The 112,714-nt window shown below is 71.6% G+C and carries 99 protein-coding genes, 9 tRNA genes and 1 other RNA gene (1 of these 109 running past the window's edge); 50 read left to right on the plus strand and 59 right to left on the minus strand.

The features are described 5' to 3' along the window. Positions 1-201: 201 nt before the first annotated feature. Together bldC and ACIPSJ_RS16190 are read right to left on the minus strand one after the other, a co-directional pair. The gene (bldC, locus tag ACIPSJ_RS16185) at positions 202-408 is read right to left on the minus strand and encodes a developmental transcriptional regulator BldC (protein ID WP_033321412.1); all 207 of its coding nucleotides are present in this window, start codon (positions 406-408) and stop codon (positions 202-204) included. Positions 409-1,027: 619 nt separating this feature from the next. Further along, positions 1,028-1,870, minus strand: a complete 843-nt coding sequence (locus tag ACIPSJ_RS16190) for a hypothetical protein (protein ID WP_359211770.1) — start codon at positions 1,868-1,870, stop codon at positions 1,028-1,030. A 256-nt stretch (positions 1,871-2,126) separates the two neighbouring features. Here ACIPSJ_RS16190 and ACIPSJ_RS16195 point away from each other — a divergent pair, with 256 nt between their 5' ends. Further along, complete coding sequence (locus ACIPSJ_RS16195; RefSeq protein WP_401346327.1) at positions 2,127-3,218, plus strand: Leu/Phe/Val dehydrogenase; 1,092 nt, start codon at positions 2,127-2,129, stop codon at positions 3,216-3,218. Positions 3,219-3,518: 300 nt separating this feature from the next. After that, positions 3,519-3,782 (plus strand): DUF3073 domain-containing protein, encoded by a 264-nt coding sequence (locus ACIPSJ_RS16200; RefSeq protein ID WP_355713715.1) that lies wholly within the window; start codon positions 3,519-3,521, stop codon positions 3,780-3,782. Positions 3,783-3,865: 83 nt separating this feature from the next. Here ACIPSJ_RS16200 and purM read toward each other — a convergent pair whose 3' ends face one another. The 6 genes from purM to ACIPSJ_RS16230 all read right to left on the minus strand — a co-directional run bounded on the left by purM (position 3,866) and on the right by ACIPSJ_RS16230 (position 9,579). Beyond that, the gene (gene purM, locus ACIPSJ_RS16205; protein ID WP_359211777.1) at positions 3,866-4,936 is read right to left on the minus strand and encodes a phosphoribosylformylglycinamidine cyclo-ligase; all 1,071 of its coding nucleotides are present in this window, start codon (positions 4,934-4,936) and stop codon (positions 3,866-3,868) included. 31 nt (positions 4,937-4,967) lie between these two features. Beyond that, on the minus strand, positions 4,968-6,497 hold the full coding sequence (purF, locus tag ACIPSJ_RS16210; RefSeq protein ID WP_359211780.1) for an amidophosphoribosyltransferase: 1,530 nt from the start codon (positions 6,495-6,497) through the stop codon (positions 4,968-4,970). Between the two features lie 244 nt (positions 6,498-6,741). Next, entirely contained in the window at positions 6,742-7,152 is a 411-nt protein-coding gene (locus tag ACIPSJ_RS16215) for an META domain-containing protein (protein WP_355713707.1), read from the minus strand. A gap of 57 nt (positions 7,153-7,209) precedes the next feature. Beyond that, positions 7,210-8,007, minus strand: coding sequence for a sterol carrier family protein (locus ACIPSJ_RS16220; protein ID WP_401346330.1), 798 nt, complete (start codon positions 8,005-8,007; stop codon positions 7,210-7,212). A 14-nt stretch (positions 8,008-8,021) separates the two neighbouring features. Further along, positions 8,022-8,864, minus strand: a complete 843-nt coding sequence (locus ACIPSJ_RS16225; protein WP_401346332.1) for an esterase-like activity of phytase family protein — start codon at positions 8,862-8,864, stop codon at positions 8,022-8,024. Between the two features lie 76 nt (positions 8,865-8,940). Beyond that, a complete protein-coding gene (locus tag ACIPSJ_RS16230) occupies positions 8,941-9,579 on the minus strand; it encodes a TetR/AcrR family transcriptional regulator (RefSeq protein ID WP_401346334.1) in 639 nt (212 codons plus the stop codon). A gap of 95 nt (positions 9,580-9,674) precedes the next feature. On the opposite strand from ACIPSJ_RS16230, the gene ACIPSJ_RS16235 reads away from it, so the two are divergent. Beyond that, on the plus strand, positions 9,675-11,090 hold the full coding sequence (locus ACIPSJ_RS16235; RefSeq protein WP_401346336.1) for an MFS transporter: 1,416 nt from the start codon (positions 9,675-9,677) through the stop codon (positions 11,088-11,090). An 87-nt stretch (positions 11,091-11,177) separates the two neighbouring features. Then, on the plus strand, positions 11,178-11,762 hold the full coding sequence (locus ACIPSJ_RS16240) for a Uma2 family endonuclease (RefSeq protein WP_401346337.1): 585 nt from the start codon (positions 11,178-11,180) through the stop codon (positions 11,760-11,762). A 52-nt stretch (positions 11,763-11,814) separates the two neighbouring features. Here ACIPSJ_RS16240 and purL read toward each other — a convergent pair whose 3' ends face one another. The 3 genes from purL to purS are packed head-to-tail and all read right to left on the minus strand — an operon-like array spanning position 11,815 to position 15,010. After that, positions 11,815-14,073, minus strand: a complete 2,259-nt coding sequence (purL, locus tag ACIPSJ_RS16245; RefSeq protein WP_359211800.1) for a phosphoribosylformylglycinamidine synthase subunit PurL — start codon at positions 14,071-14,073, stop codon at positions 11,815-11,817. Then, positions 14,070-14,750, minus strand: a complete 681-nt coding sequence (gene purQ / locus ACIPSJ_RS16250; protein WP_355713697.1) for a phosphoribosylformylglycinamidine synthase subunit PurQ — start codon at positions 14,748-14,750, stop codon at positions 14,070-14,072. Before purQ ends, purL begins: the two co-directional genes overlap by 4 nt. Next, positions 14,747-15,010, minus strand: a complete 264-nt coding sequence (purS, locus tag ACIPSJ_RS16255) for a phosphoribosylformylglycinamidine synthase subunit PurS (RefSeq protein WP_355713694.1) — start codon at positions 15,008-15,010, stop codon at positions 14,747-14,749. Before purS ends, purQ begins: the two co-directional genes overlap by 4 nt. Before the next feature lie 312 nt (positions 15,011-15,322). Between purS and ACIPSJ_RS16260 the strand changes: the two genes are divergently transcribed. The 8 genes from ACIPSJ_RS16260 to ACIPSJ_RS16295 all read left to right on the plus strand — a co-directional run bounded on the left by ACIPSJ_RS16260 (position 15,323) and on the right by ACIPSJ_RS16295 (position 19,906). Continuing rightward, on the plus strand, positions 15,323-15,640 hold the full coding sequence (locus tag ACIPSJ_RS16260; RefSeq protein WP_355713692.1) for an Lsr2 family protein: 318 nt from the start codon (positions 15,323-15,325) through the stop codon (positions 15,638-15,640). Positions 15,641-15,776: 136 nt separating this feature from the next. Beyond that, positions 15,777-15,848, plus strand: a tRNA-Gly gene (locus ACIPSJ_RS16265). Positions 15,849-15,928: 80 nt separating this feature from the next. Beyond that, positions 15,929-16,004: transfer RNA gene (locus ACIPSJ_RS16270), tRNA-Gly, on the plus strand. 136 nt (positions 16,005-16,140) lie between these two features. Further along, positions 16,141-17,085: an ABC transporter ATP-binding protein gene (locus ACIPSJ_RS16275; protein WP_359211805.1), complete on the plus strand. Its 945-nt coding sequence runs from the start codon at positions 16,141-16,143 to the stop codon at positions 17,083-17,085. Continuing rightward, the gene (locus ACIPSJ_RS16280) at positions 17,082-17,906 is read left to right on the plus strand and encodes an ABC transporter permease (protein ID WP_401346340.1); all 825 of its coding nucleotides are present in this window, start codon (positions 17,082-17,084) and stop codon (positions 17,904-17,906) included. The genes ACIPSJ_RS16275 and ACIPSJ_RS16280 overlap by 4 nt, the downstream gene beginning before the upstream one ends. 49 nt (positions 17,907-17,955) lie before the next feature. Continuing rightward, entirely contained in the window at positions 17,956-19,200 is a 1,245-nt protein-coding gene (locus tag ACIPSJ_RS16285; protein ID WP_401346342.1) for a sensor histidine kinase, read from the plus strand. Next, on the plus strand, positions 19,197-19,811 hold the full coding sequence (locus tag ACIPSJ_RS16290) for a response regulator (RefSeq protein ID WP_401346343.1): 615 nt from the start codon (positions 19,197-19,199) through the stop codon (positions 19,809-19,811). The genes ACIPSJ_RS16285 and ACIPSJ_RS16290 overlap by 4 nt, the downstream gene beginning before the upstream one ends. 22 nt (positions 19,812-19,833) lie before the next feature. Then, positions 19,834-19,906: transfer RNA gene (locus tag ACIPSJ_RS16295), tRNA-Gly, on the plus strand. Between the two features lie 45 nt (positions 19,907-19,951). Here the strand turns inward: ACIPSJ_RS16295 and ACIPSJ_RS16300 are convergent. The 6 genes from ACIPSJ_RS16300 to ffs all read right to left on the minus strand — a co-directional run bounded on the left by ACIPSJ_RS16300 (position 19,952) and on the right by ffs (position 28,647). Next, entirely contained in the window at positions 19,952-20,851 is a 900-nt protein-coding gene (locus ACIPSJ_RS16300) for a phosphoribosylaminoimidazolesuccinocarboxamide synthase (protein WP_401346344.1), read from the minus strand. A 92-nt stretch (positions 20,852-20,943) separates the two neighbouring features. After that, positions 20,944-22,437: a N,N-dimethylformamidase beta subunit family domain-containing protein gene (locus ACIPSJ_RS16305; protein WP_359211817.1), complete on the minus strand. Its 1,494-nt coding sequence runs from the start codon at positions 22,435-22,437 to the stop codon at positions 20,944-20,946. 264 nt (positions 22,438-22,701) lie between these two features. Next, positions 22,702-24,522, minus strand: coding sequence for a hypothetical protein (locus tag ACIPSJ_RS16310; RefSeq protein ID WP_401346345.1), 1,821 nt, complete (start codon positions 24,520-24,522; stop codon positions 22,702-22,704). A 287-nt stretch (positions 24,523-24,809) separates the two neighbouring features. Further along, positions 24,810-26,063, minus strand: a complete 1,254-nt coding sequence (gene purD / locus ACIPSJ_RS16315; protein WP_401346347.1) for a phosphoribosylamine--glycine ligase — start codon at positions 26,061-26,063, stop codon at positions 24,810-24,812. A gap of 97 nt (positions 26,064-26,160) precedes the next feature. Then, positions 26,161-28,479, minus strand: coding sequence for a DNA polymerase III subunit gamma and tau (locus tag ACIPSJ_RS16320; RefSeq protein WP_401346350.1), 2,319 nt, complete (start codon positions 28,477-28,479; stop codon positions 26,161-26,163). A 73-nt stretch (positions 28,480-28,552) separates the two neighbouring features. Next, an RNA gene (gene ffs, locus ACIPSJ_RS16325) (signal recognition particle sRNA small type) lies at positions 28,553-28,647 on the minus strand. Positions 28,648-28,720: 73 nt separating this feature from the next. On the opposite strand from ffs, the gene ACIPSJ_RS16330 reads away from it, so the two are divergent. After that, positions 28,721-28,808: transfer RNA gene (locus ACIPSJ_RS16330), tRNA-Ser, on the plus strand. A gap of 130 nt (positions 28,809-28,938) precedes the next feature. Beyond that, a complete protein-coding gene (locus ACIPSJ_RS16335; RefSeq protein WP_401346351.1) occupies positions 28,939-30,360 on the plus strand; it encodes an ATP-binding protein in 1,422 nt (473 codons plus the stop codon). A gap of 88 nt (positions 30,361-30,448) precedes the next feature. Here the strand turns inward: ACIPSJ_RS16335 and ACIPSJ_RS16340 are convergent, their stop codons facing one another. The 8 genes from ACIPSJ_RS16340 to ACIPSJ_RS16375 form a co-directional block, all read right to left on the minus strand. Next, positions 30,449-30,994: a hypothetical protein gene (locus tag ACIPSJ_RS16340; protein ID WP_401346353.1), complete on the minus strand. Its 546-nt coding sequence runs from the start codon at positions 30,992-30,994 to the stop codon at positions 30,449-30,451. Positions 30,995-31,085: 91 nt separating this feature from the next. Further along, entirely contained in the window at positions 31,086-33,251 is a 2,166-nt protein-coding gene (locus ACIPSJ_RS16345; protein WP_401346354.1) for a bifunctional polysaccharide deacetylase/glycosyltransferase family 2 protein, read from the minus strand. 14 nt (positions 33,252-33,265) lie between these two features. After that, positions 33,266-33,889 carry a hypothetical protein gene (locus ACIPSJ_RS16350; protein ID WP_401346355.1) on the minus strand — a complete coding sequence of 208 codons (624 nt, stop codon included), beginning with the start codon at positions 33,887-33,889 and terminating at the stop codon, positions 33,266-33,268. 106 nt (positions 33,890-33,995) lie between these two features. Continuing rightward, positions 33,996-36,005 carry a copper resistance protein CopC gene (locus tag ACIPSJ_RS16355; protein WP_401346358.1) on the minus strand — a complete coding sequence of 670 codons (2,010 nt, stop codon included), beginning with the start codon at positions 36,003-36,005 and terminating at the stop codon, positions 33,996-33,998. A gap of 121 nt (positions 36,006-36,126) precedes the next feature. Continuing rightward, the gene (locus ACIPSJ_RS16360) at positions 36,127-36,888 is read right to left on the minus strand and encodes an SDR family NAD(P)-dependent oxidoreductase (RefSeq protein ID WP_401346360.1); all 762 of its coding nucleotides are present in this window, start codon (positions 36,886-36,888) and stop codon (positions 36,127-36,129) included. Beyond that, positions 36,885-37,337: a cupin domain-containing protein gene (locus ACIPSJ_RS16365; protein WP_401347408.1), complete on the minus strand. Its 453-nt coding sequence runs from the start codon at positions 37,335-37,337 to the stop codon at positions 36,885-36,887. The genes ACIPSJ_RS16360 and ACIPSJ_RS16365 overlap by 4 nt, the downstream gene beginning before the upstream one ends. 48 nt (positions 37,338-37,385) lie before the next feature. Then, the gene (locus ACIPSJ_RS16370; protein WP_401346362.1) at positions 37,386-38,009 is read right to left on the minus strand and encodes a GNAT family N-acetyltransferase; all 624 of its coding nucleotides are present in this window, start codon (positions 38,007-38,009) and stop codon (positions 37,386-37,388) included. Beyond that, a complete protein-coding gene (locus ACIPSJ_RS16375) occupies positions 38,002-40,125 on the minus strand; it encodes a penicillin acylase family protein (protein WP_401346364.1) in 2,124 nt (707 codons plus the stop codon). The genes ACIPSJ_RS16370 and ACIPSJ_RS16375 overlap by 8 nt, the downstream gene beginning before the upstream one ends. A gap of 166 nt (positions 40,126-40,291) precedes the next feature. Here ACIPSJ_RS16375 and ACIPSJ_RS16380 point away from each other — a divergent pair, with 166 nt between their 5' ends. The 4 genes from ACIPSJ_RS16380 to ACIPSJ_RS16395 all read left to right on the plus strand — a co-directional run bounded on the left by ACIPSJ_RS16380 (position 40,292) and on the right by ACIPSJ_RS16395 (position 42,309). After that, complete coding sequence (locus ACIPSJ_RS16380) at positions 40,292-40,903, plus strand: HhH-GPD-type base excision DNA repair protein (RefSeq protein ID WP_401346365.1); 612 nt, start codon at positions 40,292-40,294, stop codon at positions 40,901-40,903. Positions 40,904-41,017: 114 nt separating this feature from the next. Beyond that, entirely contained in the window at positions 41,018-41,665 is a 648-nt protein-coding gene (locus ACIPSJ_RS16385; protein WP_359211853.1) for an HdeD family acid-resistance protein, read from the plus strand. A gap of 94 nt (positions 41,666-41,759) precedes the next feature. Beyond that, positions 41,760-42,107, plus strand: coding sequence for a hypothetical protein (locus tag ACIPSJ_RS16390; RefSeq protein ID WP_401346368.1), 348 nt, complete (start codon positions 41,760-41,762; stop codon positions 42,105-42,107). Between the two features lie 73 nt (positions 42,108-42,180). Beyond that, entirely contained in the window at positions 42,181-42,309 is a 129-nt protein-coding gene (locus ACIPSJ_RS16395; RefSeq protein ID WP_359211859.1) for a hypothetical protein, read from the plus strand. A 34-nt stretch (positions 42,310-42,343) separates the two neighbouring features. Here the strand turns inward: ACIPSJ_RS16395 and ACIPSJ_RS16400 are convergent, their stop codons facing one another. Then, positions 42,344-43,918, minus strand: a complete 1,575-nt coding sequence (locus ACIPSJ_RS16400; protein WP_401346370.1) for a helicase HerA-like domain-containing protein — start codon at positions 43,916-43,918, stop codon at positions 42,344-42,346. A gap of 112 nt (positions 43,919-44,030) precedes the next feature. Between ACIPSJ_RS16400 and ACIPSJ_RS16405 the strand changes: the two genes are divergently transcribed. Together ACIPSJ_RS16405 and ACIPSJ_RS16410 are read left to right on the plus strand one after the other, a co-directional pair. Beyond that, entirely contained in the window at positions 44,031-44,327 is a 297-nt protein-coding gene (locus ACIPSJ_RS16405) for a type II toxin-antitoxin system VapB family antitoxin (protein WP_003999914.1), read from the plus strand. Positions 44,328-44,460: 133 nt separating this feature from the next. After that, positions 44,461-45,111, plus strand: coding sequence for a LytR C-terminal domain-containing protein (locus ACIPSJ_RS16410; protein WP_401346373.1), 651 nt, complete (start codon positions 44,461-44,463; stop codon positions 45,109-45,111). 141 nt (positions 45,112-45,252) lie between these two features. Here the strand turns inward: ACIPSJ_RS16410 and upp are convergent, their stop codons facing one another. Further along, positions 45,253-45,888 (minus strand): uracil phosphoribosyltransferase, encoded by a 636-nt coding sequence (gene upp / locus ACIPSJ_RS16415; RefSeq protein ID WP_123975854.1) that lies wholly within the window; start codon positions 45,886-45,888, stop codon positions 45,253-45,255. A 115-nt stretch (positions 45,889-46,003) separates the two neighbouring features. Between upp and ACIPSJ_RS16420 the strand changes: the two genes are divergently transcribed. The 9 genes from ACIPSJ_RS16420 (at position 46,004) to ACIPSJ_RS16460 (ending at position 51,742) form a co-directional block, all read left to right on the plus strand. Beyond that, positions 46,004-46,201, plus strand: a complete 198-nt coding sequence (locus ACIPSJ_RS16420) for a hypothetical protein (protein WP_359211871.1) — start codon at positions 46,004-46,006, stop codon at positions 46,199-46,201. Between the two features lie 362 nt (positions 46,202-46,563). Continuing rightward, a complete protein-coding gene (locus ACIPSJ_RS16425; RefSeq protein WP_355713613.1) occupies positions 46,564-47,091 on the plus strand; it encodes a hypothetical protein in 528 nt (175 codons plus the stop codon). A 56-nt stretch (positions 47,092-47,147) separates the two neighbouring features. Beyond that, complete coding sequence (tadA, locus tag ACIPSJ_RS16430) at positions 47,148-47,579, plus strand: tRNA adenosine(34) deaminase TadA (protein WP_359211875.1); 432 nt, start codon at positions 47,148-47,150, stop codon at positions 47,577-47,579. A 66-nt stretch (positions 47,580-47,645) separates the two neighbouring features. Beyond that, a tRNA-Ser gene (locus ACIPSJ_RS16435) sits at positions 47,646-47,730 on the plus strand. A gap of 301 nt (positions 47,731-48,031) precedes the next feature. Further along, positions 48,032-48,208 carry a hypothetical protein gene (locus tag ACIPSJ_RS16440; protein ID WP_359211878.1) on the plus strand — a complete coding sequence of 59 codons (177 nt, stop codon included), beginning with the start codon at positions 48,032-48,034 and terminating at the stop codon, positions 48,206-48,208. Between the two features lie 22 nt (positions 48,209-48,230). After that, positions 48,231-48,524, plus strand: a complete 294-nt coding sequence (locus ACIPSJ_RS16445; protein WP_401346378.1) for a Dabb family protein — start codon at positions 48,231-48,233, stop codon at positions 48,522-48,524. A gap of 193 nt (positions 48,525-48,717) precedes the next feature. Continuing rightward, positions 48,718-49,623 (plus strand): SigB/SigF/SigG family RNA polymerase sigma factor, encoded by a 906-nt coding sequence (locus tag ACIPSJ_RS16450; RefSeq protein ID WP_359212179.1) that lies wholly within the window; start codon positions 48,718-48,720, stop codon positions 49,621-49,623. A 365-nt stretch (positions 49,624-49,988) separates the two neighbouring features. Then, positions 49,989-50,915, plus strand: a complete 927-nt coding sequence (locus ACIPSJ_RS16455) for an RNA polymerase sigma factor SigF (protein WP_359211884.1) — start codon at positions 49,989-49,991, stop codon at positions 50,913-50,915. An 80-nt stretch (positions 50,916-50,995) separates the two neighbouring features. Continuing rightward, positions 50,996-51,742 carry a hypothetical protein gene (locus tag ACIPSJ_RS16460; RefSeq protein WP_401346381.1) on the plus strand — a complete coding sequence of 249 codons (747 nt, stop codon included), beginning with the start codon at positions 50,996-50,998 and terminating at the stop codon, positions 51,740-51,742. 364 nt (positions 51,743-52,106) lie between these two features. Here the strand turns inward: ACIPSJ_RS16460 and ACIPSJ_RS16465 are convergent, their stop codons facing one another. Next, entirely contained in the window at positions 52,107-52,313 is a 207-nt protein-coding gene (locus tag ACIPSJ_RS16465; protein WP_355713594.1) for a hypothetical protein, read from the minus strand. Between the two features lie 210 nt (positions 52,314-52,523). On the opposite strand from ACIPSJ_RS16465, the gene ACIPSJ_RS16470 reads away from it, so the two are divergent. From ACIPSJ_RS16470 to ACIPSJ_RS16485, 4 genes are all read left to right on the plus strand, one after another. After that, positions 52,524-53,108: a MarR family winged helix-turn-helix transcriptional regulator gene (locus tag ACIPSJ_RS16470; RefSeq protein WP_401346382.1), complete on the plus strand. Its 585-nt coding sequence runs from the start codon at positions 52,524-52,526 to the stop codon at positions 53,106-53,108. Positions 53,109-53,128: 20 nt separating this feature from the next. Continuing rightward, entirely contained in the window at positions 53,129-55,705 is a 2,577-nt protein-coding gene (locus tag ACIPSJ_RS16475; protein WP_401346384.1) for an MFS transporter, read from the plus strand. Between the two features lie 122 nt (positions 55,706-55,827). Next, on the plus strand, positions 55,828-56,649 hold the full coding sequence (locus tag ACIPSJ_RS16480) for a YceI family protein (RefSeq protein ID WP_359211897.1): 822 nt from the start codon (positions 55,828-55,830) through the stop codon (positions 56,647-56,649). Between the two features lie 54 nt (positions 56,650-56,703). Further along, positions 56,704-57,177, plus strand: a complete 474-nt coding sequence (locus tag ACIPSJ_RS16485; RefSeq protein ID WP_359211900.1) for a PPOX class F420-dependent oxidoreductase — start codon at positions 56,704-56,706, stop codon at positions 57,175-57,177. Positions 57,178-57,302: 125 nt separating this feature from the next. On the opposite strand, the gene ACIPSJ_RS16490 is transcribed toward ACIPSJ_RS16485, so the two are convergent. From ACIPSJ_RS16490 to ACIPSJ_RS16525, 8 genes are all read right to left on the minus strand, one after another. Then, on the minus strand, positions 57,303-58,037 hold the full coding sequence (locus ACIPSJ_RS16490) for a TetR/AcrR family transcriptional regulator (RefSeq protein ID WP_359211903.1): 735 nt from the start codon (positions 58,035-58,037) through the stop codon (positions 57,303-57,305). Positions 58,038-58,141: 104 nt separating this feature from the next. After that, entirely contained in the window at positions 58,142-59,524 is a 1,383-nt protein-coding gene (locus ACIPSJ_RS16495; protein ID WP_401346389.1) for an MFS transporter, read from the minus strand. An 85-nt stretch (positions 59,525-59,609) separates the two neighbouring features. Next, complete coding sequence (locus ACIPSJ_RS16500) at positions 59,610-61,913, minus strand: ArnT family glycosyltransferase (RefSeq protein WP_401346391.1); 2,304 nt, start codon at positions 61,911-61,913, stop codon at positions 59,610-59,612. Next, a complete protein-coding gene (locus ACIPSJ_RS16505) occupies positions 61,910-63,430 on the minus strand; it encodes a glycosyltransferase (RefSeq protein ID WP_401346393.1) in 1,521 nt (506 codons plus the stop codon). Before ACIPSJ_RS16505 ends, ACIPSJ_RS16500 begins: the two co-directional genes overlap by 4 nt. A 14-nt stretch (positions 63,431-63,444) precedes the next feature. Further along, positions 63,445-65,106: a HAMP domain-containing sensor histidine kinase gene (locus tag ACIPSJ_RS16510; RefSeq protein WP_359211914.1), complete on the minus strand. Its 1,662-nt coding sequence runs from the start codon at positions 65,104-65,106 to the stop codon at positions 63,445-63,447. After that, positions 65,103-65,843 (minus strand): response regulator transcription factor, encoded by a 741-nt coding sequence (locus ACIPSJ_RS16515; RefSeq protein WP_355713316.1) that lies wholly within the window; start codon positions 65,841-65,843, stop codon positions 65,103-65,105. The genes ACIPSJ_RS16510 and ACIPSJ_RS16515 overlap by 4 nt, the downstream gene beginning before the upstream one ends. Positions 65,844-66,108: 265 nt before the next feature. Then, a complete protein-coding gene (locus ACIPSJ_RS16520) occupies positions 66,109-66,981 on the minus strand; it encodes a DUF2797 domain-containing protein (protein ID WP_401346395.1) in 873 nt (290 codons plus the stop codon). Between the two features lie 158 nt (positions 66,982-67,139). Further along, the gene (locus ACIPSJ_RS16525; protein WP_401346397.1) at positions 67,140-67,511 is read right to left on the minus strand and encodes an HGxxPAAW family protein; all 372 of its coding nucleotides are present in this window, start codon (positions 67,509-67,511) and stop codon (positions 67,140-67,142) included. A gap of 143 nt (positions 67,512-67,654) precedes the next feature. On the opposite strand from ACIPSJ_RS16525, the gene ACIPSJ_RS16530 reads away from it, so the two are divergent. Further along, entirely contained in the window at positions 67,655-68,146 is a 492-nt protein-coding gene (locus tag ACIPSJ_RS16530) for a MarR family transcriptional regulator (RefSeq protein WP_359211924.1), read from the plus strand. Between the two features lie 38 nt (positions 68,147-68,184). On the opposite strand, the gene ACIPSJ_RS16535 is transcribed toward ACIPSJ_RS16530, so the two are convergent. Beyond that, entirely contained in the window at positions 68,185-69,027 is an 843-nt protein-coding gene (locus ACIPSJ_RS16535; RefSeq protein WP_401346399.1) for an aminoglycoside N(3)-acetyltransferase, read from the minus strand. A 283-nt stretch (positions 69,028-69,310) separates the two neighbouring features. Here ACIPSJ_RS16535 and ACIPSJ_RS16540 point away from each other — a divergent pair, with 283 nt between their 5' ends. From ACIPSJ_RS16540 to ACIPSJ_RS16560, 5 genes are all read left to right on the plus strand, one after another. Next, positions 69,311-71,836 (plus strand): large ATP-binding protein, encoded by a 2,526-nt coding sequence (locus ACIPSJ_RS16540; protein ID WP_401346400.1) that lies wholly within the window; start codon positions 69,311-69,313, stop codon positions 71,834-71,836. A gap of 79 nt (positions 71,837-71,915) precedes the next feature. Continuing rightward, positions 71,916-72,818, plus strand: coding sequence for a MoxR family ATPase (locus ACIPSJ_RS16545; protein ID WP_359211933.1), 903 nt, complete (start codon positions 71,916-71,918; stop codon positions 72,816-72,818). Next, positions 72,815-74,092, plus strand: coding sequence for a hypothetical protein (locus ACIPSJ_RS16550; RefSeq protein ID WP_401346402.1), 1,278 nt, complete (start codon positions 72,815-72,817; stop codon positions 74,090-74,092). Before ACIPSJ_RS16545 ends, ACIPSJ_RS16550 begins: the two co-directional genes overlap by 4 nt. Beyond that, positions 74,089-76,875: a hypothetical protein gene (locus ACIPSJ_RS16555; RefSeq protein ID WP_401346404.1), complete on the plus strand. Its 2,787-nt coding sequence runs from the start codon at positions 74,089-74,091 to the stop codon at positions 76,873-76,875. Before ACIPSJ_RS16550 ends, ACIPSJ_RS16555 begins: the two co-directional genes overlap by 4 nt. A 40-nt stretch (positions 76,876-76,915) precedes the next feature. Next, positions 76,916-78,133: a toll/interleukin-1 receptor domain-containing protein gene (locus ACIPSJ_RS16560; RefSeq protein ID WP_359211942.1), complete on the plus strand. Its 1,218-nt coding sequence runs from the start codon at positions 76,916-76,918 to the stop codon at positions 78,131-78,133. 42 nt (positions 78,134-78,175) lie between these two features. Here ACIPSJ_RS16560 and fxsT read toward each other — a convergent pair whose 3' ends face one another. From fxsT to fxsA, 5 genes are all read right to left on the minus strand, one after another. Continuing rightward, positions 78,176-82,171: an FxSxx-COOH system tetratricopeptide repeat protein gene (gene fxsT / locus ACIPSJ_RS16565; RefSeq protein WP_401346406.1), complete on the minus strand. Its 3,996-nt coding sequence runs from the start codon at positions 82,169-82,171 to the stop codon at positions 78,176-78,178. Beyond that, complete coding sequence (gene fsxC, locus ACIPSJ_RS16570; protein ID WP_401346407.1) at positions 82,168-83,343, minus strand: FxsC protein; 1,176 nt, start codon at positions 83,341-83,343, stop codon at positions 82,168-82,170. Before fsxC ends, fxsT begins: the two co-directional genes overlap by 4 nt. 242 nt (positions 83,344-83,585) lie before the next feature. Next, positions 83,586-85,043 carry an aKG-HExxH-type peptide beta-hydroxylase gene (locus ACIPSJ_RS16575; protein WP_401346409.1) on the minus strand — a complete coding sequence of 486 codons (1,458 nt, stop codon included), beginning with the start codon at positions 85,041-85,043 and terminating at the stop codon, positions 83,586-83,588. Continuing rightward, positions 85,040-86,191: an FxsB family cyclophane-forming radical SAM/SPASM peptide maturase gene (locus ACIPSJ_RS16580; RefSeq protein WP_401346412.1), complete on the minus strand. Its 1,152-nt coding sequence runs from the start codon at positions 86,189-86,191 to the stop codon at positions 85,040-85,042. The genes ACIPSJ_RS16575 and ACIPSJ_RS16580 overlap by 4 nt, the downstream gene beginning before the upstream one ends. A gap of 43 nt (positions 86,192-86,234) precedes the next feature. Next, positions 86,235-86,420, minus strand: coding sequence for an FxSxx-COOH cyclophane-containing RiPP peptide (gene fxsA, locus ACIPSJ_RS16585; protein ID WP_393657116.1), 186 nt, complete (start codon positions 86,418-86,420; stop codon positions 86,235-86,237). A gap of 541 nt (positions 86,421-86,961) precedes the next feature. Between fxsA and ACIPSJ_RS16590 the strand changes: the two genes are divergently transcribed. Beyond that, positions 86,962-87,921 (plus strand): GNAT family N-acetyltransferase, encoded by a 960-nt coding sequence (locus ACIPSJ_RS16590; RefSeq protein WP_401346414.1) that lies wholly within the window; start codon positions 86,962-86,964, stop codon positions 87,919-87,921. A gap of 27 nt (positions 87,922-87,948) precedes the next feature. On the opposite strand, the gene ACIPSJ_RS16595 is transcribed toward ACIPSJ_RS16590, so the two are convergent. After that, on the minus strand, positions 87,949-88,140 hold the full coding sequence (locus ACIPSJ_RS16595; protein WP_401346417.1) for a hypothetical protein: 192 nt from the start codon (positions 88,138-88,140) through the stop codon (positions 87,949-87,951). A 5-nt stretch (positions 88,141-88,145) separates the two neighbouring features. After that, a complete protein-coding gene (locus tag ACIPSJ_RS16600; RefSeq protein ID WP_359211964.1) occupies positions 88,146-88,466 on the minus strand; it encodes a GYD domain-containing protein in 321 nt (106 codons plus the stop codon). A gap of 211 nt (positions 88,467-88,677) precedes the next feature. Between ACIPSJ_RS16600 and ACIPSJ_RS16605 the strand changes: the two genes are divergently transcribed. Both ACIPSJ_RS16605 and ACIPSJ_RS16610 read left to right on the plus strand, forming a co-directional pair. Further along, entirely contained in the window at positions 88,678-88,812 is a 135-nt protein-coding gene (locus ACIPSJ_RS16605) for a hypothetical protein (RefSeq protein WP_401346419.1), read from the plus strand. Between the two features lie 104 nt (positions 88,813-88,916). After that, complete coding sequence (locus tag ACIPSJ_RS16610; protein WP_401346421.1) at positions 88,917-89,417, plus strand: YfbM family protein; 501 nt, start codon at positions 88,917-88,919, stop codon at positions 89,415-89,417. Between the two features lie 139 nt (positions 89,418-89,556). Here the strand turns inward: ACIPSJ_RS16610 and ACIPSJ_RS16615 are convergent, their stop codons facing one another. Further along, on the minus strand, positions 89,557-90,231 hold the full coding sequence (locus ACIPSJ_RS16615; protein ID WP_401346424.1) for a hypothetical protein: 675 nt from the start codon (positions 90,229-90,231) through the stop codon (positions 89,557-89,559). Between the two features lie 91 nt (positions 90,232-90,322). Beyond that, positions 90,323-90,413 (minus strand) — tRNA-Gly (locus tag ACIPSJ_RS16620). Positions 90,414-90,591: 178 nt separating this feature from the next. On the opposite strand from ACIPSJ_RS16620, the gene ACIPSJ_RS16625 reads away from it, so the two are divergent. After that, a complete protein-coding gene (locus ACIPSJ_RS16625; RefSeq protein WP_401346426.1) occupies positions 90,592-91,089 on the plus strand; it encodes a hypothetical protein in 498 nt (165 codons plus the stop codon). A 28-nt stretch (positions 91,090-91,117) separates the two neighbouring features. After that, positions 91,118-92,317: a WD40 repeat domain-containing protein gene (locus ACIPSJ_RS16630; RefSeq protein ID WP_401346428.1), complete on the plus strand. Its 1,200-nt coding sequence runs from the start codon at positions 91,118-91,120 to the stop codon at positions 92,315-92,317. Positions 92,318-92,541: 224 nt separating this feature from the next. On the opposite strand, the gene ACIPSJ_RS16635 is transcribed toward ACIPSJ_RS16630, so the two are convergent. Together ACIPSJ_RS16635 and ACIPSJ_RS16640 are read right to left on the minus strand one after the other, a co-directional pair. Then, positions 92,542-92,614: transfer RNA gene (locus ACIPSJ_RS16635), tRNA-Arg, on the minus strand. Positions 92,615-92,940: 326 nt separating this feature from the next. Beyond that, positions 92,941-93,034 (minus strand) — tRNA-Ser (locus ACIPSJ_RS16640). A gap of 169 nt (positions 93,035-93,203) precedes the next feature. Between ACIPSJ_RS16640 and ACIPSJ_RS16645 the strand changes: the two genes are divergently transcribed. Both ACIPSJ_RS16645 and ACIPSJ_RS16650 read left to right on the plus strand, forming a co-directional pair. Next, entirely contained in the window at positions 93,204-93,680 is a 477-nt protein-coding gene (locus tag ACIPSJ_RS16645; RefSeq protein ID WP_401346430.1) for an SSI family serine proteinase inhibitor, read from the plus strand. 330 nt (positions 93,681-94,010) lie between these two features. Then, complete coding sequence (locus tag ACIPSJ_RS16650) at positions 94,011-98,174, plus strand: PAS domain-containing protein (RefSeq protein WP_401346432.1); 4,164 nt, start codon at positions 94,011-94,013, stop codon at positions 98,172-98,174. Between the two features lie 128 nt (positions 98,175-98,302). On the opposite strand, the gene ACIPSJ_RS16655 is transcribed toward ACIPSJ_RS16650, so the two are convergent. The 8 genes from ACIPSJ_RS16655 to ACIPSJ_RS16690 form a co-directional block, all read right to left on the minus strand. After that, positions 98,303-99,946, minus strand: coding sequence for a long-chain fatty acid--CoA ligase (locus ACIPSJ_RS16655; RefSeq protein ID WP_401347410.1), 1,644 nt, complete (start codon positions 99,944-99,946; stop codon positions 98,303-98,305). Positions 99,947-100,153: 207 nt separating this feature from the next. After that, entirely contained in the window at positions 100,154-100,723 is a 570-nt protein-coding gene (locus ACIPSJ_RS16660) for a SigE family RNA polymerase sigma factor (RefSeq protein ID WP_355713489.1), read from the minus strand. Positions 100,724-100,995: 272 nt separating this feature from the next. Beyond that, positions 100,996-102,162, minus strand: a complete 1,167-nt coding sequence (locus ACIPSJ_RS16665) for a lipid-transfer protein (RefSeq protein WP_401346435.1) — start codon at positions 102,160-102,162, stop codon at positions 100,996-100,998. Beyond that, on the minus strand, positions 102,159-102,653 hold the full coding sequence (locus tag ACIPSJ_RS16670) for a MaoC/PaaZ C-terminal domain-containing protein (protein ID WP_401346436.1): 495 nt from the start codon (positions 102,651-102,653) through the stop codon (positions 102,159-102,161). Before ACIPSJ_RS16670 ends, ACIPSJ_RS16665 begins: the two co-directional genes overlap by 4 nt. After that, positions 102,643-103,677, minus strand: a complete 1,035-nt coding sequence (locus tag ACIPSJ_RS16675; RefSeq protein ID WP_401346438.1) for an acyl-CoA dehydrogenase family protein — start codon at positions 103,675-103,677, stop codon at positions 102,643-102,645. The genes ACIPSJ_RS16670 and ACIPSJ_RS16675 overlap by 11 nt, the downstream gene beginning before the upstream one ends. Position 103,678: 1 nt before the next feature. Then, on the minus strand, positions 103,679-104,605 hold the full coding sequence (locus ACIPSJ_RS16680; protein ID WP_401346441.1) for a bifunctional MaoC family dehydratase N-terminal/OB-fold nucleic acid binding domain-containing protein: 927 nt from the start codon (positions 104,603-104,605) through the stop codon (positions 103,679-103,681). Then, complete coding sequence (locus tag ACIPSJ_RS16685) at positions 104,586-105,839, minus strand: acyl-CoA dehydrogenase family protein (RefSeq protein ID WP_401346443.1); 1,254 nt, start codon at positions 105,837-105,839, stop codon at positions 104,586-104,588. The genes ACIPSJ_RS16680 and ACIPSJ_RS16685 overlap by 20 nt, the downstream gene beginning before the upstream one ends. 176 nt (positions 105,840-106,015) lie before the next feature. Beyond that, positions 106,016-106,333, minus strand: a complete 318-nt coding sequence (locus ACIPSJ_RS16690; RefSeq protein ID WP_355713506.1) for a hypothetical protein — start codon at positions 106,331-106,333, stop codon at positions 106,016-106,018. Positions 106,334-106,693: 360 nt separating this feature from the next. On the opposite strand from ACIPSJ_RS16690, the gene ACIPSJ_RS16695 reads away from it, so the two are divergent. Next, positions 106,694-107,605: a bifunctional DNA primase/polymerase gene (locus ACIPSJ_RS16695; protein WP_355713509.1), complete on the plus strand. Its 912-nt coding sequence runs from the start codon at positions 106,694-106,696 to the stop codon at positions 107,603-107,605. Positions 107,606-107,707: 102 nt separating this feature from the next. Here the strand turns inward: ACIPSJ_RS16695 and ACIPSJ_RS16700 are convergent, their stop codons facing one another. From ACIPSJ_RS16700 to ACIPSJ_RS16710, 3 genes are all read right to left on the minus strand, one after another. Further along, a complete protein-coding gene (locus tag ACIPSJ_RS16700) occupies positions 107,708-108,589 on the minus strand; it encodes a GNAT family N-acetyltransferase (protein ID WP_401346446.1) in 882 nt (293 codons plus the stop codon). A 161-nt stretch (positions 108,590-108,750) separates the two neighbouring features. Continuing rightward, positions 108,751-108,835: transfer RNA gene (locus ACIPSJ_RS16705), tRNA-Ser, on the minus strand. A 60-nt stretch (positions 108,836-108,895) separates the two neighbouring features. Then, positions 108,896-110,398 (minus strand): trypsin-like peptidase domain-containing protein, encoded by a 1,503-nt coding sequence (locus tag ACIPSJ_RS16710; RefSeq protein ID WP_359212020.1) that lies wholly within the window; start codon positions 110,396-110,398, stop codon positions 108,896-108,898. A 257-nt stretch (positions 110,399-110,655) separates the two neighbouring features. Here ACIPSJ_RS16710 and ACIPSJ_RS16715 point away from each other — a divergent pair, with 257 nt between their 5' ends. From ACIPSJ_RS16715 to ACIPSJ_RS16725, 3 genes are all read left to right on the plus strand, one after another. Then, the gene (locus tag ACIPSJ_RS16715; RefSeq protein ID WP_359212022.1) at positions 110,656-111,483 is read left to right on the plus strand and encodes a glycerophosphodiester phosphodiesterase; all 828 of its coding nucleotides are present in this window, start codon (positions 110,656-110,658) and stop codon (positions 111,481-111,483) included. Between the two features lie 205 nt (positions 111,484-111,688). After that, positions 111,689-112,372, plus strand: coding sequence for an ATP-binding protein (locus tag ACIPSJ_RS16720; protein ID WP_359212025.1), 684 nt, complete (start codon positions 111,689-111,691; stop codon positions 112,370-112,372). Positions 112,373-112,605: 233 nt separating this feature from the next. Next, positions 112,606-112,714, plus strand: partial view of a DUF5926 family protein gene (locus tag ACIPSJ_RS16725; protein WP_355713570.1) — the 5' end (the start) only. Its footprint extends 881 nt past the window's final position; the window shows 109 of its 990 coding nt (coding positions 1-109); it begins with the start codon at positions 112,606-112,608; the stop codon falls past the right edge of the window.

Raw genomic sequence — 112,714 nt, forward strand, 5'->3', positions numbered from 1 at the left:
CCTCACGGACGCACAAAAAAGATCGCGCTGGACCCGGCGGAGTCCAGCGCGATCTACGACGCACCCTGTGTCGCTTGCCTGTGAAGTTCTTGTCGGCCTGGGCGTGGGCCCCGTTGGGGCGGGTCCCGCGTCGCTTGGAGCTAGGGTTGCGGGCGTCTCGGCCAGTTGGGGGACCGGTCGGTTTGCCCGCTATTCAGTTGGTCAGGCCTCGGTGCGCTGCTGGGGGATGCCCGCCAGCAGGGCGCGGACCTCGGCCTCGCGGTAGCGGCGGTGTCCGCCGAGCGTACGAATCGACGTGAGCTTGCCGGCCTTCGCCCACCGCGTGACCGTCTTGGGGTCGACGCGGAACATCGTGGCGACCTCAGCCGGGGTCAGCAGCGGCTCGGCATCAGGGGTGCGAGCGGTCATGAGCGGCCTCCTCGGGAGAACCGAACCTTCTCGGTTCTTTCCTCTAAATTCTGCACCTTGACCCGCGTTGCCCGAAATGGCGGACGCGAGTCGAGTCGGTTATAGGACGAACGGCTTGTCCTCGGCACTACAACTACACCATCTGTCCAGCCGCGTCGGCCAAACCGATGGAATTGCCCTCCCAGGTAGTCATCAGCCGCGGAAGCCGATGGACCATGCCATAGCGGACAGTCACGCCACTGTGACGATCAGTCACAGGACGATCAGGAGTCACCAGACCCCCCAAAGCACGTAATGCTGAGAATCCGCCCACAGTGCACCACACTTGGACGGAAGGAGCCTTCCCCGGACTCCTTGTCCTATTTTGGCACGAGGAGTGGCAAGCGACGCAAGAGCCGTGTAAGTGCTATCCATCACCCTCGACACAAAAGCCCGGATCGAGACCAACGTCCCGTGAGTGCACTGAAGTGCCGTCAACGTACGTTGTTTCCTGCCTTCCAGGCCGTGACGTACGTCACTCAGCACACATACGTCACCGAGGTGTCACCCAGTCGTAAAAGGCACCGGACTACCCACCCGGTTAGTACGGATCACCCGGCCCCGGTGCTCAGACCGGCGCTCAGTTCGCCGAACGCCGGTCCCGGACCGCCCGCCAGCGCTCCACCAGCCGGCCGTACGCCGCTCCGGCCGCCGCCCCGTCGCCCTGCCGCAGCGCCTCGATGCCGGCCGCCACGTCGGCCGCCGAGTGGTCGTCCTCCAGATCGCCGGCCGGCAGGGTGTGCACCAGGCCGCCGTAGTCCAGCTCGACCAGCGAACGCGGGTGGAACTCCTCCAGCCAGCGGCCGACGTCCACCAGACCGTCGATCAGCGGCCCTTCCTCCACGGTGTCCTTGAGCGTGCGCAGCGCCCGGGCCACCCGGCGCCGGGCCTGCACCATCGGCGTGCGGTAGCGCAGCATCGGCGGGATCTCGCCGGTCCCCTTCTCGTACCGGCGCTCCTCGTCGGAGACCAGCACGAACCAGTTCAGCGGCACCTGCCAGGTCGCCGTGCGGATCCAGGGCCGGGAGTCGGGATTGCGGACCAGCCAGCGCTCGTAGTCCACCGCGGCCTGGCGGCGCACGACGGGCGGCAGCATCGCGTCCAGGACCGACTTGGGCAGCTCGTCGGAGAGCTCCTGCAGCGCCTGCCAGCCGCGCAGCCGGGTCCGCCAGGGGCAGACGCACACCACGCCGTCCACCGACAGCACGAAGGCGTCGGCGCTCTCCTGCACCGGCACCGGGATCGGCGGGGTGGGCAGCAAGTCGGCCAGGGAGCGCCGGAGTTCGTCCTGGTACGAGGGCCGGCCCCGGCGGCGGGCATAACGCTCCCAGTGGTCGCGCTCCGGCTCCGGAAAGGCGGCCAGCGGCTCGTACACACGCAGGTACGTCGCGTAGGGGACGACCACCGAGGACACCTTGGGCACGCCTGCTCCCTCCCCATCGGACCGGGCTCGAAACCAGCGGAACCCACGGCGGAGCCCACCTGGCCGGTCCGGGAAACCACAGCAAATCGTCCCACGCTCATACGTGCGCACACGGCACGGGAGAGTGATCCTGAACACTGCGCGGATGGTGTGCGGGCTATGGCTCTACGCTCATGCCACGGCCCCCGCCACCCTTACGGGAGCCACCCCGCAGCCACCCGCCGCGACACACGCGACACAACCGGGAGTCACCACAGTGACCGACGTTTCCACCGGCGTCCTGCACACCCTGTTCCACTCGGACCAGGGCGGTCACGAGCAGGTCGTGCTCTGCCAGGACCGCAAGAGCGGCCTGAAGGCCGTCATCGCCATCCACTCCACCGCGCTGGGCCCCGCCCTCGGCGGCACCCGCTTCTACCCGTACGCCACGGAGGAGGAGGCCGTCGCCGACGCCCTCAACCTCGCGCGCGGGATGTCGTACAAGAACGCCATGGCCGGGCTCGACCACGGCGGTGGCAAGGCCGTGATCATCGGCGACCCCGAGCGGGACAAGACCGAGGAGCTGCTGCTCGCCTACGGGCGGTTCGTGGCCTCGCTCGGCGGCCGGTACGTCACCGCCTGCGACGTCGGCACCTATGTCGCCGACATGGACGTCGTGGCCCGCGAGTGCCGCTGGACCACCGGCCGCTCCCCGGAGAACGGCGGCGCCGGCGACTCCTCCGTCCTCACCGCCTACGGCGTCTACCAGGGCATGCGCGCCAGCGCCCAGCACCTGTGGGGCGACCCCTCGCTGCGCGGCCGTCTCGTCGGCATCGCGGGCGTCGGCAAGGTCGGCCACCACCTGGTGGAGCACCTGCTGGAGGAGGGCGCCCGGGTGGTCGTCACCGACGTGCGCCGGGAGGCCGTCGGCCGGATCTCCGACCGGCACCCGCAGGTCCGGGTCGCCGCCGACACCGACGCCCTGATCCGTGTCGAGGGCCTCGACATCTACGCCCCCTGCGCGCTCGGCGGCGCCCTGAACGACGAGTCCGTGCCGGCGCTGACCGCCCAGGTGGTGTGCGGCGCGGCCAACAACCAGCTGGCCCACCCGGGCGTCGAGAAGGACCTCGCGGACCGCGGGATCCTCTACGCGCCGGACTACGTGGTGAACGCCGGCGGGGTCATCCAGGTCGCCGACGAACTGCACGGGTTCGACTTCGAGCGGTGCAGGGCGAAGGCCGCGAAGATCTTCGACACCACGCTGGCCATCTTCGCACGTGCGAAGGACGACGGGATTCCGCCGGCCGCCGCGGCCGACCGGATCGCCGAACAGCGGATGCACGAAGCGGTAACGGCGGGTGGCCGCTGACGGTCCGGGCGGTTTCCGCGAGGAATTTCGGTACCTGCCGGCGGGCGGTTGGAGAGAACTCTCACGTTCGTCGGCGGGTCGTCCGCCAGGAAGTGGTTAAAATCGTGGTTGACCAGCGGGGACGGGGCGCCTCGCGGGTCATGGAGTCAGGCGCGTGGTGCGGGCGACGTACCGTATGGGCGCGGGCTCAGGTACCGTGGAAGCCCTACGGACCGGTCTCTCCGAGGAGAGTCCGTTCCGGATCATGAACGCGTGTCAGACTCTGGGGCCGTCGAGCCCCGTCACCGAGGGGGTCGAGCCATGGGGCGCGGCCGGGCCAAGGCCAAGCAGACGAAGGTCGCCCGCCAGCTGAAGTACAACAGCGGTGGGACTGACCTGTCACGTCTGGCCAGCGAGCTGGGCGCATCGACTTCGAGCCAGCCGCCGAACGGCGAGCCGTTCGAGGACGACGACGAGGACGAGGACGACCCGTACGCCCAGTACGCGGATCTCTATAACGATGATGACGACGAGGACGAGGACGATCAGTCCGGTCCGCAGTCGCAGCATCGTCGTGGTGCTTGACGTACCACTCTCCGCAGTTCTCTCAGCAACTGCACTTCACCCGGTCCGGGGCTTCGACGCCGGACCGGGTTTCGTGCTGCCTGTCAGGCGTAGTCCCCCACCAGTTCCGCACCGGTGGTGTGCGCGCCCCGCTCGGTGATCTCGCCGGCCACCCAGGCCTCGACCCCGCGGTCGGCCAGTGTGGTCAGCGCCACATCCACCGATTCCTGCGGGACGATCGCGATCATGCCGACGCCCATGTTGAGCGTCTTCTCCAGTTCGAGCCGCTCGACCTCGCCGGTCCGGCCGACCAGGTCGAAGATCGGGCCCGGGGTCCAGGTGGCACGGTCGACGGTCGCGTGCAGGTGGTCCGGGATCACCCGGGCCAGGTTCGCCGCGAGCCCGCCGCCGGTGACATGGCTGAAGGCGTGCACCTCCGCCGTGCGCATCAGGGCCAGGCAGTCCAGCGAGTAGATCTTGGTGGGCTCCAGGAGTTCCTCGCCGAGGGTCCGGCCCAGCTCCTCGATGTGCGCGTCGAGCGCGAGGCCCGCCTGGTTCAGCAGGACGTGCCGGACCAGGGAGTACCCGTTGGAGTGAAGACCGGAGGACGCCATCGCGATCACCGCGTCACCCGTACGGATACGATCCGCGCCGAGCAGCCGGTCGGCCTCCACCACGCCCGTACCGGCGCCGGCGACGTCGAAGTCGTCCGCGCCCAGCAGGCCCGGGTGCTCGGCCGTCTCCCCGCCCACCAGGGCGCAGCCGGCCAGCACACAGCCCTCGGCGATGCCCTTGACGATCGCGGCGACCCGCTCGGGGTGGACCTTGCCGACGCAGATGTAGTCGGTCATGAACAGCGGCTCCGCGCCGCACACCACGATGTCGTCCATGACCATGGCGACCAGGTCATGGCCGATGGTGTCGTACACGCCCAGCTGCCGGGCGATGTCCACCTTGGTGCCCACGCCGTCCGTGGCCGAGGCGAGCAGCGGGCGCTCGTAGTTCTTCAGGGCGGAGGCGTCGAAGAGACCGGCGAAGCCGCCGAGGCCGCCGAGGACCTCGGGGCGCTGGGTCTTCTTCACCCACTCCTTCATCAGCTCGACGGCGCGGTCGCCCGCCTCGATGTCGACACCGGCAGCCGCGTAGGAAGCGCCGGAGGACTGGCTCTCAGACATTGCCTGGGATCTTTCGGGTTGATGACGGGGCTTACGGGCGACGGATCGCGTCGGCCGCGGCCGTGGCTGCCGGACCGGCGGCCAGCTCGGTCTCCAGGAGCTGCTTGCCGAGCAGCTCGGGGTCCGGGAGCTCCATCGGGTACTCGCCGTCGAAGCAGGCACGGCACAGGTTCGGCTTGGCGATGGTGGTCGCCTCGATCATGCCGTCGATGGAGATGTACGCCAGGGAGTCGGCGCCGAGCGAGGTGCCGATCTCCTCGATGGTCATGCCGTTGGCGATGAGCTCGGCGCGGGTGGCGAAGTCGATGCCGAAGAAGCAGGGCCACTTGACCGGCGGCGAGGAGATCCGGATGTGGACCTCGGCCGCGCCCGCCTCCCGCAGCATGCGCACGAGCGCGCGCTGGGTGTTGCCGCGCACGATCGAGTCGTCGACGACGACCAGGCGCTTGCCCTTGATGACTTCCTTCAGCGGGTTCAGCTTGAGGCGGATGCCGAGCTGCCGGATGGTCTGCGAGGGCTGGATGAAGGTCCGGCCGACGTAGGCGTTCTTGACCAGACCGTTGCCGAAGGGGATGCCGGAGGCCTCCGCGTAGCCGATGGCGGCGGGGGTGCCGGACTCCGGGGTCGCTATCACCAGGTCGGCGTCGACCGGGGCTTCCTTGGCGAGCATCCGGCCCATCTCCACGCGGGAGAGGTACACGTTCCGCCCGGCGATGTCGGTGTCGGGGCGGGCCAGGTACACGTACTCGAAGACACAGCCCTTGGGCTTCGCGTCCGCGAATCGGGAGGTGCGCAGGCCGTTCTCGTCGATGGCGACGAACTCGCCCGGCTCGATCTCGCGGACGAAGCTCGCACCGCAGATGTCGAGCGCGCCGGACTCGGAGGCGACCACCCAGCCGCGCTCCAGGCGGCCGAGGACCAGCGGGCGGATGCCCTGCGGGTCGCGGGCGGCGTAGAGGGTGTGCTCGTCCATGAAGACGAGGGAGAAGGCACCGCGCACGTTCGGGAGGACCACGGGGGCGGCCTCCTCGACGGTCAGCGGCTTGCCGTCCTCGTCGACCTGGGCCGCGAGCAGCGCGGTGAGCAGGTCGGTGTCGTTGGTGGCCGCGACCCGGGTGGACCGGCCGTTGGTGTCCTTCGGGAGTTCGGCGACCATCTCGGCGAGCTGCGCCGTGTTGACCAGGTTGCCGTTGTGGCCGAGCGCGATCGAGCCGTGCGCGGTGGCACGGAACGTCGGCTGGGCGTTCTCCCACACGGAGGCACCGGTGGTCGAGTAGCGGGCGTGACCGACCGCGATATGACCCTGGAGCGAGCCGAGAGAGGTCTCGTCGAAGACCTGGGAGACAAGCCCCATGTCCTTGAAGACGAGGATCTGGGAGCCGTTGCTGACCGCGATACCCGCGGACTCCTGGCCCCGATGCTGGAGGGCGTACAGCCCGAAGTACGTGAGCTTGGCGACCTCTTCACCGGGAGCCCAGACACCGAAGACGCCGCAAGCGTCCTGGGGGCCCTTCTCACCGGGGAGCAGATCGTGATTGAGGAGACCGTCACCACGTGGCACGGCACCGAGTGTAGGCGAGATCGACCACTGGTCCGAATTGGGGATACCCGGCCGTAATGGATCTACGACCGCGGACGCCGTTGTGGGATTCTCCATTTGCGCTGGTCAACGCGGCAAGAGGTTTCTCCAGGCGGTGCCTGTTCGTGCGGTCCGGTGTCCGCGCAACCCCCTCGCACCGTATCTCTGAGTGAGGTGTCGCACATCATTCGGGGGGATGGGAGGGGGGCCGGAGAGGGGTCGGAGGTCACTTCCGGGACAGCTGGACCCGGTCGCCGGTGGCGGTGGTGAGGGTGAGTCGCTTGCCTTCGGCCGCGGTGCCGAGCGGCCCGGCGGTGAGGGCGCGGGCGAGGGCGCGCTCGAAGGTCATCCGGGCGTCGTCGCAGGCCATCCGGGTGGTGCGGGTGTGGGTCAGCCGGATCCGGTCGTCCGTGACGTCCGCCGTGGCGCTGAACTGGTTGCAGCCGAGGCTGCCGGCCGCCCTGCCGTCCTCGATCCGCATATGGGCGTGGGCCGGGGCACGGTGGGTGGTGCCGTCGACGGTGACGCTGTCGACGGTCCAGTCGATGCCGGTCACCGGCTGCCGTGCGGTCACGGAACCATCCTTCTCGCTCCCGCAGGCCACCGCGAGCAGGGCGGTGGCGGCCGTGAGAATCATGCGCCGCTTGTACCCGTACATGCCGATTCGACGGAACGCACCGGGTGATCGGTTCCCTCAGCTCATGACGGGCAGATGGGCCCCGATGTCCGCCCGCTCCCCGCTGGCGCTGACCTTGGCGTCCGCCACGGCCTCCCGCCACGCCAGCCGTCCGGTGGCCAGCCGGATCCAGGTCAGCGGATCGGTCTCGACAACGTTCGGCGGGGTGCCCCGGGTGTGCCGGGGCCCTTCGACGCACTGCACCACGGCGTACGGCGGCACCCGCACCTCGGTGGAGCCGCCGGGCGCCTTGGCCGCGAGGGCGTCCGCGAGCAGCCGGGTGCACGCGGCCAGCGCCTGCCGGTCGTAGGGCACCTCAAGGCCCGGCACGGCCGCGTTGAGGTCGTCGGTGTGGACGACCAGCTCGACGGTGCGGGTGACGAGGTAGTCGTCGAGGGAGAGCACGCCGGCGCTGGTGACGAGCAGCCGGGTCCCGGGGTGTGCGGCGAGCAGGACGCGGAGGCTCTCGTCGATGTCGGCGAGGTAGGCACCGAGGTCGGGATGGTCCTCCGCGATCCGCCGGGTGAAGTCGGCGATGGCGGCGGAGTTGCCGGAGGTCCCCGCGGGCCAGTCCAGCAGGACCGCGTCGGCCTTCGCCGGCTCGGGCTGCTCCAGGGCCCGGTGCAGGGCGGTGACCGCCATGCCGATGTGGGCGACGAGGTCGCGCACCGTCCACTCGCCGAGCCGGGTGGGGAGCGCGAGTTGCTCGGGCGTGAGGGCGGGAACGGCGTCCCGCACGTTGCCGAGCTGGGCGAGGACCGCCGTACGGATCTTGGCGGGGTCGTACCTGCGGGCGCGCTTCTTGGCCGGGGGCATGGGGACGAGCCTATTCAGGGGCGCAGCCTCACCGCGAGCGAGTAGAAGCGGGTGATCTGGCTGTCGCTGTCGTTGTCGTCGGAGACCAGGTAGAGCGGGTGCCGGCCCTTGTACTTTCCGGCTGTCCGGGCGGTGCCCAGGGCCATGCCCTCCACGTTGTCGAGGAGCGGGTGCTGCGGGGTCGAGGCCGGGCCGGCGACCGCGCCGGGGCCGCCCGCGGGGCAGGTCGCCAGGTCGACGACGAGTTCGTCGGGGGCGAAGATCTTCGCGGGCTGGTGCCACAGGGAGGTCAGCTCGGTGACGTCCGGGGCGTCGGCCAGGGAGAGCTGGGCGATCCGGATCTCGGAGCCGAGACCGGCGGTGTACTGGCGTTCCAGCGCGAGGAGGCCGCCGTTGTCGTCGACGGCGGTCAGCTCGGACAGGTACATGCCGTCGTCGGCCAGGAAGGCGGACTGCCGGTCCGGGGTGTAGGTGCCGCCGGGTGTCCCGGTGTAGCGCTGGATGCGGATGATGCCCCGGCCGCGCTGGTCGCCGTCCTCGGCGAGGGGGGCCTCCCAGCCGGCGTAGAGATGGCGGCCGTCGGGGGAGAGGGCGAGGGCCTCGATGCTGCGGCCGGTCTGCGCGGAGCCCTGCGGCCAGTAGCGCAGCTCCTTCGGGATGGCGAGGTCCTTGCCGACCTGGCGGCCGGTGGCGATGCCGAAGCGGCGGATGGCCGGGCCGGTCTCGGAGGATCGCCCGCCAGCCGGTCGTACAGGGACAGCAGTTCGTCCTCGCGCGCGGCTCCCACCGCCTCGAACCTGATCTCCATCCGGCCGCTCCCCCGGCTCGCTCAGGGATGTGTCCTGCTGTCCAACCACCCCATGGGTATCGGTAGTTGGCAATCCACTTTTCCCGGAGGGTAGCGTCGAACATCCCGCGTCCGAAGAGGGGGCGCTACTCCTTCACGGCGTATCCCCGCAGTCCCGTTTCCACCAGGCCGAAGGCGGCCCTGACCCGCTCCGGGGCGTCGGCGACGATGCGCTCGATGTCCTCGCCCTCGGCCTGACGGCGGTGGTGCTCCTCGACCAGGGCGTTGCGGGCGGAGCTCAGCATGGCGGCGGCGACGGTGCCGAGCATCAGGTCCCCGGTCTCCTCGCCCAGCAGCGCGGCCATCTCCCGGGCGCCCTTCTGCATGGCGAGGAAGGCGCGCTCCATCAGGGCGGGCGTCTCCACGACGAGTCTGCGCAGCTGGTGGGAGATGGGATCGGCGTGCAGGCCGATCGAGGGGTCGCGGTTCTCGACCATCTCCAGGAACTGCCGTCGTACGGCGTCCACCGCGGACTCCCCGGACCGCCGCTCCCGCACCGCGCGGAACGCGTCGCCGAAGTGCTCCTCCACGGGGGCGAAGACCAGGTCCTCTTTGCTTCCGAAGTAGTTGAAGACGGTCATCTTGGAGACCTCGGCCGCGTCGGCGATCTCCTGCACGGAGACGGCGTCGAACCCGCGCTCGGCGAAGAGGGCGATCGCGGTGTGGAAGATCCGGCTCGCCGTCTGCTGCTTCTTGCGCTCGCGCAGCCCCATGCCGTCAGACATGACAGAACCGTACCAAGACGAAGTTTAAGCCGGGCCTAAATTTAATCTCGGATGAAATATTGACCGAGTACACATTCGTCGGGCATGGTACTGCCATGACCGAGACCCAGCGAAAAATAGGCATGCTTGTCTGTCTTGCGACGATCGTGCTGGCCGTCCTCGACATGCAGATCGTGTCCGCGGCGACCGTCCCGATCGTCCGGGACCTGGACCCCGAGCACGGCATCGACAGGATCCCGTGGCTGGTCAGCGCATACGCGCTCGCGGCGGCCGCCGTGCTCCCGCTGTACGGAAAGCTGTGCGACGTACTGGGCGCCAAGCGCGTCCTGCTCGGCGCGGTCGCCACCTTCCTGGCCGGCTCGACGCTGTGCGGCGCGGCCCAGTCGATCGGGGAGCTGATCGCGGCCCGGGCGGTGCAGGGGGTGGGCGCGGGCGGGCTGATGAGCGTGACGATGGTGGTGCTCGCCGAGCTCCAGGGGCCGCGGCAGAAGAGCGGGGGCGCCGGGATGGGCGGGGTCGTCGCCGGCGGGGGCATGGCCCTCGGCCCCTGGGTCGGCGGACTGCTCTCCGACCACGCCGACTGGCGCTGGGTCTTCTACGTCAACCTGCCGCTGGGCCTGCTGGTGCTGACGGTCGGCGCGGTGGTCATCAGGCTCCCCCGGCACCCGGTGAAACGACTGATCGACTACCCGGGCGCGGCCCTCGCCGCCCTCTTCTCCACCGCGCTCCTGCTGCTCACCGAATGGGGCGGCAAGAAGTACGCGTGGTCCTCCCCGGAGATCGCCGGCCTGCTCGCGGTCTGCGTCGCGGCCCTGGTCCTCTTCCTGCGCCGGCAGCGCACCGCCCCCGAACCGATCCTCCCGCTCTCCATGTTCCGCGTCCCCGAACTGCGCTGGGGCTTCGTCGTCCAGGGCCTGATGGGCGCGGCGATGACGGGCGCGATCTACTACGTCCTGCTGTACGTCCAGATCGTCCGGAACGTGCCCAGCTCCTCGGCCGGGCTGTTCCTGCTCCCGCTCGCCCTCGGCATGAGCGTGACCGGCGTCGTCGCGAGCAGACTGGCCGAACGCGGCTGGTCGGAGCGGACGTTCGTGATCGGCGGCGCGGCGGTCTCCTGCGCGGGCTTCCTGCTCCTTGCCACCACGGGCACCGACACCTCGCTCTGGCTGCTGCGTGCCGAGCTCCTGGTGATGGGCGTCGGCTTCGGCCAGCTCCTCGGCCAGCTCATCCAGCTGGTGCAGGAGGCGGCCCCGCCCCACCAGCTGGGCGTCGCCACCACGTCCATCCGCTTCTTCCAGACCCTCGGCACGGCCCTGGGCGCGGCCCTCTTCGGCACGATCATCACCCGCCTCTACGGCACACCCCGCGTGACGGCAACAGCCGCCGGCCGGGACTCCTACGTCTCCGCGACCGACACGGTCTTCCTCTGCGCGGCCGGCCTGATGGCCCTGTGCGTGCTGGTGGCGGTGCGGCTGCCGAGAGCGGGAGCCCGGGCGGCCGTACCCGCGTGATCACCCGTGCGTGTGATCACCGGCCGAATCCGCCCCGCGCCACCGGGACCTGGCGACACTGGCCTTTGCCTGGAAGGGGGGTGCAGCATGACGGCTATGGCCGAGCGCAGGTCTCAGATGTCGGTGGAGGAGTTCGAAACGATCGCCGCCGCCGCTCCCGAGACCGTCACGTTGGAGTTCGTCAACGGACGGATCGGAGTCAAGAAGGTGGCGGACGGGGACCACAGCACCATCGTGTCCTGGCTGGCCCGGCGCTGTATGCGGGCCAGGCCGGACCTGGACCTGTACTACGGCCGAGGGCTCCGGGTGGAGGCCTGTCGAGAAGGCAGGGCGAAACCGGACGCGGTGCTCGCGCCGGAGGCCCACTTCGCGGGACACGGTGAATGGGCGGCCCCGGACGGGGCGCTCATGGTCGTACAGGTCACCTCGTACGACTCGGACACCGACCGACGGGACCGGCACGAGAAGCCGACGGCGTACGGCCAGGCAGGAATCCCTCTGTACGTCCTGATCGACCGGGACTCGTGCACGGTCATGGTGCACAGCAATCCGGACCGGCGGGTCGGCGGCTACCGCGACATCCGCACCTCGAAGTTCGGCGAGACGGTCGCCCTCCCCGACCCGATGGGCATCGAGCTCGACACGGAGATCCTCAAGAACTACGTGCGCTGAGCCGAGAAGCCCCCCGCCCAGGCGGGCGAGGGGCTTCGTCGTACGGACGGGGCTACGCCAGTAGGGCCTCGATCGTGCCCTCGTGGGCCTCGCGGAGTTCGGAGAGGGGGAGGGTGAACTCGCCCTGGATCTCCACGGCGTCTCCGTCGACGACACCGATGCGGGTGACCGGCAGGCCGCGGGCGCCGCACATGTCGTTGAAGCGGAGCTCCTCGGAGCGCGGTACGGCGACGACTGCGCGGCCCGCCGACTCGGAGAGGAGGAAGGTGAAGGCGTCGAGGCCGTCGGGGACGACCAGACGCGCGCCCTTGCCACCGAGCAGGGCCGACTCCACGACCGCCTGGATGAGGCCGCCGTCGGAGAGGTCGTGCGCGGAGTCGATCATGCCGTCGCGGGAGGCGGAGATCAGGATCTCGGCGAGGAGGCGCTCGCGCTCCAGGTCGACCTTCGGCGGCAGGCCGCCGAGGTGGTCGTGGACGACCTGGGACCAGGCCGAGCCGCCGAACTCCTCACGCGTGTCGCCGAGGAGGTAGAGCAGCTGCCCCTCCTCCTGGAAGGCGACCGGCGTACGGCGGGCGACGTCGTCGATGACGCCGAGGACCGCGACCACCGGGGTGGGGTGGATGGCCACCTCGCCCGTCTGGTTGTAGAGGGAGACGTTGCCGCCGGTCACCGGGGTGCCGAGCTGCTGGCAGGCGTCGGCGAGACCGCGGATGGCCTCCGCGAACTGCCACATCACCGCCGGGTCCTCGGGCGAGCCGAAGTTCAGGCAGTCGGAGACGGCGAGCGGCTTGGCGCCGGTGGTGGCGACGTTGCGGTACGCCTCCGAGAGGGCCAGCTGGGCGCCCGCGTACGGGTCGAGCTTGGCGTACCGGCCGTTGCCGTCGGTGGCGATGGCGACGCCGAGGCCCGTGGACTCGTCGATGCGGATCATGCCCGAGTCCTCGGGCTGGGCCAGCACCGTGTTGCCCTGCACGAAGTGGTCGTACTGCGAGGTGATCCACTTCTTGGAGGCCTGGTTCGGGGAGCCGACCAGCTGGAGGACCTGCTGCCTGAGCTCCTCCGCCGTCGCCGGGCGCGGCAGCTTGTTCGCGTCGTCCGCCTGGAGGGCGTCCTGCCAGGACGGGCGGGCGTAGGGGCGCTCGTAGACCGGGCCGTCGTGCGCGACCGTGCGCGGGTCGACGTCGACGATCTTCCCGCCGTGCCAGAAGATCTCCAGGCGGTCGCCGTCGGTCACCTCACCGATGACGGTGGCGATGACGTCCCACTTCTCGCAGATCTCCAGGAAGCGGGCGACCTTGGCCGGCTCGACCACCGCGCACATGCGTTCCTGCGACTCGCTCATGAGGATTTCCTCGGGCGAGAGCGTGGAGTCGCGCAGCGGGACGTCGTCCAGGGTGACGGTCATGCCGCCGGAGCCGTTCGAGGCCAGCTCGGAGGTGGCGCAGGACAGGCCGGCCGCGCCGAGGTCCTGGATGCCGACGACGAGCTTCTCCCGGAAGGCCTCCAGGGTGCACTCGATGAGGAGCTTCTCCTGGAAGGGGTCGCCGACCTGGACCGCGGGGCGCTTGGAGGGCTTGGCGTCGTCGAAGGTCTCGGAGGCGAGGATCGACGCGCCGCCGATGCCGTCGCCGCCCGTCCGGGCGCCGTACAGGATGACCTGGTTGCCCGCGCCGGAGGCCTTGGCGAGGTGGATGTCCTCGTGCCGCATGACGCCGATGGCACCGGCGTTGACCAGCGGGTTGCCCTGGTAGCAGGCGTCGAAGACGACCTCGCCGCCGATGTTGGGCAGGCCCAGGCAGTTGCCGTAGCCGCCGATGCCGGCGACGACGCCCGGCAGCACGCGCTTGGTGTCGGGGTGGTCGGCCGCGCCGAAGCGCAGCGGGTCGACCACGGCCACCGGCCGCGCGCCCATCGCGATGATGTCGCGCACGATGCCGCCGACGCCCGTGGCCGCGCCCTGGTAGGGCTCCACGTACGACGGGTGGTTGTGCGACTCGACCTTGAAGGTGACCGCGTAGCCCTGGCCGACGTCCACGACGCCCGCGTTCTCGCCGATGCCGACGAGCAGGGCGTCCGACTGGGGCGCCTTCTCGCCGAACTGGCGGAGGTGGACCTTGGAGGACTTGTACGAGCAGTGCTCGGACCACATGACCGAGTACATGGCGAGCTCGGCGCCGGTCGGGCGGCGGCCGAGGATCTCCACCACCCGCTCGTACTCGTCCTTCTTCAGACCGAGTTCGGCCCAGGGCAGCTCGACGTCGGGGGTCGCGGCCGCGTGCTCGACCGTGTCCAGAGGCGTCCGGCTCATGCGTTGACCAGCTTCTTGAGGATCGAGGTGAAGAAGGGGAGGCCGTCCGTGCGGCCGGTGCCGATCAGCGGCTCGACGGCGTGCTCGGGATGCGGCATCAGGCCGACGACGTTCCCGGCCTCGTTGGTGATGCCGGCGATGTCGCGCAGCGAGCCGTTCGGATTGAAGTCCACGTACCGGAAGGCGACGCGGCCCTCGGCCTCCAGCTGGTCGAGCGTGTACTCGTCGGCGACGTACCGGCCGTCCATGTTCTTCAGGGGGATGAAGATCTCCTGGCCCTCGCGGTAGTCGGCCGTCCAGGCCGTGTCCGCGTTCTCCACCCGCAGTTTCTGGTCGCGGCAGATGAAGTGGAGGTGGTTGTTGCCGAGCATCGCGCCCGGGAGCAGATGTGCCTCGGTGAGGACCTGGAAACCGTTGCAGATACCGAGGACCGGAAGGCCGGCCTTCGCCTGCTCGATGACCGTCTCCATCACCGGCGAGAAGCGGGAGATCGCGCCGGCCCGCAGATAGTCGCCATAGGAGAAACCACCCGGGAGGACCACCGCGTCGACCTGGTGGAGGTCCTTGTCCTTGTGCCAGAGGGCCACCGGTTCGGCACCCGCGAGTCGGATCGCGCGCTGGGTGTCCCGGTCGTCCAGACTCCCCGGGAAAGTGACGACGCCAATACGAGCGGTCACTTCGCCGCCTCCGCGACTTCATCGACACGAACCGTGAAGTCCTCGATCACGGTGTTGGCGAGGAAGGATTCCGCGAGCTCGTGGATGCGGGCGAGTGCGGCCTCGTCGACCGGCCCGTCAACTTCCAGTTCGAATCGCTTTCCCTGACGTACGTCGGAGATCCCTTCGAAACCCAGGCGCGGCAGCGCACGCTGGACCGCCTGGCCCTGGGGGTCGAGGATCTCCGGCTTGAGCATGACGTCGACTACGACGCGTGCCACTGGCACTCCCGGTGTGTGGTGCTGAGCTGGTTCCTTCAGACTACCCGCACAAAATTTCTACGCGGGTAGAGTTGTAGGAAACTACGTGAGGCGCATCACGATCGGGTGACAGTGGCGGATCCACACGAAAAGTTCTGGGAAAGTTCCCCGGGTTCGCCCACGACATCTATTGCGCTGGGGACACGCGGACGGATTTAGTCGGGCTTCACTTTGTATTGCCAGGCACTGTACAAATGAATTGGCAATAGCCGATACTCGGCACGTCATCGCCCTTGAGCTGTATAGGCGTGCCACACGAAGGGACCGATATTCGTGGCGCAGAAGGTCGTGGTCACTCTCTTTGACGACATCGACGGCTCGGAAGCGGCGGAAACGATCGCCTTCGGACTCGACGGCAAGTCGTACGAGATCGATCTGAATCAAGCCAACGCCAAGAAACTGCGTAAGGCTCTGGAGCCGTACCTCGCGGCCGGCCGCAAGCGGTCGAAGTCGGGCAAGGCGTACAAGCAGACGGAGGTCGCCCCCGACCCGGCGGCCGTCCGCGCCTGGGCACAGGCCAACAAGATGGATGTCCCGGCCCGCGGCCGCATCCCGAAGAAGGTGTACGAGGCGTTCAGCGCCGCGCAGTGAGACGCGGCCCCGGCTGCCCTCAGGGACCGTCACCGGCCCCAGGGGGCAGCCGACTTGCGCAACCCCCCTGCTGATCAGCTAATGTCTGGAGCACGCCGAGGGGCAAGGCCGAAAGGCCGAAACCCACGGACTACATGCGGGTGTAGTTCAGTAGTAGAACATCCCCCTTCCAGGGGGAAGGCGCAGTGTGCAATTCCTGTCACCCGCTCTGCACCGCCGTCCTGAGCATGCTTGTGGATCAGGTAGGCTGGTGCTCGCACCGATCGGTGGGAGCCGGTCGGGAGCAGTGCGGACGTAGCTCAGTTGGTAGAGCGCAACCTTGCCAAGGTTGAGGTCGCGAGTTCGAGCCTCGTCGTCCGCTCCAGCTCACAGGAGAAACCCCAGTCATAGCACTGGGGTTTTTTCGTGTCCCCGGACCTGAGCGCCCCACTGACATTTGTCATGGCGAGCGATGACACCGCGCACTGCTGCCGGGCCCCGGACGCCGGGACGCTGATCCCATGGAAGACAACGAACACGAACACGTGATTGAGGTCACAGATCTCCGGCGTGTGTACGGGGGCGGGTTCGAAGCGGTCCGCGGAATCACCTTCTCCGTGGCACGGGCCGAGATCTTCGCCCTGCTGGGCACCAACGGCGCCGGAAAGACCTCCACGGTCGAACTCCTCGAAGGACTCGCACCGCCGGACGGCGGCCGGGTCCGGGTACTGGGCCACGATCCGCACCGGGAGCGGTCCGCCGTACGCCCGCGCACCGGCGTGATGCTCCAGGAGGGCGGCTTCCCCTCCGAGCTGACCGTCGGCGAGACGGCACGGATGTGGGCCGGCTGTACGACGCATGCCCGCCCCACGGCCGAGGCGCTCGCCCTGGTCGGACTCGCCGGCAAGACGGACGTACGGGTCAAGCAGCTCTCCGGCGGCGAGCGGCGCCGCCTCGACCTGGCGCTCGCCCTGCTCGGACGGCCCGAGGTGCTGTTCCTGGACGAGCCGACCACCGGACTCGACGCCGAAGGGCGCCACAGCACCTGGGAGTTGGTGCGGAACCTGCGCGACGCCGGTACGACCGTCCTGCTCACCACCCACTACCTGGAGGAGGCCGAGGACCTCGCCGACCGGCTCGCCATCCTGCACGAGGGGCGTATCGCGGCGACCGGCACACCGGCCGAGGTGACCGCCGCCCAGCCCTCCCGGATCTCCTTCCGGCTGCCCCACGGCTACTTCCTGGGCGACCTGCCGCCGCTCGGCCCGCTCGGCGTGTCCGGACACGAGGTGGACGGGGACGTCGTACGGCTGCGCACCCGGGAGTTGCAGCGCGCGGCCACCGGACTGCTGGTCTGGGCCGAGGCGGCACGGGTGGAACTGCACGGCCTGGACATCCGGTCGGCCTCCCTGGAGGAGGCGTTCCTGGGCATCGCGCGGGAGCGGGAGAAGGAGGCGGCCGTATGAACGGTCAGGAGATCAGCCTGGCGGCGACGGCCGACGCGGGCACACGTCCACGCGCCCTCGCACCCTCCTGGCGGCGGCTGCGGGCGCTGGCGCGGGCGGAACTCACCCTGTTCGGCCGCAATCGCGGCGCCGTGCTCACCGCACTGCTCATGCCGCTCGTCCTGCCGTTCACCGTGCGGCCCGCGACCGAACAGATCGACCTCAAGGGGATCGGGCTCAGCATCGGCACCATGACGCTGACCGCCGCGATCGGCTTCGCCTTCCTCTTCGCCGTCTACAGCTCGCTGGTCGGCGCCTTCGTGTCCCGCCGCGAGGAACTCGTCCTCAAGCGGCTGCGCACCGGCGAACTCGACGACCTGGAGATCCTCACCGGCACCGCGCTGCCCGCCGTCTGTCTCGGCCTGGCGCAGGCACTGCTGCTGGCCACCGCCTGCGCGGTCCTGCTCGACGCGGGCGCGCCCAGGGCGCCGTACCTCACCCTGCTCGGGCTGCTGTCCGGCCTTGTGCTCAGCGCCGCGCTCGCCGCGCTCACCTCCGCCGTCACCCGGACCACCGAGAGCGCCCAGGTCACCGCGGTGCCCCTGGTCCTCGTGTCCATGATGGGCTCGGGCATCGCCGTCCCCCTGGACATCCTGCCCGACCGGATCGCCGCGGTCTGCGCCTTCCTCCCGCTCTCCCCGGCCGTCCGCCTGGTCCGCGCGGGCTGGACCGGAGAGCTGAGCGGGTACGAGGCGCTCGGCACCGTCCTCACCGCGCTGGCCTGGACCGTGGTCGCGGTGTTTGCTGTACGGCGGTGGTTCCGCTGGGAACCCCGGCGCTGAGAACCGCCGGAACCGCCGAGAACCGCCGAGCACGAAGGACGGGACCGGGATGAGCGGGGCAGGGGCCTGGTGGCGGGGGAAGACCACTCCCGCCAAGGTCGAGACGTACACACGCTGGTCGTTCCACTTCTTCGCGGTGGTCGAGGTCGCCGCGATCGGACTGCCGGTGTTCGCGCTGGCCGGGGCCGGGGCCGCGGGGCTGCTGGCCGCGCTGGTGATCGGCCACGCGCTGCTCTGCGCGCTGACCGCCTCGCGGGCACTGGACTGGACGCGCGGCCGCCGGGCACAGCCGGTGCGGCTGCTGTGGGCGCTCGGCGCGGCGACGTACGTCATCGCCGTCGTCGCCCTCGTGCTGCGCAAGCACGGCTCGGGGCCGGACATGGACGCGGCCGGCAGCAGCGTCTTCACCGGGGTGCTCGCCTTCGGCACCGGGACCCTGGCGCTCGGCGTGCGCCACCGCAAGCGGGTGCTGTCGCTCGTCGCGGGCTTCGCGTGCGGGGCCGGGGCGGTCTCCTTCGCGCTCGGCTATCCCGGGGCGACCGCCCTGGCCACCGGGTTCGCGGTGTTCCTCGGCGGTGCCTTCGTCGCCGGCACCTCGGTCTTCTCCGTCTGGCTGCTGAACGCCGTCTACGAACTCGACGAGGCCCGCGAGACCCGCGCCCGGCTCGCCGTCGCCGAGGAACGGCTGCGGTTCGGCCGCGATCTGCACGACGTCCTCGGCCGGAACCTCGCCGTGATCGCCCTCAAGAGCGAACTGGCGGTCCAGCTGGCCCGCCGCGAACGGCCCGAGGCCGTCGAGCAGATGGTCGAGGTGCAGCGGATCGCGCAGGAGTCCCAGCGGGAGGTACGGGATGTCGTACGGGGCTACCGGGAGGCCGACCTGGGGGCCGAACTCGCCGGTGCGCAGGGGGTGTTGGCGGCGGCGGGCATCGACTGCGAGGTGACCGGCTCGGCCGACGGGCTGCCCGCCGAGGTGCAGTCGGCGCTCGGCTGGGTGGTACGGGAGGCGACCACCAATGTGCTGCGGCACGGGGACGCGGGGCGGTGTGCGGTGGGGCTGCGGATACGGGAGGGGTGCGTGGTGCTGACGGTGGAGAACGACGGGGTGGCGGTACGGCCGAGAGACGCGGGCGGGGGCGGGGGCTCCGGGCTCGCCGGGCTGCGGGAGCGGCTGGCGGTCGTGGACGGGACGCTGGAGGCCGGGCCGGTGGGGTCCGACGGGTTCCGGGTGGTGGCCTCGGTGCCGCTGTCCGGCCGCACCGCCGATACGAGTGTGAGCGGAGTCACCTCATGACGTCCGCGGTACGGCTGTTGCTCGCCGACGACGAGCATCTGATCCGGGGTGCGCTGGCCGCGCTGCTCGGCCTCGAGGACGATCTGGTCGTGGTCGCGGAGGCGGCGAGCGGGCCGGAGGCGCTCGCGATGGCACGGGCCCACCGGCCCGATGTGGCGGTGCTGGATCTGCAGATGCCGGGGGCCGACGGTGTGAAGGTCGCCACATCGCTGCGGACCGAACTGCCCGGCTGCCGGGTGCTGATCGTGACCGGTCACGGCCGGCCCGGGCATCTCAAGCGGGCGCTCGCGGCGGGTGTGCGGGGGTTCGTCCCGAAGACGGTCAGTGCACAGCGGCTCGCCGAGATCATCCGGACCGTGCACGCGGGAAACCGGTACATCGACCCGGAGTTGGCCGCCGACGCGATCTCCGCCGGGGACTCGCCGCTGACCGCTCGGGAGGCCGAGGTGCTGGAGCTGGCGGCCGACGGGGCACCGGTCGCGGAGATCGCCGAGCGGGCCGCGCTGTCGCCGGGGACCGTGCGGAACTACCTCTCCTCCGCCGTCACCAAACTCGGTGCGGAGAACCGTCATGCGGCAGTGCGTCTCGCACGGGAGCGAGGTTGGGTATAGTTGCTCTCGCGCCACGGCGCATGCGGACGTAGCTCAGTTGGTAGAGCGCAACCTTGCCAAGGTTGAGGTCGCGAGTTCGAGCCTCGTCGTCCGCTCGGGACAAGACCCCGGTCCACTGGACCGGGGTCTTTTTCATGCCGTCAGCTCCAGCTCTGGCCCGTCAGGCGCTCGTACGCCTCGATGTACTTCGCGCGGGTCGCCTCGACCACCTGCTCCGGCAGGGCCGGCGGGGGCTGCTCGCTCTTCCGGTCCCAGCCGGACTCGGCCGAGGTCAGCCAGTCGCGCACGAACTGCTTGTCGAACGACGGCTGGGCGCGGCCCGGCTGCCACTCGTCGGCCGGCCAGAAGCGGGACGAGTCCGGGGTGAGGACCTCGTCGGCGAGCACGAGGGTGTCGTTCTCGAAGCCGAACTCGAACTTGGTGTCGGCCAGGATGATCCCCCGGTCCCGGGCGATGCCCCGGGCCCGGCCGTACACCGCGAGGGTGGCCTGGCGCAGCTGGGCGGCCGTCTCGGCGCCGACCTGACGGGCGACCTCCTCGTACGACACGTTCTCGTCGTGCTCGCCGACCTCGGCCTTGGTGGCCGGGGTGAAGATCGGGGCGGGCAGCTCGGAGCCGTCGACCAGGCCCTCGGGGAGGGCGAGGCCGCAGACCGTGCGGGACTCCTGGTACTCGGCGAGGCCGGAGCCGGTGAGGTAGCCGCGGGCCACGCACTCCACCGGGAGCATCTTCAGGGACTTGCAGATCAGGGTGCGGCCCGCCCAGTCGGCGGGGGCGCCCTCGGGCAGCTCGGTGCTGATGACGTGGTTGGGGGCCAGGTCGGCGAGCTTGTCGAACCACCACAGGGAGAGCTGGGTCAGCACCCGGCCCTTGTCGGGGATCTCGGTCGGCAGCACCCAGTCGTAGGCGGACAGGCGGTCGCTGGCGACCATCACGAGGTCCCCGGCCGCGTTCTGGTACAGCTCGCGCACCTTGCCGGTGTGCAGATGCACCAGCCCCGGCACCTCCACGGGCTCGGGCTTTTCGACGAATCCGGACACGGTTCCTCCCCGTGGTTCTGTACAGGTGCCCTCGATTCTCCCGTATGCCTGGTTGCGCACGGACAGCGGGGCCGCGCGGACACCTGTGCGGATCAGTCGTGTTTGCAGATGCGGTCCAGGAGATTGGCGGTGGCGCGCTGGACGCGGGGGTCGACATGGCCGGGGCGGTCCAGCGCCGGGGACCAGGCGAAGGTGCCGGAGGCGAAGACCAGGGCGCCGGAGGGGGCGCGGTAGAGGGAGGTCTCCTGGTGGCGCAGGACGCCGTCGTTGTCGGTGTAGGGGGAGTGGGCGAGCAGCATGCGCTCCTCGTGCTCGGGGAGCGCGGTGCGCGGGAAGTAGCGGTCGGCCTCGCCGGCCACCAGGCCCGGCAGTTCGTCGCCCTCGTGCGCGCCGGTGGCCTCCCAGAGCCAGTGGCCCGCGTTGCGCACGATCAGCGGGGACGGCTCGGGCACCCGGCCCGCGTACTGGATGCCGACCGTCTGCTGTTCGGGCCGGTCGATCTCACGCCAGAGCACGGGTTTGCCCGGGCCCCTGCGTTTTCGGCAGGTCAGCAGGCGGTCGGCGACCCCGGACGGCGAGGGCCCCAGCTCCACCTGCCAGTACATGGTGTTGGCGGAGAGGAAGACGAGTGACGTACCGCTGTCCCGGGCCAGCTCGACCGTGCGGCGCATCTGCGGGGACCAGTACTCGTCGTGGCCCGGGAAGACCAGGCCCCGGTAGCGGGTCGGGTCGACCCGGCCGGCGTGCAGGTCGCGGGCGTCGGCGTAGGCGAGGTCGTAGCCGTAGCGCTCGGCCCAGCGGATGAAGTCATAGGCGTGCCCGACGTGCAGGGGCAGGCCGGCGCCCGCGTACGGCCGGTCGAAGGAGACGGTGGTCGCGGCGTCGGCCTCGCCGAGCAGCCGGCCCTTCTCGTCCCAGGCGTGGTAGAGGCTGGCGCCGGTGCGGCCGTCCTCCGGGTAGAGGTTGTACGCCTGCCAGGTGATGTCCGGCAGCAGGAGCAGCAGATCCGCCGGGTGGTTGTCGCGGATCGTGAAGGGCACGTGGGAGCGGTAGCCGTCCGCTGTGGTGAGGACGGCGACATACGCGCCGATGCTCCAGTACGACGGGATCTGCAGCCGCCAGGACAGCCACCAGTGGTGGCAGGAGACCGTACGGTCGGCGGCCAGCGGCGGGGGCTGGACGATGCCGGACAGCCGGGGGCTGGTGGTGATCTTGGCGGCGCCGTCACCGCCGTAGTGGCCGATGCGGTAGATGTCGACGCTGAACTCCTGCGGCGGGTCGACCGTGATGTGGAAGTCGACGGCGTCACCGGGGCCGACCGCGCCGGTCGAGGTGAATCCTTTGATCTGGCGGTGCACGTCGTCCGCGGAGCGCGGCCCGCCGGCACTGCGGGGTGCCGGGATCCGCGGGTTCTCGCCGGTGGGCTGTGGCCTGCTCGGGTCCACGTACCACGGGACGACGTGACCGGTGTCGTCGAAATAGGTCTCGCTGCCGCGCAGCCAGGGGACCGGCCCCAGGCCGAAGGGGTCCGTGACGGCGTGCGCGAGTGCTCCCGACTCCCAGCGGCGGATGTGGTCCGATGCCATGGTGGCTCCCCTCCCTCGTGCCCCCGTGAGGTGTGCTGTGACGAGTCGATGTGCGTGCGGGCGGTTGATACGGCCGTGCGTGCGCTGTCCGTGCGGTGGAGTGACTGTGGCGCTTGTCTTATGTCGGACGTCCTATGTCGGATGCGCTTGCCACATCCGCGAACGGTCCCAGCACATCACATAACGCACGCGTACGGTCACGGTTCGTTGCGAATTTGCCTGAAGTGGAACAGTTTGCTCCGCTAAAGCGTCGAAACGCCCAGGTCAGACCAGCCGTACCGGCTTCTCGGGACGTATCCCGGACTCGACCAGCCAGGCCCGCAGCGGGGCCGGGTCTCCCTCCTCGACGAGACTGAGGACTCTGGGCGTCAGGTCGGCGGCCCGCTCGCCGTCGACCAGCAGGGACGGGCCGTCGAGCCAGTCCAGGCCGGGGGTGGCTCCGGCGGTGTCCATGGCCGCGCAGCACACCATCGCCTTGACGTGGTCGGCGAGCAGCTCGCGGGCGGTGCGCGGGGGCTGGAGCGGGAAGAGCGGCAGCGAGCCGTCGTCCCAGAGGGCGCGGTCGGGGCCCTGGCCCGCGGGTGCCGCCGCCGAGCCGGAGCGCGAGGTGCTGCCACCGGTGGCGTCGGCGGCGTTGGCATGGGCGGCGCCGGCTGTCGCGGCCTCCTCGCGGGCGAGGGCCGCGGTGAGGCCGGCGGCGAGGGCGGCGCTGCATTCGGTGCCGCTGGCCTCGCCGGTGTCCTCGTCGCCCTCGGTGTCCTCGGCGTAGGCCGGGGGTTCCGCGCCCCTGCTCCGGGCCGTCGGGTCGGTCAGGTGGTCCAGGACGCGGGCCAGGGTGGGGCCGCCGGGGTCGGGGGCGGCCGGGTCGAGGGTGGCGCGGACGCCCAGGGAGTCGAGGACGCGGTGCAGACGGGCCGCTTCGGTGCGCCAGGTCCGGTCGACGACCTCGTCCGGGTACTCCTGCCAGTCCACCGGCGACCAGTCCGGGCCCGGCCCGGCGGGGCCGCCGTGGAAGAGACGGGCGGCCAGCAGCGAGGCGGCCTCGTCCACCAGGCCCGGCTCCTCCAGCAGGTCGCAGGCGGGCCGCTCGCCCAGCCGGGAGGCGAAGCCCTCGGCCAGCCGGTCGCGCCGGGACAGCTCGGTGAGCGCCGCGACCACGCCCGCGTCCAGCCGGGAGGGCCAGCGGCCCATCCGCCAGGCGGGCAGCGCGACCCGGGTGAGGAGCCGGTCCCAGCCGGCGTAGGCGAGACCGACCTGCTCCTGGGCGACGATCCGCAGTCCGTAGTCCACAGCCTGTGCACGCTCGGCGGCCGCGGCGGCGACCCCGCGCTCCATCAGCGCCGCGTGCTCCCGGCAGCCGCGCAGCAGCAGCCGCGCCACCCAGCCGATGCCCGCGCACAGCACCCGGGTCCCCCGACATCGGGCGGACGTCGAGGCGACCGCCACGGCCGCGTCGAGCCCCCGGACGAAGCGCCGGGCGGCCGCTATGTCCGGGTGCGCCGAGGGTCCCGTACCCGCGACGACCGGGGCGAGGACCGCGCGGAGCTCGCCGACCCGCATCCACCACAGGAACGGGGAGCCGATGACCAGGACGGGCGCGGCCGGGACGCGGCGGTGCGAGCCGGGGGTGCCCAGCTCGTCGCCGGCCTTGGGCGCGGGCGGGCCGTGGGCCGGGTGGGTGCGGTCCTCCAGCCAGCTGTCGCAGTCCGGGGTGAGCGCTATCGCGGAGGGCGCCGGGACGTCCAGGCGGTCGGCGAGGTCGCGCACCATCCGGTACAGGTCCGGCGCGGACGCCTCCGCGATCGGGACCGTGGGGCTCACGGCCGGGCGGGCACGGGCGACTACCAGGGCGACGGCGGCGGCGGCCAGCAGCACGAACACGGCGAGGGAGCCGACGGCCCAGCGGGCCGCGTCCCAGCCCCGGCCGACGAAATGGCCGGTGGAACCGCCGGTCAGCAGGATCACCGCAGCCGCCGCGGGCAGCAGGGCCACGGCCAGCGCCCGGCCGCGGATGCGCAGCACGGCGAGGGCGCGGGTACGCGCTGCCTGCGCTCCCGCCTCCGCACCGATACCGGTACTGGTCACGTCCGGACCTCACCCCCTCCCTGCTGTCCTGGCGCCGTCCTGGCTGTTGCTCACTCCCCCACTGTGGCACCCCTCACTGACATCGCAATGCCGGTGGGCCAAGTGCCGGAACGCTTGCGCCGCACCCTAGTTGGGGCCTCGGCCCCCGTCAGCCGGATGGGGCATCGGTCACTCGATGGAATGGCTTTGGTCAGAGGTGATCGACAGACAGCAACGATCAGGCCCCGGATTTCGAAATCCGGGGCCTGATCAGGAACTGAAGCGGATGAAAGGGTTCTCGCCGGTGCTCAGGCCTCGGCCGCCGCCTTCGCCGCGATGTCCGTACGGTGCTGGGAGCCGTCGAGACCGATGCGCTCCACCGCCGTGTACGCCCGCTCGCGGGCCTGGGTGAGGTCCTTGCCGGTCGCCGTGACGGAGAGGACGCGGCCGCCCGCGCTGACGACCGCGTCGCCGTCCCGCTTCGTCCCCGCGTGCAGCACGTAGGCGTGCGGGGCGTCCTCGGCGGCCACCGCGTCGAGGCCGGTGATGGGGTCGCCGGTGCGCGGGGTGCCGGGGTAGTTGTGGGAGGCGACGACCACGGTGACCGCGGCGTCCTCGCGCCAGCGCAGCGGCGGCAGGTCGTCGAGGGTGCCGTTCGCGGCGGCGAGCAGGACGCCGGCCAGCGGGGTCTTCAGGCGGGCGAGCACCACCTGGGTCTCCGGGTCGCCGAAGCGGGCGTTGAACTCGATGACCCGCACCCCGCGCGAGGTGATGGCGAGACCGGCGTAGAGCAGACCGGAGAACGGGGTGCCACGGCGCCGCATCTCGTCGACGGTGGGCTGGAGAACGGTCTCCAGGACCTCGTCGACGAGCTTGGGGTCGGCCCAGGGCAGCGGGGAGTAGGCGCCCATGCCACCGGTGTTCGGCCCCTCGTCGCCGTCCAGGGCGCGCTTGAAGTCCTGGGCGGGCTGGAGCGGGAGGACCGTCACACCGTCGGTGATCGCGAAGAGGGAGACCTCGGGGCCGTCGAGGAACTCCTCGATGACCACGCGCTCGCACCCGGCGGCATGCGCCTTGGCGGCGTCGAGGTCGTCGGTGACGACGACGCCCTTGCCCGCCGCGAGCCCGTCGTCCTTGACGACGTACGGCGCACCGAAGGCGTCGAGGGCCTCGGCGACCTCTTCGGCGTTCGTGCAGACGTACGAACGGGCGGTGGGCACGCCGGCCCCCGCCATCACGTCCTTGGCGAACGCCTTGGACCCCTCGATCCGCGCGGCTTCCCCGGAGGGGCCGAAGACCGGGATGCCGGCGGCGCGGACGGCGTCGGAGACGCCGACGACGAGCGGGGCCTCCGGGCCGACGACCACCAGGTCGGCGCCGAGTTCCGTGGCCAGCCCGGCCACGGCCGCGCCGTCCAGGGCGTCGACCTGGCGCAGCTCGGCCACCTCGGCGATGCCGGCGTTGCCGGGGGCGCAGTACAGCGCGGTGACGTCGGAATCGAGGGACAGAGAGCGGCACAGGGCGTGTTCGCGGGCGCCGCTGCCGATGACGAGGACCTTCACGGGGGTCAGCGTAGCCGGGCGGGCCGACTGGAGGTTCCTCCAAGGGGGCGGAGTGCGGGAGCGCCCGGTCCGCCAGGGGCGCCGCCCCGGGGCGCCGTCACTCGTTCTGGATCTCCTCCACGACCGTCGCCCCCAGCTCCTTCACGATCAGTTCGTGGCCGGAGAGGGCCGACTCGTCGAGGTCGGGGTCGTCCTCCTCGGGGATGTCGTCCTCGGGGGACACCGGGGGCGGTTCGGGGGCCGCGGGCCGCGGGGCCTGCGTCGCCGGTGCCGGGGCGGGCGACGGGCGGCCCTGGGGGGACGGGGCCGCCGCCGGGGCGGGCTGCGCGGGTGCCGGGTGGGCCGGAGCCGCCGGGGCGGAGCCGCCGTAGCCGGAGGACGCCGCAGGCGCGCCGTAACCGCCGACGGCGCCGGGCTGGCCACCGCCGTACCCGCCACCGGCCGGGGCCTGGCCGCCGCCCGTCGGGTCGACGACCGCTTCGATCCGCCACTGCACGCCGAACTGCTCGGTCAGCGCCTGCCGCAGCACGTCCTCGCTGCCGCTGCCGCCGAAGTTGTCGCGGGCGCCGGCATTGACGAAGCCGAGCTGGAGGGTGGTGCCGTCGAAGCCGGTGACCTGGGCGTTCTGGCTGAGCAGGATCCAGGTGAAGCGGCGGCGGTTCTTGACCGCCTCCAGGATGTTCGGCCAGAGCACACGGGGGTCGAGGCCACCGGTGGGGGCGGCGGCCGCCGGGGCGGGAGCGGCCGGGGGCGCGGACGCCGCGGCCGGGGCCGGGGCGGGCGCCGGGGCACCGGTCGGAGGCTGGGCGGGGGCCTGGGCCGGGGCTGAGGCCTGGTGGGCCGCCGGGGCGCCCGGGGCCGCGGCCGTGGGCCAGCCGCCGGGGCGACGGGCCGCGCCACCCGCGGGGGCCGCGGTCGGCCAGGCGCCGGGCGCCGGGGCGGGAGCGGCGGCGGTGGGCGCGGGCGGAGGCGGGGTGGCCGGTGCGGCGGGGGCGGGGGCCGGAGGAGGAGCCGGCGCGGGATGCACGGGGGCCGGAGCCGCGGCCGGAGCCGGCTGCTGAGAGGCCGGCGGAGTCTGCGGGGCCTGCGAGGTGTGCGGAGCCGGTGCGGGCGCCGCTCCCCCTCGTGCCGCCGCCCGGGCCGCCGCCATCCCGCCGCCCTGGGGCACCTGGACCGGTGCCGCGGCCTGAGCGCCCATGTGCGCCTCGGGTCCGGGGACGTACCCCATCGCGGGCGCACCGCCCCCGCCCGAGAAGTTGACGCCCCGCTCCAGCCGGTCGAGGCGGGCCATCACGGACCGCTCGTCGCCGTAGGCGGCAGGCAGCAGCACGCGCGCGCAGATCAGCTCCAGCTGGAGCCGGGGAGAGGTGGCGCCGCGCATCTCGGTCAGCCCCGCGTTGACGAGGTCGGCGGCGCGGCTGAGCTCGGCGGCGCCGAAGGTGCCGGCCTGGGCCTGCATCCGTTCCAGCACGTCGGCGGGGGCGTCGAACAGCCCCTTCTCCACGGCGTCCGGAACGGCGGCGAGGATCACGAGATCCCGCAGCCGCTCCAGCAGGTCGGCCACGAACCGGCGCGGGTCGTTCCCGCCCTCGATGATGCGGTCGACGACCTCGAAGGCGGCGGCGCCGTCCCCGGTCGCGAAGGCCTCGACGACGGAGTCGAGCAGCGACCCGTCGGTGTACCCGAGCAGAGAGGTGGCCATGGCATACGTCACACCCTCCTCGCCCGCGCCGGCGAGGAGCTGGTCCATGACGGACATGGAGTCACGCACGGACCCCGCACCGGCGCGCACCACCAGCGGCAGCACGCCGTCCGCGACGGGGATCTGCTCCTTCCCGCACACCTCGCCCAGGTACTCCCGCAGCGTGCCAGGCGGCACCAGCCGGAAGGGATAGTGATGGGTCCGTGACCGGATGGTCCCGATGACCTTCTCGGGCTCGGTCGTGGCGAAGATGAACTTGAGGTGCTCCGGGGGCTCCTCGACGACCTTGAGCAGCGCGTTGAAGCCGGCCGACGTGACCATGTGGGCCTCGTCGATGATGTAGATCTTGTAGCGGCTGCCGGCGGGGCCGAAGAAGGCCTTCTCGCGCAGCTCGCGGGCGTCGTCCACACCACCGTGAGAGGCCGCGTCGATCTCGATCACGTCGATCGAGCCCGGCCCGTTGCGTGCCAGGTCCTGGCACGACTGGCACTCCCCGCACGGGGTCGGCGTGGGCCCCTGCTCGCAGTTCAGGCACCGGGCCAGGATCCGCGCGCTGGTCGTCTTGCCACACCCACGCGGGCCGCTGAACAGGTACGCGTGATTGACCCGGTTGTTCCGCAGCGCCTGCTGCAGCGGGTCGGTGACATGCTCCTGCCCGATGACCTCGGCGAACGACTCCGGGCGATAGCGGCGGTACAGCGCGAGAGACGACACGCATACGAGGTTATAGGCGCCCACTGACAACCCACCCCGCCGAAGCCCCCGCGCCCGGCACGGCCCGGCACACGCAAGCGCCCCCCACGCACCCGCCAGAGCCAACCTACCCTTGCTGCCTTCCGGCCCTGGGGGAGTTCAGTCAGATAGCGCCGCGTGAGGGGCTCTGCACAGAGTACCCGACGTCAGGGGGTGGGAACGAGTTCGCAAGCACTCCTCTCGGTCATGTAATGTTCCCACCGGAGGATTCGCCTAGAGGCCTAGGGCGCACGCTTGGAAAGCGTGTTGGGGGCAACCCCTCACGAGTTCGAATCTCGTATCCTCCGCCAGCCCAGAGGGCCGGACCACGAAAGTGGTCCGGCCCTCTGGCGTTATGAGGCCCGCGTCCGGCTCGGATGGAGGGATGGTAGCGACGCAGATAGTATCTCTGCCGATAGTATCTACGGAGGGAGGCTCGTCGTGCGTCGCTTCATCGGACGGGACCGTGAGCTGACCGTGCTCGGCAACGCCCTGGGGGCGGTCCGCGATGCCGTCGGGTCGGCGAAGCCGGGGCAGTGCGTCCTCATGCGGGGAAGGCGGCGGGTCGGCAAGTCCAGCCTCGTCGAGGAGTTCCTCCGGCGCACCGAGACGCCGTACCTCTTCTTCACCGCTGCGGGCGGCACGGCCGAGGACGAACTGACGGAACTGCTCGACGCCGTCGCCAGATCCACCCTGCCGGAGCGGGAACTGTTCTCCGAGGAGACCCCGACCCAGTGGAACGCGGCCTTGAGGCTGCTCGCGGAGATCCTTCCCGACGACAGCCCGAGCGTGGTGGTCATCGACGAGGTTCCGTATCTCATGGACCGGATCGACGCCTTCGAGGGCATGCTCCAGCGGGCATGGGACCGGCTGCTCAGCCGTAAACCGGTGCTTCTCCTCCTGGTCGGGTCCGATCTGTCGATGATGGAGGCGCTGAACAGCTACGACCGTCCCTTTCACCAGCGGGGCCGGGAAATGGTCGTGGGGCCGCTGAACCCGGCCGACATCGGCGAGATGCTCGATCTGCCTCCGGCGGCCGCCTTCGACGCCGCTCTGATCACTGGCGGGCTTCCCCTGATCTGCGCCGAGTGGCGGGCCGGAGCGGGGCTCTGGGATTTTCTCCGCGCCTCCCTTGACAACCCGATCTCGGCGCTGCTGGTCTCCGCCGAGCGCTCACTGGCCGCGGAGTTTCCACCGCAGGCGATGAGCAGGGAGGTGCTGCGCGCCATCGGTTCCGGGGAACGGACCTTCACCAACATCGCGCGCGCGGCCGGCGGTATCGCCCACACCACACTGACCCGAGCCACCGACGTCCTGACCGAGAAACGGGTCGTCGCCGCTGAGCTGCCCCTCTCACTGCGGCCGTCGAAGGAACGCCGCTACCGGGTGGCCGACCCCTACCTGCGCTTCTGGCTCGCGTTTCTGGATCCGCACATGGCGGAGATCGAGCGGATGCGGGGAGATCTCACACTGAACCGCATCCAGGAGCGGTGGACGAGCTGGCGCGGCCGCGCGATCGAACCCCTGGTGCGGGAGTCCCTCGCCCGTCTCCTGCCGGACGGACTCCTCCCCGCTGCCCCAGCGGTCGGCGGGTACTGGACTCGCAGCAACGACGTCGAAATCGACCTGGTGGGCGCCGACCGGCAGCCGGTGGCCAAGCAGTTGCTCTTCCTCGGCTCGGTCAAGTGGCTGGAGAACTCCGCGTTCGACGGCCACGACCTGGCGGCATTGCAGAAGCACCGGGCGGCGGTCACCGACGAGCCCGTACCGCTTGTGGCGGTCTCCCGCAGCGGGGTCGGCTGTTCCGGCCTTCAGGCGGTGTACGGCCCCGAGGAACTGCTCAGCGCTTGGCGCGGGGCATGAGCAGGAAAGACGAACACGTGGAAGGCGTGTTGGGGGGCAACCCCGGGCAACGGGTGTGGCAGAGCCCGCGAGGTCGCCTCGACCTCGGCTACGACGGAGGGGCGTAGGGGTTCCCGTCCGGGGTCAGGGGGCCGTGCCACCACATGGCCGGGGGCGGGACGGGGACCCAGGCCGGGCCGCGGTGGTCCAGCCACCAGCGGCCGATGGTGTGGAACTTGTCCTCGAAGCCGCGGTCCCAGTTGAGGAAGCCGGTGATGGGTGCTCGCAGGCGGGTGGCGCGGCCGCCCGCTTCGTAGATCACGACGGTGCGGCTGCCGAGAAGGGACTCGATCCGGACGGCCTGGACGTCCGACCAGGGGATGGTCCTGCGGCGGAGGTTGCGCACGACGGCCGCCGACGGGGTGAGCGTGACTCCGAAGGGCCGCGGGAAGATCAGCACCACGGGCAGCAGGACGGCCCACATGGCCAGGGTGAAGAGCACGGGACCGGATGATCCCCCGCTCAACCACAACAGGGCCTGGAAGGCGGTGACGATGACGGCGGGCAGCGCGGACAGCAGGCGTTGGAGCCGCGTCAGCCGATAACGGACACACTCCGCCGACGGCATGGCCTCGGCCCGCGATCGTTCCCTCATCCCCCGCCCCTCACGTGCCGCGGCCGACGTTGATCGACCACCGCCAAGGCAGCATGGCGGACCCAGAGTGCGCTGTCCATCCACCTGCTCGTCACTTCTCGGCGGCCGCCGGGGCCGGAAGGCTGCCGTAGCGCTCCATGCGTTGCCAGCGCAGTCGGGAGCCCGAGACGGCGGTGAAGACGGACTGGATGACGACCAGGTACATCAGCTGGCGGTAGACGAACTGCTGCAGCGGCAGGCTCCAGAGCGGACCGGGGCGTTCCCTGTCGAGGCGGAACGCGTACAGGCCCATGACCAGTTGCAGGAGCAGGAAGGCGAGCCACAGGGCCGTGATCCGGAGCGGGTCGAGGAAGAGCAGGCCGTAGACCGCGAAGACGTCGACGACGGGGGCGAGCAGGGGCAGCAGGACCTGGAAGAGGAGGAGATAGCCCAGGCCGCGGCGGCCGAGCTTGCCGGCCGCGCCGCGTTGGATCAGGGCGCCGCGGTGTTTCCACATCGCCTGCAGGGTGCCGTAGCACCAGCGGTACCGCTGCCGCCACAGGGCGTCCAGGGAGGCGGGTGCCTCGGTCCAGGCCACCGCCCGCTCCTCGTAGACCACACGCCAGCCGGCCCGGCACAGGGCCATGGTGAGGTCGGTGTCCTCGGCGAGGGTGACGTCGCTGACGCCGCCCAGGGCGAGCAGCGCCCGGCGGCGGAAGGCGCCGACCGCGCCGGGCACGGTGGGCATGCATTCGGCGAGGTCGAAGAGGCGACGGTCGAGGTTGAAGCCGACCACGTACTCGATGTGCTGCCAACGGCCGAGCAGGCCACCGCGGTTGACGACCTTGGCGTTGCCGGAGACGGCTCCGACGCGCGGGTCGGCGAAGGGCTGTACGAGGGTGCGTACGGTGCCGGGCTCGAAGACCGTGTCGCCGTCGACCATGACCACCAGGTCACAGCCGGCGGCGGCCAGGCCGGTGTTGAGCGCGGCGGGCTTGCCCGCGTTCCGCTGCCGGATCACCCGTACCCCCGGCAGACCGAGGGACTCCACCAGGTCGGCGGTGCCGTCGGTGGAACCGTCGTCCACCACGATGATCTCGACGGGGTGGTCGGAGGCGAGCAGGGAGCGTACGGCCGCCTCGATCCCGGCGCTCTCGTTGTACGCGGGGACGATCACGCTGACCCGTTCGGTCACCGGCGGCCCCCAGGATCCGGCCCGGTCTCCCTTGCGCTGCCGCCGGTGCCGGCGGGCGGCGACGAGCACGACCGCCGCGCGCAGGACGCTGACCGCTCCGGCCGCGTACATCAGCCAGCCCAGCACGCGCACGGCCCGGTCGCCGCCCCGCAGCAGCCCGATGAGGGCCAGCCCCTGGAGGTGGTCGCCCAGCCCCGCGGGCCGGACCGGTCCGGCCATGCCGACGGCGGCGCCGACCGTCGCGAACCGGAAGCCGCGGGCCTTCAGCCGGGGGATCAGGGTGTTCAGGGCGGCGACGGTCTGGGCGCGGTCGCCGCCGGCGTCGTGCATCAGCACGATCTGCCCGGCGGTGCCGTGCGGGGTCGCGTTCGCGAGGACGCGTTCCGTACCGGGCCGCTGCCAGTCCTGGGCGTCCTGGGTGGAGAGCACCGTGACGTACCCGGCCGCGCCCGCCTGCTTCAGGACGGACCAGTCGGCGTCGTCCAGCGCGTCGTTCTCCGAGGAGTACGGCGGCCTCAGCAGCGCGGTGGTGACCCCGGCCGCACCGGCCACCGCGAGCTGGGTCTCGCGCAGTTCCAGCGAGCGCTGCCAGGGGGCGAGGCGGGACAGGTCGGGGTGGGTGAACGTGTGGATGCCGATCTGGTGACCGTCGGCGACGATCCGGCGGACCAGCTCCGGGTGGTCCACCACCTCGGTGCCGACGACGAAGAAGGTCGCGTGGACGTGGTTGCGGCGCAGCACGTCGAGGATGCGCGGTGTCCAGGTGAGGTCCGGGCCGTCGTCGAAGGTGAGGGCGATCGTGCGGGCCTTCGGGCGTGCGGTGTGCGGGGCGGTGGCGGCGTTCGCGATCACCGGCCCGCCGTCGGTCACCCGCGTGGGCACGGCATCGCTCCGGCCCCGGGGGCCGGTCTCGTCGTCCGACGTGATCCCGAACATGTGGTGGGTGTAGCCCTGCAGCAGCAGGGCCGCCGACAGGGTCACCACGAGCACGCAGAGCAGCAGCCAGTGCGTGCGGGGGGTGATCTGGCCGGTACGGCCACGAAGGCGGAACGGAGCAGCGGTATGGCTTCGGCGGTCGGTCATGTCAGGGCCCTGGATCACTTCACGGGCCGGTGGGACGAGCCGACGGCGCGCCCCTTGGAGGAGTGGGTGGAGGCGGGGGCGGAGGTGGAAGCAGGCGTGGTGGTGGGGGTGGCGCCGGGAGTCGTGGTGGCGGGCGTGGTCGGGGAGGCGGTGGCGGCCGGTGTCGTGGTGGGCCCGGTGGTCGCCGTGGCGGTCGTCGAGGCGGAGGCGGTCGCCCGGCGCGCGGCCGGACGGGAGCCGGCGGGGCGGGAACCGTCGTACGCCTCCCCGGAACTCGCGCTCCCCGCGGCCTGGCCGTCGCCGCCGGACGGGGCGTCGGGGGCGGTCGCGTGGGGCGTGGCCGTGCGCGGGGTCTCCGGCAGCGGGACGAACGGGGCGCTGATGGTGGGGCCGCCCAGGACCGAGCTGATGAGCAGGGCGACATAGCAGGCGGCGGGGATCACCAGCAGTTGGGCGGCGCGCCGGACGCGGTGCTGGCGGCGGCCCGAGGCGTCCACGAAGACGGGCCGTGCCGGATCGTTCTCCGCCGGGTCCTGGTCCGGGTGGTCCGGGGGCAGCACGGTGACGACGTCACCGTGTGGGGAGTCGCCGTACGACTCCTCGCCGTACGCTCTGTCGTTCTCGTCCGTCCGTTGCACGTGCCCCGCCCCTGTCCATGCGGACGACCGACATGGTCGTCCGCATGAACAGAGCGCGGGAGGCCGAAACTGTTACACCCCGGCCTCGGGAACCGGCTTGCCCAGGTCAGGGGGCGATCCGGATCTTCCGCGCCACTGTCACCTGGTCGAGGTCCGACACCCGTACCGTCACGTTCATCGTCCACTCGCCCGCGATGGGGAGGTTGACGGAGTTGGTGCCCCAGTAGCCGCCCAGGTCGGTCAGGTTGGCGGGGAGGGGACCGATCTTCTGGGCGGCGAGGGTGAAGGAGAGGCGGAGTTCGGGGACGGTGGAGATGCCGTTGTCGGGGCCGAAGACGACCGCCTGCACGGAGTTCTTGCCGACCCGGCCCGGGTCCAGGGTGATCTGCACCTTGCCGTGGCCGTTCGGGGTGCCGACGTCGAACGGGACCATGGCGATGGCGGTCGCCGGGATGCCGGTCGCACCCGTCGCCGCCCCCGACTCGGCCGCCTCGGCCGCCGCCCGGCCGGGCAGGGTGCCGGTGAGGATCGTCGTGATGACCAGGACGGCCACGCCGATGGCGACCTCGGCGAGGACGGAGCGGCGCAGGGCCCGGTGGAGGGACGGGGTGGGGGGCTCCACCGGAAGACCATCGGGCGAGGCGTCCGTGGTGTCCGGGGCGTCCGTGGTGATCGGAGTGGCCGTGGTGTTCAGGGGCTCCGTCGTACTCAGAGCCCTCGTCGTGTTCAGGGCCTCCGTCGTGCTCACGGCCTCCCGGGTGTCCAGGGGCGGGGCTCCGACCGTCTCCGGGACACGGTCGCGGGATGCTGTCGCCGTCGCCGTCGCCGTCGCCGTCGCCGTGGCCGTCGCCGTGGCCGTCGTCATCGCCAGTTTCGCCGTCCAGTGGCGGGACTGGGAGGCCGCCGCCAGCAGCAGGGTCACCGCGCCGAGTTTGACGAGCAGGAGCCTGCCGTACGAGGTGTCGGTGAGCGCCTGCCAGGAGCCGAGGCCGCGCCAGGACTGGTAGACGCCGGTGACGACGAGGACCGTCACCGAGGCGAAGGCCACCCGGGAGAAGCGGGCGACGACGGCGGCCGGGAGGGGGGCGGCGGCGGTCCGGCGGAGGGTGAGGAGGAGGGCCGTGAGGCCGCCCAGCCAGAGGGCCATCGCCAGCAGGTGGAGCACCGAGGACGTCATCGCCAGCGGGACCTGGATGCCCGCCGAGGCGTGTTCGGCCGCCGCCCAGGTCAGGGCCAGGGCGAGGGAGAGGGCGGCGGCGGTCGCCAGGAGGGGGCGGGACCAGTGCTTTCGGCTCCGGAAGCGGAAGTAGAGGGCCGCCGTGACCGCGAGGAGCGCGACCCTGGCCAGCAGCGCCAGACCCGGCCGTCCGGTCGCGGCCTTGGCGAGCGCCGAGAGGTCGAGGGCGGTCGCCGGGGACGTGCCCTCCTCGTACGGGGAGCGGAGGACGAAGAGGAAGAGGGTGGCGGCCAGGAGCGCCCACCAGGCCGTCCGGATCGGCCCGCGCAGGGGACCGGCGTCCGGGGGGCGGCAGACGGTGATGAAGGCGACGGCGCCGACCAGCAGGGCCACGGCGAGGTAGGCGACGTAGCGGCCCATGTTGTAGAGGCTGTCGGTCGCCGGGTTCTCGACCGGGCCGGTGGGGACGGTCGCCGTGGTGGCCGACGGCTTGCCCACGGAGAAGGTGAGGGCGCCGGAGACCGGGTGGCTGTCCGCCGAGACGATCCGCCACGCCACGGTGAACGTGCCGGCGCCGAGCTTCTTCGGGAAGGTGATCCGGGCGGTGTCCGAGCCGGCGGGGCCGTGTTCGGCGTCGCTCGTGGTCACCCGGTGGTTGGTGGGGTCGTACACCCGGAACGAGTCGTCGAGCAGGCCGACGGACTCGGTGAAGGTGAGGGTGACCGCTCCGGGGGACGTCTTGAGTACGGCGCCGTCGGCGGGGTCGCTGTCGCGGAGGGCCGCGTGCGCGGAGGCGGGGGCGGCGGACGCGAGGAGGAGGGCGGCGAGGAGGGTGCCGATGAGAGTGAGGGCGCGTAGAGCCCTGTGCTTTGTCGGCGTCGGCTGCCGGTCGTGTTCTTCGCCCACGTCACCGTCCTGAGTTCGGAAACACGCGTTCATTGGTTATACGGATGGGGGGCGTTCGGCACTCATTTCGGCTGCGGGTCGGTGGGGGCCGGTCGCGCAGTTCCTCCCCCAGCCTTCGGCCGGGGGTACCCCCAGCGCCCCTGACGGAGCGCTGTCACCACGTCGGCCGTGCCGACACCCCGCCGTCCACCACCAGGTCGTGGCCCATGATCCAGGACGCGAGCGGCGATGTCAGGAAGAGCACCGCGTTCGCCACGTCCTCCGGGCTGCCCAGCCGGCCCGTCGGTGCCGCCTCCTGCCATCTGCGCACCCCCTCCGGCCAGGACTCGCTCAGCCCCTCCCGGTCGATCAGGCCGGGCGAGACGGTGTTCACGCGGATGCCGAAGGGGCCGTACTCCAGGGCCGCCGCTCTCGCGTGCGTGACCACCGCCGCCTTCGCCGCACTGTAGTGGGCGTGGCCGGGAGCCGGGTGGGTGGCCTCGATGGAGGCGATGTGGGTGATCGTGCCGCCGGCGGACCGGGCGCGCATGAGTTCGGCGGCGGCCTGGGTGCAGGCGAAGACGCTGGTGAGGTTGGTGTCGACGACCGCGCGCCAGTCGGCCGCGGTCATGCCGGGCAGCGGCTGTACGGGTTGCACGGCCGCGTTGTTGACCAGGGCCGTCAGACGGCCGCCGCACCGGTCCGCGGCCTCACGGACGACGCGGTGGCAGGTCCGCTCGTCGCCGAGATCGCCCTGTACGACGATCGCCCGGCCGTCGCCGATGGCCGCGGCCGTCTCGCGCGCCGCCGCCACCGCCGTGTGGCAGTGCAACGCCACCGCCGCGCCCTCCACCGCCAGGCGCCGGGCGATGGCCCGGCCGATGCCGCCGCTCGCGCCCGTGACCAGGACGGTCTGTCCGTCCAGCAGGTGGGTCATGGGCGGCAGAGTTCCGTGATCCGGGCGGCCTCGGCGGGGTAACGCGCCGTGAGGTGGGCCGCGTTCCCGTGTTCGTACCCCTCGTAGGTGAATCCGGGGGCCATGGTGCAGCCGAAGAGGGTCCAGGCACCGGCGGCCGCCACCCGGGCACCCACCCAGGTGCCGGCCGGGACGGTGAGCTGGAGGTGCTGGCCGTGCCGTATGTCCGGGCCGAGGACGGGGCTGCGGGTGGTGCCGTCGGGGTCGAGGAGCAGGAGGCGGAGCGGGTCGCCGAGGGAGAAGTGCCAGATCTCGTCGGAGGGGAGGCGGTGCAGGGCCGAGTAGTCGCCGGTGGTGAGGAGGGCGACGATCGCGGTGCCCTCGGGGCGGCCGTCGGCGCGTGCGGGACCGGCCCAGGTACGCCGGAACAGGCCGCCCTCGCGGGGGATCGGCTCCAGGTCGATAGGGATCTCCCCGGTTCGAGCGAAGCCTAGAACTGGGGAAGGGCGACGATGTCCTCAGGCGTCATCATCCGGGAAGGCCACCGCCCGGGTGAGAAAGGCCAGTTGAGCGCGTTTTTCCGGCAGGTGGACGTCCGGCAGGTCGATCTCGGGGAGTACGACGGCCGGGCCGAGCGTGAACCCCTGGCGCCGGAAGCGGGCGATCGCCCTCTCGTTGCGCACGTCCGGGTCCACGACGATGCGGCGGCGGCCGAGGGTACGCAGCGCGTACGCCGTGAAGGTGCCGAGAAGCGCCTCCGACCAGCCCGGACGCGGACCTTCGGCGCCGGGCGGGGCGAGCAGGACGTGGATGCCGATGTCGCCGGGGCGGACGTCGTAGCACTCGCTCACGCGGTCGGCCGCCGGTTCGTACGTCTGGAGGAGGGCGACCGGGGTGCCGTCCTTCTCGGCGAGGTGGGCGTGGTGGGTGTCGAGGGTGGCCATGTGGGCGTAGATCTCGGCGACCTGGGGGCGGGTGAGGCCGGTCATGCCCCAGAAGACGGCGCGTTCCTCACTGACCCAGGCGTGGACGACGGCGGAGTCGTGCGCCGGGTCGAGGGGCCGGAGACGGACGGTGCCGAAGCCGTCCACCGCCTCCTCGTGGACGGAGGTGCGAGGCTGTGGCTGCGTCTGTTCAGGCATCGGTGTTCTCCACGAGTTCCAGGCGGTCCCAGTCGGTGCTGACGGGGACGAGTTCTCCCTTGAGCCACAAGGGGAGTTGGTCGGTGTGGTGCGGTGTGCCGGGGACGCCGTCGGAGCCGAGCGGGACCACCCAGAGGCTGTGGTCGCGGTCAGCCAGGTCCCAGACGTAGCGGGCGGCCGGGCCGCGTGCGGAGCGGTCGGTGAGACCGGGGACGGCGGAGGTGCACAGCACACAGTCGTGGTCGCCGGACAGGGCCGGTCCTTCGTACGACGGCTCGGGCAGCGCCTGCCAGGGGGCGAGGCGGTGGGTGTCGCCCCAGCTGCGGGTCGGTCCGTCCGCGGCGACCTCCTCGATCGCCGCCCGTACGGCGGCGGGGCGGTCGATGCCGTACAACTCCTCCGCGCGCAGCAGGTGTTCCAGGGCGAAGGCGATCCGGGGGGTGAGGGCCAGCCAGGGGAGCAGGACCTCGGGGTACGCGGGGGGTTCGGTGAGGGCGGCGAAGGCGGGGTGCGCGGCGAGGTGGCGTACGACCGCGGTGCGTACGGCCGCGTAGACCGCGGCGTCGGTGCTGCCGGCGTCCATCCGGCGGTCCCAGGCGAGGAGGCGGTCGCGGAGCCGGGCGGCCTCGGGGGTGAGGGCGTCCAGGGCGGCCAGGTGGTCCAGGAGGGGGGCGGCGGAGGCGAGATGGGTGTCCATGTGGATCGCGGGCAGGTCGGCGGCGGACCAGGTGCGGCGCTCGTCGAGGAGGGCGCGGATGCGGTCGGCGCGGTGGGGCGGGGCGAACTCGACGCCGAGGGGGGTGGCCGGGCCGCGCTGGTTCGCCATCACGGCGGCGCCGTCGGTGAGTTCGCCGTACGGCGTCTCGTGCCAGCCGTGCCATGCGTGGCCGGGGAGCCAGGCGGGGGCGAGACGGGTGCGGTTGGTGCGGGAGCGGACGGGGACGCGGCCGGCGACGCGGTGCAGGGTGCCTCCGGCGGTGTCGGCGGCGTGGACCACGTTCACCGGCTCGGCCCAGGCGTCGAAGGCGCGGTCGACGTCGGTGACGTGGCGGGCGCGGAGGAGGGGGAGGAGGGCGCTGAAGCCGAGGTCGTGGGTGACGCGGGGCGGGTAGCGCAACGCCAGCGCCTCGGCTTCGCCTTCGGCGCAGGGTGCGGCGCCGTCGGCGGCTGCCGGTGCGTGGTCGGCCGCAGCAGCAGCCGCTTCGGTGATCACCGGTCCTCGGGGCGTTTCCAGGAGTTCGATCCGCAGGGACGGCTGTCCGGCTATCTCGACCGTCTCCGTGTGGCGTTCGGTCTCGGTCCAGGCGCCGTCCGGGCCGAGCGCGGCCACCGCTCCCGTCTCCGTGCGGCGCAGCCGTTCCCGGTAGAGGTCCTGGTAGTCGGCCATGGCGTTGGTGATGGACCAGGCGACCGTGCCCGTGTGGGCGAAGTGGGCGATGCCGGGGACGCCGGGGACCGCGAGGCCGAGCACGTCGAACTCCGGGCAGGAGAGGCGGATCTGCTGGTAGACGCCGGGGGACTCGATGAAGCGGTGCGGGTCGCCGGCGAGCAGGGCGTGGCCGGTGGTGGTGCGGGAGCCCGCCAGCAGCCAGCCGTTGCTGCCCACGGTGGTGGGGCCGTCCGTGGCGAAGAGGGGGACCGCCTCCTCGCCCAGGTGCCGGATCGCCTCCTCGCGCCACAGCTTGGCCGGGAAGCCGGCGAACAGGATGTGGGTGGCCAGCCAGATGCCCAGGGGGTGCCAGGGCTCCCAGGTGCCGGGGGCCAGGCCGGTGCGGGCGAACTCGGGCGTGCGGGCGGCTCCGGCCGCCAGTGCCTCGTTGACGCCGGCCACGTACGCCCGTACCCAGTCCGCCGTCTCGGGGTCCTGTCGCTCCAGCGCCTCGAAGCAGCGCCTCGCGGTGTCCGCCAGGCGGGCCCGGCGGGCGAAGACGTCCCAGGCGACGGCTGGGGAGCCGAGGAAGGAGGCCGAGGTGCCCTGCGCCCTGTGCCGTTCCACCTCCAGCTGCCAGGCCCGGTCGTGGGCCGTGACCCGGCCCTGCGCGCGGGCGAGTTCGCTCGCGTCGGCCGCCCGGAGGTGCGGGATGCCCCAGGCGTCGCGGTACGTCTCGATGGTCACCCGGTGACCCCCCTTGTCTGAGGTTAGGCTTGCCTAAGCTGAATCGTGCAGGAATCGTACGTGAGGGGTGAGAGGGCCGAGGAGGGTGGGCCGTCGCGAGTGCGCGAGGCCGGGCGAGGCGGGGCGGGACCGCGCGGGACCGGTCCGGGCGCGGGATCATCGGTGCATGGACGCCAATGCCGACACCCCCGCCGCCCTGCGTCTCGCCCAGGATCCCGAGGCCGACGAACTCCTCAGCCGCAGCAGGCTCGCCGCGCTCACCGGCATGCTGCTGGACCAGCAGGTGCCGATGGAGTGGGCGTTCAAGGGGCCCGCCACCATCGCGCACCGCATGGGCACGGACGATCTGGACGCGCACGAGATCGCCGCCCAGGATCCGGAGGCCTTCGCCGCGCTGCTCTCCGAGAAGCCGGCGGTGCACCGCTACCCCGGTTCCATGGCCAAGCGGATCCAGCAGCTGTGCCAGTACCTCGTCGAGCACTACGACGGTGACGCCGAGGGCGTCTGGCGCGGTGTCGGGACCGGGGCGGAGCTGCTGAAGCGGCTCCAGGAACTGCCCGGGTTCGGGAAGCAGAAGGCGCAGATCTTCCTGGCCCTGCTGGGCAAGCAGCTGGGGGTGACGCCGAAGGGGTGGCGGGAGGCCGCGGGGGCGTACGGGGAGGCGGAGTCGTTCCGGTCGGTGGCCGACATCACCGGGCCCGAGTCGCTGGCGAAGGTGCGGGCGCACAAGCAGGAGATGAAGGCGGCGGCGAAGGCGGCGAAGACCGGGGGCATGTGAGGGCGACGGCCCTCGTGCCCCGGGACTCCTTCCCTGACCCGGCCCGGGGCTTCCCCTCACCCGGTCGGCCGCTCCCTGCTGGCACGGCCGACCCCGCCGGTCTCAGCTGGAGACATGACCGAGCCTCCCAGCGCCGGCCCCGCCGACGACGACCGCAAGGTGCACGCCGGTGGTGTGCGGCATGAGTCCGAACCGCCCTTCGAAGGCCCGTTGCACGCCCTCGCGCAGGCCGCGTGGCAGACCGTTCTGCTCACCGGGATCGCCTCGCTGATCCTCGGCGTCCTGGTGCTCGTCTGGCCGGGTGCCTCGCTGCTCGCGGCCGGTGTGCTCTTCGGCATCTACCTGATCGTCAGCGGCGTCTTCCAGCTGGTGGCCGCCTTCGGCACCCACAAGGCGACCTCGCTGCGCGTACTGGCCTTCATCAGCGGCGCGCTGTCGATCCTGCTGGGCCTGTTCTGCTTCCGCGGCCCGCTGGAGTCGATCCTGCTGCTCGCCCTGTGGATCGGGATCGGCTGGCTGATCCGCGGGATCACCCAGACCATCGCCGCCGTGCACGACCCGGGGATGCCCGCCCGGGGATGGCTGATCTTCCTCGGCATCGTCACGTTCATCGCCGGCGTCGTGCTGATCGTCTCGCCGTTCAAGTCGGTCGCCGTGCTGACGCTGGTCGCCGGCATCTGGCTGGTCGTCGTCGGCATCGTGGAGATCATCGCCTCGTTCGGCATCCGCGGCCGGGCCAAGCACATCCCGCGGGCCGTGTGAACGGCGTCAACCCGGCGCCTCGCCGGTACGCCGAGCGAGCGGATCTCGTGCCCGGCGCGATGAACACCGGCCGCCGCGCGGGGAGATGACCGTCATGAGCAGCAGCCCCGCAGCCAGGCGTCGCCCGCGACCGGGCCACGCCTGGCCGCGGGCGCTCGTACTGCTGCTCGCCCTGCTGCTGCCCGCCGTCCCGACGGCCGCCGAGGCGCTCACCGCCGCCGCCCCGGCCGTCTCGGCCGAGACGGCCGAACACGACGTCCTCCACACCCCGCTCCGGCCGCCCGCCCGCGCCGTCCACCGCGCCGACGTACCCCAGCGCCCCGCGCCGCTCCCCGACCCGGCACCCGCCGGGCCGGCCGATCGCGGCCTGCGGCTCCGTGCGACGGCGCCGTGTCCGCCGTACGCCATGCCCCTCCTGCGCACCGTGGTCCTGCGCTGCTGACCGACCGCCCGGCCCCGCACTCCCCCAGGCCAGTCGGCTCACCCTCCGTCAGCTCTACGCAAGGAACACAGTCATGTCCTCAGACCCGTACGCGATCCTGCGCGCCCTGTTGCGTGCCGAAGCCGTCCGCAGCACGCCCAAGCCGGAGGTGAAGGCGGCGGAGCCGCCGCGGCCGCGGCCCCAGGACCAGAAGCACGGTTGATCCCTGAGGCGGAGGTGGGCCGGGGTCGTCCGGCTCACCTGCGCCGGCGCGCCGTACCGAACAGGGACCGGGTGATCTCACGGCCGAGCTGTGTGCCCACCGACCGGGCGAGGGACTTGAACATCCCGCTGCCGACCACCTGTTCGACCAGCGACGGCTCTTCTTTCCCGGCCTTCGGAGTCTTCGGGGCTCTCGGGGCCGGAGCCTCGGCTGCGGCCTCCGGTGCGGCGGCCCGCGTCCGCTGCAGCCGCTCGTACGCCGACTCGCGGTCCACAGCCTGTGCATAACGCCCGTAGAGCGCGGATGCCCGCACCGCCGCGTCGAGTTCCGCCGCGTCGACCGGCCCCATCAGCGACTCGGGGGCGCGCAGCCGGGTCGCCGCGACCGGTGTCGGGGCGCCGTCCTCGCTGAGCACGGTGACCACGGCCTCGCCGGTGCCGAGCCCGGTGAGCAGCTCTTCAAGGTCGTACGACGACTTCGGGAAGGTCTGCACGGTGGCCCGGAGCGCCTTCTGGTCCTCGGGGGTGAAGGCCCTGAGCGCGTGCTGGACGCGGTTGCCGAGCTGGCCCAGGACGTCGGACGGTACGTCCTTCGGGGTCTGCGTCACGAAGAAGACGCCGACTCCTTTCGAGCGAATCAGGCGCACGGTCTGCGTGATCGAGTCGAGGAACGCCTTCGACGCGCCGTTGAAGAGCAGATGCGCCTCGTCGAAGAAGAAGACCAGCTTCGGCCTGTCGGCGTCGCCGATCTCGGGGAGGTCGTGGAAGAGGTCGGCGAGCAGCCACATCAGGAAGGTGGAGAAGAGGAGCGGCTTGTCCTGGACGGCGGGGAGTTCCAGGACCGAGACGACACCGCGGCCGTCGGGCGCCGTACGCAGGAGGTCGGCCGTGTCGAACTCCGGCTCGCCGAAGAAGTCCGCCATGCCCTGCGCCTCGAAGGCGGTGAGGGAGCGGAGGATCACGCCGGCGGTGGCCGTGGACAGCCCGCCGACGTTCTTCAGCTCGGGCCGGCCCTCGTCCGAGGTGAGGAAGGCGACCACCGCCCGCAGGTCCTTGAGGTCGATCAGCTCCAGGCCCTTGGTGTCGGCGTAGTGGAAGATCAGGCCGAGGGACTGCTCCTGGGTCTGGTTGAGCCCGAGGACCTTCGACAGCAGCACCGGTCCGAAGCTGGTGATCGTGGCGCGGACGGGAACGCCGTGGCCGAGGCCGCCGAGCGCGAGGAACTCGGCCGGGAAGCCGGTCGCCGTCCAGTCCTGCCCGACCTCGCCCGCCCTCCCCCGGACCCGTTCACCCGCCTGCCCGGGGCGGGCGATGCCGGACAGGTCGCCCTTGACGTCCGCCAGGAACACCGGGACGCCCTGCGCCGAGAGCTGCTCGGCGATCAGCTGGAGCGTCTTGGTCTTGCCGGTGCCGGTGGCGCCGGCGACCAGGCCGTGGCGGTTGAGCATGGGGAGCGGGATGCGGACCTGGGCGTCGGCACGGCACCGCCCGTCCCAGAGCAGGGCACCGAGGTCCAGCGCCTGGCCGGTGAAGGCGTACCCGGCGGCGATCGCGGCGACCTCGTCATCCGCTCCAGGGGGCTTGTCACCGGCTTCACCGGCACTCGTCATCGGACCCTCGGTTCCCGTTTTGCCTCTTTGTCTCTTTTTACGGCGTCTTTTCCAGCGTCGCACTCGGTCGCCATGGCTGCGCCCGGAACGTCAGGACCGGTAGGCTTTCCGTGTGATCTTCAAGCGCATCGGAAACGGCCGGCCGTACCCCGACCACGGCCGGGAGAGCACCCGGCAGTGGGCGGACGTCGCACCGCGCCCGGTCCGCCTCGATCAGCTCGTGACGACCAAGGGGCAGCTCGACCTGGAGACCCTGCTCGCCGAGGACTCGACGTTCTACGGCGACCTCTTCGCGCACGTCGTGAAGTGGCAGGGCGACCTGTACCTGGAGGACGGGCTGCACCGCGCGGTCCGCGCCGCCCTGCAACAGCGCCAGGTGCTGCACGCACGCGTGCTCGAACTCGACTGAGCCGTCCGGGGATACACCCGGACACCCTGTCGCCACCCGCCGTTCCGCGCCGGTTGCCCCTTTCGGGTTGGACCGCGCACCGTCGGATGATCATCTATTAGTCAACGCCCCCGTGGCGCACTACGCTGCGCTCATGAGCATGCTGACTCCCCCCGGCATGGGCGGCCAGTACCGGATCACAGGGGACAAATACCCTCGCATGCGCCCGCGCCGGCGGCGTGCCCGGCTGACCCTCTCCGTGGTCGCCTCCGTCACCGCGCTCGGCCTGGTCGGCTGGGGCACCCTGCAGCTCATCGACGTCTTCACGGGCGGCGGCGGGACGGCCTCGGCGGCCGGCTCGGCGGGCGACTGCGTGAAGCGGGCCACCGCGAGCGCGAGTCCCGCGGCCGGGGCGACGGCGGCGGCGCTGCCGAAGCCGGCCCAGATCACGGTGAACGTCTACAACGCCACGACCCGCACGGGCCTGGCCAAGGACACCGCGGACGAGCTGAAGAAGCGCGGCTTCAAGATCGGCGACGTCGGCAACGCGCCGGCCCGGTTCGACCAGAAGATCAAGGGCACGGCGATACTGCTCGGCCCGGCCACCGCACTCAAGACCTCGCTCCCGGTGCTGGCCACCCAGCTGACCGCCGCCGACCAGCGCACGGAGGCGGGCCGCAAGGGCGCCGCCGTCGACCTGATCATCGGCAACGCCTTCAAGACCCTGACGCCCCAGGCGACGGCCGCGAAGGCGATCACGGCCCTGTCGGACCCCCAGCCGAAGGCGTCGAAGAACACCTGCTGAGGGCGGGGCACCGCCGCGCCCCGTAAGGGGCGCTGGGGGTACCCCCGGCCGAAGGCTGGGGGAGGAACTGCGCGACCAGCCACGACGAACCCGCAGCCGCGATCGCACCCGCACCCCTACGGCGCAAGAGCGCCCGGCGTCTTACTCCGCCGCGCCGTACAGCCGATCGCCCGCGTCCCCCAGCCCCGGCACGATGTACCCGTGCTCGTTCAGGTGGTCGTCCACCGCCGCCGTCACGACCGTGACCGGCGTGCCCGCGAGCTCGCGCTCCATGACCTCGACGCCCTCCGGCGCGGCCAGCAGGACCACCGCCGTCACGTCGTCCGCGCCACGCCGGATGAGCTCGCGGATCGCCGCGACCAGCGTGCCGCCCGTGGCCAGCATCGGGTCGAGGACGTACACCTGGCGCCCGGAGAGGTCCTCCGGCATCCGCGAGGCGTACGTGGACGCCTGTAGCGTCTCCTCGTTGCGGATCATGCCCAGGAAGCCCACCTCGGCGGTCGGCAGCAGCCGGACCATGCCGTCCAGCATGCCGAGCCCGGCCCGCAGGATCGGCACCACCAGCGGGCGCGGGCGGGCGAGCTTGACGCCGGTCGTGCGGGCGACCGGGGTCTGGATGTCGACGGCCTCGGTCCGCACGTCCCGGGTCGCCTCGTAGGCGAGCAGGGTGACCAGTTCGTCGGCGAGCCGGCGGAACGTCGCGGAGTCGGTGCGCTGGTCGCGCAGCGTGGTGAGCTTGTGGGCGACCAGAGGGTGGTCGACGACGTGGAGACGCATGTCCACAACAGTAACCGTGCCCGGCCGCCCTTCGCGCTGGCCCGCGCTGGCCCGTACCGGCATCAAACCCCCCGTCCGGGGGAAAGTGGGAGTGACGGACGGGGGTGGTGGGACCGTGCCAGAGCTGCCCGCGCGGCCCGGTCGCGCGTACGGCGCACCCGAGGGCGAGACGGACGCCGAGCGGCGCCGCCGCCGGGCCCTGTTCCTGCGCGAACTCGCCGAGGCGCGGGCGCTGCGCGACCGGGTCCAGCCCCGCCGCGCCAGGACGGCCCGGCTGCGGCACGCCCTGCGTATGCGGACGTTCCGCTGGTAAGAGCCGGTAACGCGGTAAGACACGGTAAGAGTCGTAAAGCTGATCCTTCGGCAAAGATCCACTGCTTGTGGCGCGTTGCGGTCCGCCATGGGGAAGTCCGTGCGTGGGCTGCGGGAAAACCCGCGTACGATCCGCAGGTGGCGGCAACGAGTGCGCTGGTGAGTCCGTTCGCGGACACATGAACGCCTCTTTGCATACGTGCGATCAAAACTGCCAGACACAGGGAGCCGAAGACGTCCCCTGAACGCCTTGTTTCTGCCACGATTCCGAGTGGGCGGGGCTCGGAGCACAGCTCTCCCCGCCCAGAACCTCCGCCGGGGGGACCCCCAACCGGCACGCCTAAGACCAGTGGGAGAGTCACGGTGTACTTCGCCGCACTGCTCGCGCGCACCGAAGACGGGTGGGAAGCGAGCGACACAGAGCTCGACGATGTGGAGACCCTGTCGGACCTGGCCGACCTGGCCCGGGAATCGGCCTCGGAGGCCGACGACACGGTGCTCGTCTTCATCGAGCAGGAAGACGCTTGGTTCGGCGTCGTTCGCGTCGACGGCGAGGAGGACCCCCGGGTCTTCGTCTCCAACGCCGCAGCCGCCGCCCGCAGCTCGTACGGCGAGCTCCTGCTCACCGACGAAATGCTCGGAAGGGAGCCCAAGGACGAAGCCGACGACCTGGACACCCTCGACCTCGACGGCACCGAGGACGGTGAGCCGGAGACGGAGGAGGACGACGACCCGGACAACTCCGCCGTGCCGGCCGGCCCGGTCGGCGACCCCGCGATCCTGGACGACCTGGGCGTGAGCGCCAAGGAGCTGCTCACCCTGGACGAGGACGCGCTCGGCGAGATCGCCGAGGCCCTGGGCGCCTCGGACGTCCTGGAGACCGTCCGCTGACCCTCCACGAGGCAACCGGGTCCCCCGACCCGGTACGCGACCGCTGGCGGGCCGCGATGCGGCTCGCCCTGGACGAGGCCGCACAGGCCGTCCGGGGCGGGGACGTCCCCGTCGGCGCCGTCGTACTGTCCCGGGACGGTACGACGGTCCTCGCGACCGGTCACAACGAACGCGAGGCCACCGCCGACCCCACCGCGCACGCCGAGGTGCTCGCCCTGCGCCGGGCGGCCGCGGCGCTCGGGGAGTGGCGGCTCACCGGCTGCACCCTCGTGGTCACGCTGGAGCCCTGCACGATGTGCGCGGGCGCCCTGGTCCAGTCCAGGGTCGACCGGGTCGTCTACGGCGCCCGCGACGACAAGGCCGGAGCCGCCGGCTCGCTCTGGGACGTCGTACGGGACCGGCGCCTGAACCACCGCCCCGAGGTCGTCGAGGGCGTCCTGGCGGAGGAGTCCGCCCGCCTCCTCACGGATTTCTTCCGCGACCGCTGAGGCCCGCCCCCGAGCCCCCGAATACCGATTTCAGAGCACGGCCCCCCGTGCTGTAAGGTCTCCCTCGGTAGCGTGTCCGAGCGGCCGAAGGAGCTCGCCTCGAAAGCGAGTGTGGCGCAAGTCACCGAGGGTTCAAATCCCTCCGCTACCGCTTCGAGAAAGGGCCCCGTCGAAAGACGGGGCCCTTTTCGTGTTTCGGTTTCCGGGAGGACGGTGTTCTCCCGGAGGACGGCGTTCTCCAGGGCGACGGCGATCTCCGGGCGACGGCGATCTCCGGAAATGGGGCTTCCGATCCGGCCACGCGCCCCCGAACGCGCCCTGGCGGGAGGCAAAGGGCTTCGACCAGCGGGGCGTTGGCCCTCAAGGGGGGCGTGAAGGCTACACTCGCGCCCGGCAGAGAGCGCACAGGGTACGCAGACACGCCGGCTGAGGCGGGCACAGGGGAGGCCGCGGTGGCGGTGAATGCCAAGAAGATCGCCACGTACGTGCTCGTGGTCTTCGCGCTGTACGTGATCATCACGGATCCGGCCAAGGCGGCCGACTACGTCCAGATAGGCTTCGAGGGCATATCGGACGCGGCCAAGGCCATCGGGCAGTTCATGACCTGGCTCGTGAACGGAGCCAAGTAGCGCACCCCCACCAGGAGCATCGATGATCCGCCATCTGGTTCTTTTCAAGCTCAACGACGGCGTCGGGCGCGACGATCCGCGCGTCGTCGCGGGCGCCGATGCCTTCTTCGCGCTCGGCGGCCAGATCGAGGAACTGCGCTCCTGGGAGTGCGGCTGGAACATCACCGACCGGCCCATCGCGTACGACTTCGCGATCAACTCCGCGGTCGAGGACACGGACGCGCTGAAGCGGTACGTGGAGCACCCGGCCCACCAGGCCGCCGCGGGGCAGTGGCGGGAGTTCGCCACGTGGGTGATCGCCGACTACGACTTCTGAGCGCCCCGCCCGCTTCGGAACACGGCCCCCCGCCGGGAACGGCGGGGGGCTTTTGCGTGCCTTATGCCTCAACTTGCCCGCATTCATTCCGACTCGCACTCAACACGACGCTATGGGGTGCTTGCACACAGTGCACATGTCTTGTGATGCTATGACCGCTTTTGACGGATGATTGACCGATGAAGAGGTGGCGTTGACCGTGTCGGCCAGTTCTGCGCCGCCCCAGGAAGAGGCGCCCGCCCCCACCCAGACCGCCGTCCAGCCCCCGGCCCAGCCCTCCGCCCAAACGCCCGCCCAAGCGCCCGCCCAGGGCCTCGCGCCGGCCCCCGAGAAGCGGCGGGGAGCCGACACCCGGGCGCTGACCCAGGTGCTCTTCGGCCAGCTCAAGGAGCTCAAGCCGGGCACGCCGGAGCACAACCGGGTGCGCGCGGCGCTCATCGAGGCGAACCTCCCGCTCGTGCGCTACGCGGCCGCCCGCTTCCGCTCCCGCAACGAGCCGATGGAGGACGTCGTCCAGGTCGGCACCATCGGGCTCATCAACGCCATCGACCGCTTCGACCCGGACCGGGGCGTGCAGTTCCCGACCTTCGCGATGCCGACCGTCGTCGGCGAGATCAAGCGCTACTTCCGGGACAACGTCCGCACCGTGCACGTACCGCGCCGGCTGCACGAGCTGTGGGTCCAGGTCAACAGCGCCACCGAGGACCTGACCACCGCCTTCGGCCGCTCCCCCTCCACCGCCGAGATCGCCGAACGGCTGCGGATCAGCGAGGACGAGGTGCTCTCCTGCATCGAGGCCGGCCGGTCGTACCACGCGACCTCCCTGGAGGCCGCCCAGGAGGGCGACGGGCTGCCGGGCCTCCTCGACCGCATCGGCTACGAGGACCCGGCCCTGGACGGCGTGGAACACCGCGACCTGGTCCGCCACCTCCTGGTCCAACTCCCCGAGCGGGAGCAGCGGATCCTGCTGCTGCGCTACTACAGCAACCTCACCCAGTCCCAGATCAGCGCGGAACTCGGCGTCTCCCAGATGCACGTCTCCCGCCTCCTCGCCCGCAGCTTCCAGCGCCTGCGCTCGGCCAACCGCATCGAGGCCTGACCCCCCACGCCCACACCGCGCAAGCGCCGCGCCCGCACCACGCCCGAAAGGCCCGTTACCGGTCCGAGATCCGCCCCGCGCGACTTGGTACGCCCGTAACCGCGCACAGGATCGAGCCATCACCGGCGCGAGCGAATCGCTCACCAGCGCACTTCCCGACAGTTGAGGGTCGAAAAAGCGTCAGACCCCCTGCATCCAGGGCGGATTCACTTCCTACGTGTCGACATGTCACTACAGCGTGTTGCCGACATGTGACATTCTGCCGGAAGCGCGTTTGCCGGGGCCCCGGCTCCGGTATTCAGGTGAAGGCGCGGTTCCTCCCAGGGAACACCGCCGCGACCGTCCCGCGACCCAAAGGGGGTGGCATGTCCGCAGACCAGGGCAGCTCGAAGGTGCTCACGCCCACGCCCAGCGAGGCAGCGCCCAAGAAGCTCGACGCCATCGACGTGCTCGACAGCATCGATGGCGCGATCGACGGCGCCCCGGCGCTGGAGGCTCCGCCGGCCCAGGAAGTTCCGGCCGTCTCGGAGAACCTCGACACCCGCACCCTGTCCCGCTCCCTGTTCCTGCGCCTTGCCGCACTCGAAGAGGACAGCCCCGAGCGTGCCTACGTCCGGGACACCCTGATCGAACTCAACCTCCCCCTCGTGCGCTACGCGGCGGCCCGCTTCCGCAGCCGCAACGAGCCGATGGAGGACATCGTCCAGGTCGGCACCATCGGCCTGATCAAGGCGATCGACCGCTTCGACTGCGAACGGGGCGTGGAGTTCCCGACGTTCGCGATGCCGACCGTGGTCGGTGAGATCAAGCGGTTCTTCCGGGACACCTCCTGGTCGGTCCGCGTCCCGCGCCGCCTCCAGGAGCTGCGGCTGGCCCTCACCAAGGCCAGCGACGAGCTCTCCCAGAAGCTGGACCGCTCCCCGACGGTGCCCGAACTCGCCGCCGTGCTCGGCGTCTCCGAGGAGGACGTCGTCGACGGCCTCGCCGTCGGCAACGCGTACACCGCCTCCTCCCTCGACTCCCCGGCCCCCGAGGACGACGGCGGCGAGGGCTCCCTGGCCGACCGCCTCGGCTACGAGGACACGGCCCTGGAGGGCGTCGAGTACCGCGAGTCGCTGAAGCCGCTGCTGGCCAAGCTCCCGCCGCGCGAGCGCCGGATCATCATGCTGCGCTTCTTCGCGAACATGACCCAGTCCCAGATCGGCGAGGAGGTCGGCATCTCCCAGATGCACGTCTCCCGGCTACTGACCCGCACCCTGGCCCAGCTCCGCGAGGGCCTGATCTCGGACTGAACCGTCCCCGCTCCCTCGGGTTCCGCACCGGACCGGTCCTACGGGTTCCTTACTGACGGAGTGTCAGCCACACTGGCGCGATGCTTCCCCGTAGGACTCCGAGCGGAACTCCGAGCAGGGCACCGGGCGGCCGGCGGGCCACCGCGACGTCGGCGGTGGCGGCGGCCGTCTGCCTGGCCTCGGCGCTCACGGCGTGCGGCGCCGGTGGTGGCGGCGGCTATACGGCGGTGGGGGCGGCGGGCGGTACGACACCGACGCCGGCCCGGCCGACGGGTTCGGTGACCCTGGTCCCGCTGGACGGGGCAGCCAGGGGAACGGGCACGGGCAACGGTACGGGCGACACGTCCACCGCGGCACAGGGGCCGGCGACGACGGGACCCGCGGCCGACTCGCCGTCCCGGCCTTCCGGTTCCGCGTCCTCTTCCTCTTCCTCCCGGCGCGGGAGCACTCGGCAACGTCCGGGCGCCTCCACCGCGCCGAACTCACCCAGCCCCGGCACCACTTCACCCACCACCGCGTCCCCCGCCACCCTCACCTGGAGCGCCCCCACCCGCGAGGCCACGGACAAGAGGTGGTGCGAGAAGGTGACGGTCGCCTTCCGGAACTCCGGTGGCACCGCGGTGCGTTCGGGCTCGGTCACCCTCGGCACGCACATCATCGACCTCCTCGGCATCGACTGGGCGACGATCAGGACGACCGAGACCCTGCCGGCCCCGATCGCCGCGGACTCGCGCAAGAACGCGACCTGGACGGTCTGCGTGGACGACTGGCGGGTCCCGCTGGGCATGCACGTCGAGACCCGGGTCGTGACGGTCGACTGGAGCTGAGCGGGTCTCCGGGACGGTCGGCCGGCGCGGAAGAAGGCCGAGAGCCTCTGGGCCGAGTCCGCCGCGACCGTCGCATCGGCCACGGCGACCACGGCGACCACGGCGACCACGAGCACGGCGAGAGCTGACAGGTGTACGGCTCGGGACACGGGCGGCGCCGTGGAGCGGGACTGTGGCACCGGACGACAAGGGGCGACCTTCACGGTGAGGAAGGGGGCTCGCCCTACCCCGCCCAGCCGCTCAGCCGCCCGGCAGGCCTCCCGTCCACGCGGACACGACGAAAGCCCGGGGCGCGGAAACCCCGGGTTCTTCGTCGGGCACCGGCCCGGCCGCCGTGGCAGGCGCCGTATCGCCGGACGCCGTACTACATGAACGCCAGCCAGGCCACCGCCGCCACCACGACCACCGCGGCGACGACGCCGAGGATCAGGCCGACGCGGGGGCCGGAGGAGGAAGAGTAGGTGGAGGTCGTCTGCTGGGAGGTCTGCGGGGCCTCGTCGACGAACGCGCGGAACATCTGAGTGCTGCCTGCGGGGTCGTGGTTGCCCTGGGGGCCCTGGGTGTTAGCCATGGCCCGAGACACTAGCGAATCCGGGGGTGCGGCCCAAGTGGGGGGCCACCGGGACGAGTGGGGGCACACGGCCCGTCCCCACCTGCGTGTTTACGTTAGCAATACTTGCCTTTGCCAAGTTTTTATTCCTCCAGCCGCCCGTTTATTTGCCTGTGGCAACCAAGCAGTTCTATGGTTGCCCCAAGCAACGAATACGGTCGAGGAGGTGTGATGGCCAGGCAGGCACAGTTCGAGGAACTGGCACGTCAGCTCAGTGCTGTCGGAGCCGTGAAGCGGGACCTCGCGCGGATCATGCCGCACGACTGCCCGGCCGGTTCCGCCGCCGTACTGACGCTGCTCGGCCGGCACGGTTCCATGCGCATGAGCAAGCTCGCCGAGCTGCTCGCCGTGGACATGTCCGTGACCAGCCGGCATGTGGCGCACGTCGCCGAGCGCGGCTGGATCGAGCGCTCCCCGGACCCGGCGGACAAGCGTTCCCGGATCCTGCACCTCACGCCCGCGGGCGAGGCGACCCTCGTGGAACTGTCCCGGCGCAGCACCGAGCTGCTCGCCGAACGGCTGGCCGACTGGAGCGACGCGGAGGTCGACCAGCTCATCGGGCTGATGACCCGGCTCCGGGACAGCTTCGGCGACTGCCGGGCCACGGCCCCGCACCCCCGGTCGCCCGCCGCCACGGCGCCGGCCCCGGCCGCCGCGGGGGCCACCGCCAAGGCCGCCGTCGCCTCCGCCGCCCGCGCCCCCACCCCCGTACTCGAAGCTCCCGTACTCGAACCGACCACCCGTACACCCGCATAAGACGTAAGAAAAGGAAGCCCATGGCAACGACCACACCAGCCGGTGTGCGGGCTCACGCCAAGCCGCACGGGGGAGGCTCCGTCGAGCAGACTCCGATGACGCACCGGCAGATCATGGAAGCCATATCCGGGCTGCTGCTCGGTATGTTCGTGGCGATCCTGTCGTCCACCATCGTCACCAACGCCCTGCCGCACATCATCACCGACCTGGGCGGCGGCCAGTCCGCCTACACCTGGGTCGTCACCGCCTCGCTGCTGGCCATGACCGCGACCACCCCGCTGTGGGGCAAGCTCGCCGACTTGTACAGCAAGAAGGCGCTCGTCCAGATCGCCCTCGTCATCTACGTGCTGGGCTCCGCGGCGGCCGGTCTGTCGCAGAACGCGGGCATGCTGATCGCCTGCCGTGTCGTGCAGGGCGTCGGCGTCGGCGGTCTGTCGGCGCTCGCCCAGATCGTCATGGCCGCGATGATCTCGCCGCGTGAGCGCGGCCGTTACTCCGGCTACCTCGGCGCCACCTTCGCGGTCGCCACCGTCGGCGGCCCGCTGCTCGGCGGTGTCATCACCGACACCTCGTGGCTGGGCTGGCGCTGGTGCTTCTACGTCGGTGTCCCCTTCGCCGTCATCGCGCTGATCGTGCTGCAGAAGACCCTGCACCTGCCGGTCGTGAAGCGGGACGTCAAGGTCGACTGGGCCGGCGCGTTCTTCGTCGCCGCGGCCGTCTCGCTGCTGCTGGTCTGGGTCACCTTCGCCGGTGACAAGTACGACTGGATCTCGTGGCAGACGTACGCGATGATCGGCGGTTCGATCGCCCTCGCGCTGATCTTCGTGCTCGTCGAGTCGAAGGCCAAGGAACCGATCATCCCGCTGCGGCTCTTCAAGAACCGCACCATCACCCTGGCCTCGCTGGCCTCGCTGTTCGTCGGTGTCGCGATGTTCACCGGCACCGTGTTCTTCAGCCAGTACTTCCAGCTGGCCCGTGACAAGTCCCCGACGATGTCCGGTGTGATGACGATCCCGATGATCGGCGGTCTGTTCATCTCCTCCACCGTCTCGGGCCAGTTCATCACCCGTACCGGCCGCTGGAAGGCGTGGCTGGTCAGCGGTGGCGTGCTGGTGACGGCCGGTCTCGGCCTGCTCGGGACCATCCGGTACGACACGGCGTACTGGAAGATGTCGATCTTCATGGCGCTGCTGGGTCTCGGCATCGGCATGATGATGCAGAACCTGGTGCTCTGCACGCAGAACCAGGTCAGCCCCGCCGACCTCGGCTCGGCCAGCTCCACGGTCACGTTCTTCCGCTCCCTGGGCGGTGCGGTCGGCGTCTCCGCGCTCGGCGCGGTGATGGCCCGCCGGATCACGCACTACGTGACCGAGGGCGCCGCCGCCCTCCCGCACAAGTACCAGGCCGCCCTGGCCGGTTCCGGCTCGTCCGACGACAGCCTCCCGGACCTGGCCAAGCTGCCCGCCCCGCTGCGCACCCTCATGGAGAGCGCCTACGGCCACGCCATCGCCGACGTCTTCCTGATCGCCGGCGGCCTCGCCGCCCTCGCGTTCCTGATCAGCCTGTTCATCAAGGAGGTCCCGCTGAAGACCAAGGGCGGGCTCGCCCAGGCCGCCGAGGCGGAGAACGCCGGGGACACCGAGAACGCCGGGAACACGGCGAGCGCCGAGTACGCCCCGGCCGCCGTCGCCGCCCCGGTCGCCGCTCCCGTCGAGGAGCAGGTCCCCAGCTGGGCCGCCCCCGTCGTGAACAGCGCCACGGAGACCGGCACGGAGGCCACCCGGCAGCTCGCCGCCGTCGCCACCATCGCCGTCCCCGAGCAGTCCACGGGCCCCGGCTCCACCCCGGTGCACGGCTTCGTGCGCGGTGCCGAGAGCGCCCCGGTCGCGCAGGCCGCGGTCACCCTGATCTCGCTCTCCGGCCGCCAGCTGGGCCGCTCGGTCGCGGGCTTCGACGGCGCGTACCGGCTGGACGCGCCCGGCGCGGGCTCGTACGTGCTGATCGCCTCCGCCGACGGCTACCAGCCGCAGGCCTCCACCGTCCTGGTGGGCGAGGACCCGCTGTCGTACGACATCCTGCTCAGCGGCACCAGCGGGCTGAGCGGTGTGGTGCGGGGCGCGGGCAGCGCGCTGCCCGTCAAGGACGCGATGGTGATCGTCACCGATGTGCGCGGCGACCTGCTGGCCACCTCGGTCACCGGTGAGCAGGGCCAGTTCGTCTTCGGCGATCTGGTGCCCGGTGTGGTGACCGTCGCGGTGAACGCGGCCGGGTACCGGCCCCGCGCCCTGCCGGTCGACATCGGCACCGCCGGGGTCACCCGGATCGAGGTCGACCTGGACGCCGGCGCCCAGCTGCAGGGTGTCGTACGGGCTCCGCACGGTCCGCTGGCCGACGCCCGCGTGACCCTCGTGGACGCGGCGGGCAACGTGGTCGGCACGGCCACCACCGGCGTGGACGGCGCGTACGCCTTCGCCGACCTGGACGGCGGCGACTACACCGTGATCGCGACGGGCTACCCGCCGGTCGCCACGGCCCTGAACGTCGCCGGCCCCGGTGTGGACGGCCACGACATCGAACTCGCGCACCCGGGCGAGTAGTTCACACTCCGGCCCGTGGCGGGCGCGCCCACAAGGAGGCGCTCGCCGCGGGCCGGTTCCATACGACCAATTTGTAAGCGTGTGAGTGCATTGCCACTCAAGTGTTCGCAGGGAGAAACGGGATGGGACTGACCGCGAGGATCCGCACCCGGGACGGATGGGCCGTGTCGCACGGGGTCGTCACGGTGACCGACATGACCGGCACGCAGGTGCTGCGCGCCGAGGCCGACGACGAGGGCGCGGTCCGGGACCCGAACCCGCTCACGCCCGGGGCGTACACCGTCATCGTCACGGCCGTGGGCTACGCGCCGGCCGCCTCCAGCGCCATCGTCACCGCGAGCGGCCGCGCCGAGATCGGCACGGTCACGCTGGCGCGGCAGGGCGGTACGGAGCTGCCCCCGCCGGGGCCCTGGACGGTGGACCCGGCGCACTCCACCGTGGGCGCCGTCGCGCAGCACCTGGGCATCTCCAGCGTGCGCGGCCGTTTCACGGACTTCGGCGCCTGGATCGAGATCGCCCCCGACGACATCACCAAGTCCCGCGTCCAGACCGTCATCCGGGCCGCCTCCATCGACACGGGCAACGGCATGCGCGACACCCACCTGCGCTCCGCCGACTTCCTGGACGTGGAAGTGCACCCCGAGATCACCTACACCTCCACCGGGCTGACCGTGGCGGGCTCGGACCGCTGGACGGTCCACGGCGAGCTCTCCCTGCACGGGGTGGTACGGCCGGTCGACCTCGACCTCGCCTACCTGGGCACCGGCGCCGACCCCTGGGGCGGTACGCGCGCCGCGTTCCGCGCGACGACCGAGCTGCACCGCGAGGACTTCGCGATGAACTACAACCAGGTCGTCCAGGCGGGCATCGCCGCGATCGGCACGACGCTGAAGATCGAGCTGGAGATCCAGGCGGTGCAGGGGGACGCGCTGCCGCAGGCGTGAGCGTAGGCCCAGCAGGAACAGGCTGAGCGGGCCGCCCGGCCCTAGGCTGGCGGCATGGCACCGAACATCGCGACGAACACGTCCGTCTCCCTCGACGAGCTGCTGGACTTCGTACGGTCCCGGCACCGCGCGATCCTGCTCACGCGCCGCGCCGACGGGAGCCCGCAGGGGTCGCCGCTGACCTGCGGGGTCGACGACTCCGGGCGGATCGTGGCCTCCACGTACCCCGAGCGGGCGAAGACGCGGAACGCGAAGCGGGACGAGCGGGTGAGCGTGATCGTCCTGAGCGACGACTGGGACGGGCCGTGGGTCCAGGTCGACGGGCGGGCGGAGGTGATCGACTCGCCGGAGTCCGTGGAGCCGCTGGTGGAGTACTTCCGGAACATCTCCGGGGAGCACCCCGACTGGGACGAGTACCGGGCGGCGATGGTGAAGCAGGGGAAGTCGATCATCCGGGTCACGCCGGAGCGGTGGGGGCCGGTGGCCACGGGCGGTTTTCCGGCGCGGTTGGCTTCGCCGGGCGCCTAGTGGGGTGGGGGTGCGGCTCGGTACGCGACTGCGGGTGCGTGGGGGCTGGTCGCGCAGTTCCCCGCGCCCCTTTGGGGCGCTGATGCAGCACCCTTCGTGAAGCGCCCCGACGCACCCGCAGCCGATCACGCGCCCTTTTGCACCATCGCCTCGATGCCGGCCACCAGCAGGTCCAGGGCGAAGGTGAAGTCCCTGTCGAGCATCTCGGCGACGGTGTCGCCGCCGCGGGCCGCCATGAGGTCTCTGGACTCCTCGATGATCTTCGCGGTGTCCGGGGCCTCGGTCACGGCGTCCATCGTGGAGTTGAAGTACTCGTCGGGGGTCATGCCGGCCGCGGCCACCCGGGCGGCGAAGTGGCTCTCGATGGTGCCGTAGCCGTACACGAACTGGAAGACGGCCGAGATCGCGCCGGTCACTCCGTGGGCGGGCAGGCCGGCGCGGCGGACGACCTGCTGGACCACGCGGGAGAAGGCCAGCGAGTGCGGGCCGATGTTCAGGTAGCGGCCGGCCAGCGGGGAGAGCCAGGGGTGGCGGACCAGCAGGGCCCGGTACTCCGTGGCCAGCGACCGCAGTTGCCCGCGCCAGTCGCCGGCCGCGGCATCGGGCAGGGACAGTTCGCCGAAGGCCGCGTCGAGGGCGAGTTCGAGCAGGTCGTCCTTGGTGTCGACGTACCAGTACACGGACATGGCCGTCACGTTGAGCTCGGCCGCCAGCCGGCGCATGGAGAACTTGTCGAGCCCGTCGGAGTCCAGGAGCCGGACGGTGGCGGAGGTGATGCGGGCCCGGTCGAGTCCGGACGGCTGACCCGTACGGCCACTCTTGCGGGCCTTCCCCTCAAGCCACACACTGGCCCGCCCCATCGCGACCCCTCCTCACCCAACGATCACTTCTCAAGATGCTAAAGCTCCAACGCCCTGTCAGGGGCGCGAGGCTGTGCCCGAAACGGACACATACCCCCACCCCACTAGGCGACATTCTTCTCCGCCTTCCTGAGAAGCCCCGCCGCCACGAACCCCCCGGCCAGCACCGCGACCGCGCCCACCAGCTGACCCGCTCCCAGCCCCGCCGACAGCGACTTCCCCGAGGCCACCGAAGAGCTCAGGACCGCTCCCAGTACGGCCACGCCCAGCCCGTTCCCGAACTCGGCCAGCGTGCCGTTGATCCCGGCCCCCACCCCCGCCTTCTCCGGAGGGATCGCGCTCATGATGGCGTGCGCCATCGCCGGGTTGGCGATCGCGCACCCCGCGCCGATCAGCAGCAGACCGAGCAGCGTGCCGCCGTAACCGGTCGAGTCCAGTACGGCGATGGACACCAGACCCAGCGCCATCAGCAGCATGCCCAGGGCTATCGCCACCGGCGTGCCGAGGCGTGCCGCCCACCTGGCCGACAGGCCGGAGAAGTTGAGGACGACGACCGACAGCGCGAGCGGTGCCGTGCGCAGACCCGCCTCCAACGGGCCGTAGCCGAGGACGAGTTGCAGGTGCTGGGTGAGGAGGAAGAGCGCTCCGCCCATGCCGAAGGTGATGAGCACCGCGCCGGCGACGGCGCCCGTGAAGCGGCGGTCCCGGAAGAAGTGGGGGTCGAGCATGGGGAACGGGATCCGGCTCTCCCAGTACGCGAACGCGCCCAGCGCCAGCACCGCCACCGCCGCCGTGGCCAGCACCCGTGCCGACGTCCAGCCGTGCCCCGGGCCGGAGATGATCGCGAAGACCAGCGCGGCCATGCCGATCGTGGAGAGCAGCGCGCCGAGCAGGTCGGGGCGGTCGCCCTGGGGGTTCCTGGATTCGGGGACCATGACCACGACCGCCGCCAGGGCCAGCGCCGCGACCGGGAGGTTGATCAGGAAGATCGCGCCCCACCAGAAGTGGTTGAGCATGAACCCGCCGATCAGCGGACCGGCGGCGAAGCCCAGCGCGTTGACGGCGCTCCAGATGCCGATGGCCCTGGGCTGCTCGTCGGGGGTGAAGATCTGCATCGCCACGGCGAGGGTGGTGGTGAGCAGCAGCGCGCCGCCGACGCCCATGCCGGCCCGCGCCGCGACCAGTTGGCCGGTGGAGTCGGCCAGGCCCGCGGCCAGCGAACCGGCGCCGAACAGGACCAGTCCGGTGATCAGCATCTTCTTGCGGCCGTAGCGGTCGGCCGCGCTGCCCGCCGTGAGCAGCAGACCGGACTGGACGAGCGAGTACGCGTTGATCATCCACTGGATGTCGGCGGTGGCCGCGTGCAGTTCCCGGGTGAGGGAGGGGACGGCCACGTTCAGGACGGTGTTGTCGAGCAGCACGGTGAGCTGCGCCAGACAGATCACGCCGAGGATCAGCCAGCGCTGGGGGTGGCCCTGAGAAGTCATGCTGTACACCGTAGAACATGAATTATACGGCGTACGACGAAGGGCGGTGGCCGAAGCCACCGCCCTTGCGTCCGTCAGCCGAGCGTCAGCTGCCGCTCGCCTTCTGCGTGAGGTCGTAGAAGGTGGACGAACCCACCGTCACCTTCTTGAAGTTCTTCTCGACCCAGGAGCTGATCTGCGAGGACGTGCCGCTGCTGCTGCCGCCCATGCCGGCGCCGGTGCCCGAGGAGATGAAGTAGTGGATCTTGCCGTCCGCCACGTACTCCTTGAACTGGGCCAGCGTCGGGGACGGGTCGGTGCCGTTGAAGCCGCCGATCGCCATGACCGCGTCGTCGGTGGCGAGCTGGTAGCTCGCCGCGTTCTGGGCGCCGATGGCCGCGGCGACCCAGGTGTACTTGGACGCGTCCGTCTGCAGCAGCTTCTTGGCCGCGGAGGAGACGGTCGCGCCGTTCAGCAGGCCGCCGACGCCACCGCCGCCGCCCATGCCGCCGCCTTCGCCCTGTGCCGTGCCTCCCCCGCCGCCCGGGAGGCCGTTCCCGTTCTGCGTGCCGCCGGTGCCGTTCTGGCTCTGGCCGTTCTGGCCCTGCTGGTTCTGGCCGAAGCCGCCGCCCGTGCCACCGCCGGGGAAGCCGCCGGTGCTGTTGCCGCCGCCCGGGAAGCCGTTGCCGTTCTGCTGGTTCTGGGTGCCGCCGGTGCCGTTCTGGCCCTGCTGGTTCTGGCCGAAGCCGCCGCCGGTGCCGCCGCCCATGCCACCGGGCATACCGCCACCGCCGCCGCCCCGGCCGCCGCCGAAGCCCATCATGCTCGCGCCCGCCGGACCGGCCGTCGGGATGGAGCCGGTGTGCGCGGAGCCGATCGTGCTGAAGGTGTAGGCCGTCGGGCCCGCCAGCGCGGCCACCAGGCCCACCGCCGCCGCCCCGAGGGCGAGCTGGCGCGAGATGCGGCCGGCGAAGACCAGGCCGAGCGCGGCGGCCAGGCCGCCGATCAGGACCAGGTACTTCAGCCAGGGCAGGTAGGTGGAGGTGCGGTTGAGCAGGACGTAGCCCCAGACCGCGGCCGAGACCACGGCGGCGGCGAGGGTGATCGACGCCCACAGCTCGGCGCGCTTCTCCCACAGGATGCCCGCGCCCATGCCGACCACGGCGGCGATGTAGGGGGCGAGGGCGACCGTGTAGTACTGGTGGAAGATGCCCGCCATGTAGCTGAAGACCACCATGGTCGTCAGCAGCGAGCCGCCCCAGACCAGGAACGAGGCCCGGGTCACCGAGGTCCGCTTGAGCCTGCGCGTCGCCACCAGGCCGGCGACCAGCAGGATCAGCGCGGCCGGGATCAGCCAGGAGATCTGGCTGCCGATCTCGGAGTTGAACATCCGGTCCCAGCCGGTCGCGCCCCACTGGCCGGTCCCGGTGCCGCCGCCACCGCCGCCGACGCTGCCGGTCTCGTCGCCGCTGAGGCGGCCGAGGCCGTTGTAGCCGAAGGTCAGCTCAAGGAAGCTGTTGTTCTGCGAACCGCCGATGTAGGGGCGGGAGGAGGCCGGCCACAGTTCGACGATCGCGACCCACCAGCCGGCCGAGACGACCAGCGCGACCGTGGAGAGCGCGAGCTGGGCGAAGCGCTTCTTCACGCTCACCGGCGCGACCACCGCGTACACGATGGCCAGCGGCGGCAGGATCAGGAAGGCCTGCAGGGTCTTGGCGAGGAAGGCGAAGCCGACCGCCGCGCCCGCCCACACCAGCCACTTGGTACGGCCGTCCTCGACGGCCCGGACCACGAAGTAGCAGGCCAGCGACATCAGCAGGGCCAGCATCGCGTCCGGGTTGTTGAACCGGAACATCAGCGCCGCGACGGGGGTGAGCGCGAGCACGGCGCCCGCGATCAGGCCGGCCGCGGGGCTGAACCGGCGGCGCACGGAGGCGTAGACGACCGCGACCGAGGCGACGCCCATCAGGACCTCGGGGCCGAGGATCGTCCAGGAGTTCAGGCCGAAGATCCGGGCCGCGATCTCCATCGGCCACAGGAACGCCGAGGGCTTGTCGACGGTGATCGCGTTGCCCGCGTCCAGCGAGCCGAAGAACATCGCCTTCCAGCTCTTGGTGCCGGCCTGGACGGCCGCCGAGTAGAAGGAGTTGGAGTAGCCGTTGACGCTCAGGTTGTAGAAGTAGAGCACCGCGGTGGCGAGCAGCAGGCCGAGGAAGGCCGGGCGGGCCCAGCGGGGGTCCTCGGGGCGGCCGTGCCACAGTCTGCGGACGAAGGGCTGCTCGGGTGCACCCGAGTCCGGCGCCGGCGCCTGTGCGGCGGGGACGTCGGGGACGTCCGGCGCGTGGTGCGGCGGCGGGGGAGCCGTGGGGGGCGGGCCCCACTGGGCCGTGTGGTCGGTGTCGGTGCTCATCGGGGGTCCCCCGGGTCGGTGTCGTGGGGGCGCACCGGCTGCAACTGCATGGTGCTGTCCCTCCAGGTGCCGTCCGCGGCTTCGCCGGCGCGGAACTGAGTGGTCGTGGTGCCGCTCTGCGGGTAGGGCTGCTGCTGCGGCAGCGGCATGCGCTGCGGGAGCGGGCCCTGCGGCTGGTACGGCTGCTGCTGGTACTGCTGCTGGAATCCGCCGGTCGTGTAGGTCGGCGACGACGGGTTGTGCGTGGCCACCACCGTCGACTCCGGCCGGCCGTTGTTGTCGCGGTCCGGGAAGACCCAGGCGCGGAAGAGCAGGAAGCGCAGCACGGTCGCCGCGAGGTTGGCGGCGATCAGCACCGCCAGCTCGGTGGAGTGCGAGGGGTCGCTGCTCGCCGCGTTCAGGGCGGCGAGGGAGCCACTGGTCAGCGCCAGGCCGATACCGAAGACGACCAGGCCCTGCGCCTGGTGCCGGACCGCCCCGCCCCGGCCGCGCACCCCGAAGGTCAGGCGCCGGTTGGCCGCGGTGTTCGCCACCGCCGACACCAGCAGCGCGAGCGCGTTGGCGATCTGCGAGCCGGAGAAGGACCGGAAGGCGCTGTAGAGGACCAGGTAGAAGAGGGTCGACAGACCGCCGACCACGCAGAACCCGACGAGCTGCTGGGCCAGGCCCTTCGGCACGTCCTGGATGTCGCGGTCGCGCGGGTCGTCACCGAACGGGCGGGCGATCCGGTCCAGCGGCAGCGAACCGGTGGCCAGCGCCTTGCCGACCCGCCACACGCCCTTGAGGTCCTCGGTGGCCGTCTTCACGATGTGCACGGTCGAGTTCGGGTCGTCGACCCAGTCGACGGGCACCTCGTGGATGCGCAGCCCCGCACGCTCGGCGATCACCAGCATCTCGGTGTCGAAGAACCAGCCGGTGTCCTCGACCATCGGCAGCAGCACCTGCGCGACATCGCGCCGGATCGCCTTGAAGCCGCACTGCGCGTCCGAGAAGCGGGCCTGTAGCGAGCCGCGCAGGATCAGGTTGTACGAGCGGCTGATGAACTCCCGCTTGGCCCCGCGCACCACACGCGAGGAGCGGGCCAGCCGGGAACCGATCGCCAGGTCGGAGTGGCCGGAGATGAGCGGCGCCACCAGCGGCAGCAGCGCGTTCAGGTCGGTCGACAGGTCCACGTCCATGTAGGCGAGGATCGGCGCGTCCGAGGCGGACCAGACGGTCCGCAGCGCCCGGCCGCGGCCCTTCTGCTCCAGCCGGAACGACGTGACCTCGGCCAGGTCCGCCTCAAGCTGCCGCGCCACCTGGGGGGTGGTGTCCGTGGACGCGTTGTCCGCGATGGTGATGCGGAAGGCGTACGGGAAGGTGCGCTTGAGGTGGTCATGCAGTCTGACGACGCATGGGCCGAGGTCCTTCTCCTCGTTGTAGACGGGGATCACTACGTCCAGGACAGGCGTACCGGCGTTTCCGGCCGGGAGGTGCTCCCGCGCCGGCAGGGTGCCGGGAGAAGAGTCGGTTCGCATGGCATCGACTCTGGTCAAGCGCCCTGTTGCACCCATGTGGTGGCACTGTGCTGTGCCTGTGAGTGCGATTGCCAGTTGGTTTCGGGGTCCGGCTGGGGAGCCGCCGGGGCAAGCGCGGGCAGATAGAGGGTGAACACGGTACGGCCCGGAACGCTGTCCACGGTGACCGCTCCGCCGTGCGCGGACGCGACCGCCTGCACGATGGCGAGCCCCAGACCGGTGGACCCGGTGGACCGCGACCGCGCGGAGTCGCCCCGGGCGAACCGCTCGAAGACATGCGGCAGCAGGTCCTGCGGGATGCCCTGTCCGTTGTCCTCGACGTCCACGCACATCCAGGGCCCGCGCCGCTGGATGCGGGCGGTGACGGTGGTGCCGGGCGGGGTGTGCTTGCGGGCGTTGCCGAGCAGGTTGATCAGCACCTGCTGGATACGGGCCGCGTCGGCGGCGACCAGGGCCGGTTCGTCGGGCAGGTCGAGCCGCCAGTTGTGGTCCATGCCGGCCGCGCGGGTGTCGCTGATCGTGTCGACGACGAGCGGGATGAGGTCGGTGTGCTCGAACTGGAGCGGCCGGCCGGCGTCCAGCCGGGCCAGCAGCAGCAGGTCCTCCACGAGGAGGGTCATCCGCCCGGCCTCGGACTCGATACGGCCCAGCGCGTGCCGGGTGTCGGGCCCGACCTGCTCCCGTCCGCGCCGGGTGAGCTCGGCGTACCCGCGGATGGAGGCGAGCGGGGTGCGCAGCTCGTGGCTGGCGTCGGCGACGAACTGCCGTACCCGCATCTCGCTCTGCTGGCGGGCGTGCAGCGCGCCGTGCACATGGTTGAGCATGCGGTTGAGCGCGGAGCCGACCTGGCCGACCTCGGTGTGCGGGTCGCACTCCGACTCCGGGACCCGCTCGCTGAGGTTCACCTCGCCGGTGTGCAGGGGGAGTTCGGAGACGCGGGTGGCGGTGCTGGCGACCCGGCGCAGCGGGCGGGTGGCTACGCCGACGATGACGGTGCCTGCGAGGGTGGCGGCGACGAGACCGGCGACGGTGACGCTGATCTCGACGAGGATCAGGGTGTTGATGGTGTTGTCGGCATCTGCGGTCGGGATGGCGACGTAGTAGTGGCCCTTGTTCCCTTCCACGTAGACGACCTGGTAGCTGCCCATGCCGGGGATGTCGACGGTGTGCTTCTTGCCGGTGTCCTGCGAGACCGAGCCGAGGGCCCTGAGCTGGGCCTCCGTCAGACTCCGCGCGTTCATCTGCGGGATGTTCAGGTCGTCGTTCGTCTTGTCACCGACCTTGGCCTCGGTGATCGAGCCGTTCACGACCCTGGCCACGACGGTGCCCTGGGGCTGCGGGCCCGTGACGAACTTGCTCAGATCGGTCGGTGTGGTGTCCTTCTTATTGGCGGCGGAGCTGGAGTTGCCCGTGCCCTGCGCTCCGGGCGGCTCGGTGCCGTTCTTGATCGCGTCCGGCGGCTCACCGAACCCGCCGGCCGCCCGCGCGGACACCTCGTCGAGCTGGCCGTTGAGCTGGTCGTACAGATGGGAGCGCAGCGCGAGGGTGGTCACCGAGCCGATCACCGCGCAGACCACCGCGATCAGCACTACAGACGCGACGACGAGCCGGGTCCGCAGGCTGCGCGGTTTCCCCGCTAGTCGTTTCTGCGCACGCGGCCGTCGTCGCCCGCTCATGAGGCGGCGGGCTTGATCAGGTAACCGGCACCGCGCCGGGTGTGGATCATCGGCTCGCGTCCGGCGTCGATCTTCCGGCGCAGGTACGAGATGTAGAGCTCGACCACGTTGGCCTGGCCGCCGAAGTCGTACGACCACACCCGGTCGAGTATCTGGGCCTTGCTGAGCACGCGCCGCGGGTTGCGCATCAGGAAGCGCAGCAGCTCGAACTCGGTGGCGGTGAGGTGGATGGACTCGCCGGCCCGGGAGACCTCGTGGCTGTCCTCGTCCAGGGTGAGGTCACCGACGACGAGGACGGAGTCGGAGCGGCGGTCGGCGGCACCGGAGCGCCGGATCAGCCCGCGCAGCCGGGCCACGACCTCTTCGAGGCTGAAGGGCTTGGTGACGTAGTCGTCGCCCCCGGCGGTCAGGCCGGCGATCCGGTCCTCGACCGCGTCCTTGGCGGTGAGGAACAGGACGGGCACCTCGGGCAGCTCGCGCCGCAGGCGCCCCAGCACGGTGAGGCCGTCCATGTCGGGCAGCATCATGTCGAGGACGACGGCGTCGGGCCGGAACTCCCGGGCGGTCTGGATGGCGCCCTGGCCGTCGCCCGCACTCCTGATCTGCCAGCCCTCGTAGCGGAGGGCCATGGACAGGAGTTCGGTGATCGACAGCTCGTCGTCCACCACAAGCACTCGGACGGGGCTCCCGTCCGGCCTCAGCAGTTCGGTGCGCCCCTGGGGCGAGGTCGTGGTCATGGTGGACACCTTGTCGGGGTCCTCTGAGAACACGCTTTCACTAATCTGTGATTTCCCTAAGAAACACACAGGCGCCTCTCAGGGAACGCCTGGGAATCCCATCACGTGCGCATGAACTCGTGACCCCGCTCGCGCCGGGCTGTGCGGATCATGTACGTCCGGAGCGCGCGCCGCGCCGTCCATGAAACGCCGATGAACCACTGATGAGAGCGTAGCGACCCGGGGCGGGTCCCGCGCGGCGAGGGCGCGGGCCCTCGCCGGCGGCTCAGAAGAGCCCGTCCTGCTGAGTCTCGAACTCCCTCACAGGCAGCCTCAGTTGCCCTTCCTCGCCGGTCCCCGCGGCGACCAGTTCCCACCCGGGCAGCAGACGCGTGTCGAGGACCACGACCCCGCGCCGGGTGGCGAGATGCAGATCCGGTCCGGCCGCCGCGACCAGCTCACCGCTCACCACACCGCCCGGGACCAGCCCGGCCACCTCGCCGACGGCGGCGGGGCTCCCGTCCAGCCCGAACAGCCCGACATGGTCCACCGGTTGGCACGGCTCCCGGACGAGCGACTCGGGCCAGCCGCCCAGAGCGACAGCAAGCGCGTGCAGTTCGCGGACCTCGGCCGCCCGCCCGGCCGGGGTGGCCGGCAGCGCGGACCGTACGAGCCGCTTCCGGCCGTACGGAATCCGGTCCGGCACCCCGAGCGCGGCCCGCAGCAGCTCCTCGGCCCGCCGCGCGGCCATCAGCGGCCCGGCGCCCAGCCAGCTGAAGCAGACGGCGCCCTGCTCCCGCAGCCGCGCCGGTCCCCGCTCGACGGCGGTGATCCCCACCTTGACCATGCCGGGGCCGAACCACGCCAGGTACACGTGGTACGGCCGCGGGTCGTCGGCCATCGTGTCGGCGGCCACCGAGTGCGCCCGGTCCAGCCGGGCGCACTCCTCGCACCGGGCCCCGGTACTCCTGCCGGACACGGGCGCCCGCGCCGGGCACGCATGCCCCCGCGCCCCCACGCACTCCCGCACACCCCCCTCCACGACCACGAAGCCCACCCGCTTCCCCCACCCGAGCGAACTCCGCCGCCCACCACTCCACACCAGCACCGGCCCGTCGTCCGACCACCGCATCCCCGAGCATTTCCACACGTGTGCCATCACCGCCGAGGGTAGGCGCGGGCACTGACAACGGGCGGGGGCGGGGGACTTGGGCGGGGGACTTGGGTGGCGGACTTGGGTGGCGGACTTGGGTGGCGGACTTGGGTGGGGGGGAGGAGTCAAGTGAAGGGAACGGCGGGATCCTGGGCGGCTTCGGATCAGCTGCCGGTGTCCGCCGTGGCCGGTTGTTCCGGGGTTCCCGTGACGGGTGTCGGTCGGAGGGCGGAGGAAGGGTGACGGCCCCGTCCGGCGAGGCGGCAGGAGACGCAGCCGGGGTGGCCGTCGCGGGCGGCGGTGTCGCGGACGCCCAGGGGCCACTGGCTCCGGGGGCGCGGGCCCGGCGGCTTGCCCCGCCCCGCCAGATGCAGATACCAGGTGACCAGGACGCTCACGGCGCACACCGCGAGCCCTGCGACCAGGGCGGGGACCGAGACCGTACACACGGCCAGTCCCAGCAGACCGCTTCCGACGGTCGCGATCACCGTGCCGGTCCACCCGGCCACCGTATGGCCTTCGTCGTGCTGACTCACGTACCCGCCTCCCTCTCCTAGGCAGCGGAAACACACAGTCCGACGCGAGGGCGACTAGAATCCCTCACGGGGTAAGAAATTTACCGCGTAGATCTCTCACGTGCTAAGGGAATCTGCGGATCTCCGAGGAACCGGGAACGACCATGCACGGCAAGCCGCGACCGGCCGCGGATCCGGCCAGGGCCCTGTCCGCGATGGACCACCTCATCGCGGCCCATGTGATCGGCCAGCAGGAACTGGCCCGGCGGCTCGGACTGAACGTCACGGACCTCACCTGCTTCGCCTTCGTCCTGGAGGCGGGCGAGAACCTGCTCACCGCCGGCGACCTCGCCGCCCGCGCCCATGTGACGACGGGCGCGATGACGGGCATCCTCAACCGCCTGGAACGCGCGCGCTACGTCACCCGCCGCCCCGACCCCGCCGACCGCCGCCGGGTCCGCGTCGCCGCGGTGCCGGAAGCCGTCACCCGGGTCGAGGCGGTCTACGCCGGCCACTACGCACGCCTCACCGAACTGTTCGCCGACTACACCCCCGACGAACTCGCCATCCTCACGGACTGGTTCACCCGGGCCACCGCCCTGGCACACGACTACCTGGAGAAGCTCAACAGGAACGACACAGCGGAGCCCTGCTGAGGCTGCCGCCGAACGCACAGGGCGCGTCGGGCGCCGGCTCATCGGGCTCTGCCGCCCGACCCGTGGCCGCTCAGCCACTTCGCCGCGTACGCCACCGCGGGAGCGAGGCCGAACAGCAGGCAGTCGGCGGCCCCCACCCGCCCCCGGGTCACCGGACGCTCCGGCAGCGACGCGTAGGACTCACCCAGCGCAGGGAAGCCGGACGCGTCGAAGTCCACGTCGCGGTAGCGGTGCCAGCGCCGCCCTCCCGGGCCGTCGGCGACCGCACAGCCGTAGCGGCGGGTGCCCCGCCCCGGCACCCGGTACTCGGCCAGGTGGAAGGCGGTGCAGACGGAGTAGCCCACGCCCAGCAGCAGGACGCGGGCGTCCAGTTCCTCCAGACGGGCGAGCGGGGACTCCTCACCCAGATGACAGTCCAGGGCGTGCCCGGCGGTGATCCGCGCGGCGGCCGGCCCCAGAGCGGCGAACGAACTCTGCGGGTGGCCGCTGCGCAGCGCCCCCGGGCGGGTGCGGACCTCCTCGGGCAGCACGCCGACGCGGAAACTCGGGGTCCGCTCGGGGTCGAAGGCGGGCAGGGTCGCCCGCAGCCGGGGCCACTGCCTCGCCGGCACGGCGTACCCGCGGGTGACGGGCCAGCGGGAGGGGTCGGAGTTGTCGGGCGTCTGGGTGTAGACGACGAGGGTGCCGTCCGGGCCGAGCACCTCCAGCAGGGAGTCGGCGACGGCCCGCGCCCGCCCGTGCACCGGACCGATGGCGCCCAGCGACGCGTGCACGAGCAGGGTCTCCCCCGGCCGGATCCCCAACGCGCGCAGCTGCGCCACGAGTTCGTCGGGGCCGAGCGGCGCGGGCGAGGCGCCGGGAGAGGCGATGCCGGTGGTCATCGCGTGGCTTCCGGTGACAACGTGGCGCGATGGCGCACCCACACATGGCTGAGCAGAACAGGCCCCCTGCGGCGTGGCAGTGAACGCGATCGCCTCATTCCTTCCCAGGAACGACACCCCTTCCACCTCGTCCTCCACCTTGTCGGGCACCGCACCCCGCCGACGCGACAACAAGGCACGCCCCCCGAGCGGTTGAAGGCCCGGATCGGGCCACAGCGGACCGGCCGGGCTCGTGCGAAACTGAAGACCGGGCAGGTACGCAAGCCACACAGCGGGGGATGAGATGGTGCCCGTGTACCGCTATGCCGTCAGCTATGCGCACGGCCGGGACGAGGCCTGGGTCGCGAGATTCCTGGACGAGCTGAGACGGCGTCTGGAGACCACGGACGGGCCGCGTTTCCAGCGCCTCGTCCCCCCGCCCCTGCCGCCGGGCGGGCGCGAGGGACCGGATGACGGGCGCGAGGGGTCGTACGGCGTCGAGACGGCCGACATCGTGCTGGCCCTGTGCAGTCCGGCGTACTTCAACGAGGGGCCCGCCCAGCACGACTGGGCGATCCTGGCGCTGCGCCGGAGTCTGGGGCAGGCCCGCACCGGCGTCCCTCCGCAGACGGCCCTGCCCCTGGTCTGGGAACCGGTCGACCGGCGGCTGCCGGGGCCGGTCGCGACGGCCGACCTCTTCGCCGCGGACCAGCTGCCCGAGTACCGCTCGCTGGGCCTGGCGCTGATGACCATGCAGGCCCCCCGGTACCGCGCGGCACTGGACCGGGTGCTCGACGCGATCGCGGCCCGTATGAGGACGATGGCCGAAGCCGCCACCCCCGCGCCCGAGTTGGACGACCGGTTCGCCGGCGAGGCACCCGACGCGCTGTCGGCGGAGGACGCGGCCTTCACCGAGCAGTTCCGCAAGGAGGTGGCCCCCGTCCTGCCCGCGACGGCGGTCCCCCGCACCCTGACCATCCCCGTCCCGGTGACCGACCGGATTGCCAACAAAAGCATCGGTCTTGACGGCGGCGCGGACGCCGGCCCGGACGGGAGTTCGGCACCGCCGGAGCACGTCCTTGCCGCCGAGCTGCTGCCCGAACTGGGCCGGCGCGTCCTCCTCGTCGGGCCGCCGGGCGCCGGGCACAGCACCGAACTGGCGCGGCTCGCGGGACGGGCGCTCGACGACACCGCGCCGGGGCGGGCCCGCACGGACCGCGCGCCCTGGGGCTGCCGGATACCGTTCGTGCTGTCGGCGCGGTCGGGTGCGCTGCCCCGCCTGGACGGGATGGTGCCCATGCTCGCCCCGCTGGCGGCACCGCAGGAACCGGCCGGCTGGGCCGCCCGCCAGCTGCTCTCCGGACGGGCCTTCCTGGCCGTCGACGACCTGGACGCGGTGCCCGTCAGCAACCGCTCCGCCGTCTGGGAATGGCTCCTCCACCTCCTGCGGACCCATCCCCAGGCGCCCTGTGTCATCGCCACGAACGGCACCGGAGTGCCCTGGGACCGGCTCGGGGACACCTTCCGGATCGCCGCCCTCGGGCCCCTGACCCCCGACGGGGTGCGCACCCTGCTCGACTCCCTGGTGGCGACGTCCTCCGGCGACCGGCAGGCCCGCACCGCGCTGCTCCGTCGGTTCGACTCCGACCCGCTGCTCCTCGGCGTCGCCCGCCGCCCGGCGGCCGCCGCGGCCCTGCTGCGGGCGGCGGGCGGTCCGGGCCGACCGGGCCTGCCGGGCCTGCCGGGCCTGCCGGACCGGCCGGACCGGCCGGACCCGGAGCCGGTACCGCGGCACCGGCTGCTGCGGGCCGGCGTCTCGGCGGGGTGGCGGCGGACGCGGGAGGAGACCACCGGGCCGTCCTCCTCTTCCCCTCCCGTGCCCGGCCTCGGCTCCACCGGCCAGGTGCCCGACAGCGTCCTGCGGGCGGCCTCCGGCCTGCTGGCCGTCGCCGCCCTCGGACTGGACAGCTCCCGCATTCCGCTGCGGACCGCGCTCGGCGCGCTCCGGGACCCCGGTGCCTCCGACGCCGCCTCGCCCGAACGGCTGCTGGCCGCGCTCGCGGACCGCGCGGGCGTGGTGTTCCGGCCCGGACCCGACACCGTGGCCTTCCCCAGCCCCGAGGTCAGGACCTTCCTGGCAGCCCACCACCTGGCCCACGCGCCCGGCGCGGACGCCGACGAACTCCTCGTCCGCCACCCGTCCGCCGAACTCGGCGAACTCCTCACCCAGTTGCGGACCGCCGAGGCCGACACCGACACCCCGCGCAGCGTCCTCGCGACCCCGGGCGGACCGCCACGCCGGCTGTCGGCCGGCAGCCCGCCGCCCCGTCCTGCCGTACGGCGCGCAGCCGTACGGTCCTCCGCGGAGCTGCGCACCCTGCTCCGCGCCGACACCGCCGTGGCCGAACTGCGCTGCACCGGACCGGTCGACGGGCTGGCCGAGTTCCTGCCGCGCCTGCCCGGGCTGCGCTCGCTGGTCCTCGCCGACGACCAGTCGCTCACCGCCCTGCCGGAACTGAGCGGATGCCGGTCGCTGCGGGCGGTACGGGTGCTGCGCTGCCCGAACCTGAGGGAGCTGACCGCGCTGGAGTCCTCGACGGTCATGTTCCTCGACATCGACCCCTGGCCCGGCCTGCCGGTACCGGCCGGTCTGCGCCGGGCCCCCTGGCTGAGCCGGGTGGATCTGGCGACCGGCGGCGGTCCGGGGGTCCGGGCGGCCAACGGGGCCGTTGCCGACGCTGCCACGACACCTGCGGCTTCCCGGGCTTCCGTGGTTTCTCCCGCCGCTCCGGGAGAACCGCGCCGTCGGCCATATTCGTCGACCCAGTAGTGGCCGCAGGCGTCATGGGGAAGAGTGCAACGGGGTGCGGTGCGCCGAAGCCAGGGGCCGACGACGGGGGGCAGTGGGCTTGATCAAGCTTTTCGACCCGAGCGAGGAGACTTACCGGCCTGCGACGCCCGGCCCCGAGCCGGCGCGCGGCACGGCCCGCCTCGACGATCAGGTCTACCTCTTCGACGACCGGACCGTCCTCGCCGTCAACGTCGCCCTGGCGTCCGGCCGTCCCCTGCTCGTCCTCGGCCCACCGGGCTCGGGCAAGTCGGCGCTCGCGCCGAACGTGGCACGGCTGATGCGTTTCCGCTACTACGCCGAGGTGGTCACCGCCCGCACCGAACCGCACGACCTGCTCTGGCGCGAGGAGGCGTTCCGCCAGCTCAACGACGCCACACAGGGCACGCTCCAGGACCCAGGGTCGCGGGACTACTTCCGGCCCGGCCCCCTGTGGAAGGCGCTCGACCCGGCCGTGGACGACGAGGGCGTGCCCGCGCTGCGCGACCGGCCCGCGGTGGTCCTCATCGACGAGATCGACAAGGCCGACCCGGATGTCCCGGACGCCCTGCTCGATCCGCTCAACAACCTCCGTTTCGTGGGCCCCGACCGCCGCACGGTGACCGCCGCCGAGAGCACCGGCGCACCCCTGGTGGTGATCACCAGCAACGAGGAACGGGAACTGTCCGCCGCCTTCCTGCGCCGCTGCATCCTGCTGAGACTGGACGCGCCGGACCGCGAACACCTGCTGAACGTCGCCCGGTTGCACATGGGGGACGACTACGACGAGGCGCTCACCGTGGAGTTGGCCGACATGTTCGAGAACGAGTCGCCGGCGACCCGGCCGGCGGCGAGCACCGCCGAGTTCCTGGACACCCTGCGGGCCTGCCGCCAGATGGGCCTGACGGTCACGTCGCCGGAGTGGCGGGCGGTCGCGGGGCTCGCCATGATGAAGGGCTCCTCCGACCCGCTCCCCTACGCATGAACCGAAGCCCGGCCCGGCTGGGGGACCTGCTGAGGACGGCCCGCGCCCTGGGCGTCTCCGACCCCGCCGGCCTCACCGCACTGGCCGCGGCCCTGGGACTTGCGCTCCCCTCCGACGGCCCCGCCCGCCGTACCCCCGCCCGGGCCCCGGCGCGGCCGTCCCGGGGCCGGGGCGGGGGCGGGGGTACGGCGGGCGGGGGCGGGCGCGAGGGTACGACGGGACGCGCGAGCCGCTCGGGCTCCGACGCACCGCCCGCCCCGGGGCCGTACCACCGGCCCCCGGCCCCACCCGGAACAGCGCCCGCGACTCCGCCGGAGCAGGTCCCCGGTCCGGACACCGGGTCGGCCACCGGCGGTTCGCTGCTGCTGATCCGCGCCGCCCGCCCGGCACCGGACCGGGAGACGGAACAGCCGCTGTGGCGCGACACCGAACCACTCGATCACTCCGATGCCCCCGATCCGGCCGATCCGACCGGTCCGACCGGTCCGACCGGTCCGACCGCTTCCACCGGTCCGACCGCTTCCACCAGTCAAACCGATTCCACCGATCCGACCCGCCCCACCAACAACTCCACCGCCGAACTCCTCGGCCACACCGCCGCGTTCGACCTGCCCGGCCCGTCGGCCCTGCCACGGCCCGCCTCGCCGTGGAACCCGCGGACGGAGCGGGCCGTCTTCCTCGCGATGGCCGGGACGCTCACGACGGGACGCGGGGTCGACCGCCACCGGCTGGTGGAGCTGGTCGTACGCAGTCTCGCCGGCGGCCCGATCGCCCGGCCGCGGGTGCCCTACCGGCAGCGGACCACCACCCGGGCCGGAGCGCTGCTGCTGATCGACCGGGGTGAGTCGATGCGACCGTTCCGGCACGACCAGGAGTGGATCACCCGGCTCGCGGCCCGCATCCTGCCGCCGGGCGGGCTGCGCGTCCTGGACCTGCGCATCGCCCAGGGCGTCAGCCGCGACCGGGGGCGCACCTGGGAGCCCCACCCGGTGCCGCCGTACGGGCAGCCGGTGCTGCTGCTCTCCGACCTCGGGCATCTGCAGCCGCCGTCGCCGGGGCGCCACCACTCCTCGCCGGCGAGCTGGCTGTCGTATCTGCGGCGGCTGCGGGAGACGGGCACCCCCGTCGTCTGTCTCACGCCCTATCCCGCCGAGGAGTACCCGGCCGCCGTGCGGGAGACGGTCGCGCTGGTTCCACTGGACCGCCGGGTGTCCGTACGGCTCGCCCAGACCGCGACCCGCCGGGACCCGCGCCGGGCGGGGCGGCGGCGATGACGGCGGCACCCGAGCGCACCGCGTTCCAGCTGATAGCGGAGGAACGCCGGCACCGGCCCGCCGTGGTGCAGCTGGCCCGGTCGCTGTGCCTGGCCGCGCAGGCGGAGCCGTACTTCCTCCGCAGCGCCCGGCTCCGCTTCGCCCCGGACAGCAGCACCGGGCTGGAGGCCAGGCTGTACTTCTCCCCGCTGGTGGAGGCGGCCGACAGCCGCGCGCTGGTGCTGTACCCGGAGGTCAGCGCGGAGCTGCGGCGGGAGCTGTACGACCACGACCTGGACCTGCTCGGCTCGGTCCGCGACTTCACCCTGGCCGCCCACCGCAGCGCACCGCCCCTGGTCCGCGGTTTCGAGGAGCTGCTCTGGTCGGCGACGATCGGCCCGCCGCCCACCGAGGCCGAGGTCGAACGGACACTGACCCCGCTCTTCCGGCAGGTGCTCGCCGAGGGACCCACGGCGGCCGAGGCGAGCCGCTGGATCCTGCGTTTCCTGCCCCGGCTGCCGGAAACCGTAAGGGAGTCGCCGCCGGCCTGGCGGCTCCAGGTGATGGCGGCGGAACGGCTGGGCATGGAGCCGCCGCGCGGTCTGCTGACCCGGGCCGACGCCGACGAGGTGCGGACGGTGCGGGCGCTGGTCCACACCGAGGTCGACATCGGCGTCCGGGCCTCGGCGCACGGCCTGGTCCTGAGCCGGCCGCCGGAGCGGGGCGCGCTGGTCTGCGGGGCGAGCGGGGCGGGGCGCGTACAGCTGCGGCTGCGCAGCGCGCTGCCCGGCGCCCAGTGGCACGAACTGGACCTGTACGACGGCGAGTACGCCGCCCTGGGCCTCAGCGTGGCCGCCGAGGCCCGCGCGGACGGCACGCTCCTGGCCACGCAGGCGGAGCTGGGCGGCACGCTGCTGTGCGCACGGGCGGGTCACCGGGCGGCGGCCGCGACCACCGTGGACGGCCGCACCGTCCTGCGGATCGACGACGGCGAGTCCGTGCTCACGGTCGAACTGCCCGAACTGCCCGAGCAGCCCCGGCTGCTCACGGTCGCCGACGCGGGACCGGCGGCCACGGCGGTGGTGAGCGCCAAGGGACTGCACGTGGTGACCTCGGCGGTGGACGGCACGGCCGACGCCGTACTGCACCCGCTGTCGGTGCAGCCGACGGCCGTGGGCTGGTCCCGGATCCGGGAACGCGGCGTGCTGTGCCTGGCCACCGGGAACGACGTCCTCCTCGTCGACGGCGGCGACCCCGGCCGGACCCTCGGCACGCTGACGCATCCCGCGCCGGTGGTACGCCTGTGGTGCTCGGTCCGGGCGGGCCTGGTGGCCGTCGCCGACGCGGAGGGCGGGGTGACGGTGCACGGCCTGGCCGGGGCTCCGGCCGCCGGTCCTGAACGGTGGCAGCAGGATCCGGGGGGCGGGGTCACCGCCCTGTGCGGGGATCCTCGGGCGGGGTCAGGGTCGGGGTCGGTTGTCTGGTGCGCCGCGGACGGACAGGTGTACGGGATGGACGCGGCGGCGGCCGACGCCTCCGCCGGAGCCACCGATGGGGTCACCCTGCTGGGCACCTTGCCGGCCCCGGCGTCCTCACTCGCGCTGCTCTCCGACGTCGGGCTGGTCGTGGCCGCGGACGGCGGGGACCGGCTGCTGCGGCTGGCCTGGCCGGGAGGCGGGCCGGTCACGGCGGTGCCGATGCCCTTCCGGGTGCGGGAGGTTCATCCGGCGACGGGCGGGCTGCTGCTGGTGTCGGGGCACGGCGGCGAGGTGGAGATCCGCGCGGAGGACGGCCGTACACACCTGCTCACCCCAGGACCCGTGCCCGCACCCCCGGACGGGGCGGGACCCGACTGGCCGCGGGACAGCGTCGGGTTGGTGCTGTCGGAACACGACACCGTGCTTCCGGCCGGCGTCCGGCGCTGGGGCATCGGGCACGTCTGTCTGCCCGCCTCCCTGCCACCGGACTCCGAGGAGTTCGCCGCGCTGCTGGCAGGCGCGCGGGAGCAGGGGCTGCGGGTACTGGCGGAACTGGCGCCTCCCGACGAGGACTCCGCCCACGGCGAACTGCTCGGTCGGGCCTACGACCTGCTGGAGGAGTCGCTCGACGGACTCCGCCTCCGCGACGCGGACCGCTGGCCGGCGCCGCTGCTCACCCGTCTGCGCCATCTCCTGGACGCCTACCCGCAGACGGCGGTCGTCACGACCGGCTCTCCCCACGTCCCCCTGGGCCCCGGCCACCTCACCCTGAACGCGCCCCCCGAACCCACGACCGCCCCGCTCCCCCCGGACGCCGGCAGCTGGTGGTCCCTCCCGGACGGGCTCCCCCCTCCCCGGGCCTCCCTGCTCCTGGCCCTGCCGGGCTGCCACGAAGTCCCCGCCTCACTGCTGAGGGAAACCCCGGCGCTACGCCCCCTGCTCGCGGCGCGCGCCGCGCAACTGGCCCTGCGTCACGGCGGAGTGGAGCGGCTGTCCACCGGCTCGGCACGGGTGACCGCCGTCCGCCGGGAGCACGCCGGGCAGGCCGTCCTCTGCCTGACCAGTACGGCCGACGTCCCGCTCACCGCCCGGGTACCCCTGCCGCAGGCGACCGCCGGGACCGAGCCGATCGAGCTGATCGAGATCGCCCGCGACCTCCCGACCCACCCGCCCGACGCGCCGCCCCAGGTCCTGCGACCGGCTCCCGACGGCCTGATCCCGGTGGAACTCGACGCGGGCCACACCCGCTGGTTCCGGATCCGCACGACCACCCACCCGCCACCGGACGGCCCCCCGGACCCCTTCACCCCACCCACTGCTCGCTGACGCACCACGATCCAGTACACGGTTCAGTACGAGGAGTCCCATGCCAGGTCCCCATGTCTTCCTCAGCCGCAGCGAACCACCGGACTGCACCTGCAACTGCTGGCCGGCCCGGCGCGCCATGGAGGAACTGCTCCACCAGGAGGGCTGCGAGCCGGTCATCGTGGACCGGGAGTCCCTGGTGCCGGGCGAGGACTGGATGGAGGCCATCTCCGACGGCATGGGCAGCGCCCACGGCATGCTCCTGATCGTGTCGGCCCACGCGCTGAAGTCCGAGCATGTGCAGAACGAACTGGCCATGGCGGAACTGCGCAACCGGCACGACGGTTTCCCGGTGATCCTGCTGATGCTGCCGGAAGTGACCCTGGAGGCGCTGGAGAAGAGCGGCCTGGGGTCGCTCAGCCCGAACAGACGGCAGACGGTGGAGTGGCCGGGAAAGGACGACATCGAGTCCGTACGACGCGACATCCGACCGCAACTCGATCTGATGCGAGCCGAGTTGACCGGGGCGAAGGTGCATCACCGGGTGGTCCACCATCTGCGGGAGGTGGACGCGCAGAGCCTGAGCCGGGCCGGCGCGACACTGGGCGTCCAGATCGAAGCGCTGTTCCCGCTGATGCGCCACCGGCTCGCCTCGGGGCTCCTGGCCGAACGGCCGAGCGAGCCCGAGACCGACCCGCTGCGCGCGGCCCTCACCGAACTGCTGCCCCTGTCCGGCCCGGAAGCCTCACGGGAACTCATCCAGCTGAGCGTGACCCATGCCCGGGTGCCGGCGGCCGAGGCCGACCGGATACGCGGGGTGCTCGACACCGCGTCCCCCAGGGTCGCGGTACTGCCCGCGCAGTACACGGACACGGCACGCCGGTACATCCACCGGGCCAGCGAACAGCCGCTGCCCTGGGACCACTTCGTCGTCGCCCTCACCGCGGGTACCGGCGTCCTGGGCGATCTGGTGCAGCACATCGGAGAGGAACTGCTGGAGGAGTTCGACATCCACGACGAGGAGACACTGCGCGAACACGAGCACGACTTCGGCCCGGTCGTCGTGATCGTCCCGCACCCCCCGGACGCCGACCTGGTCAGAGCACTCGACACGGCGTACCCGGTAGGACTCCTCTTCCTGTTCGTGGTCGACGGCGAACTGCTCGGCGCCACCGGCGCGCACACCCGCCTGGAGGGCCTGCCCGCCTGGCGGGAGGAGGAGATGAACCGCACGGTACGGCGGTTCGTGCGCCGGTACGGATCGACATTGAGCAACTGACCGCCCCGGGTCCGTCCCGGGGCGGTCACGCGCGCGGGCGGCTCAGATCGGCGGCATCTCCAGGTCGAAGTCGATCCGCTTCCGGTCGCTCATCACCCGGACCAGGGGATGGGCCGGCCCGAACTCGCGCTCGGCGGCCAGCGCGGCCCCGTGGACGCCCGGGTAGGTGTCGTCGTCACCCATCAGGCTGCGGTCCAGGGCGACGTTGTACTCCGCGCAGAGCACCCGCGGGTGGTGATCACGGTAGAGGGCGCGGTAGGCCTCGCGGGCTTCCTCGTCCTGGGCGAGCGCCTCGTCGTAGCGTCCCAGCGCGGACAGCACACCGGCCCGGTTGGAGCGGCAGGCGAGGGTGGCGGGGTGACCGGTGCCCAGCCGCTCGATGAGCAGCGGGAGCGTCTCGTCGGCCAGTTCCAGGGCCCGGTCGGTCTCTCCGCGGCTTCTGAAGATGGCTACGAGGTTGGTCGCGGCCGACAGGGTGAACGGGTGATCGGCGCCGAGGCGCTCGCGGTAGCGCTCGAAGTTCTGCTTCCCGAGGTCCACGGCCTCCGATCCGCGGACCGGGTCCACCAGAGACAGGGCGAGCAGGTCACAGGCGAGGTTGGCCGTGCACGACATGGTGTCGGGGTGCGCCTCGCCGTAGCGCTGCCGGTACACGTTCAGGGTGGAGCGGGTCAGGGCCTCGGCCTCGGCGTAGTGGCCGAGGCGGCGCTGGGTCACCGCGAGGGACGCGTCCGTGCTCAGCACGTCGTTGGACTTCTCGTCCTTCTGGATGCCGACGAACCGTTTGCGGATCTCGATGAGCAGGTCGAGGGAACCCTGGTAGTCGCCCGTCTCCCGGCGGTCCAGCGCGACGCTTCCCGCGAAGGCCCAGGTGAGTCCCCGCTGAAGCCCCAGTGCCTGCCGGGACTTCTGATAGGTGTCGGTCGCACGGTCCAGGGCTCCGCCCGGGCGGCCCGCGAGGTTGAGGGAGACACCGAGGTTGTTCGCCACCCGGAGGGTCTCCTCGTTGTCGGGTCCGAAGTGCGGACTGTTCACGTGGAGCTCATAGGTCCGCCTGTCCTCGTCGAGCGCTTCCTGATAGCGGCCCAGACCGCGAAGGTCGGCGGCGTAGTTGCGGGCGGTGACCAGGCTGTAGCCGTCGTCGGGGCCGAGCTGCTCGCGCTGGCGCTGCAGGGTGTCGGCGTCCACGTCGTGGGCCTCCTGGTAACGGCCCAGGGAGCGCAGTGGGTTGGCCACCTGGGCCGCGAGCCGCAGCCGGAGGTGGTGGTCCGGGCCGAGGGACTCGGTCCAGGCGTTGAGTGCCTTCTGTCCCAGTGCGGCGGCGGCCCGGTGGTCGCCGATGCGCCACTGGTTGCGAACCTGGCCGATGACCCACTCGCACACCCGCGCATCGGTGTTGGACAGCGCTTCGGAGGGTTCCAGGTGGGGCAGCAGCTCCGCGAACCGCTGCCGGACCGGAACGCTGTCCTCCTGGAGGGAGGCCGAGGGCAGCGCTCCCGCCAGCACGAGCTGTGCCTGGCGCCGGGTCCGTACCTCGCGCTCGGAGTCCTCCCCGAGCCATTCGCGCACCGCGGCCTGGACCAGTCGGTGGACCTGGATGGAACCGCTCTGCTGGTCCACCGTGGCCAGCGCGTACCGCCCGAGGTCACGGATCAGGTACCCCATCACCATGGGGTCGAGCACGGAATCGTCGCCGGTCTCCTCGGCTAGCCGGGTGCGCATGGCATCGCTGTAGAGGAGGGAGTGCGCGATCGGCTCCGGAGAGAAGAACGCGCACAGTTCGAGCATCCGGACCGCCGCGGGCCGCTCGTTGCCGAGCCGGTCGACGGTCAGCCGCCACACCGCGAGGAGGGACTCCTGCTGGCTGTCACCGCTGCCGCCGGTGCCGCTCAGCACCGTGCTGACCCGGCTGTTGACCTGTTCGAGGTAGGTGTCCAGGGGCATGGCCGTCTGCCTCAGCCAGGCCGCCGCGAGTTCCATGGCCATCGGGAAGTCGCCGAGCGTCTCGGCGATCCGGTCGGCATCCCGTACGGAGAGTCCGTCCACCCTGCGGCGCAGCAGGGCGATGCTCTCGGACCTGTTGAAGGCGTCGACCTCCACGGCGATCTGGTTCTCCTCGTGGGGTGATCGCCGGGCGGTGAGAATGACGTGCCCCGGCCCCTCGGCTGGAAGGTACCGTTCCACTGTCGTGTCTCCCTCGTCCCTGTCCTGGTTCTCTCCGTTCGTGTCCTGGCTTTCGGTGATGTTGTCGAAAACCAGCAACCAACGACCGTATTCGCCATTCTTAAGCGCTGTCACGGTTGCCTGCGCGCGTTCGTCGACCGTGTCGCCGGGAATTCCCAGCTCCAGCCCGAGTTCCGCGAGGAGCTGAGGGATCCGGTTGGGCTGTTCGGCCTCAACCCAGTGCACGAGGTCGTACTGGGAACCGTACCGGTGGACGTACTCCTGCGCGATCTGGGTCTTTCCGATCCCGCCCAGACCATAGAGGAAAACCCTGCCCACCGGTGTGTCCGAACGCAGCGATTCCGAATTCAGTTCGGACCGCAGCCGGTCCAGCTGTACATCGCGGCCGGTGAAGGCGTTGTTGCGGCGCGGGACGTTGAAAATGCGGGGGGCCAGGCCCGGATAGGTGAGGTCCCCGCTGACGGTGGGGATCCGCGCCTCGAGTTCGAGCAGGCCGAAGAACCTGCTGAGCACCTGCGCGGCGGACTGGTCCACCAGCGTGAATCCCGGCAGCCCGCGCAGCGTCGGCTCCGGCGTGTGCTCCCGCGTGCGCAGCCCGATGATCCTGGGCCCTTCGGGTGCCGCCGCCAGGGCGCGTACCTCGTCGGCGACCGGCGTGGTGGCGAAGTCCGGCGAGAGCAGCGCGACGACCACGTCGGCTCCCTCCGGCGGACCGCTGGACAGCGGCACGGACGGGCTGCTTCCGCGCAGCGCCACGGAGATCCCCGCGGCCTGCAGCTGGGCCGCGATCCACTCCGCCCAGGCGCCGTCGCGCAGCGCGTAGTCGACACGGACCCGGGGCACCAGGCGGCCGCCGGGCACGGGTACCCGCTGGAAGCGGGCGAGCAGTTGCCTGCGCACCGGCTCCTCGACCGGCCGCAGGGCCGTCACCTGCCCGTCCGTGATCACGGACGTGAGGCGTTCGTAGGCGCCGAGCAGGGAGGCGGGCTGGCGGGGCGTGTCCGCGACGGTGGCCAGCACCTCCTCGTAGGCGAAGAACGGCTTGTAGGGGATCTCCACCGCGCCCCAGTAGCCGTCCGGGTCGGCGGCCCGCGGCGTGTCCTTCAGGAACTCCTGGAAGCGCTGGCGGGCATGGCCCCGGCTGATCACCAGCTTCTCCTGCTCGGCGTCCTCCACCCGCATGGGCACGGGGAGGATCCTGACGTGCGGCACCGAGCGCCGTACGTCCCCGGCCACGCTGGCGCTGCCGTCCACGGACTGGGTGTTCAGCGTGAAGCAGTCGACCAGTACGTCCGGCATCACCATCGTGGTGATGCCGGAGGTGTCGCTCCAGCCCGTCCGGCTGTCGATCAGGGCGTAGTCGTAGTTACGCCGCATGTCCTCGCGCAGGGCGCCCAGGAAGGCCGCGCCGCCCCGGCGGTCGTAGAACCCCTTCCAGTCGTACGTGTTGATCGTCTCGGAGTATTCCGGGGTCCTCCGTCCCGGGGAGACGAAATCGACGTAGCCGCCGTTGTCGAAGTTCCAGTCCAGGGTGGAGGCGAAGCGCTCCACTCGGGCGTGCCGGCTGTAGTCGTCGTCCGACGGCCTGGGCCTGGTCATGTCGAATTCGCGGATCAGATCGATGAGGCCGCGGGTGGAGTCGAGTTCCGGGTCGACGAGGAAGGGAGCGAAGTAGCGGTGCAGGCCCGGCGCCTCCAGGTCCCAGTCCATGGCCAGCACACGTTTCCCGTTGCTGGCCAGGATCCAGGCCACGTTCGCCAGGGCCATGGTGCGCCCGGTTCCGCCCTTGAAGGAGTAGAACGTGACGATGGTGCCGGACTCGCGGGTGCCGGCGTCACCCGAGTCGAACGTCATGACGAATACCTTCCGAGCAGGGGAAACGTGCGGAGACCTTCGGCCGGTGGAGCCGGCGGCCGAACTGCCTCCGCCGACTTGAGAGCCTCGTTCTGCAGGCGGATCAGGACCTTGCGGAGGGAGGAGGTGAAACTCTCCGCATCGGGCAGCCCCCAGCGGTCGTACTCGCTGCGCTGCCCGCGCATCAGGGGGAGTGCGTGGTCCAGGAGTTCATCGAGAGTGACCGCCTGCTCGACCGACTCGGTGTCCTCTCGGGACCGGGGTTCGAGTGCCGTGGTCACCTCGGGACCGCGGTCGTCCACGGCCGCCAGAAGAGTGCGTTTCTCCCGCCGCATGGCCGCCCAGGCGTCCACCAGGAGCACGACCAGTTGCTCGGGGTTCTCCTCCCGGCCGATCCGGTCGACGGTCTCCTCGTCCAGCGGCAGCACGGTCGCGGTGAAGTCCAGCGCGGTGGCGGTGTTCTTCACCAGCGAGACCAGGGCCTCGGGCTCTCCCGGAGCGTAGGGGGACCAGTCCAGAGCCGTCTTTCCGTAGTACTGGCTGGATCGCCGTTCCTCGGGCAGCTCGTCCTCGGCCGTGGACGCCACCACGAAACTGACCGCCTGACCACCAACGGGCGTGGGAGCGCCGAAAGGGGAATGACTGCCGCTCGCATCGAATCCGTGCACCTCGGGAAGTTGTTCCGCGGCTACGACGATGCGGTCGGCGGTGGCTCTCAGCACTTCCTCGTAGTCCGACCGGTAGCGCGCCTTCAACCGCAGCAGGTGCAGCAGCCCGTCACGCTGGTAGGCCTGGGACCGCACGCCGAGCGGCGGGTACGGCAGGACGGCCTCCAGTGCGTGCGCGGGGTCGGGCTCCCACATGACGGGGACGACCGCGTCCGCGCTGTACCCGGTCCTGGACCGCTGCATGTTGAGCCGCCGCTGGAAGTAGGACAGCTCGGCCCGGCAGTACGACTGACTGAAATAACGCGGCGAGTACAGCACGACCAGGACGGTGGACCGGCCCAGCAGATCCACCGACACATCCGGCGACTGCGGCTTCCCGCGGACACCCACGATCTCCGGGGAGCGTCCTGTGCGCTTGGCGACGACCCGGCAGAGGTCGTGAAAGAACGACGCGACCCACTCCTCGTCGACGGTGCGCACGTGACTCAAATAGAAGTGGCTCACGATGGCTCCATTGACGCGACTGACGCGACGTGATCCCGGGGCGAGCCGGATCGGCAGTTGGGCGGCACGGTCGCGCAGCACACTCGGCACGCATCGTCACCACCGGCACCACGTCGATGTTTGTTCCGGACATGGCGAACATCTGGGGGTGCGCCGGTGCCGCGCGGCCTCGCCGCTCTCTGCGCGTTCGCGGATTTCCACCGCGCCGTCGCGTTTCCCCCGTGCCACCGCGTCCTCATATATCAGCCCACCCCTGGTGTTTTTTCATCGGCTTTCTTCCTGCCGGAATGGGCCAGATCACGGGCGAAGTCAGCCGTGGCCTGGTCAGGGGAGGAAGCTGCGGGCTCGCGCGTCCGGATCGGCGCCTGCGGCGCCACCCCAACGGGTGAGGGGTCGTCGGGTCGGACGAAGGGCAACGACCCCGCGGGAAAGCGGACGGCAGGCAGCGAACGCGCGGGAAAGCCGCAGCGCGCCGCCTCGTCGGCCATCCCCGCGACGAAGTCGGCCCCGGAGGGCGTGAGCGCGGGATGGGCCCGCAGGGCCCACAGGGCACGCGCGACCTGACGCCCGTAGCGGTGCAGTCGTGTACGCGCGGCACGAGCCTGCCGGCCGCTCAGCTCCCGCTGACGGCGGTGCCAGAACTCCAGGAGTGCCAGATGGGCATGGGTTCCGGTGAGGGCGGACCCGATGGGGCGGGGGTCCTTTCGCCAGCCGACCCGCAGCAGGTTGCGGTCCTCGGGATCCGCCAGATCATCCAGATCGGCGAGGGCTCCGAAAGCGATGTGCGTGCTCTCGTGCACCACCGTCTCGGCCAGCCGCACCGGATCGGCGGTGTAGGTGGCCGCGATCGCCCCGTAGGCCTCCCGCGCGGCGGAACTCACCGCTCGCCCGTCCCATGGTGGCTCCAACGGCACGAGCGCCGTCCACAGCGCGGCGTACCCGGCCGCACGTTCCGGGACCAGACGGGTGACCACGTCCCAGGCCCCGGCCACCGACACCTGCCAGGCACGCAGCTCCTCGGCTGTCTGTCGGGGCAGCACCGGATGGCCGTGAGCGTTCCGGTAGGGGTCGGTGTCCTCCAGGACCACCGACAACGACGGTGCGTCTCCCGGTGGCACGGCGGTCACGCGACGCGGTGTGCACAGGCCGGTGCCGTCGAGGGCCTCGCCCCGCTCCCCCAGGACCAGTGATCGCCCGCCCAGGTCCAGGACGTCACCCCACAGCCGGGCCTCCCGCGCGCCTCCGGTCAACCGGACACGGCCCAGCGTGGGCAGCCAGATCAGGGAGTCGACTGCCGGGAGGGCGAGGCGCGGGCGGAGTCCGGCGCGTAATGCGGCGGCGGCCGCCAGACCGGTCAGCCGGCCGGTTTCAGCGCTCGCGCGGACGGCGGGACTCGGGTCGTCCAGGGCCCGCAGGCAACGCCCCAGCCACACACCGACATGAGGATGGAGCAGCACCTCCTCGAAGGCCCGGACGTCCGCCGCACGGGCTCGGCGGCACAACTCCCAGGCCGCCGCTCCCCAGTACTCCCAGGAATCCGGTGTGCTGCTCCGGATCGCTGCGGCCACGTCCCTCAGCATCAGCAGACGCCGGGAGACCTGGCCGTCCCGCAGGATCCGCAGGGCGGTCGGGGACGGGTGACAGCGCGCCAGGCTCGCGAAGTCCTCGCCGGCCATCCGCAGGGTCGCCGGGGCCGTCATGACACACCCCCGAGCAAGGCGGTGGCATCGGCCACGACCCGGTCCCGGATCCGGGTGGTAAGAACCCGCAGGTCAGCGCAGTAGACACTCGCGTTCGCGAAGCCGCTGGACGGGTGGAACCGGTGGGCACGAAGTCCACCGCCGCACATGCGCACGACCTCGCAGCTGCGGCAGACGTCGGCGAGCGCCGCCAGGCCCCCTCGGCGGGCATCGGCCACGACCGGGTGCTGTGCCGCGGTGTCGAAGTCGTGGGTGAAGATGTCGAGCCCGGTGGCCGCGCCGCCGTCCCGGGTGACCTTCAGCGAGTCCGATAATTCTATTGTTCCGTCACTCTCGACGACCAGGAAGTCCGTGTCGGCCAGCCCCGTGCTCTCCGACCGCACGTCACCGCCGAGAGCGAGATCCACAAGATCCTCGAACAGGCGGATCCGGGTCTCCTGACGCGGTGCCGAGTACCACCTTTCGAACACCGCCAGGAGCCAGTTCGCGTACGGCGTTCGATCCGGGTCGTGACCGGGCGGCGGGTGTTCCCACGTGGCGTGCGGCAGCAGGAAGTTGATGGCCGGCGGCTCGTGCGCGAGCAGGGACTCGTACACGCGAAGCGGCGGGTTGGCGAGGTCCACCGTGCAGAGCAGGCCCGCAAACAGTGCCTTGTTCTCGGGCCTCCTCAAAAGCTCTAGTCCCCTCTGGACGGAGGCGTGACTGCCTCGCCCGTTCCTGGTACGCCTGTGGCGATCGTTGGCCTCTCGGCCGCCATCAAGACTGACACCCACCGACACCCCGTGTCGGCGGAACAGGTCCATCCATAAGGGATTCAGAAGAGTCGCATTGCTCTGAAGGGAGATATCACACTCTGCGGTGTCGCGCAGTGCCTCCTTCAGAACCTGCAGAAGATGTTCGATTCGGGACGGGCCGGCGAGCAGCGGCTCACCCCCGTGCAGGGTCACACGGACCCGGGGCAGGCCGTGCCGCCCGGCATGCTCGGCGATGCGGCGGGCCAGTTGGTCCGCGGTCCCGGTGGCCATGACGGACGGTTTGTCCCGCCAGGAGCGGTCGAGAAGCTCGTAGACGTAGCAGTAGTCACATGCCAGATTGCACGGCTGCGCAACCTTGACCACCCACTCGACGAAGGGGTTCGCATCACGCACGTGCCACCTCCTGCCACGCGGTCCCCCGCTGCCTAAGCGCCCATCAGAGAGCTGACTGGAAAATGGACACATCCACCGCGCGATGCTCCAAGGTGTCCCGCCGAACTCGCCGTATCGACCGGCCCAGAGCACTTTCGGGTAACTCGTCCAGATCCATACGTACGTCCGCGGAACCGCTGAGGTTCACCACGTCGAAGTCGATCTCCACGCCAGTCGCTGACGTCTCCATGAACGCCCCGTGCTCCTCGCCCCGCGGACCTCGGTCGTTGTGCCGGGCCCCGCGGATGTCAACCTGCGTCGGGCCGCAACCAGCCCGATGGGGGTCAAGTTGCGGATGAGGTGGCGCTGTTCGGTTCTCGTTTCAGGGAAGCACACCGCTCAGCCAACGGCTAGAACGCGGGAGCCCGTCAACCCGGGTGCGGCTTGATCTCGTCGGCAGTGGCCTCAAGTCCTCCCGAGCGAATCCGTGTTGGGATCTGTACGACTCCTGGTCACCATGAGCCTTCCCCCCTTCGCGGCCTTGTGACCCATGGCGGTCGAACCATGGGCAAATCACGACGCTGAAACGCCGGAACAAGGCACTCCGGCTTACTGGCGTGGTCTTCGGGCGACACCCGGCACCCGCCCACTGCCCACCCCCACTGCACGGCGGGCCCTCTCACCGGCGAACAGGTCCCGGCCAGACCCACGGCTCCGGCTCTGCTCGAAGGCTGTGGCTCCGCTCGAAAAAAGCGATGGCTCCGCCCACCACCCGACCCGATCATGACCGGATGCTCTTTCGCGCTGCCACCGCAGACCCCGCAGACCCCGCAGCCCTCGGCCCCGCAGACCTCGACCGCGCCGCCGCCTGCCCGGTCGGCGGTCCCGTCCCCGCCCTGACCGCGGAACGGATCCGGCAGGAGCTCGCGAGCAACCAGTTCCGCCCCGAGTGGATCTGGTTCGCCGAGGGCGAGGACGGGGAGACCCTGGCCCGTGCCCTGTGGTGGGGCCGTGCCGACAGCGTGCGGCCGATCGCGCTCGACTGCCTCCAGGTACGAGCCGACGTCGTCGACCCGGCCGCCGTCGCCACGGGGCTGCTGACCACGGCCCATGCCGCCTTCGGGATCCTCCCCTCCTACAACATCTCGCTGCCCCGGGACTGGCGGACCAGTCCGGCGCTGGTCGACGCGGTGGACTGGCGCCGGGAGGCGGCGTCCAGGTCCGGGCTGAGCAGCGAGATCGAGCGCCTACGGTACGAGTGGACACCGGCCGCCGGGGTCCCGGCACCCACGGGAAAGCTGATCTTCCGTGAGGGCACGGACGAGGAGTTCCTCGACGCGTTCGTCTGGCTGTCGGCCGGAAGCCTCGACCTGCACACGCGCAACGAGCTCCGCTCGACGGACCCCGAGCAACTGGCGCGCGAGGACATCGAGTTCTACCTCGACTGTCCCGGCGAGCGCTCCTGGTGGCGCCTCGCCGAACTCCCGGACGGCACCCTGGCGGGCCTGGCCATTCCCTCCGCGACCCCTTACCACCGGAACGTCGGCTACCTGGGCGTCGTCCCCGAGCAGCGCGGACAGGGCCTGATCGACGAGATCCTCGCCGAGATCACCAGGTTCCACGCGAGCGAGGGCGCCGACCGCATCACCGCCACGACCGACACCGTCAACGTTCCGATGGCCGCCGCCTTCGACCGCGCGGGCTACGAGGTGACGGAGATCCGCCTCGTGCTGGAATCCCCTCCGCAGTGAGCCGCCGAATTCACCAGGCTCGACCAGCTAGGCCCATTCGTCATCGTCATCGTCATCGACGTCGGCGGCGGCGGCGGCGGCGGCGGGAAGGATCCCGAAGACCGCTCGCGGTCCTGGCAACCGTCGCTGCGGAACCGGCAGGTCCCAGTCGACACCGCCGAGCGGCGTGCTGAAGCCCCTGTTGGGGTGCATGTCGGGAGCGGCTCGGGTGTTCGCCACGCTTCCTACGCGCCGGGAGGACGGAAGTCGACCTGCCGGCGGACGGCCTCGTCGATCTCCTCCGGGGTGAGCAGAGGAGTGGCCCGGGTACGGATCGCGCCGCTGGCCTTGACGCTGAGGCTGACAGCAGCCATGGAGACCGGGTCGGGAAAGTCGAGAACGCACACGAAGTCGTCCTCTCCAAAGGAGAAGTACATGGCCTCGACCGTTCCCCCGAGCCCAGCGACCACCTGATCAACAGCAGCCCGGCGACCACTCGCCCCTTCCTTGAGCAACCCCTTCGTCCCCTCGGACGTGTAAGCGGCCTGGATGAGGAACTTCGGCATGACAACACTCCCTGCCCGTGACGTGTCCGACCTGCTTCACGTATCCGACGTGCAGAATCACCTTCCCGCCGTCACACCGGCCTCTCATCGACAAGCGATCGGATTCACTCGCCCAGCGGACACGGCGGGGCAGGTCTTGGGGCATGGTGCTGGGCGATGGCGGTTGCCGGGGTTGCCGTACTCCGTCGCTGCACAGCAGGATGCGAGCACCGTGCGCAGGCGTGGACCCGTCCGGTTCACGCTCTACGGCACCGTCTGGCAGGTGGAAGCCGACCGTGTCCGGGTACGGGGCGCGGGAGGCGACTGGCCGCTGTGGGTCGAGCGCTGGAGAGTCATCGTCTACTGAAGACGTCCGTGCCCGTGCCCGTGCCCAAGAACATGCCCGAACTCGCGGAAGCCGAGACGGTCCGCCCGGCGGTCGTTGTCAGCGGCCTCGCCTAGTCTCCGGCCATGAGCATGATCGGTGAGTACCTGCGTGTCACGGCTGCCGAGCTCGACCGGGCGGTCCAAGACCCCGACTGGGCGCTGGACTTCGTCGAACAAGTCCAGGACGCGGAGGAGGAGACGGAGCCCGCGCCGGCCGAGGCGCGCCACTTCAGCACGTACAAGACCTGGGACATGCTCCGCTATCTCCTGGCGCGCGCCGAGTTCCCCGTGAACGTGATCCACGGCGAGGTGCTGTTCGCCGACGACGAGGATTGGGGCTACGGGCCTCCGAGGTACCTGCTGCCTGAGCGCGTCCGGCTCGCGGCGGAAGCTCTGCGGGCCACCGGCTACGGCCGGCTCATCAGTGGCGTGGACCCTGCTGAACTGACCAGCGCCGAGGTGTATCCGCTCGGATGGAGTGAGCCCGGCGTGCTTGAGTGGGGGCGCCCCTGGTACGACGGTCTCACCCAGTTCTTCGAGGCTGCTGCCAAGGCGGAGGACGCGATGCTGGTCTGGCTGGACTGACGGCTCAAGACAGCGGCGTTCACTCAGCTTGGGAAGCTGCGGGCATCTGGGGGAGGTTGGGCCGCTGACCAATCTGGTGCGGTTCTGGTGCGGTCCTGGTGCGGTTGCGGTGCGGCCCAGGCCGACGGAAGTCAGACGGTCATTCGTACCAAAGTCCGGGAAGCGGTCCGCGCTTGGTCGTTGCCGGAACCCCGGACACGGTGCTGCCCCTTTCGAGGTCGCCCCGGATGTGCAGATAGAGGGCGGGCGTCGGCAGGCCGACGGTCTGGATCCAGCCCTTGCCGTGCACGTGGCCGGCGGCTGTCAGCTCCGCGGCCTGGCCCGGTGGGGCGATGCTCTCCACGTAGCTTTGGCAGATCGTCTCGCCGCTGTCGGCAAAGGCGTAGCGGGCAGCGTAGGCGTAGCCCTCGTGGAGCCAGACGTACAGCACGATTGGCTTGTCCAGAACCGCGCGGAACCACTCGGCGGCAAGCTCGGCGAGCCGTTCCACGGAGCCCTTGGCGTCAAGGGCCCAGGCACTGGGACGATCCGGGAGCAGATACAACTGGTTGTGCAAACGGTCCCCCCGGACGCGGTCACCGACCAGGTGTATCCCCAGATCGATCAAGTGCCGGCGGGGCTCAGCCCGGTCGGACAGGCTGACGTGCGCGAGGAGTGATCCCCAGTCGTCCGGGCGTCCGACCTCCCCGACAACATCCGTCGGCGCCCAGGCCGTGCAACGCCCGCTCAGTGCGGCCACGAAGGCTCTCTCAGTGTCGTCGAACTCGAAGTCGTCGTCCGGATCATCGATCTCGAACCAGGCACGCGTCGTCATGGGGCTGACCCTATGGCGAGAGCCAGGTGCGCCCCGGGGCTCCCAGACGCCCACCAAGCCCCGGCCCCTGATCGATCCGGGGTCTTTTTCCTGGTGCCCCGGCAGGATTCGAACCTGCGACACCCGCTTTGGGAAATGGGCCGCCTTCTGGGCGCTCTCAACCGCGTTGGGCGAGTCAGGGCTCGGTAACCGACCACCACGGGAATGCATTTATCCACTCTTGCATGCGCGCGCACTACCGCGCGAGTTTCGTTCTCACGCAGAAAATGTGTCGCCAAATTCTAGACACTTTGCTTTCGAAGTGGTCCACATGTGACGCACGTGGCCTCTCACGATGCCGGGCGCGATAGCGTGCGCCGCGTGAACACTAGCGAAGCCGTACTCTGGGCTCTGCTCGGATGTGGAGTCGCCGAGGCGGCCTACGTCTACGGGGCGATGAAGCCCTCGGGCCCCGAAGGAGAGTGGACGTGGCCGTGGCCCAGAAAGGAAACCCCGAAATGGGGGGCGGCGGTCACCTGCAGATTCTTCCTGACGGGAGCGGCCATCGCCCCGTTGGCCGCATCGAAAAGAATTCCGGACAACCTGATGGCGTTCCTTTTCGGTCTGGCCGCCCCGGTTCTGGTTGCCAAGATGTCGGCATGGGCCGAGAAGAACATGGGAGGCTACTTGAAGGACTCGGGTGAAAACCTTCGCGAAGCACCCCTTGACGACGGTTTCGATACGGTGTCCCACACCGAGACGGCAACCGAATCGAACAACAGGGAGATTCCTGAACCGAGGTCACCCAAGCGGAAATCCACGAAGAAGAGCGACGGTCGACCATCAGGTTCTACGGGGGTGAAAAATGCCAGGCGGTAAGCGACTGTTACGGGAGATCTTCTTCTATTTGGGACAGCCCGAGATTGCGCATCACGAAAAGGCCCCGTCGCGGTACACGTTCCTCTCGGCCCTCGCGGGCCGGACGCCCGAGCGGGCACCGAACGCGCGCTGGACGGTGGCCGCGCAGTCGCCGCCTCGATCGGTTGTCGCGTCCGACGTGCTGCGCCCCAGTGGGATCGTCTCACTCGTGATCGGACTGGTTCTGGGAGCTGTCGGAGTTCATCTGGCAGGCGAGGTCACGCGCTCCGGATCTCCCGATGTGTCGCCTCCCAACGAGGCGATCGTGCAGCATGAATTCAAGGTGAACGGATCGGCGATCGGAGCCGCATTCGGCCCTCAGAACACGCTGGCGGTCGCGACCGCCAGTGGCAATATCACACTCTTGAACCTCAAGAACGAAAACAAGCGGGTGGAACTGGGGCGGACCGGCGCCTTCCCCGCGGCTCGCGCCGTTTTCAACCCGCGAGGCAACGCGCTGGCGGTCGGTAGCGTCGATGGCACCGTACGAATCTGGGAAAACGCCCTGACCTCCCCCTACGAGGCACAGGTGACACTCCCCATGCAGGAGGACGGGAAATATGCGGGCGCCGTCATCGACATGGCGTACAGCCCGAACGGAAAATACCTTGTGGTGGCGAGCTCGACCTCGCTGATTCGCATCTGGGACGTTTCGAACCCTTCGCATCCCACTGCTCTCGCATCATCGAGCGAGCCACATCTGGTGACGCGGCTCGCTTTCAATGCGTCGGGTGACATGTTGGCGGTCGGGAACACGGACAGCACGGTGCAGCTCTGGGACGTCAAGGATCCGAGGAACCCCCGTGACCTGTACGGGGAGATCAAGGCTCCTACGGGAGTAACTGCGCTGGCCTTCAGCTCCGGCAGGAAAACTCTCGCGGTCGGCAGCTCCAACGGCTCGGTCCAGCTATGGGATGTCTCCCACCCCGAGGAACCTTCGAAAACCGCCGATGCGAGAGCGGTCGGCTACACGAACGATCTCGCGTTCAACGGGGACGGTTACACCCTGGCGGCGAGTAACACGAACGGGACCGTACGGCTTTGGGAAGACCTCGACAGTCTTGCGGAGCCGCGTGTCTTCAAACGCTCCGATCAGCAAGGAGAACTGAGCAGCGTCACCTTCGGAGACTCCAGGAACACTCTGGCCGTCACCGGTACGGACGGATCAGTGCAGCTGTGGGCCACATGAGCGCGCGGACTCGACATCGAGAACCCGCACAGGCAGGGCTGGTGCGTTCTCGCTCGGCGCGATGAGACGGTGAACGCGACCCCCGATGATCAAGGTGCTCGAAGCCTTTGATCACGAACAGGGGTCGCGTTCGCGACCGTCTGCGCCGGAGATCACGGAGTGGTCGCCGTCAAGGCATAAGCCGAAGGCCCTGTGGATCACTCCACAGGGCCTTCGACATACTGTGCACTCGGCAGGATTCGAACCTGCAACCTTCTGATCCGTAGTCAGATGCTCTATCCGTTAAGCTACGAGTGCTTGTCTTTTGTTTTTCTGTCTTCGCTCCTTGCCCTTCCGGGCCGCTCGCGGCGACAGGAAGAACATTACATGACTGCCGCCGCCATGTGAAATCCGTTAGGCGCACCCCTTGCGACCTGCGAAAACACCGAATCGTGGGGGTGAGGTCCGGTGGCGGCGGGACGGTGTCGGCCGGTGGGCTGAAGTCCCGGTCGGTGGTCGTCGGTTGCGTGGTGCGGTTCGGTGGACCGGGAGGCGTCCGCGCGTCGCCTGGGTGATCGAGGGCTCGCCGGCGCCGTGAAACGGCTCAGGGAGCCAAGCCGGAATGGCTGGGCTCCCTGATCTTGTGGCGGAGGCGGAGGGATTTGAACCCTCGATGGGCTTTAAGGCCCAAACCGCATTAGCAGTGCGGCGCCATAGACCGGACTAGGCGACGCCTCCCGCACAGCCGCCCGCGTGAGCGCGAGTGGTGCGTGCAGATGATGACACAGTCGAGCGTGCTGTCACCAATCGGCTCCCACGGTACTAGGCAGCCGGGCCGCAGGGCAAAGCCCTTCCGGTCTGCGAGGGCGTCGCGCAACGTCCGGGCGGGCGGCGCGTTGGGCAGGGCATGTCTCATGCCTTGTCTCAGGTCTGGTCCGCGGCCGCCGCGCGCTTCGGCGGGCGGGGCCGCCCCCTCGGTGCCGTCGCCGCCGTCCTCGGGTCCTTCTCCGTCCTGCCCGTGCTTCCCGCTCCGCCCGCGGTGGCTGCCGGGACGGCGGGCGACCACCTCACCGTCACCGTCCGGCACGCCGGGGCCGGGCGGGACGGGGTGTACGAGGTGTCCTGTCACCCCGGCGCGGGCCGTCACCCGGATGTGGGCGGGGCGTGCCGGACGCTGGACCAGAACACGCGGTGGGGGCACGACACCTTCGCCCCGGTCGCCCCGGGCAGCGCCTGCACCATGCTCTACGGCGGCCCGGCCACCGCCCATGTCACCGGCACCTGGGCGGGCCGCCCGGTCGACGCGACGTACGACCGCAGCAACGGGTGCGAGATCGGCCGCTGGAACCGGATGGTTCCGCTGCTGCCCGACCTCGGCCCCTGAAACCCGTGAAGCCCGTAAAGCCCGGCAGGCGGGGCGTGGACGGGGGCGCGGGCCGGGCGGAACAGGGCCGGCTCATCGAGCAAGAACGCATAACGTCGGCACAGCTGTTTCATGGCCGGGGCCCCGCTCCCGTAAATGTCTCGCGAAGGTACGGCGGAGGCGAAGCGTGTCGGTCACATGTTCGCCGTCACTTCGTCGTGCGACCTCCCTCTCATCCGGCGCCGCGACCGGAACCCGAGCCCTTAGACTCCCTCGCGTGACACGCTGCGAGCCGGTTGGCAAGATGGCCCGAGCGGTCGGCAAGGTGCGGTAACAGGGAGGAAGCGTCTCGTGAGCAGCAGGCCATCCCGAGGCGCTGCTCGCCTCGCAGCCATACTGGATGCGCTGCCGGATGCGTTGGTGCTGGTCAACGCCAACGGAACCGTGGTCAACGCGAACACCATCGCCCTGGAGGCCTTCGAGGCGCCGGGGACGGCACTGGTGGGGCGCGGGCTGCTCGATCTGCTTCCGGAGTTCGACTCACGGCTCATCCCCGGCTCGATGCGGCGGCCCGACCACATGGACCCGCGCGGGCGGACCAAGCCGACCCGGATGGTCGCCCGGCGCACCGACGGGACCGAGTTCCCGGTCGAGGTCACCAGCGCCAACCTGGAGAACGGACAGCAGGCCTACGACGGTTACGGCTACAGCGGCGACGAGCTGCTGATGCTCGTCGTGCGCGACCTGACCGGGACCGTGGACACCGAGGCCGAGCTGGCCCGCTCGCAGCGGCAGACCGAGATGATCCTGCGGGCCGCCAGCGAGGGTGTCGTAGGAACGGACACGGACGGGCGGATCGTGCTCGTCAATCCGGCGGCCGCCCAGATACTGGGTTACCGGGCCGGTGAGCTCGGCGGCAAGGAGCTGCACAACCTCGTGCTGCACTCGCGCGCCGACGGTTCGCCGTTCCCGTACGCGGAGTCGCCGCTCGCCGACACCCTGCGCTCCGGGCGCAAGCACCGGGTGCGCGGGCAGGTGCTGTGGGCCAAGGGCGACAAGAGGGTTCCGGTCGATCTGACGACCGCGCCGGTGCGCGACGGCGACCAGCTCGTCGGCGCCGTGATGACCTTCACCGACCGGCGGCCGTACGACAGCGTCGTCGACGAGAAGGACGCCCTGGAGAAGACGCACGCCGAGGAGCTGGAGAAGCTCTCCGAGGAGCACGCCTCCGACCTGACCGCGCTGCGCCAGAAGCACGTCACCGAGGTGGAGGAGCTGCGTGAGCGGCACGCCGAGGAGGTGGCCGTCGGCGAGGACCGGTACGCGGCCCTCGGCGAGCGCGAGAAGGACCGGTACGAGGCCCTCCACGGGCGGCACGAGCAGTTGCTGACGCTGCTCGCGCAGTCGTTGCGCGGGCCGCTCGACGAGCTGCGCCGCGAGCTCGCCGCCCTCGCCGCCGACGACGCGGGGCAGCTGTGGCCCGAGGCCAACCAGGTGCTCCACCACCTTTCGGCCGGTTACTCGCGTATCACCCAGCTCATCGACAACGTGCTCGGCTACCAGGCGCTGGACGCCGGCACCGAGGACATCAACCGCACCAAGGTCATGCTGGACGCCGTCGTCGCCGCCGGCGTGGACGGCGCGGTGGAGCTGATCGGGCCCGGCCGGGTGCAGTTCGCCGTGCACGCGCCGCCCATCGAGGCCGAGGTGGACCCGCAGCGGCTCGCCGTCGCGCTCGCGCATCTGATCGCGGACGTGGCCGGTGTCGACGCGACCGGCAACGCGCCGGTCTCGGCGGGTGGCTACATGGACAACACCGTGGTCGTCGCGGCGGCGCAGCGCGGTGAGGTCGTCCGCATCGAGGTGCGCGGGCCGTACCCCGGGGGCGACCCGGTGCACGAGCCGATCGTGCGCGGGATCGTGCGCGCGCACGGCGGTGTGCTGCAGACGCACGACGTGCCGGGCATGAGCGGCAGCGCCTTCGTGCTGGAGGTGCCGATCGGGGGCGGCGCCGGGGCCGTGGCCCCGCCGGCCGGTCTGGCGCTGGAGGCGGCCCCTGTCGTCGAGGAGACCGGTGCCGGTGGGCGGCGGCGGGCCCGGCGGTCCTCCGTGGACGCCTTCCTGGAGAGCGACGTTCCCGGCGGGTCCGGCGCGTCCGGCGGGTCCGGTGAGAGTGAGGACGAGGTTCCGGCCGCGCCGACCGGACGGCGGCGCCGGCGTGCCGCCGAGGCGGCGGGTCAGGAGGGCGGCCCCGCCGCGATCGAGAGCGCGGAGTCGGCGTCGGCTGCGGCTTCGGCTTCGGCTTCGGCCGTTGAGCCCGCGTCGGAGTCCGGCGGTACCGGGCGGCGGCGTGGGCGTCCGGGCGACGGTGACGCGGGCGTGGCCGAGGGTGCCGTGGTGACGGCGGCCGAGCAGGGCGCCGGGGCGGCGGCTTCGGCCACGGGGCTGGGCGCCGCCGTGCCGCCGCAGGGCGTGCCCGCGTCCGCGTCGGGGCGCCGCGCGCGCCGGGAGCCCGAGGAGCGGCAGGCGCTGCCGCCGGCGCTGCCCGCGGCTCCCTCCGAACCGGCGGCCGAGGACGGCCAGCCGGGCGGACGGCGGCGCCGTGCGCTGGCCGCGGCCGCCGAGCGGGCCGAGCAGCAGCAGGCGGGGCCCCGCCCGGTCTTCGCGCTGCCGCCGGCCGAGGCCGACCGCACCCCCGACCACGGCGAGACGGCGGGCGACGAGGGCCGGCACGACGCCGTGGCCCACGACCAGGCCGAGGACCACACCCCGCCGCAGCCGCACCCCACCACCGCGCCGACCGGCCGCCGCAGGCGGGCCGTGGGCCAGCCCGCGGAGGGGAACCCGGCCGCGGCCGTGCCGATGGTGCCCGCGCAGGCGGCCGGGCCCGGACAGCCGGTTCCGCCCGGACAGCCGGGGCTGCCGGGCCTGCCGGTTCAGCCGGGGCTTCCGCTTCAGCCAGGGCTTCCGGGGCCGGGCGTTCCGGTTCAGGCCGTCCCTGCGGCGCAGGTAGCCGCGCCGACGGGCGTTCCCGCGCCGACGGGCGTTCCCGCGCCGCAGGCGCTGCCGAGCGCGGCCGTACCGGCGCAGGGACAGGGAGAGGCGCAGGGACAGGGCGCTGTACCGGCCGTCGCCGCCGAGTCGGCGCCGACGGCTCCCGCCCAGCCCCTTCCGGCGGAGGCCGCCCCCGTGGCCCCCGTACCGCAGCAGTGGCCGGGCTCGGACGAGGCACCCGCCCTGCCACCCGCGGCGGCCGCCACACCTGCCGCCGCCCCCACAGCCACCCCCGCCCCTCAATCCCCTCGTGCCGCACAGCCGTTGCCCGCCGAGGCGGCGGCGATGCCCGCGCCGGTCGACCCGGACTCCACCCAGGGCCGGGCGTTCAGCGTGCGGACGCTGGGGCAGGGGGTGCCGTTCTCGCGGCAGGCCGCGCAGGTGCAGCAGCCGACGGCCACCCCGCCCCCGCACCAGCCGGGCGGCAACGGACGGCGCCGCAAGCTGGGCACACCCCCGGACCCGGGCCCGCAGCCACAGCCGCAGCCCGAGCAGACGGCCCGGCCGCACCCGCCGGCCGAGCAGCCGGTCGCCGCCAAGCCGGCCGCGGCCCAGCCGCTGCCGCAGCCGTCGCTGGCCGGGCAGTCCCGGCTCGTCGGCGCCACCGACGGCGCCGGACGGTCGTACGCCATAGGGGCGCCGGACGTGAACGCCGCCGAGGGACCCGAACCGCTGGACGGTCCTGGCGGTGCGATCGAGGTCGCGGATCCGCCGCGCCCGCAGCCGATGGACGACGAGCTGCCCCCGGAGCCGCTGGACAACCCGCGCCGGCTGCTGGTCTGGCCGGCGCCCGATGTCACCACCCAGCAGGCGCTGAGCGACCGCGGCTACCGGCCGGTGATCGTGAACTCCCGCGACGAGGTCGACGCGCAGATCGCCGCGTTCCCGGCGGCGCTGTTCGTGGACCCGCTGACCGGGCCGATCACGCGCACCGCGCTGCAGTCGCTGCGGCAGGCGGCGGTGGCCGCCGAGGTGCCGGTGATGGTCACCGCCGGACTGGGACAGGCGACGCGGGAGGCGGCGTACGGCGCCGATCCCGCCGTACTGCTGAAGGCGCTCGCGCCCCGGGACAGCGAGCAGCACCCGCCGCGGGTGCTGCTCATCGAGGAGCACGCGGAGATCGCGCTGGCCCTGACCTCGACGCTGGAGCGGCGCGGGATGCAGGTCGCGCGGGCGGCGAGCGACGCGGACGCGGTGACGCTGGCGGGGCAGTTGCGGCCGAACCTGGTGGTGATGGACCTGATGCAGGTGCATCGCCGCCAGGCCGGGATCATCGACTGGCTGCGGGCGAACGGGCAGCTCAACCGGACGCCGCTCGTCGTCTACACGGCGGCGGTGGACCAGGCGGACCTGCCCCGGCTGGCGTCCGGGGAGACCGTGCTGTTCCTGGCGGAGCGGTCGACGAGCGGTGAGGTGCAGAGCCGGATCGTGGACCTGCTGGCCAGGATCGGCACGAACTGAGGGAGCGCCGTTCGGGGAACTGCCGACCGTCGGCCGCGCGTTGATCGTGGCTGGTCGCGCCCGCGCGGCGGCAGCCGCAAATCGACTACCGCCCGGCACCCCTGAAGGGGCGCTTCAGCGCGGGGCGCCTACAGGCTGGTGACGTCCAGCTCGCCCTCGGCGTACCGCCTGCGCAGGACCTTCTTGTCGAACTTGCCCACGCTCGTCTTCGGCACCGCCTCGATCAGCGTCCAGCGCTCCGGCAGCTGCCACTTCGCGATCTTGCCCTCCTCGGCGAGGAAGGTGCGCAGGGTCTCGAAGGTCGCCGTGGAGCCCTCCCGCAGGACGACCGTCGCCAGCGGGCGCTCGCCCCACTTGTCGTCGGGGACGGCGACGACCGCCGCCTCGGCGATGTCCGGGTGGGACATCAGCGCGTTCTCCAGTTCGACCGAGGAGATCCACTCGCCGCCGGACTTGATGACGTCCTTCGCGCGGTCGGTGAGGGTGAGGAAGCCGTCGGGGGAGATGGTGCCGACGTCACCGGTCTTCAGCCAGCCGTCCTCGCTGAACTTGTCGTCGGGGCGCAGCGGCTCGCCGTCGGGGCCGTTGTAGTACGCGCCGGCGATCCAGGGGCCGCGCACCTCCAGCTCGCCCGCCGCCTCGCCGTCCCAGGGGAGGCGCTGCCCGCCCGGGCCGCTGAGACGGGCCTCCACGGAGGCCGGGAAACGACCCTGGGTGAGGCGGTACGCGAACTCCTGCTCCGTGCCCACGACATGGGCCGGCGGCCGGGCGATCGTGCCGAGCGGGGAGGTCTCCGTCATGCCCCAGGCGTGGCAGACCCGCATGCCGAGCTTGTCGAAGGCGGCCATGAGGGACGGCGGGCAGGCCGCGCCGCCGATGGTGACCTGGGTGAGGGAGGAGACGTCCCGGGGCCGGGCGGTGAGTTCGCCGAGCAGGCCCTGCCAGATGGTGGGGACGGCCGCCGCGTGCGTCGGGCGCTCGCTCTCGATCATCTCGGCGAGCGGGCCCGGCTGGAGGAAACGGTCCGGCATGAGGAGGTTGACGCCGGTCATGAAGGTGGCGTGCGGCAGACCCCAGGCGTTGACATGGAACTGCGGTACGACGACCAGGGACGTGTCCTGGTCGGTCAGGCCCATCGACTGGGCCATGTTGACCTGCATCGAGTGCAGGTAGATCGAACGGTGGCTGTACACCACGCCCTTGGGGTCGCCCGTGGTGCCGGAGGTGTAGCACATGGCGGCGGCCTGGCGTTCGTCCAGCTCCGGCCAGTCGTACGCGGTCGGCTTCCCGGCGATCAGGTCCTCGTACTCGTGCACCCGCGCGGCGGCACCGGCGAGCGGCGAGCGGTCGCCCGGGCCGGAGACGACGAGGTGCTCGACGGTCGGCAGCTTGGACAGCAGCGGCGCGATCATCGGGATCAGCGAGCCGTTGACGACGATGACGCGGTCGGCGGCGTGGTTGACGATCCAGACCAGCTGTTCGGCGGGCAGCCGCAGATTGAGCGTGTGCAGGACCGCGCCCATGGAGGGGATCGCGAAGTACGCCTCGGTGTGCTCCGCGTTGTTCCACATGAGAGTGGCCACCCGGTCGTCGCCCCGGACACCCAGGTCGTCGCGCAGGGCGTGGGCCAACTGGGCGGCGCGGGCGCCGACCTCGGCGAAGCTGCGACGGTGCGGTTCGGCCTCGCCCGTCCAGGTGGTCACCTGTGACTCGCCATGAATCCTCGACCCGTGGGTCAGGATCCTGGAGATCAGCAGCGGTACGTCCTGCATGGTGCTCTGCACGGCGTCCTCCCGGGGGCGTCATTGCCTACTCGGCGGTATCAGGGCTCCGCTGATTCTGCGCACATACCAATCGGTATGTCACTAGGAGAAAGCCAACAAAGCCTGTCCGAAGGCTCCTCAAGGCCCCTCAAGGCCCCTCAAGGCCCCTCAAGGCCCCTCAAGGCCCCTGAAGGCTTCCGGACGCTGTCGGGCACGCTATCGGGCGAGGTCCAGTTCGGGGTCCTCGCGCAGTTTTCCGAGCGCACGCGACACCGCGGACTTCACCGTCCCCACCGACACCCCGAGCACCTCGGCCGTCTGCACCTCGCTCAGGTCCTCGTAGTAGCGCAGCACGACCATCGCCCGCTGCCGCGCGGGCAGTTTCATGATCGCCCGCCACATCGCGTCGTGCAGCGCCTGCCGCTCGGCCGGGTCGTCCGCACCGCCCGCCGGCTCCGGTTCGGGCAGTTCGTCGCAGACGAACTCGTCGACCCGGCGCTTGCGCCACTGCGAGGTCCGCGTGTTGAGCAGGGCCCGGCGCACATAGCCGTCGAGCGCCCGGTGGTCCTCGATCCGCTCCCAGGCCACATACGTCTTGGCGAGCGCGGTCTGGAGAAGGTCCTCGGCATCGCTCGGGTTCGCGGTCAGCGACCGGGCGGTGCGCAGCAGGACCGGCTGTCGGGCCATGACGTACGAGGCGAACGAAGGGTAGGGGCGGGAATGCGGACGGGTCTGCCTCGCCGAGACAGCGGCGCCCGAAGCGCTGGTGCAGACGGGTGTGGTCATGGCTCCACGCTATGAGCGGGCGATGTTCCGGCGGATCGGCCGCAGGTCCCGAAGCAGAGTCCGCCTCAGGTTGTAGGGGTGGGGTTGGCTACACCTCCTGAAGGTGGAGTACGAGCGCGGTACTCCTGCGGGTTTACCCCTGCGGGAGGGGTACGACGGCGGCCACGGCCCCGGTCGTCCGAGGCCACCGGGCTCGGGGCCGGGGTCTCGGGGCTCAGGCCTCGGGGTCTCGGGGCTCAGGGCTCGGGGCTGCGGGCTACGGGGCTCGGGGCTCAGCCGTCCGAGGTCAGGACCAGTCCCGACGTCGGTACGCCCGTGCCGGCCGTCACCAGGACCCGGTCCGCCCCGGGTATCGGGTTCGCGGCCGTGCCGCGCAGCTGGCGCACCCCTTCCGCGATCCCGTTCATCCCATGGAGGTACGCCTCCCCGAGCTGTCCCCCGTGGGTGTTCAGGGGCATGCGCTCCTCGGCCACGAAGTCCGCCGCCTCCCCCCGGCCGCAGAACCCGAACTCCTCCAGCTGCATCAGCACGAACGGGGTGAAGTGGTCGTAGAGGATCCCCACGTCGATGTCGGCCGGGGCCAGCCCGGACGTCCGCCACAGCTGTCGGGCCACCACGCCCATCTCCGGCAGCCCGGTGAGGTCGTCCCGGTAGAAGCTGGTCATCTGTTCCTGCGCCCGGCCGGCGCCCTGTGCGGCGGCCGCGACCACGGCCGGCGGACGCGGCAGGTCGCGGGCCCGCTCCACCGAGGTGACGACCAGGGCCTGACCGCCGTCCGTCTCCTGGCAGCAGTCGAGGAGCCGGAGCGGCTCGACGATCCAGCGGGAGGCCGCGTGCTCGGCGAGGGTGAGGGGGCGGCCGTGGAAGTAGGCGGCCGGGTTGGTCGCCGCGTACTTCCGGTCGACGACCGCCACATGCCCGAACGCCTCCGGGGTCAGCCCGTATGTGTGCAGATAGCGCTGCGCCGCCATCGCCACCCAGGACGCCGGGGTGAGCAGCCCGAACGGCAACGCCCAGCCGAGCGCCGCCCCCTCCGCCGAAGGCTCCCGGTGCTGCACGCCCGAGCCGAAGCGGCGGCCCGATCGCTCGTTGAACGCCCGGTAGCAGACCACCACCTCGGCGACGCCTGCCGCGATCGCGAGCGCCGCCTGCTGGACCGTGGCACAGGCCGCGCCGCCGCCGTAGTGGACCCGGGAGAAGAAGGACAGCTCACCGATCCCGCAGGCCTGGGCGACGGTGATCTCCGGGCTGGTGTCCATCGTGAACGTCACCATCCCGTCCACGTCCGCCGGGGTCAGCCCCGCGTCGTCCAGCGCGGCCCGCACCGCCTCCGCCGCCAGCCGCAGCTCACTGCGGCCCGAGTCCTTGGAGAACTCGGTCGCCCCGATCCCCACGATCGCCGCCCGCCCACCGAGCGAGTCCCGGCCCCGCACGCTCATGAGGCCTCCTCGTCGGTGAGGGTGACCGCAGTCCCGGGCAGGGTGAGGGTCACCGTGCCGGTCACATGCTTGCCGATGGCGTTGGCGCCGACCACCCGGACCGTCACCGTCGTCGTCACCGTCGTCGTCCCCGCCTCCGTCCCCGTCCCCTCGTCCAGTTCCTCGATCAGTTCCTCGATCCGGCCGGTCAACACCATGGTGTCCCCGGGGTAGTTGGGCGCCCCCAGCCGGATGGCGACCTTGCGGAGCACCGCCGTCGGACCGAAGTGGTCGGTGATGTAGCGGCCGACCAGGCCGTTCGTCGTCAGGATGTTCATGAAGATGTCCGGCGAGCCCTTCCGCCGGGCCAGTTCGGCGTCGTGGTGCACGTCCTGGTAGTCCCGGGACGCGATCGCCCCCGCCACGATCAGCGTCCGCGTGATCGGGATCTCCAGGGACGGCAGCTCGCTGCCCACGCCCGGCCGGGTCGTCTCAGTCCTCTCAGTCCCCACGTGCGATCAACTCCCCCAGTTCCTGGAGCACTTCGCCCCCACTGCCCAGATACGCGTCCAGCTGGCGTCCCCACAGGAAGTGCCGGTGCACCGGGTGGTCGACGTCGGCACCCGCGCCGCCGTGCAGATGCTGGCCCGAGTGCACGACCCGCTGTCCCGCCTCGGACGCCCACCAGGCGGCGGTCAGCGCGTGGGTGGCGTACGGCAGCCCCGCGTCCCGCCGCCAGGCCGCCTCGTACGCCGTCACCCGTATCGCCTCGGTGTCCATGTGCGCGTCGGCGGCCCGGAGTTGCACGGCCTGGCGGGTGGCGAGCGGCCGGCCGAACTGCTCGCGGGTGGTGGTGTGCGCGACGGCGCGGGCCAGGGAGCCCGCGCAGACCCCGGCCTGGAGCCCGGCGAAGGCGGTGCGGGCGGTGGCCAGGACGTCGGTGTAGGCGTCCACGGCGCCGAGCGGCTCGGCGGGGGCCTCGTGGAGCGTGAGCCGGCCCGCCGACCAGGGGGCGGTCAGCTCGACCTCCTCGACGCCGGTGCCGCCGGTGCCCTCGCCGAGGGGCACCAGCCACAGCAGCCGGCCGGCGTCGGCGACCAGGACATGGGTGGCGTCACGCAGCCACGGGACGACGGGGACGGTGCCGCTCAGGCCACCGTGCGCGCAGGGTCGTACCGCCGACTGTGCCGGGAACGCGCCGGTCACCACCGTCGAGCCGTCCGCGATGCCCGGCAGCAGCCGCTCCCGCTGCTCGACCGTGCCGTGCGCGGTGACCGCCAGCTGTCCGTAGACACAGCTCGCCGCGTACGGCACCTGGGCCGTGGTGCGCCCCTGTTCCTCCAGCAGCAGCACCAGGCCGAGGAGGCCCAGTTCCTCCACCGCGGCCACCAGCCCGGCCGCGGTGAGGGCCTTCCACAGCTCCGGGTCGCTGCCGGTGCCGGCGGCCCGCAGCCGCTCATGGGTGGCGAGGTCGGCGAAGATCCTGGCGGCCAGGTCACGGGCCCCGGCCTGGGCCTCGGTGGGCGTGAAGTCCATGTCAGGCCTCCCCGCCGAGAGCGTCCACGGCCCGGAAGACGGGCAGGGTCGTCGCCGTGCCGTCCTCCTCGTACCGGAGGAACTCCACCCGGACCGGCAGTCCGATCCGCACCTTGTCGTACGGCACCCCCACCACGTTGCTCACCATCCGCACGCCCTCGGCGAGTTCGATGAGGCCGACCGCGTAGGGCGGGTCGAAGGCCGGGAAGGGCGGGTGGTGCATGACCACGTACGAGTAGACCGTGCCCGCGCCGGCCGACTCGACGGTGTCCCAGTCGAGGGAGCCGCAGGCGTTGCAGCCGGGCAGCCAGGGGTGGCGCAGGGTGCCGCAGCCCGCGCAGCGCTGGATGAGGAGGCGTTCGTCGGCCACGCCCTCCCAGAAGCCGGCGTTGTCGCGGTTGACCACCGGGCGGGGGCGTGGCGGAGCCTTGCGGGGCCTTCCGGCGGGCGCGTACTTGAGGATGCGGAAGCGGTGGGTGCCGGCGAGGTCGTCGCCGACCCGGATGTCCGTGCGGGTGGTGACGAAGTAGCCCGTGCCCAGCTTCGTCGTCTTCCGCTCGGAGACCGACTCGATCACCGTGTCGAAGACCACCTCGTCGCCCGGCCGCAGGGGCCTGAGGTACTCCTGTTCGCAGTCGGTGGCGACCACCGAGGTGCAGCCCGCCTCGTCGAGCAGGGTCATCAGCTCGTCGTACGCGCCGGTGCGCCCCTCGTGTCCGGACAGGCCCCCCATGGTCCACGCCTGGAGCATGGTGGGCGGGGCGATCGCCTCCGACCCCTCGTACGCCGGGTTGGTGTCGCCCGTGGCCTCGCACCAGTGCCGGATCATGGGCAGGTTGACCGGGTCCTTGCCCACGCCGGCGACGGCGGCCGGCTGCCCCTCGTACGCCTTGAGCCGCGCTCCCGGCTCATCGCCCGCCCCGGTCACGGCCACCACCCCTCGGCATCCCGAGCCGCATGGTCGCGACGATCTCCCGCTGCACCTCGCTCACCCCGCCCCCGAACGTGTTGATCTGCGCCGCCCTGTTGAGCCGCTCCAGCTCACCGTCCCCGAACGCCCCCGGCGATCCGGACCGGACCCATCCGGCTTCGCCGACGATCTCCTGACACATGCGATACGTCGCGACTGTCGATTCCGTTCCCGCGAACTTCACTCCGCTGGCCTCCGCGGGGGCCACCCGGCCCGCCCCCACATCCCCCACCAAACGCCAGCTGAGCAGGCGGTTCGCCGCCAGCCGGGCATGCGCTTCGGCCAGCCGAAAACGAATCCACGGCTCGTCAACGCGGCGCCGCTCCGTCACTGGATCGGGGGTGCGGGCGGCGGTGAGCGCGGCCTCGTAGAAGTCCTCGGCCTGCATGCCGGTCGCGGCGAGCGCGACCCGCTCGTGGTTGAGCTGGTTGGTGATGAGCGACCAGCCGTCGTGCTCGGCGCCGACCAGGTTCCCGGCGGGGACGCGGACGCCGTCGTAGTAGGTCGCCGTCGTGATCTGGCCACCCACCGTCTCGATCGGGGTCCAGGAGAACCCGGGCGCGTCGGTGGGGACCAGCAGGATCGAGATGCCGCGGTGCTTGGGCGCCTCGGGGTCGGTGCGGCAGGCCAGCCAGATCCAGTCGGCGTGCTGGGCACCCGAGGTGAAGATCTTCTGCCCGTCGATCACCCAGTCGTCCTCGCCACCGCCTCCGCCGCGGTCAGCCTCTCCGCCGCGGTCAGCCTCTCCGCCGCCGTCAGCCTGTCCGCCGCCGTCGCCGTCCCGCACCGCACGGGTGCGCAGCGAGGCCAGGTCGGTGCCGGCGGAGGGTTCGCTGTAGCCGATGGCGAAGACCAGGTCGCCGCTGAGGATGCCGGGCAGGAAGCGGGCCTTCTGCTCGTCGCTGCCGTACTTCATCAGCGTGGGTCCGACGGTGTTGAGCGTGACCATCGAGACCGGCGCTCCGGCCCGGTACGCCTCGTCGAAGAACACGAACTGCTCGTCCGCGCCCCGGCCTTGACCGCCGTACTCGACGGGCCAGCCGAGGCCGAGCAGCCCGTCCGCGCCGATGCGCCGCAGCAGCGCACGGCGTTCGGCGGGGTCCTCGGGGGCGGGGGACGGGATCAAGGACCTGAAGTAGGCGCGGAGTTCGGCGCGCAGCCGCTGCTGGCGTTCGGTGGGAGCCAGATGCATGGTTTCTGACTGTCCGTCAGATACGGCGCACTGTCAAGGTCGAACGGGGCGGCGGAGGAAGGGACTCCGGGATGGCGAAGGGGCCGGAAAACGCCTGCGCGGCGGTGCCGAAGCACCGCCGCGCGGACGTACTGCCCATCCCCACAGACCACACCCCACCAGGGCTCAGGCGGGGCCTACCACAGCTGGGTGAAGTGGACGGCGACGTTGTCGTTGCCCTGCTGGATGGCCGTCCACGCGGAGCCGTTGACCTGAGCGGTGTTGCTCTGGTTCGAGGCGCCGTTGCCCACCGCGTTCTGCTGCGTGGTGGAGGAGTTGCCGCTGTTGTTGTGACCGACCCCGCTGCCGATGATGCCCGCCGAGCCGGCGTTGGCGCTCGATCCGTTGCCCGCGATGGCACCGTTGTCAGCGGCCGCGACCCCGGCGAAGAGCGCGGCGGCGAGCGGGAGGGCGGAGACGGCGGCGAGAACGCGGGCGGTACGGATGCTTGCCATGTTGTTTCCTCTCAGAGCCCGGCTGTGCCGGAAGTACGTCAAGTAATGCTCTTTCCGGGGCAGTTGGCCGACCGCCTCGGTGGTTGTCATCGACGTCGCGAGATCAGAATTGCCCACCGAATCCCCGGCGAACCAGCCCGGAAGCCCTCATTCGCCCTCAAGCGTGATGACAAGTCGATAAACCCCTTTCGCCATCTTTGGTTGACTCCATCACCAGCCATGACCAATCCGGACATCAGCCCCTCCAAGCACCCCAAGGGGAGAACCGTTCCGGCGCCGCTTTCCGGCCAACCGGCATCCCTCGGCGTGTCCCGCCCGCCCCCTCTTCCCTTTTTCGAACGTACGTACGAACATGGAGTCATGGCCATCACCGACCGGCAGGCGACAACCCTGGCCCTCGCACACGCCCTGTCAGCCGCCGAGCGCGGCCTGGCCGTCATCCCCCTGTCCCGCACCAAGCTCCCGGCCCTGCGCTCCCCGCACCGCGACGCGCCCGGTTCTTCGAACAACGCCGCACCCCACGACCACCCGGAACCGACGGCGCCGCCCTGCCACGGCGAGTGCGGCCGCCCCGGCCACGGGGTGTACGACGCCACCAGCGACCCGGCCCGCATCCGCGAGCTGTTCGCCGCGGCGCCCTGGGCGACCGGCTACGGCATCGCCTGCGGACTGCCCCCGCACCGCCTCATCGGCGTCGACCTCGACGTGAAGTCCGGTACGGACTCCACCTCGGCCCTGCGCGAACTGGCGCTGCGGCACCTGTTCACCATCCCGCCGACGGTCGTCGTACTCACGCCGAGCGGCGGCCGCCACCTCTGGCTGACCGGGCCGCCGGACGTCGTGGTCCCCAACTCGGCGAGCCGCTTGGCGCCCGGCATCGACATCCGGGGCGCCGGCGGCTACCTGGTCGGCCCCGGTTCCCGCACCGACCAGGGCCTCTACGCCACCGCCCCCGGTACCGCACACCTGGTCCCGGCCCCCTGCCCGCCCTCACTGCTCCGCCTGCTCCTGCCACCCCCGCGCGCGGCCCACCCGGCCACCCACCCCTCGGTCGGCAACCGCGGCCAGGGCCTGGTCCAGTTCGTCCTCTCCGCCCACGAGGGCCAGCGCAACACCCGCCTGTTCTGGGCGGCCTGCCGCGCCTACGAGAACGGCATCGGCCGCGCCCTGCGGGCCCCCCTCATCGACGCGGCCGTCCACACGGGCCTGACGGAGGCCGAGGCCCGCGCGACGATCGCCTCGGCCGCGCGGATGACGGGCCACCGCCCCTGACCCCCGCCGCGCGACGAACGCGGAGACCGCATGCGTAAGGGGTGCCCTCCCTGGAGGAGCACCCCTTACGCCCCGTTCACGACGACGGTGGCTGGCGGCTGCTCAGTCGGCGTCCGCCCCGGCACGCGAGAAGTCGTACGCGCACCAGTCGGCGAGCCGGACGTATCCGAGGCGTTGGTAGAGGGCGTTGCTGGTGGGGTTGGACTGGTCCGCGAACAGGACGACGTCCGTGGTCCCGGCGGCCCGCGCGGCCCGGCTCACCTCCGCCGCCACCGCACCCGCGTAGCCCCGACCGCGCAGATGCGCCGGGGTGTAGACGATGTCCACCTGGATCTGGCCGCCGATCAACGGGTTCATGCCCGCGACGGAGACGGGGGTGCCGTCCGGGGTCTCCCAGAGCGTGTAGCGCTTGTCGGCGAAGCGGGTGCCGCCCCACGTGCCGGCGTCGACGACCACATCCTCCCCCACCGATCTGGCGAACTCACCGCACCAGAAGATGGCTTCCCCAAGATCCTCCTCACCCAGGACACGGGCCCGTCCCGCCGGCATCGGGTCGGGTGGCGTGAGCGTGCCGAGGCCGTACAGACGGACCCGGGTGTCGCGGATTCCGGGCGTCGCGCCGGTGTGCCGCTGCCAGGCCTCGGCGAACGCGGTCGCCGTGCCGTGATCGGCGCCGACGGAAGAAAGGTCGTGACCGAGCCCGGCCAGGTGCGCGGCGAGGGAGTCGGCCTGCTCGGGCGTGAGGGGCGACAGACCCAACGCACGGGGCGGAAGGTGGTAGAAGGTGGCCTCCACCTCACCCGCCCGCTCCAGCAGGCCGAAGACGGCAGCCTCGCTGCCGAACGCCCCCGCCCCCCGCTTCCGCACCCTCTCGGCCCAGGTCAGCTGCATCACGTGCGGGCCGGGCCGCAAGCGCAGAAACTCCCCGGCCCGCGCGAGAAAGTCGTCGACGTCTTCGGTTAACTGCCAGTCGGCTGAGCGCATGCCTGATGCTTTCCCACCCCGGCACACGCGTCCAGAGCAGACGCCCCCATCATCCCGACCGCCGCGCACCACACGAACCGCCGCACCAGGCACCCACACCCACCCCGCACACGCCAACGACCCCCGACCGTCATACCTGGTCAGGGGCCGTTCGCATCAAGCGGTGGGTGTGGGATTTGAACCCACGGTGACTCGCGCCACGACGGTTTTCAAGACCGTTCCCTTAGGCCGCTCGGGCAACCCACCCCGCGTCGACCGAGATCGGCGCGGGGAACAGAGTAACCGGTTCGTGCGGGCGGGTGGGGGTCAGTTGTCGCCGACGCGGGAGCCGAGGGTGAGGGTGACGGTGTGTTCCGTGCCGCCTCGCTTGTAGGTGATCTGGACCTTGTCGCCGGGCTTGTGGGTCCAGATCTCGCCGATCAGGGTCGGGCCGCTGTCGATCACCGAGTCGTCGAGCTTGGTGATGACGTCGCCGGGCTTGAGGCCGGCCTGGGCCGCGGGGCCGCCCGACTCGACCGCGGCGGCGCCGCCCGAGCCGGAGTCGGTGATCTGCGCGCCGGACGTGCCGTCCTCCAGGGAGACCGACGCGCCGATCTTCGCGTAGACCGGCTTGCCGGTCTTGATCAGCTGCTGGGCCACGTACTTGGCCTGGTTGATCGGGATGGCGAAGCCGAGGCCGATCGAGCCCGACTGGCCGCTGCTGCCCAGGCCGCCGCTGGAGGCGGACTGGATCGCGGAGTTGATGCCGATCACCGCGCCGGAGGAGTCCAGCAGCGGGCCGCCGGAGTTGCCCGGGTTGATGGAGGCGTCGGTCTGCAGGGCGCTCATGTAGGACGCCTTGCTGCTGGCGCTGCCGTCGCTGGAGGCGACCGGGCGGTTCTTGGCGCTGATGATGCCCGTGGTGACGGTGTTGGACAGGCCGAAGGGGGCGCCGATGGCGATCGTCTCGTCGCCGACGGCCACCTTGTCGGAGTCGCCCAGGGCGAGCGGCTTCAGGTCCGACGGCGGGTTCTTGAGCTTGATCACCGCGACGTCGTAGCCCTGCGCGTGGCCGACGACCTCGGCCTCGTACTTCTTGCCGTCCGGGAACGTCGCGGTCAGCTTGCCGCCGTCGAGGGAGTCCGCCACCACGTGGTTGTTGGTGATGATGTGGCCCTGCTTGTCGAAGACGAAGCCGGTGCCGGTGCCACCCTCGCCGTTGGTGCTCTCGGACTCGATGGTGACCGTGCTGGGCAGCGCGTTCTGCGCGACCGCCGCGACGGTGCCGGCGGCGCGCTTGACCTGGGTGGCGCCGCCGTCGGTGGACGCGGAGACGGTCGTCGAACCGCCGTCGTCGTTGCTCTTGGCCAGCGTGTAGCCGAGGCCGCCGCCGAGGCCGCCCGCGACCAGCGCGGCCACCAGGACGGCGGCGATCAGACCGCCGCGCCCGCCGCCCTTCTTCGGCGCGGGCTGCGGCTGCTGGTACGGCTGGTTCGCATGGTCGTAGGTCTGGTGCGCCTGGTCGTACGACGATCCCCAGCCGGTGCCGGGGGCGGCACCGGCGCCCGCGCCGGCGTCCGCGTAGGAGGGGGTCGCCGGGGGCGGAGGCGGCCAGGAGCCCTCCGGAGCCTGCGGCGGGGCCGCGTAGGGGTCACCCGCGGGGGCGGGCGGGGTCGCGTAGGGGTCGCTCGCGGGAGCGGGCGGAAGCGGTGCGGTCGGCGCGTCCCCGCCGGATGCGGCCGGCTGCGGGGGAGCAGCGGGAGAGGCCGGCGGCACAGGAGGTGCGGACGGGGCCGGAGGTACCGGGTTGCCCTCGTTCTCGGTGCTCACAGCTTTTCTCCTCGATCCACGGCTTTTCTTCTCGGTCGCACTCGGTCACGCTCTTTCACGCTTGCTGTCGGTCCGGCGCGATTCAGCTGTGCATGTGCTTTTGTATGCCGTCAGCTTTTCCCACAGGCCGTCAGAGCACCATAAGCGGTGGCTGTGGGTACACGGACAACCTTTATATAGGGCCTGTCCGACAAAAGTTCCCTTTGCCGGCATCCGGGATGCCCCCACGTACGGCCACTCGGTGGCACCATGTCGCGGTGACCCACGCACCACGCCACCGCGTCCAGGTCGTCGCGCACCGCGGCGCCTCCGAGGACGCCCCCGAGCACACGCTGGCCGCCTACAAGAAGGCCATCGAGGACGGCGCCGACGCCCTCGAGTGCGACGTACGCCTGACCGCCGACGGCCATCTGGTCTGCGTCCACGACCGACGGGTCAACCGTACGTCCAACGGTCGCGGCGCGGTGTCGGCCCTGGAGCTGGCGGAGCTGGCCGCCCTGGACTTCGGCGCGTGGAAGAAGAGCCCGGCCTGGCGGGGGCGGGACGAGGAGCCGGACTGGGAGTTCCGGCCCGAGGACCGCGCGGACACCTCCGTGCTGACGCTTGAGCGGCTGCTGGAGCTGGTGGCGGACGCCGGGCGGCGGGTGGAGCTGGCGATCGAGACCAAGCACCCCACGCGGTGGGCGGGGCAGGTCGAGGAGCGGCTGCTGGTCCTGCTCAAGCGGTTCGGGCTGGACGCCCCGGCCACCGCCGCCGAGTCGCCCGTGCGGGTCATGAGCTTCTCCGCGCGGTCGCTGGCCCGGGTGCGGGCGGCCTCGCCGACGCTGCCGACGGTCTATCTGCTGCAGTTCCTCTCGCCGAGGCTGCGCGACGGGCGGCTGCCGGCGGGGGTGCGGATCGCGGGGCCCTCGATCCGGATCGTGCGCAACCACCCCGCGTACATCGAGCGGCTGAAGCGCAACGGCCACCAGGTCCACGTGTGGACGGTGAACGAGCCGGAGGACGTCGATCTGTGCGTGGAGCTCGGCATCGACGCGATCATCACCAACCGGCCGGGGGCGGTGCTGCAGCGGCTGGGGCGGTGAACCGGGGCCGGTCCTGAGTAGGACTCAGATAAAAAGTCACGTAAGGACGCTCCCGCACCCCTTGACCCGACAGCTCACTCACACCATCCTCACTTCTCGGCCACACCATCGAAATCCAGCCACACGACGCCATATCCGGGGGATACGGCGACGACCCGTCACAGGGAGTGCTCCGGCGCGTTCGGTACGTATTCGTTCGTTGCGAATGCGTCACCGGACATTCATTGGCCGGTTTCCGGTTCAGGCCAATGGGGCATCCACACCGTGGCGTGGGGCAAAGGAGGTCTCGGGGGTGGCGTTGGTGGTGGCACAGGAGGTGCCCACGTCGTCGAGCATGGCCGTACCCCATGGCCCTGCGGGCGTGGGGAAGGCGAGACACCGCATGCGCGATCAGTTGCGCACCGGTGGGGTGTCGGAAGCGGTCATCGACGATGCCGTACTGATCCTTTCCGAACTTTTGAGCAACGCCTGCAAACACGGGCGCCCCTTGGGGGACGCACTGGCCGGGGACGGCGACGTCCGGGCCGCCTGGCGGGTGGACACACGCGGCCGGCTGATCGTCGAGGTGACGGACGGCGGCGGCCCGACCCGCCCGGCTCCCATGACCCCCTCGGTCACGGCGCACGGCGGTCGCGGGCTGAACATCATCACGGCACTGGCCGACGACTGGGGTGTCCGGGACGACGCCCGGGGCGAGGTCACCGTGTGGGTCGTGGTCCACAAGGACGTGCACCACCAGGACGTACGCCACCACGACGCGCGCCGTCCGGAGGTGGGCCGCCAGGACACCGGGGAGCGCCGTGAGGCCTTCGCCGCCCGTGTCATGACGCCCTCGGCCCCGGAGATGGCCGAACTGGACTTCGCGGACGCGTTCGACGACCTGGACTGACCCGACCGACCCGACCGACCGGACCGACCGGACCGACCGGGTCCAGCAGACCGGCCGGACCCAGCAGGCCGACCGGACCCAGCAGGCCGACCGGGTCCAGCAGGCCGACCGGGTCCCGTGCGCCTGGACGTGCGGCCCGTGTCGGCGCCGTCGTCCACAGGTTCCCGTGGCCCGGGGCGCGAACGGCTAGGCTCCCGCCCGTACGAGACGAGCCGTAACCGGGAGACACCCAGATGGCCAAGAAGCGACCCCAGACGACGGCCACGCGGCCGCAGCTCAGCGATGCGGCCCGCGCCGAAGGCGCTGATGTGAACTATCCGGTTGTCGGTGCCCGTGAGCCCT

Origin of the sequence: Streptomyces sp. NPDC090088 (genome assembly GCF_044747345.1) — a bacterium.
Classification (GTDB): domain Bacteria; phylum Actinomycetota; class Actinomycetes; order Streptomycetales; family Streptomycetaceae; genus Streptomyces.

What these genes read in the sequence shown, in the direction of transcription:
- ACIPSJ_RS16540 (WP_401346400.1), top strand. Translation starts at nt 69,311, where the DNA reads ATGGTGCCCGTGTACCGCTATGCCGTCAGCTATGCGCACGGCCGGGAC.
- ACIPSJ_RS16720 (WP_359212025.1), top strand. Translation starts at nt 111,689, where the DNA reads ATGCGTCACCGGACATTCATTGGCCGGTTTCCGGTTCAGGCCAATGGG.
- purL (WP_359211800.1), bottom strand. Translation starts at nt 14,073, where the DNA reads ATGAGCCGGACGCCTCTGGACACGGTCGAGCACGCGGCCGCGACCCCC.
- ACIPSJ_RS16460 (WP_401346381.1), top strand. Translation starts at nt 50,996, where the DNA reads ATGCTTCCCCGTAGGACTCCGAGCGGAACTCCGAGCAGGGCACCGGGC.
- ACIPSJ_RS16615 (WP_401346424.1), bottom strand. Translation starts at nt 90,231, where the DNA reads ATGACGACGCGTGCCTGGTTCGAGATCGATGATCCGGACGACGACTTC.
- ACIPSJ_RS16510 (WP_359211914.1), bottom strand. Translation starts at nt 65,106, where the DNA reads ATGAGCGGGCGACGACGGCCGCGTGCGCAGAAACGACTAGCGGGGAAA.
- ACIPSJ_RS16700 (WP_401346446.1), bottom strand. Translation starts at nt 108,589, where the DNA reads ATGCGCTCAGCCGACTGGCAGTTAACCGAAGACGTCGACGACTTTCTC.
- ACIPSJ_RS16520 (WP_401346395.1), bottom strand. Translation starts at nt 66,981, where the DNA reads ATGGCACACGTGTGGAAATGCTCGGGGATGCGGTGGTCGGACGACGGG.
- ACIPSJ_RS16475 (WP_401346384.1), top strand. Translation starts at nt 53,129, where the DNA reads ATGGCAACGACCACACCAGCCGGTGTGCGGGCTCACGCCAAGCCGCAC.
- ACIPSJ_RS16495 (WP_401346389.1), bottom strand. Translation starts at nt 59,524, where the DNA reads ATGACTTCTCAGGGCCACCCCCAGCGCTGGCTGATCCTCGGCGTGATC.
- ACIPSJ_RS16410 (WP_401346373.1), top strand. Translation starts at nt 44,461, where the DNA reads ATGAGCATGCTGACTCCCCCCGGCATGGGCGGCCAGTACCGGATCACA.
- ACIPSJ_RS16660 (WP_355713489.1), bottom strand. Translation starts at nt 100,723, where the DNA reads ATGACCACACCCGTCTGCACCAGCGCTTCGGGCGCCGCTGTCTCGGCG.
- ACIPSJ_RS16455 (WP_359211884.1), top strand. Translation starts at nt 49,989, where the DNA reads ATGTCCGCAGACCAGGGCAGCTCGAAGGTGCTCACGCCCACGCCCAGC.
- fxsT (WP_401346406.1), bottom strand. Translation starts at nt 82,171, where the DNA reads ATGACGTTCGACTCGGGTGACGCCGGCACCCGCGAGTCCGGCACCATC.
- ACIPSJ_RS16305 (WP_359211817.1), bottom strand. Translation starts at nt 22,437, where the DNA reads ATGGCATCGGACCACATCCGCCGCTGGGAGTCGGGAGCACTCGCGCAC.
- ACIPSJ_RS16465 (WP_355713594.1), bottom strand. Translation starts at nt 52,313, where the DNA reads ATGGCTAACACCCAGGGCCCCCAGGGCAACCACGACCCCGCAGGCAGC.
- ACIPSJ_RS16485 (WP_359211900.1), top strand. Translation starts at nt 56,704, where the DNA reads ATGGCACCGAACATCGCGACGAACACGTCCGTCTCCCTCGACGAGCTG.
- ACIPSJ_RS16685 (WP_401346443.1), bottom strand. Translation starts at nt 105,839, where the DNA reads ATGCATCTGGCTCCCACCGAACGCCAGCAGCGGCTGCGCGCCGAACTC.
- ACIPSJ_RS16665 (WP_401346435.1), bottom strand. Translation starts at nt 102,162, where the DNA reads ATGAGCGTGCGGGGCCGGGACTCGCTCGGTGGGCGGGCGGCGATCGTG.
- ACIPSJ_RS16360 (WP_401346360.1), bottom strand. Translation starts at nt 36,888, where the DNA reads ATGACCCACCTGCTGGACGGACAGACCGTCCTGGTCACGGGCGCGAGC.
- ACIPSJ_RS16220 (WP_401346330.1), bottom strand. Translation starts at nt 8,007, where the DNA reads ATGCCCCCGGCCAAGAAGCGCGCCCGCAGGTACGACCCCGCCAAGATC.
- ACIPSJ_RS16275 (WP_359211805.1), top strand. Translation starts at nt 16,141, where the DNA reads ATGGAAGACAACGAACACGAACACGTGATTGAGGTCACAGATCTCCGG.
- ACIPSJ_RS16390 (WP_401346368.1), top strand. Translation starts at nt 41,760, where the DNA reads ATGAGCAGCAGCCCCGCAGCCAGGCGTCGCCCGCGACCGGGCCACGCC.
- ACIPSJ_RS16280 (WP_401346340.1), top strand. Translation starts at nt 17,082, where the DNA reads ATGAACGGTCAGGAGATCAGCCTGGCGGCGACGGCCGACGCGGGCACA.
- ACIPSJ_RS16515 (WP_355713316.1), bottom strand. Translation starts at nt 65,843, where the DNA reads ATGACCACGACCTCGCCCCAGGGGCGCACCGAACTGCTGAGGCCGGAC.
- ACIPSJ_RS16550 (WP_401346402.1), top strand. Translation starts at nt 72,815, where the DNA reads ATGAACCGAAGCCCGGCCCGGCTGGGGGACCTGCTGAGGACGGCCCGC.
- purM (WP_359211777.1), bottom strand. Translation starts at nt 4,936, where the DNA reads ATGTCTGAGAGCCAGTCCTCCGGCGCTTCCTACGCGGCTGCCGGTGTC.
- ACIPSJ_RS16610 (WP_401346421.1), top strand. Translation starts at nt 88,917, where the DNA reads ATGAGCATGATCGGTGAGTACCTGCGTGTCACGGCTGCCGAGCTCGAC.
- ACIPSJ_RS16480 (WP_359211897.1), top strand. Translation starts at nt 55,828, where the DNA reads ATGGGACTGACCGCGAGGATCCGCACCCGGGACGGATGGGCCGTGTCG.
- ACIPSJ_RS16645 (WP_401346430.1), top strand. Translation starts at nt 93,204, where the DNA reads ATGTCTCATGCCTTGTCTCAGGTCTGGTCCGCGGCCGCCGCGCGCTTC.
- ACIPSJ_RS16600 (WP_359211964.1), bottom strand. Translation starts at nt 88,466, where the DNA reads ATGCCGAAGTTCCTCATCCAGGCCGCTTACACGTCCGAGGGGACGAAG.
- fxsA (WP_393657116.1), bottom strand. Translation starts at nt 86,420, where the DNA reads ATGGAGACGTCAGCGACTGGCGTGGAGATCGACTTCGACGTGGTGAAC.
- ACIPSJ_RS16340 (WP_401346353.1), bottom strand. Translation starts at nt 30,994, where the DNA reads ATGAGGGAACGATCGCGGGCCGAGGCCATGCCGTCGGCGGAGTGTGTC.
- ACIPSJ_RS16230 (WP_401346334.1), bottom strand. Translation starts at nt 9,579, where the DNA reads ATGTCTGACGGCATGGGGCTGCGCGAGCGCAAGAAGCAGCAGACGGCG.
- ACIPSJ_RS16675 (WP_401346438.1), bottom strand. Translation starts at nt 103,677, where the DNA reads ATGGACTTCACGCCCACCGAGGCCCAGGCCGGGGCCCGTGACCTGGCC.
- ACIPSJ_RS16395 (WP_359211859.1), top strand. Translation starts at nt 42,181, where the DNA reads ATGTCCTCAGACCCGTACGCGATCCTGCGCGCCCTGTTGCGTGCCGAA.
- ACIPSJ_RS16505 (WP_401346393.1), bottom strand. Translation starts at nt 63,430, where the DNA reads ATGCGAACCGACTCTTCTCCCGGCACCCTGCCGGCGCGGGAGCACCTC.
- ACIPSJ_RS16470 (WP_401346382.1), top strand. Translation starts at nt 52,524, where the DNA reads ATGGCCAGGCAGGCACAGTTCGAGGAACTGGCACGTCAGCTCAGTGCT.
- ACIPSJ_RS16690 (WP_355713506.1), bottom strand. Translation starts at nt 106,333, where the DNA reads ATGGCAAGCATCCGTACCGCCCGCGTTCTCGCCGCCGTCTCCGCCCTC.
- ACIPSJ_RS16555 (WP_401346404.1), top strand. Translation starts at nt 74,089, where the DNA reads ATGACGGCGGCACCCGAGCGCACCGCGTTCCAGCTGATAGCGGAGGAA.
- ACIPSJ_RS16290 (WP_401346343.1), top strand. Translation starts at nt 19,197, where the DNA reads ATGACGTCCGCGGTACGGCTGTTGCTCGCCGACGACGAGCATCTGATC.
- ACIPSJ_RS16655 (WP_401347410.1), bottom strand. Translation starts at nt 99,946, where the DNA reads ATGCAGGACGTACCGCTGCTGATCTCCAGGATCCTGACCCACGGGTCG.
- ACIPSJ_RS16445 (WP_401346378.1), top strand. Translation starts at nt 48,231, where the DNA reads ATGATCCGCCATCTGGTTCTTTTCAAGCTCAACGACGGCGTCGGGCGC.
- ACIPSJ_RS16215 (WP_355713707.1), bottom strand. Translation starts at nt 7,152, where the DNA reads ATGATTCTCACGGCCGCCACCGCCCTGCTCGCGGTGGCCTGCGGGAGC.
- bldC (WP_033321412.1), bottom strand. Translation starts at nt 408, where the DNA reads ATGACCGCTCGCACCCCTGATGCCGAGCCGCTGCTGACCCCGGCTGAG.
- ACIPSJ_RS16575 (WP_401346409.1), bottom strand. Translation starts at nt 85,043, where the DNA reads ATGACGGCCCCGGCGACCCTGCGGATGGCCGGCGAGGACTTCGCGAGC.
- ACIPSJ_RS16530 (WP_359211924.1), top strand. Translation starts at nt 67,655, where the DNA reads ATGCACGGCAAGCCGCGACCGGCCGCGGATCCGGCCAGGGCCCTGTCC.
- ACIPSJ_RS16560 (WP_359211942.1), top strand. Translation starts at nt 76,916, where the DNA reads ATGCCAGGTCCCCATGTCTTCCTCAGCCGCAGCGAACCACCGGACTGC.
- ACIPSJ_RS16490 (WP_359211903.1), bottom strand. Translation starts at nt 58,037, where the DNA reads ATGGGGCGGGCCAGTGTGTGGCTTGAGGGGAAGGCCCGCAAGAGTGGC.
- tadA (WP_359211875.1), top strand. Translation starts at nt 47,148, where the DNA reads ATGCGGCTCGCCCTGGACGAGGCCGCACAGGCCGTCCGGGGCGGGGAC.
- ACIPSJ_RS16590 (WP_401346414.1), top strand. Translation starts at nt 86,962, where the DNA reads ATGCTCTTTCGCGCTGCCACCGCAGACCCCGCAGACCCCGCAGCCCTC.
- ACIPSJ_RS16240 (WP_401346337.1), top strand. Translation starts at nt 11,178, where the DNA reads ATGACGGCTATGGCCGAGCGCAGGTCTCAGATGTCGGTGGAGGAGTTC.
- ACIPSJ_RS16695 (WP_355713509.1), top strand. Translation starts at nt 106,694, where the DNA reads ATGGCCATCACCGACCGGCAGGCGACAACCCTGGCCCTCGCACACGCC.
- ACIPSJ_RS16235 (WP_401346336.1), top strand. Translation starts at nt 9,675, where the DNA reads ATGACCGAGACCCAGCGAAAAATAGGCATGCTTGTCTGTCTTGCGACG.
- ACIPSJ_RS16535 (WP_401346399.1), bottom strand. Translation starts at nt 69,027, where the DNA reads ATGACCACCGGCATCGCCTCTCCCGGCGCCTCGCCCGCGCCGCTCGGC.
- ACIPSJ_RS16400 (WP_401346370.1), bottom strand. Translation starts at nt 43,918, where the DNA reads ATGACGAGTGCCGGTGAAGCCGGTGACAAGCCCCCTGGAGCGGATGAC.
- ACIPSJ_RS16285 (WP_401346342.1), top strand. Translation starts at nt 17,956, where the DNA reads ATGAGCGGGGCAGGGGCCTGGTGGCGGGGGAAGACCACTCCCGCCAAG.
- ACIPSJ_RS16345 (WP_401346354.1), bottom strand. Translation starts at nt 33,251, where the DNA reads ATGACCGACCGCCGAAGCCATACCGCTGCTCCGTTCCGCCTTCGTGGC.
- ACIPSJ_RS16380 (WP_401346365.1), top strand. Translation starts at nt 40,292, where the DNA reads ATGGACGCCAATGCCGACACCCCCGCCGCCCTGCGTCTCGCCCAGGAT.
- upp (WP_123975854.1), bottom strand. Translation starts at nt 45,888, where the DNA reads ATGCGTCTCCACGTCGTCGACCACCCTCTGGTCGCCCACAAGCTCACC.
- ACIPSJ_RS16370 (WP_401346362.1), bottom strand. Translation starts at nt 38,009, where the DNA reads ATGCCTGAACAGACGCAGCCACAGCCTCGCACCTCCGTCCACGAGGAG.
- ACIPSJ_RS16355 (WP_401346358.1), bottom strand. Translation starts at nt 36,005, where the DNA reads ATGAACGCGTGTTTCCGAACTCAGGACGGTGACGTGGGCGAAGAACAC.
- ACIPSJ_RS16200 (WP_355713715.1), top strand. Translation starts at nt 3,519, where the DNA reads ATGGGGCGCGGCCGGGCCAAGGCCAAGCAGACGAAGGTCGCCCGCCAG.
- ACIPSJ_RS16385 (WP_359211853.1), top strand. Translation starts at nt 41,018, where the DNA reads ATGACCGAGCCTCCCAGCGCCGGCCCCGCCGACGACGACCGCAAGGTG.
- ACIPSJ_RS16500 (WP_401346391.1), bottom strand. Translation starts at nt 61,913, where the DNA reads ATGAGCACCGACACCGACCACACGGCCCAGTGGGGCCCGCCCCCCACG.